Genomic DNA, 115,343 nt, shown 5'->3' on the forward strand with positions numbered 1-115,343 from the left:
CATTCTGAATAAAGTAATTTAAAGTCAAAATCTCTTACAGTAAAGATGAAAAAGGAAATAATCCCTTTTTTATTTCAAACAAACTTTCATAAATTATTGAAAATATAAAAACTACAAGATGTTTAATATTGTCTCATACCTGATTTTTCTCGCCGCCGCATCGTACATTACCATTGATGTCGGAAGAAGATGTTATCACGAAGGGAAATTCTACCTGGAATACCTCATCCACGACAAGAATCTGTGCCTTACGATCAACAGAATCCTTTTAGGATGCTATTATCTTATCAATCTGGGATATATTGCCATCAGTCTCACAAGCTGGGACAGGATCACCTCTTTTGAACATGCTCTTGCAGTCACTGCAATACGCATCGGAAATATTATGCTGATTCTTTGTGTATTGCACTATATCAACATTTTTACCCTTTATCTTTTAAGAAAAAATTTAACCATAAAATAAACTATTATGACTACAACAATCCTAACCGCCGCAACGTACAATTTTTCAGCGTACATGATCTATTTACCAATTGTAATTGCACTTACCGTTTTTGTTTCCCAATTTCTGTTCAAAAATTCAAAGACTTTTATGATTGATATTTTCCACCAGAAAGAAGATATCGCATTGGCAACCAATTCGCTATTCAAAATCGGATTTTACCTCCTGAACGTTGGTTTTGCCTTATGCATCATCGAGTTCTACAGAATTGAAACTGTTGAAAGCCTTGTGGTAGACATGAGCGAAAAGATCGGCAAATTCTCTATTTACCTGGGAATCATGATGCTTCTCAATCTGCTTCTCTTTCTGAAAGGTCGTAAACATGCCATAAATAAAGAAAAACAAATCAAAAATGAAAACATTCATCTTTAAAATCTGGATGTATTTTACATTCAAAGTACAAAATAAAAGAACAAGAGGAGATTTTTTAAACCTTTAAAATCAATAACCATGAAAACTTTGCTTTCCTACGATCTCAGAATTCAACAGACATTAATCATCCTTTTTCTTGCCGCTATTATTGCAGCAGCCGTCACAGATCAGGATTTTTTATATATCAGTATTTTCATAGAGTTTTTTATAATTGCCATAATTCAGTATTCTTTAAATATAATCAAGTTTTTGTCTGATGAATATGCTAAAAAAGATTCAAGAAAACTGTATATTATTGTTTCAACGTATGTGGTAATTACTTTTTTGCTTTTTATTCTGGGAGGTTTTATGAAAGTGGATTTTCATTATGATTTCTTCGAATGGATTCCGATATCCTGGATTGTCCTATCTCCTGTTCTCATTATCCAGTCTCTTGTTATTAGCTTTTATGATAAAGAATATAAAAAAATAAATAATCATGTCTGAAATTCAATTAATAACCTCAATACAATCTGATATTCAAACTGTTTTTGATTTGTCAAGAGATATCGATCTGCACCAGCGATCAACCGCGGAAACAAACGAAAGAGCAATAGCAGGAAAGACTTCAGGACTCATCGAAGAAGGTGAAACGGTAACCTGGAAAGCAAAACATCTGGGATCTATCAGACATTAACGGTTAAAATTACAAGTATGGAAAAGCCTTTTTATTTCGCAGACGGTATACAAAAAGGTGCTTTTAAATCTATGAAACATCAGCATATTTTCGTGCAGAAAGATGATAGCACAATTATGACAGATATTTTCGAGTTTCATTCTCCATTCGGAATTATCGGAAAGATTTTCGACAAAATTTTTCTTAAAAATTATATGAAAAAATTCCTTTTGAAAAGAAATCAATTGATTAAATCAACTGCAGAGAAACTATCTGAGCGCGAGCGAAGCGAGCGGCAAAACAGTTAGTATTAAAATCCTTTACAGGTTTATCGAACTATTGAAACATTTAAACTTTTGTTTTAGAAAAAAAATCCTTGATTTTTTCTGATGTGTTCTAAAATATTTTCGGAAAATAAGATTAAACTCATGTGACTAATGTGTAAAAAAACTTTTTATAGTCATATTAACCTCAACCATAAATAATGAAAATAATCATCGCAGCCGGAACCGGATTCCTCGGCAAAAATCTCAGAAATCACTTTACCGAAAAAGGGCATCAGGTATATATTTTAACCCGCAATCCAAAAAATAAAAATGAAATCTATTGGGATGCAAAAACGTTTGGTGAATGGAAAAATATATTCGAAAATGCAGATATTGTCATCAACCTTGCGGGAAAGTCAGTAGATTGCCGTTACACAGATCAAAACAAACAAGAAATCTATTCCTCAAGGATAGAAACTACAAAAATTATTCAGAAGGCTGTTGACCAATGCATAAACAAACCGAAGATTTGGTTAAATGCAAGTTCGGCAACCATTTATATCCATTCTGAAACACAGTTGAATACCGAAGAAACCGGAATCATCGGCGATGATTTTTCGATGAATATCTGCAAAAGCTGGGAAAGCGAATTTTTTAAAATAAAAAATGAAAATGTACGAAAAGTTGCTCTGCGAACTTCCATCGTTTTAGGCAATAACGGCGGCGCTTTTCCAAAATTAAAAATGCTCACAAAATTCGGTTTGGGTGGCAGGCAGGGGAGAGGAAACCAGAACGTAAGCTGGATTCATATTGATGATTTTTGCAGAGCTGTTGAATTTATTATGAAAAATGAAAATCTTTCAGGTCCGATCAATATCACCGCTCCGAAACCATTATCCAACAAAGATTTCATGATGCAATTAAGAAAGACAATGAAAGTGCCGGTCGGTTTAAACGCGCCGGTCTGGCAACTGGAAATTGCCTCCATATTTTTAAAAACACAAACCGAATTATTGCTGAAAAGCCGTAATGTTTATCCCGAAAAGTTAATCAAAAAAAAATTCAAATTTTTGTTTCCAACCGTTGAATCTGCATTTCAAAATTTAATGCAATCAAATGATAAAAAACGCACATTGTAACTTAAAGATAACTCATGTGATCGAGTCTGAAAATTTTTCAGCTTTAACTGATAATGTGTGATGTAATACAGCTTTTTGGATCAAATCTGCTACTCAATATAATGTAAAAGTAGGTCGAAAAAATGTTTGATTAGAATAAACCACCGGAACTGTGACTGGAAGATATGAACGCCAAGAGATTAATCCGTCTGTAGAGATTGCTAATAAAATTGCCTTGGTTCTAGGTGTTTCTTTAGATTTTCTTGTTGGCAATGTGGAACTCGAACTCAATGATACTTTGATGGAAAAAGTAAAGTAAATCAATAAAATGTCCGACAAAAACAAAGATTATATTTACGCTCATTGACGCTTATTGCCAGAAACAAACTGAAAACTATTCTAAAATAAAACCCATCGCAATTGCGGTGGGTTCTTTGTATCTACAGGCACGAGCTGGACGCTTGCGCTAGCGGGGGGGATTTTTGTTATTCCGCAAAATTATAAACTTTGCGAAGCGAGTTCGCTTTTATTTCAGTTTACCAACATTCATAGTGATCTTTCCATTTTTTACTATCAATTATTTTAGTTTTATCAAACTTAAAATAGTATTTGGTGATTGAACCACAATATTTAGGATTTCCTATGAAAAAAGGTACAACGTCTATTCTTAATTGGTCATCCTTAATTTCAGAAAATATCGCAGCATTTAAAGGACCATTTGGAGCTTCTCTGTATTGTACAACATTTTTAAATACGGTACTGAATTGTTTATTTAATTCCCAATTATTATTTAGATATTGCTTAGACAATTCTTTAAGATCCTTATCTTCTCTTAGTGGCTTTATTTCTTTTTCTGATAAATATTTTTATAGACATTGCTATAATTTTTCTCATCTAAAGGATTAGGATATATTGAATCATAAATATATACTCCTGAAATATCTTTTCCAAATTCTTCTACCGAAACTTCCTTACTAAGAAAATCTTTACTTAGAATTTTATACGCTTTATTATATCTGATTTTTGAAATGGAATTACAACTAATAAAAGTTAGAATAACTGTTGAATATACAAGTATTTGGTATATTTTCATATTTTATCTTTTTTCTATGAGGTTGTTATTTTCTTGGAGTTTTAATATATAAATCCTTTTTAGGATTTACTTTTTCTGGTCCTGTAGAATAAGCACCACTACTAAATGGATAAAAGTTTACACCACCTATGTCCATTGGAGAATAGGATTTTCGTTCACCAAATGGTAATTTAAACCCTCCAGAAGCGTCTAATTCAGTTCTAATAGTATTCATTTTTTAACATTATCTCCTTGCACACCATATATAGTTGAGGCTTCATATTCTTTTCCATCCTTTCCAACAAAGCCATCTATTAGATTATTGTATTTATGACTGACTTCATGAAGAGTAACCATTCCATATCCCATAGTTAAAGGATTTAGAGATTCACTGGTTCCTGTTATAAAACTATCTATCTGATCTGTATTTATATTCAAATCATATACATGGGTATAACCCGCAATTCCATCAACTTTTTCTCCTCTATCTTGAATTTCTTGTATAGAAGAGCCTCTTGTATTGTCTGAATTAACCGGATAATCTGTTTTATGGTTATCAATAGCTCCTTTTAACATATTACGAGCTGTTTCACTTCCTCCCATATTTTCTGTCTCTGTATAATAAAGTTTTCCATCACTTCCTACAGATAGAGTTAATCCTGTTTCTTTTTGTAAATCACTTACAATTTTATTTTGTGTATCTGCTGAAATGCTTTTACCAAAAGTTATGTCATAGTTCTGCATTCCATCTGGGTCTATAAACCTAATAGGGTTATTATAAGCATAAGTATAGGTCGACCAACGTCTGGAAGTTTCTGCGAGCGGGTCAACAACACCCCATCTCCCAATGTCCGGCATATAAAATCTCGCTCCATAATCATACATCCCCGTCTCTTGCAACTCCTTTCCGTTGTACTTATACGGATACGCATTATTAAGATTATTAGCCTGCGCATTATGCATCAGCCCAAAAGGATAGTAATTGGTAGCGCCTTCTGCTTCTCCGGCAATGATGTAGCTGTTACACGCCATATTTCCATCCGGAAAAGTCTGGCAATTTTCAATCACAATATCTCCGGTTATCTCTCCGTTTCCATCTGCATCGCTGTAGCTCAACCGTATATTCCCCAGATGATCGGTATAATTATAAAAATACCTGTTCCTTAATCCATCAAAATAACCTTCCGGAGTAGGGATGATCCTTAATTTCATTCCATCAGTTGTCATAGTGCCCGTTTCATCTTCCCATGCATAGGTAAACTTATACTGAAAGCCATCCATGTAATCCGTCTGCAAACCTCCAAAGAGCTTCTTCACTTTCACTCCGTTTGCACGGTAGACATAATCTGTTGCTACAGAGTTTTGAGTGATCTTCTTTGGTAAATTTAAATAATTATACTGAATGGAAGAAATATTTTTATCCGGAAAAGAAGTCATATTTCCGTTGTTGTCATACCCGATATTAGTCGGTGTGGCTTTATAAGGGAATCCCTGGGCAATGGTAACGGCATCGCTTACTTTCTGCAACCTGTTGCTCATGTTGTTGTTTTCGTAATCGTAGGTAAGATTATCAATCAACAGGGCAGTTGGCCCCATTCTCTGGGCGGTTCTCTGGATGGTTTTAATGTTTCCGTTCAGGTTATAGGTTGCCTTTTCATAATATTCCCTAAGGGACGGATTGGTAGCGTTCTGGTAAAACCCAGCCGAAAGGCGGTTGAGCTTGTCATATACATAGCCATACCTTTTCAGGGATTCGTTGGCGCTTACGCCTGTTTTCCAGTCTACTTCGGCGATATTCCCGTTGTATTTCGGAAGGACCTGCAAAGAGGGGTCTGAGGTGTCTGGAGTCTGCAATCCTTCCACTTCATTGTATTTGATTTTATACCCGAAAAGATTGCCTCACGTTTGAGACAGCCTCCTTTTTTATTATCTGCTACGAAGTTGCAAACTTCGCAGAGCGAAGGAAGGTGAGATTTCCTCTTACGACAAAGAAGTAATGAAGCGTATCGAAGACATTGACAAGCTTGATCCTGCAACTAAAGAGCATCTCTTCTTTCTCGTTGACAACATTATCCAAAATTTTAAAACCAAACAGGCGTTTTGCTAAATAACAAAACCCACCGCAACTGCGGTGGGTTTTGTGTTTATCTACTAGCACGAGCGATACGCTCACGCCAGCTAGGGATCTGTATTATTATATTACCCCTGTGAAGAGGTCAAGATAATCATCTTCATTTTTTAAAACTCGTGGTAAAAAATCATTAGCTATCTTATTAATGTATTCCCATTCCTCATTACTTAATAAAATATCTTTTTTAATAGTATAAATTTTAAACGATAGTTTTCTATTATAGATTGATATCTCTAAAAATGGAGCTATATCTTCTTTATAAAAAACTTCTAAATATGGATAATCTGAATTAATATCTCCGACTTCTTCTATCCTAATATTACTTTTCATATATTTAAATTTATTTTAATCCTCTAAAACCTATAAATACTCCATCTACTGTCCAACTTGCTGCGTTACCATTGGGTAGTGTGTAAGTAACCCAACCTTGGGGATAACGTCCTCCTGAGCCAGTACTCTTAACACCATTACGCAAAATATCCTTTATCATAGAGGATCCTAATTTGTTTATAGCACTTGGGCTTCTATATACTTTCATCAAAGCCTCCGTAGATTCAAATCCAAAGTATTGGGGGTGTTTTGTTACTGCACGACCAGCATTCGTCAAATTTCCACCTTTAAATAATGATAAAGCAGATTTATAAGATTTTAATATATTAAATGAACCTGCTGGTCCAATAGGAACATCTCCTGTTATCATTTTTAAAGGAGATTCTACCCATTCTCCGTTGGAATATTGCCATCTTATCGACAGCATTCCAAATTGATCAAGATTATCAAAACTAAACTCATCCAAAAGCCTCCAATTTCTTTGATAATATATATCACCTTCTTTAGCTTTTTTGGGACATTTAGGGCAATCATTATTCTCTTCTGAATTATTTTCAACTTTATCTATCTCAAACTGTGAAAGATTTTGAGTACCAGAAGGTTCTTCATTATCTCTATTCCATCTCCTTGTATCCCGTCTTATTTCTTTAGAAATATCTTCATCCATCTTTGAAAAATCTCTAATGACTTCTTCATTCTGTCTACCATCCGGATCAATAAACCTCAAAGGATTATTAAAGGCATAAGTATAAGTCGACCAACGACGTGAAGTTTCCGCTAACGGATCCACCACACCCCATCTCCCAATATCCGGCATATAGAACCTCGCCCCATAATCATACATTCCTGTTTCTTGCAGCTCCTTTCCGTTGTACTTGTACTGATACGAAGAATTCCCTGCCAATGCATTATACCCTTCATGCTTCAACCCGAAAGGATAATAGTTGTTTTCTTCAAGAACTTCTATTCCGCTGCCATTGTGGAAGTAGCTTAACCGTACATTTCCCAAATGGTCTGCATAGTTGTAAATATACTTATTATTTTCAAAATTAAAATACCCTTCTGCAGTTGGAACAAATTGCAATTCTGCAACAGGCCCGGGACAACCAAAACATAAATCAGTTAATGTAGTATATTGAAATCCATCCAGATAATCTGTTGTCGTACTAAAGGAAGTATTGGTGGAAAGTTTTCTTAATTTGCTGCCATCCGCTCTGTAGAGGTACGATATCCCAAAGCTTGATCTTCCCCCACCACCTGCAACTGCTGAAGGAAGATTGAGATAATTGTATGTGATTGAACTGATTCCCTTATCCAAATGATTGGTCATGTTCCCATTAGCATCATAAGACATTGTGTTTCCACCTAAAGGATATCCAAAACTATTCTGTGACGAATCTGTTACAGAAAGAAGTTTGTTTCCAGTATATGTATACTGTAGATAGTCTATAAGTATAGCCTGATCAATATCCTGTTGGCCATATCTCCCCATTGTTTTGATATTTCCGTTTAAATCATAAGTTGCCCATTCATTATATGAGTCAGTTTGAGGAACAGTTGAGTATGGTTTAACATATTGTGCAAAATTAAATCTATTTAAAGAATCATAATAATAGCTATATCTCCTCATAATACCGTCTTTATTTGTTTTCCAATCTATTTCAGAGATGTTTCCATTAAACTTTGCTGTACTGGCTCCATCAATTGGATTCTGATATTTCATTTCGTATCCGAAGAGTTTTCCGCTAAGATTAGAAGGATCATTGATCTGGGTCATCCAGCCACGAATATTGTAAGCATAATCAACCGTCTGTAATCCGTTTCCTAAAACTGTTCCGCCCACTTTTTTGGTTTGAAGCTGCGAGAGCTCGTTGTAAGTATTCTGCGCTAAATATTCCACCGGATTGCTGTCTACCTGGTGAGCATGAGTTTTCAACCTGTTTTGAGGATCATAAGTAAAGTTTTGGGTGATCACTTTATCGGTGTCGGTATCCAGCCTTTTATGAAGGGTAATGCTTTGCTGAACCACCCCTGCAAAATCCAGCCTGGATTCTGTTTGGGTACGGCCTCCCAAATGGTTGATCGAATAAGACCCGATGGCTCTTCCTCTTTTATCATAGTAGGTATAGTTTTTCGTCCAGTTATTATCCTCAATGTTTTTAACCAGACTCATCACCGGAAGGCTTTTGGTGCTTAATCCTTCAGCAGTATTTGTTTCGGTAAGGGTGGGTTCTCCCAGAATGCTCGTCGGGAAAGCTGGGTTAAAGCTGTAAGAAGGATAGGTATCATAGTAATTAACGCTCAGAATGGTCATGCTTCCTGTAGGAAACGCTTCTTTGGTGTAATAAAGATCCATTCCGTTTTGGGAGATGCCAGGAGTAATGCTTCTTTTTTCATTGTTTCCTGCATTGGCTGCCATATTATTAATGGCGGTCTGCATGGACGTCCTGGTAGCGGTATTGGAGAAAAAGCCGGTATAAGCCACTCTTCCGAACTGGTCATATTTCGTGAAAAGCCATCCTTTTGAATTAAAGGTATTGGTTGTTATCCTTAAATTAGCATCCTGGGTAAGGACGAGCCTGTCCTGCTTATCATATACCATATATTCCCAGCCTTTACCCGGAAGCTTCTTTTCTACCAGGCGGTTCCTGCCATCGTACCGGTATTGGTAGCAGAGGTTATCCAGGTCGGAGAGTGAAAGGGACTGAGTGTTGGAGACTAAAGGAGGAATCACAAAAGCCAGCTGGTTGTATTCGTTGTAGACATAATACGTGTCCACTTTTTCCGTGGCACCGAGCATCTTTCTTACCAGCAAGACCTGTCCTTCCCCGTTTTTAAATTCAATGGTCTGGTTGCCGTCTTCGTCGGTTACCGTGTTTTTGTAGAGCTGGGCTTCCGGATAATTGGTACTCTGGCTCATTACACTTTTAGTAGCCCCGTTTTCCCAAGTGGTTACCGTGGTATATTTTTTAACAGCATCTGCTGTGGTATTGGCATCATACCCGAACTGTACGGGTTTATCATTCCACGCATTACCCACCTGCTTCTGCTGTAAGATTCTGTCTAAAGGTGAGTTTTCCAGGATTTTCTCTGAAAAGATTTTCTCCGCACCATAAAGGGTAGGTTGGGTAGCATTGCTCAGCGGAGCAGTATAAATGCCCCCGTTCTGAGTTCCCTGCTGGGGAACCGGAAGGTAGTCTTTCACCTGCCTTCCGAAACCATCGTATTCGATGTGGGTTACCACGTCTTTTCCCGTTGGGGAAGTTTTGATGTTCACGACCTGTTTGGGTCTTCCCAGCCCGTCGAAATACTGAACGGTTTCCGAGGTTTTGGTAGGGGAGGTTCCGTTATAGTCTAAATAGGTTTTGGAATAAACGTAGTTTTCTGTCGAGCTCAATTGTGCATGAACTAAACCGGATAAAAGTAAAGTTCCAATAGGAATTAATATTTTTTTCATCGTTTGTTAGTTTTTGTAGTTGTACCTGAATTCTTTTAACAACTTACCAGTAGAGGAATTTTCTCTGATTTCTTTCAATCTGTTGGCAGTATCATAAAGATATACCTCGCGGATTCCCGATGGAGGAGTAATGCTGGTAACGCCAATTAATGGATCGTAGGTATAAGTAGTGATCTGGTAAGCTGCCATGCTGCTGTCTTTCCTGAAATTATCCAAAGCTGTGATCAATACCGGCTCATTGGAAGGACTGGCAGCATCCAGGTCGGAAGCAGAAATAATAGCTGCTGCAAGGCTGCTTACCTGGGCATAGGTTGCTCCCATGATTTTAGCAATAGGCTGGGTCTGGTTGTAACCCCATACAATGGCCGTAGGAATGCCGTCTTTGGTGGTGTACTGTTGTAAGTTACCTTTGTTATCGTATTGATCGTAGGTGAGTTCGGTTTGTAAAGGATTATTTGCAAAAGAGCCCTTCACTATTTTTGGAAGGAAAGAAACATTATCGTTCCATGTATTTGAGTAGTCAATTTCGTTCGTACTTAATAATATATTGTTTTTAAAGCTTTCTATTTTTTTTATCTCTGACATTCTATTTTGAGAATAAACAGAATTATTACCCGTATCGTAGTAATATTTCGTTTTTAAGCTGCTTCCGTCAGGATGTATAATCGTGTGCTCAGCTATCTTTTTGTTGGTATTATTATAGGTGAAATTTTCCTGAGTCTCAACAATTTTCTGATTATCGTTTTCGTAAAAATAACTTTTTGTCTGCTTAGAAGTAAGTTTCGCCCAGCCGTAAGCTTCAAAAATTGGATATAACATTATTTTAGGCTTATTAAAGTCAGGATCCATTGGCAGCGGACATATGAAAGATTTTGGTGTTGAATAATTCGCAGAATTATTACATTGTGTACAATCATCATTTGGGTCTTCTATAAATATTTTGTAATTGCTATAACTATTCAAATAAGTAGCTCCACTTCCTGTAAAGCACTGCCCATAAGGTTTTCTAAATCTTGTTCCCGTGTGAATCAGAAAATCGTCAAATGAATATGCATTCAGGGTTTCGTTAAGAAGTTTATTTGTTTCATCAATGATCCTTTCTTTTACAAGAAGACCTCTTTTATAGTCGTAATTATGTGTAGGTGGAAAAGGAGATCCCAGAACTATATCATTTTCAGGATAGTCTAAAGGGGAAGTAAACTGATTGTAGACTTTTCCTTTACCTGTTTCATATACTACAACATCTTTATATCCTACATCTGCACCTTGTGTTTTAATAGCCGGTAAAAAATTTACGGTGTTTATTGTCTTAAAATAATGTAAAATATTATTATTGGTTGCTGGGCAAGCTAAACCAAGATAAGGAACAAAACCAGTATTTGTACAAAATCCCAATTTTCAAAAATTGGTTTTGGAAAAACAAGTGAACCACTGCTTTTTTCACTATCAGTAATAGATTCGTAAGAGAATTTTTTTTCTCTACTCGGGATTAAAGGATTATTTATATCATCATAATAATTTGCCGTTATGTCCTGACTAAAATAGCCAATTCTTTTGATTCTGTTTCCTCCTCCAAGTAAGAATTTCTTGTGAACCACCTTATATAAATGTAAGGAAGCTTCATCAGGTAAAGTATATGTATCCATATTATGTCTCTTTATCTGATATTCTGTATTACTCTGCAAAATTACTTCAAAGCAGCAAGAGCCATTATTATAAGGACATAGAAGTCCTTGTACATTTTCCCAAACACCATTTATTTTTTTCATCAATATCATGGTTCTGTTTGTGGTATCGGGAGCATCAGCTTCAACAGTGGATGGGTATATTATTACTTTTCGCTCATAGCTGGCTACTGGAATTGGTTGTATACTATTTTGATTACTAAAAGTTAAATTTAAATATTGTTCCAATTGATTAAAATGATCATTCTCTGAAAAATCAGTTACTTCCTGATCTCCAATATAAGAATATCTATTGGTTTCAAAATCAAATATTGCCGATCCTCCTGTAGGATATTTTATTTTTCTAAGCACCTCATGAGTAGAAAAATCAGGAGATGATTTTTTGTTATCTGAGTTTTTAGTGCTACAGGCTTTTATTAAATTGAAAAACCCCCAGGCGTCTTTTGAAATTATGTTTCCTTGGGAATCGTTATTATAATAATCAAACTCATATTTTCCATCCAAGGAATTGTCTTTTTTGAAAAGATTGATCTTTTTTAAAAACATTCTGTAATGTAAAGTATGATTATAACTATATTCTAAAACAAATTTTTTCATCAGATTATTCCCCGCATCTTTAATGGAAATACTATTAAGATACGATGTTTGGGATTGATTGGTAATATTTGTATCTGATCTGCCTTGTAGAAAATTGAATTCTATTTTACCTTGGTTTACTACTTCTATACTTTGAAGTTTTTTCACTTTGATAAGTACATTAGAATTATTTATTGTTTCTATAGGAGGTAAATCATCACATTTGTTGTGTATATCATAATATTGTGACAGACCTGATATATTGGGATATTCCGTATTTGTTATTGAAGTATTGGAAAAACCTTCTTTGAGTTCGGAATTATTATAATTGAAATTAATAAGCAACTGATTGTTATTATCAAATATTTTCGAAAGGTGAAAAGAACTGTTAAATTCTCTATCGGAATATAATTGATCACTAGTACTATATTCTCCTCCTGTCCCATTTATAGCAAAGGTGGTAGTTCTTACTCCGCCAAAATTTCTTGTGATTTCAATAACATCAAAAATGTATTTATAACCTTTTTCATCATACACGGTGAATCCCATAGGTCTAAAATTGCTGTCATAATTATTGATAATCTTTATGCGGTAGTCTGAAAGAGGAGTAACCTCCAAAATATTATTGTCATTTTTTTTAATTACAAATTTACCTGAGTAATTCATAAAATTAAACTGCCAAACATCATGTTCTGTATCATATTTTCCCTGATTAACAATACTCCAAAGAAATTCATTTCCTTTATCTTGATCTACTTGTGACGGATATGGTTTATACCAATTTTGATATTGATTTGCTATATTTTTAGTGAAATAATAGTAGTTATTACTATTATTGGAAGGTACATTATTCTGATATATTCCAATTTTTCCATAAGCATTTCCGGAAGGACTAGATTGATTTCCTGTGGGCATTATTAATAACTCATCGGGCAATCCTCTTACCGTTCTGGAAATTGTGCCTCCAGCATATAAAGACCAGCCTAATCCTACATCACTTGCTCTTTCATCTGCCGCAACTCCTGAAGGGTGATACTTCAACGCAATATCTAAATTGATATCTTTGGAATTTGTTGGAATGTTTAGAATAGGAATTGAAATATCAGGTATTCCCGTATAATTACTAACTGGTATTTCTTCAAATTTCATCAATGCACTTACCGACGGTGACGGAGGTACAACCTTAGGCAATTCTGTAGAAATTTCAGGGTTTGCATTCTGAGCATATGTAAGACAACAAAGCACAATATTTAATAGCAAAGTTATTTTTTTCATCTTAGTTTATTTTTTAATCAATTTAGCACTCGCTGTTTTGTTGTCATTGGTTTTCACGGTTACCAGATACGCTCCCTGAACCAGGTTCTGCGTATTGATCTTGGTTACTTTATTTTTAGTTTTTAAGCTCTGAAGTTGCCTTCCGCCCATATCGTAAACAATGATTTCCGCCTCAAAACTTTGTCTTGAGCCTGTTGAAGGTATGGTCCCTGAGCTTGTCGAAGGGAAGCCGACTTCTACGTATGCATACTCGCTCACCGGATTCGGGTAGATCTTAATATCCTGCTTTTCGATCAGCTGGTCAATCTGTCTGTCGCCCAACTTTACAATCTTCCAGTTTTCTTTTCCAAGCTCTTCTGCACTGGTTCCGGCTAGAATTATGGAACCATCCCTGTTCAGCTTAATATCCGAAAGCCTCTCTTCTTTTTTTCTGGATTCGCCCTTTACATGTTTTCTCCACTGTTCTTCTCCTTTTTCATTGAGATACAACATCCAAAACGTTTCATCATCAGCTTCTATCCTTCCTTCCGCCTGGGTATAACCTCCCAGCAGAATTCCTTTGACGTTCTCGGATCCCCCTCCCTTGGAGGGGTTAGGGGAGGAAATCACGCTCATTCCCATCAGAACATCCCGGTTCTTGAAATTGTAGGATTTCTGCCAGATCTCTTCTCCTCTTTCGTTTAAAGAAATCAGCCATAAGTCCGTTCCTTCTTCAATTCCCACGGTTTTATTTCCCGATCTTTCCGATCTTGACTCACCGCCAACCATGTAGCCTGTGGAAGTCAATGCCAATGTTCTTAAATGATCATCTCCTGTTCCTCCGAAATTCTTTTCCCATTCCACATTGCCGTCTTTGGAAAGCTTGATGATCCAGTAATCACCTTCCCCGAAATTGCCGCTAGCTTTTGGCATTTGGCTAATAGCTTTCGAAGTGGCGGACCCTGAGCCTGTCGAAGGGTGCATCCCGTTTCCTGCTACCGGTCCGCTTCTGGAATAGACACCGAGCAATGCTCCGCCGTCTTTGGTAGGAATCATCTTCTCTACTTCATCCAAACCTTTTCCGCCTAGAATCAACTGCGATAATTCCTTTCCGTTTTTGTCCAGTCGTACAATCAGCACATCTTTAGATCCATAACCAACCGTTCCCGTTCCCCGAGGCTCTCGAAGGGAACCTGTCGTTCTATTCCCCGCCACAAAGAATCCCATATCGGTAGTTTGAATCACTGCTCTTGCTTCTTCATCTGCTGTACTGCCTATGGTTTTCTGCCACAGTTCATCCCCAAATTCGTTAATTCTTATGAGCCAGATATCTGATCCGCCTTTGGAATCTTTTTTTTTATCCAAAACTTTACCGCTGAATGACGTTCCGGCAAGAAGAAAACCTCCTTCCTGCGTATTCACCGTAGCCGATAAAAAATCATGGTTCTGTCCGGAGAAATATTTTTCCCAGACTTCTTCTCCCTGTTGGTTAAGTTTAACCAAATGAAAATCGTAACCGTTGTTGGGCTGCTGGCTGTTGGCTGCCGGCATATTGCTTTTGCCTCCGGCTTTCGAAATTTCACTTTCAGCCCTAATAGAACTGCCTGTTATCAGATATTGCTGGTCAATGGTAGTGGTAACCTGGGAAAGAAAATCCTGGGTGGAGGATTTAATGTCTTTCTGCCAGATTACTTCCTGGGCAGAGACGCCCAGAACGGAGCACAGGAATAAGGCTCCTGAATAGAATTTATTCATACAAAGTGTTTAATGATAAGTATTATTATTGTTTAAAATTAAAAAGGTCTGAGAATACAGAAGTCCGTTATTATAATTCGGAGCGTTATGGAGAAATGGTCCGATAAGGATATGTTTTCATCATGTTTTTGTTTTTTTATTGATTTCGGTTTTTAGGAAATTTTTTCCATTGCTGCAAATTAATGCTTACACACGACAAAAGATGTCGTATTATTTTAAAGATGCATTTTCCTGTTTTCAGGTTGGAAGTTTTCTAAAATCCGGTGCGAAATTAGAAAAAATATATCTCCGGACAAAGAAAATAAAATGGATTTAATATGATAAAAAAAATGCTGAAAAAAGTTCTCGTGAACAATATTTACAGCTTAGTATCAGCAGATTATTTTTATTCCTGTCTCAATTGATTTTAAGAAAAATTAATCTTCCATAAAGTCATTTTAATAAAAATAAATTAATGAAAAAAAATTACGGAATTTTTAAGAGATAATCAGATACCTTCGACAACTCTTCGGGTGTTGTTCGGGAACTCCTCGGAAAAAGTACCGTTTTTCCGAAGCCGACCCGAAGGTGATCCGAAGAAAACCCGAAAAAATTAATGTGTTAAAATTTTTGGTTCTTTATGGTAAAATTTTCCCGCTAAACATTAATTTAGCAAAAACGAAAACTTCATGTTTATCAGGCTAAAAACTAAAACCGTATTTCTTTCCGCATTACTCACCTCATCCTTATTTTTTTCACAGGCCCACAACGTTTCAGAAGGATATCAGAAACCGGACGATCCCTTGGTGGCACAAAATATTGAAACCTGGCAGGATCTGAAATTTGGTTTGTTTATGCACTGGGGAACATACAGCCAGTGGGGAATTGTTGAAAGCTGGAGCCTTTGCCCGGAAGACGAATCCTGGACCCAAAGAAAACCAGAACACGGGATATCATACTACGAATACGTAAAAAATTATGAAAATCTTCAGACGACTTTCAACCCGGCTCAGTTCAATCCTCAAAAATGGGCGGATGCCGTAAAAAAAGCAGGAATGAAATATGTGGTGTTCACTACAAAACATCATGATGGTTTTGCCATGTTTGATACACAACAGTCTGACTATAAAATAACCTCTCCTAAAACACCTTTTTCCAAAAATCCGAAAGCAGATGTTACCAGAGAAATTTTCAACACGTTCCGGAAAGAAGGATTTAAGATCGGAGCGTACTTTTCAAAGCCCGACTGGCATTCCGATGACTACTGGTGGTCCTACTTCCCGCCAAAAGACAGAAATGTGAATTATGACCCAAAAAAGTATCCCGAAAAATGGAATAACTTCAAAAAGTTTACCTTTAATCAGCTAAATGAAATTACTTCCAACTACGGAAAAATAGATATTCTCTGGCTGGATGGAGGCTGGGTACGCCCATTCCGCACCATTGATCCCAATGTCGAATGGCAGCGAACCATTAAAGTAGAACAGGATATCGATATGGATAAAATAGGGACGATGGCCAGGAAAAATCAGCCCGGAATCATCATTGTAGATCGTACCGTCCCCGGAAAGTGGGAAAATTATGTAACACCCGAACAGGCTATTCCGGAAAAACCGCTCCCGATTCCCTGGGAAAGCTGCATTACGATGGGTGATTCGTTTTCGTATGTCCCGAATGACAACTACAAATCTTCTCAGAAAATTATTGAAACATTGGTAAAAATCATTTCACGAGGTGGAAATTACCTGATGAATATTGCTCCCGGGCCAAACGGCGATTATGATCCTGTTGTTTACGAAAGATTGAAAGAGATTTCCGGCTGGATGGAACAAAACCAGTCGGCTGTTTTTGCAACGCGGAGTGTTGCTCCTTATCACGAAGGCAATTTTTATTATACCCAAAGTAAAGACGGAAAAACACTGAATATTTTTCATCTGGATGAAAAAACAAATTACGAATCTCTATCAACATTAAATTTTACCATTCCGGAGAATTTTAAACCAAAATCACTGAAAGTTTTAGGAGTAAAAAATAAAATTCAATGGAACCAATCAGGAAATGTAATTAAAGTTGATTTGCCGGAAGAAAGAAATCAGCTAAAATATTCAACAGTAATTCAAATTACACAATAGTTCAAATTGTAGACTATTTGATATCAAAAACGACATAGGAAATCGGAGCGTTAAAAAGAAAATCTGATAACATTGAGAATTTCAGTTTATTAAGCTAGATGAAATTGAGAAATCAATAAATTAATTTTTTTATTAAGTTTTTAAGCTAATATTTTTAATTTCAAAATTAACCGCAAAAGTCACAAAGATATCTTAACACAACGATTAGAATAATCAAAGTTCTCAAAAGAACAAAAATCGAAGATTTTTAAAGCTATTGTGATCCTTTTCATTTCTAGTCATCAACTTTAAAATAAATTTGAATTCATCTTTTGTGACTTTTGCGGTTATATAAAGTTTAAACATTCTACAACTAAAATTATTTTACAATGCGATTTAAAATTATAGGAATATTCTTATTAAGCTCTGTAATTATTTCTGCTCAAAAACCTTTATATAAAGACCCTAAGCAGCCGGTAGAAGCCAGAGTTCAGGATTTATTAAAAAGAATGATTCCTGAAGAAAAATTCTGGCAATGCTTTATGATTCCCGGAGATTTGGATCATGTTCCTAAAGATCAATATTCCCACGGAATTTTCGGATTACAGGTGAGCGCAGGGAATCAGGGAGGCGGAGCGGCAGGACAATTATTAACCTATAATGCTAATGAAAGTGCAGAAAAACTGGCCAGGAAAATCAATGCCATTCAAAAATATTTTGTCGAAGAATCCAGACTGGGAATTCCTATTATCCCCTTTGATGAGGCATTGCACGGATTGATGCGGGAAGGTGCTACGGCTTTTCCACAGGCTATCGGACTCGCAGCAACCTTTAATCCTGACCTGATGAAGGAAGTTTCTGCAGCCATTGCCAAAGAATCAAAACTGAGAGGAATCCGCCAGATTTTAACACCGGTTGTCAATTTAGCAAGTGATGTTCGCTGGGGCAGGACAGAGGAGACCTACGGTGAAGACCCTTTTCTTACCTCGTTAATGGGAGTAAGCTTCGTCAGCTCTTTTGAAAATCGGGGTATCATTACCACTCCAAAACATTTTTTAGCAAATGTTGGTGAAGGAGGAAGAGATTCATATCCCATTCATTGGAGCAGGAGATATCTGGAAGAAACACATTTGATTCCGTTTGAAAAAGCCTTTCAACAGGGAAAAAGCCGTTCGGTAATGACTTCCTACAATCTATTGGACGGAAGGCCTTCCACAGCCAATCATTGGCTTTTAACGGAAAAATTAAAAAAAGGCTGGAATTTTAAAGGTTTTGTTATCAGTGACGCCAGTGCAGTAGGCGGGGCGAATGTCCTGTATTTTACGGCCAAAGATTATGACGATGCTTCTGCGCAGGCTATCAATGCCGGACTTGATGTTATTTTCCAGACAGAATATAAACATTACAAATTATTCATTCCGCCATTTTTAGACGGAAGAATTTCTCAGCAGAGAATCGATGATGCCGTTGCCAGGGTTTTGAGGGCAAAATTTGAACTGGGTTTGTTTGAAAATCCTTACGTTTCAGATAAAGATATTCGGGAATTAAAGAACATCAACCATAAACCGTTAGCTGAAAAAGCAGCTGCTGAATCTTTTGTTCTGCTTCAGAATACCAATAATACGCTTCCGATCCCGGAGCATATAAAAAAGATTCTGGTGGTTGGAACAGATGCGGCGGATGCAAGATTAGGCGGATATTCGGGACCGGGAAATAATAAAGTGAGTATTGTTGAGGGAATTAAAGATTTTGTTAAAAATAAAAATATTGAAATCACTTATTCAAAAGGAATTGACTGGAATATAAAGAATTTTGTGACCGTTCCGGCTGAATTTTTATCCTCCGGAAATCAAAAAGGGTTAAAAGGAAATTACTTTTCCAATCCTGATTTAAAAGGAAATCCCGCTTTTGAAAAGCAGGATGAACAGGTGAATTTCAAATGGACACTGTATTCCCCAAATCCTGAAAAGTTGCAGCCTGATAATTACAGCGTGCGCTGGACAGGAAAACTGAAAGCACCCAATTCAGGGAAATACCAATTGGGACTGCGTGGAAATGATGGTTTCAGATTATTTTTAAATGGAAAACTGCTTATCGACCACTGGGAAAAGTTGAGCTATTCAACCAAAACGGTTGAGCTCGATTTGGTGAAAGAAAAACAATATGACATTGCCGTGGAATTTCATGAGAATAGGGGAGAAGCGAATATTGAGCTTATCTGGAATTACGGACTGCCGGATTATCAGAAAGACTTTAAAAATGCTTTACAACTCGCTGAGCAAGCAGATTATATCATCGTAACTGCAGGAATCCATGAAGGTGAATTTCAGGATCGTTCTTCATTGGCGCTTCCCGGAAATCAGGAGCAATTCATTGATGAAGTTTCAAAATTGAATAAACCTGTGGCAGTAGTGCTTGTCGGAGGTTCTGCTATTAAAACTACACATTGGAAAGATAAAATCGGAGCCATTCTGGACGTCTGGTATCCCGGAGAACAGGGTGGAAGAGCTGTGGCTAAAGTTTTATTCGGTGAGGAAAATCCATCCGGGAAATTACCAATTACTTTTCCGGTAGAGGAAGGTCAGTTGCCATTATCTTACAATCATCATCCGACCGGACGTGGAAATGATTATTACGATCTGAGTGGCGAACCGCTGTATCCTTTTGGTTTCGGATTGAGCTATACGACTTTTGAATTTTCGGATTTACAGTTAAACAAACTACAGTTTACAACAAAAGATACGATTACTGCCACAGTCAATGTAAAGAATACAGGTTCAAAAGCGGGCAGTGAGGTTGTACAGCTTTATGTGAAAGATTTACTCGCCTCAGTTTCAAGACCGATTATTGAACTGAAAGGTTTTCAAAAAGTATATTTAAAACCGGGAGAAGCAAAGCAGGTAACCATTGATGTTCCGGTAAAAGACCTGCAGTTTCTAGACGAGAAAATGAACTGGATTGTTGAAAAAGGAACATATAGAATTTTTGTCGGGAATTCTTCAAAAAACCTTCCGCTAAAACAGAATATTGAGGTGGAGTGAGGTAGGATGAGATTTTATTTTTTTATCATTCTAAGCAAAATGAATTGGATGAGAAAATAATCAGACTTTATAAGGAACACTTTTTGCAAGTCAGTTAAAATCACTATCACATTTTAATCTATGAAAAACTATCTTTTACCCGTTTTGGCGCTGACTTTTTTCAGCTGTAAAGAAAATAAAAACGAAAAAACCTCTACTCAAAAAGAAGTCGTCACAGAAACGGATACGCTGAGGTTGCCTGCACCTGACGAGAAGAACTCCAAAAACAAATTCAGCAATGTCATCGGCTGGCCAAAGGAAAATCGCCTGTTGCTCCGGAAGGTTTTACCGTTACCCGTTTTGCCGATAATATAAAAAGCCCGAGAAATATGATTCAGGCCGAAAACGGCGATGTTTTTGTCGTTCTTTCCAACTCGGAGCGTTCCACAACAGAGAAAATAAAAAACGATATCAGCGGAAAAAGTGATGCTGAGGTAGGGGGCAAATCTGCCAACAGGATCATCTTATATCGTGATGCCAATAAAGATGGTATTCCCGAATCGTCTTCCGTATTTCTTGATAAGCTCAATCAGCCATACGGAATGCTGATTATTAAAGATAAATTTTACGTAGCCAATACCGACGGACTTTGGGTATATCCTTATAAGCCTGGAGATACAAAAATTACCCAGCCTGGTAAAAAGATTGTAAATCTGCCCGCGGGAGGATATAATAACCACTGGACAAGAAATTTAATCGCCAATAAAGACCAGTCTAAAATTTACATCAGTGTAGGCTCCGGAAGTAACGTAGGCGAAAACGGAATGGAAAATGAAGTACGGAGAGCCAACATTCTTGAAGTAAATCCTGACGGAACCGGAGAAAAGATTTATGCTGCGGGTTTAAGAAATCCCGTAGGCATGAGCTGGAATCCGGTTACCGGCGAACTCTGGACGGTCGTTAACGAACGGGATGAACTTGGTGATGAACTGGTTCCGGATTATCTTACTAGTGTAAAGCAGAATGCCTTTTATGGATGGCCTTATACTTATTTTGGGAAAAATGAAGATCCGAGAAGAAAAGGAGAAAAACCTGATCTCGTTGCTAAGACCATTGTCCCGGATGTTCCGCTGGGCAGTCATACCGCCTCTTTAGGGCTTACTTTTTATACCGGAAGCCAGTTTCCGGAGAAATATAAAAACGGAGCATTTATCGGGCAACACGGATCATGGAACCGATCTTCTCTCACAGGGTATCAGGTAGCATTCGTGCCTTTTGCAAATGGTAAAGCTTCAGGTCCGTATCAGCCTTTTCTTACAGGATTTATTGCCAATGAAGCAAAAGGAGACGTCTACGGAAGACCTGTAGGAGTCTTACAGCTTGCTGACGGATCTATACTTGTTGCCGATGATGTAAGTGAAGTAGTATGGAGGGTTTCCTACAATAAAAATAAGTAAACAATTGTTATTGAATTGTGGTATGATATATGCAAATATTCTGTTATAAACCTGAATGATATAAGACTAAAATTAAGATCATTCAAAAAATAAAAAGTTATGAAAAAGTTTTTAATACCAACACTTTTGTTTTTAGGTTTGTCAGGCGGAGCTTTTGCACAGAAACACCATCCACGGCCTCCCGTACCTCCTCATCCTTCAAGAAGCGAACTGTACAACAGTAAGGCGAGGGAATTAGACAAAAAATATAATACTGAAAAAAGGTTGATTCTTAATCATCCGCTGGCGACCAAGAAAATGAAAAGCGATCAGCTGAAAGCCCTTAATCTCAGATATCAGAATGAAAAACGGCTGTTAAGAGCTACAAGATAGAGTGAGTATAACAGGGAACTTACCCTGTTAACGGAAATAAAAGAGAGAATGCATTAGCGTTCTCTTTTCTGTTTTAAATACAAGATAATGTCTTTCATTTCCATCTATGTTGTAAGCCAAGAAACGCTGAACATCCAATATTTTTCCTTAAATTCGCATAAAATTTTAAACTAATGAATTACGATATTATTGTCATCGGTAGTGGTCCCGGTGGATATGTTACTGCAATCAGAGCGGCGCAATTGGGTTTCAAAACTGCAATTATCGAGAAAGAAAGTTTGGGAGGGATCTGCCTTAACTGGGGTTGTATTCCTACAAAAGCTTTGCTGAAGTCTGCTCAGGTTTTTCATTATATTAATCATGCCGAAGACTACGGCTTAAATAAAGTGGAAGGTAGTTTTGAATTTCCTAACGTAATTCAGAGAAGCCGTGGCGTAGCCAACAAAATGAGCAAAGGGATCGAATTCTTAATGAAAAAGAATAAGATCGATGTAATTTTAGGGACTGCCAAAGTACAGAAAGGTAAAAAAGTTTCCGTTACCGATAAAGACGGAAAGGTAACAGAATATACAGGAACACACATCATCATCGCAACTGGTGCACGTTCAAGAGAATTGCCGAACCTTCCTCAGGACGGTAAAAAAGTTATCGGATACAGACAGGCGTTATCTCTTCCTGAACAGCCGAAATCGATGATCGTTGTAGGTTCAGGAGCAATCGGGGTAGAATTTGCCGACTTCTACAATACAATGGGGACAAAAGTTACGGTGGTGGAATTTATGCCGAATATCATTCCTGTAGAAGATGAAGAAATCTCTAAGCACTTAGAAAAATCTCTGAAAAAATCAGGAATTGAGATCATGACCAACGCTTCTGTGGAAAGTGTTGACACCAGCGGAGAAGGCGTAAAAGCTAACGTAAAGACAGCTAAAGGAAACATTACGCTTGAAGCTGATATTTTATTATCTGCTGTCGGTATTGCTGCAAACATCGAGAATATTGGTCTTGAAGAAGTAGGAATCCAGACGGACAAAGGAAGAGTTTTGGTAAATGAATGGTACGAAACCTCAGTTCCGGGTTATTATGCAATCGGAGATATCATTCCGACTCAGGCATTGGCACACGTTGCTTCTGCAGAAGGAATTACCTGCGTTGAAAAAATCAAAGGAATGCACGTTGAAAAAATCGATTATGGCAATATTCCGGGATGTACGTACTGCCACCCTGAAGTAGCTTCTGTAGGTCTTACCGAAAAGCAGGCTAAAGAAAAAGGTTACGAAATCAAAGTGGGTAAATTCCCTCTTTCTGCAAGCGGAAAAGCAACGGCAAACGGAAATACGGATGGTTTCATCAAAGTTATTTTCGATGCTAAATACGGCGAATGGTTAGGTTGTCATATGATTGGAGATGGCGTTACCGATATGGTTGCTGAAGCTGTTGTTGCCAGAAAACTTGAAACGACAGGTCACGAGATCATCAAATCAATTCACCCGCACCCAACGGTATCTGAAGCCATTATGGAAGCTGCTGCTGCTGCGTATGGCGAAGTGATCCATATTTAATTTGATAATTAAATTATAAATATAGTAAACCACAGATTTTGTCTGTGGTTTTTCTTTTTGAAAGAGCCTGTTTAAATTTGACATTTAAAGTTTTTAAATTCTATTATTTTTAAACGCAAAGATTTAATTCAACTTTACACATTACTTTTAGAAAGCAAAGACAAATAAAATTTGCTTCACGAAGCTTGAAGAAATAGCTTCATCAAATCAACTTGTTGATTCTCCTTTGCTTACTTAAATAATTAAGTCTTTAAATTAAATCTTTGCGTCAAAAAATGAATGAAATTTTTGAATAATTAATCAAATTTAAACGAGCTTTAGGATAATTTTTTTTGATTTTATCTAAGTTATTTTCTTAATTTTATTCACTAAACAAAATACAAATTAAAATAAAGTATGTTCAAAAAATTAGCTGCAGAAGCGTTAGGATTAGGAGATATCGGCAAAATTATTCCTTCCCAGGATTATGATAAGGTAGATTCTGATGATTATATCTTGTCAGAAGACAATGAGAAAATTTTCTTTCTTATTAAATCCAAAAGAGATGAATACTGCTTTACCAACAGAGCACTGATTCATATTGACGGAGCAAGTGCTTTGGATAAAAAAAGAGTGTTGAGAAGATATGAATATTACGAATTCCCTTTCTCCAATATTGCTTTACAGACGGCAGGAACTATTGACCTTGATGTCGAAATATCTTTTAATATCGGAAATGTTCCGCTGATGATCAGTGTAACGAAAAGCCAGATCGACCAGCTTAAAGATTTGTATAAAGCCCTATTGGCAATTCAGCAGGCGGTTCACCACAATCAGTCACTGCTGAATTTTTCAAATGACAGTTTACAGAAAGCCATCACTACGGTAGCATCGGGTAAGCAGGAGAATGTATCGAAAAGTCAGGAATTGAGAACAATCAACGAATATATTTTTGCCTGGAACACTACAAGTTTTGATAAATATATTCAGAAGGATTTCTCAAAAATATTCGAAAAGTATATTAATAATTAACAATAACGTACCCTGGACTAAGCCTGGAATTTTCCGGGCTTTATTATTATTCATTTGATATTAGGCTTGTTTACATAATTTGATAAGTAAGTTAATATTATATGGGTACCTAAAAAATTACATAGTGTTGTCTTTATTTTGTGGTATTTTCTTACATTTATTCAATGAATTTTGAAAAGGTAGGTCTTGTTTTATCAGGCGGCGGTACAAAAGGAATTGCACACGCAGGAGTTTTAAAATTTCTGAAGGAAAAAGATATTGATGTTCATATTCTGTCATGCTGCAGTGCAGGTTCCATCGTAGGTTCTATGTATGCCGTAGGAAAAAGTCCGGAAGAAATTCTGGAGTTCTTCAATTCGGTATATTTTTTCAACTGGAAACATTTTGCGTTCAATCAGCCCGGACTTGTATCTTCGGTAATCTTCAGGAATTACCTGAATCCTATTTTCGGAGATATGAAGTTGAAAGATTTAGGAAAAGAAGTTAAAATTGTTGCCACAGAACTTGTAACAGGCACAGAAAAAATCTTTGATCAGGATTTTAAAGTGGTTGATGCTATTATTGCTTCATGTTCCATTCCGGGAATTACGACTCCTTACATTATTAACGAAGAAATGTATTGCGATGGGGGAGTGCTCAATAATTTTCCTGCAGATATCATTAGGGATGAATGTGATAAGCTGATCGGCGTTTTCGTTTCACCACCGCATGATATTAAAATTAACGATCTCAAATCGATTAAAGCTATTGTTTCCCGGTCTTACGACCTTTTATCCTACAGAATTGAAAAAATAAAATTCGACTATTGCGACTGGTTCATCTCTTCACAGGAACTTTCTACCTACGGAACTTTTGAAAGAAGAAAAGACCGTCTTGAAAAAATATTTCAGATTGGCTATGAGGCAGCAAAGGACAGCTTTAATGAAAGCAATTTTTATCTGGCTACAGAATCCCGTGCATAAAAAAAGCTCACCTTGGTGAGCACTTTTTAATATTTTACAACAAATCCGTCCTGGCTTACAATTGTTTTTCCGTTCTGGTCTTTTACCATAAGCGTGTAGGGTGCTTTTTTAGCGGAATCGGTAAGATAGTTTCTCCAGACCTGGTAAGTATATCCTTCATTGCTGAATTCAAAATAATAATTTCCTCCAGATCCGTCAGGAATCAATTCTCCACCGCTGATGATCATACTCGGCCTGGAAGTGATTTTTCCATTGACCGGCCACGATTGGTAAAGGTATTTCCCATCCGGCTGCTGATCGATTTTAATTTTAAATTTTTTAGTTTTAATGATTACGGATTTCGGAATCTTCTGTGAAACCTGCTCCGTAATATTCTGTGGAATACGTGGCTGCTGCAGTTCCTTCGCTGAAAGTATGCTCAGGTTCACGATACATAATCCTCCCCATACAATTGATTTAATCATAATTTTAATATTTTGTCGGTGTCATAAAATTATCAAATTTAAAGCCAATTAAGGATTCGTATCAGAGACAACGGGCGCCTGGGTATAATTTGAAAAAGCCTCCTCAAGACTTCCGAATTTACCCTTGAATTCGTCTATCGGGCAATCCTGCAGAATATTTCCTTTATGAATAAGAATTACCCGTGAGCAAAGCGCCTCTACTTCCTGCATGATATGTGTGGAAAGCAAAACCGTTTTTTGCTGCCCGATTTCTTTCACTACATTTCGAATTTCGATAATCTGGTTGGGATCCAGTCCGTTGGTAGGTTCATCGAGTATCAACAGATCCGGCTGATGAATAATGGCTTGGGCAAGACCTACTCTTTGTTTGTATCCTTTTGAAAGCTGGCCTATCTTCTTTGATTTTTCTGGCGTAATTCCTACAAGTTCTATTACCTCATCTACTCTTGATGCAGGAATATGGTGAATATTTGCTACAAACTGCAGGTATTCTTTTACAAACATCTCAAGATAAAGCGGATTGTTTTCCGGAAGAAAACCGATCTTTCTTTTACTTTCTGTTTCGTCTTCGGTAATGTTTTTACCGTTAAAAATTATTTCTCCTTCATCAATTTTTAAGGCTCCGACAATAGATTTCATTAATGTGGATTTTCCGGCGCCGTTCGGGCCCAGAAGTCCGATAATCTCATTTTTCTCAATGGAAATATTAACGCTGTTCAGCGCAGTTTGTTCACCGAACTTTTTGGTCAGATTGTTTATTTGAAGAGACATGCTGTAATGATGTTTTTGCAAAAATAAAAATAAAAAGCTCATTCTGATGAATGAGCCTTGTGAATATTTCTTTTAATTGATTATTTCCTGGGTTTTCTGTCTTTACTAGTGCCGGGATTTGATGCAGTACCAGAATTGACAGGACGATTCGGCGGACTTCCCGCAGCAGATGGTTCCGGTTTTTCATACAGCGAAGATTTCCCGTTTAATCTTCCGAAAATTTTGTCGACCTGTTTTTTATTCAGAATCTGAGATTTTCCGACATATTTTCTGTTTTTGTTAATGTACTGAATAAACTGAACGGTGGGCTGTCCGAAGTTTTTTTCAAAGTGAAGCTCAATAATATCGTTGGGAAGTTCCAAAACAATATTGCTTACCGGTATGTCAATAAATCCATTGCTGATAAGCTCATACAGACCCGAAACATCTTTATTGAGGTTCTCAAAGGAAAATGATCGGAAGGTGTTTAGGTTAGCGGTATTCAGATCCTGATAATTGATGGTAAATTTATTGTCTTTTTTATATAAACCTACGGAATTATCTTTACCGATTTCTACCACCGTCTCATTTTTCAGCACTTTTATTTGTGAGAAAGCCGAAAAACCTAACAAACATGCAAACAGTAGAATAATTTTTTTCATTAGTTGATTTTTAATGCTTTATAAACTTGGTATAATATATAAGGAATACAAACATCAAAATACTTTTGTATTCTTCTCAAGCAAATGTAAAAAAAAAATTCCATATCCGTTCCGTAGAATGGCTTGCTGTGGACGATTCACTGTTATACTTCTATAAATTATGCTGATGAAAATTTAATTTCATATCTGTTTATAAACAGTTTTTTTTGTTGTTGAAAATCAGGCAGATGGTATGATTTAATTAATCAGTAATTGGGAAATATTCATCATAGACAAGATATAAACATCAGTAATAGAAAGCTAAATGCATATGTTGACATTGGTTGTTCTTGAAATATTTATTGATCCTTTTTGAAGGGTTTAATTAAAATTTGTCATGTAAAAACATAAATCACTAAGAGATTTTAATGTTAAATAATATTAAAATTAAACGGTTGAAAAATTTATATGCTACACATATAAAACGTCATAAATCCCTGATATATAACTGGGTTTAGCTACCACATATTTTTATTTTTCCGTTCGCCATCCCCTCTGGTAGAGATTTCCCGGTATGAATGGTATAATAATTGAATAATGAAGAGCACGAGCTGAAACTCTGATTTGAAATAATTCTGTTAAAACAGCAGAAGACATCTTTCTTAAAGAAACATTAAAAAAAATCATATGAAATCAAAACTATCAATCTTATCGTTGGCAATAGCATTACCCACATGCCTTTTTGCTCAGGATTCATTACAGGTTATGAACAACACACAGTATCCGAATACTTTTTCTTCGGGATCTGCTGATGTACAGCCATTCACCAACTCGTCAAAGAGATTCAACGACTGGTCGATCTCATTTGGTGCAGGAGTTCCTTTAGTACAGTCTGCTGATCTTAACTCAATTAAAACGAGTGACAGATCAGGAAAAGACTTATTTGGCTATTCAGCATATGTAAGTATCGATAAGGCTATTACGCATGCATTTGGTTTGAAATTGCAATATGACCGCGGAGAAACCAGACAGGGATATTTCAATACGAAAGATGCAGCACCGGCAAATGCGGCGGCAAATATGCAGGTAGGTGCAAGAACACAGTATGATGCAATCTCTATTTTAGGAGACATCAATTTCTCTAACCTTTTAAGAAGAGTTGACAATAAATCACCGTACAGATGGGCGCTTCACGGGTATGCAGGTATTGGTACATTAGCGTACAGAGCATATCTTAAGGATGAAATGGGACAAAGGTTAATGACAGAGATTAAGCCATTTAAATTCGGTTCATTATTCGGACAGGCCGGAGCCGGGTTAAAATATAAAATCAGTAACCGTCTTGATCTTGAAGGAAGAGTAATGTATGTGGTGACAACAGACGATTCATTCGATGGTGGAGGATCACAAAATAGCGCCATTAACAGAATAAATAATAAAAGTTCCGACAACTTCATAAATACAACTTTAGGTCTTACCGTTAATTTAGGTAAACATGAATCTCACCTGATGTGGCATGATCCTTTGCAGGAAGCTTATTACAAAATCAATGTGTTGGAATCTAAAGTTACAGACGTTGTAGTTTGTAAAAACGGCGATGCAGATAACGACGGAGTTTGCGATGATTGGGACAGACAGCTTGACACTCCTGCAGGAGCAAGAGTGGACGGATCAGGAGTTGCTTTAGATGTAGATCTTGACGGAGTGATCGATCTATACGACAAATGTGTAACAGTTCCGGGAAGCGTTGAAAATAACGGATGTCCTGATCAGACTCAGGGACAGGGAGCTGTTGCTGAAACAGAAACAAAACTGGAAGGTATTGAGTTCGATCTTAATTCAGACAGAATTTTACCTTCAAATACGCCGATTCTAAATAACGCAGTAAGCTATATCAATTCATCTGACGGTTCTTATACAGTGGTAGGAGCTACCGATACAAGAGGAACTGAGGCTTACAACAAAATGTTATCTGAAAGAAGAGCGAATAATGTAAAAAATTATCTTATTCAGAACGGAGTACAGTCGGGAAAACTTGGTGCTCAGGGAAACGGGAAAACCGACCTGAAGTATCCTGAATGTGATCCAGCTTCAAAATGTCCTGAATGGAAAAACAGAGCAAATAGAAGAGTATATTTTAAAGCAAAATAAATTATAATAACTTCTAATTTTGAGACTGCCGTTGTAACGGCAGTCTTTTTTATTTTTGTTACAATTGCTGAACTATGTTATATTTTTTTTTAAACGTCAAGTTCTGTCGTTAGTCGTAACGATCTTTGCTGTACTCAAAAGAAATATTTTAATTCAATATGAAATTTATTTGTTTATATTAAAAGATTACTACACATTTTCAAATTAATGTTAAAATTTAGAAAATTTAATAATTGATATAATATTTTTCTTAGATTTGTGAATTATAAAAACTAATAACCATGACGACTCAATTTCTTGCAGCTTCACTATTGCAATATCTATAATATGTGGTATATCTTTAAAATAGTGAGGTTATCTCTTACCATAAGTCTTATGTTGTTTCTTTGCAGCTGCTCTAAGCCTGAAATAAAAGAAATAACATATAAGAATCTTCCATCGGATGTTAGAAATAAATTCGAGAGCATTTATCATTACAAAACACCACCCGTCGTCAATGCAGAAGGTGATACTATTGAATGGTACTCTCCACCGTTTGCCGAATGTGCTAACCTGAAAAAAGATTGCAATTGCAATGTAGAATCCAAAGGCGGAATCATGTCGAATCCATCTTTCGTAATAAACTCCTGCGGAAAAGAATCTGAAATTTCATGGGAAGTTCTGCAACGGGTATTCATCATTAAAAACGACAGCATCTATTTTCCCAGTGCTAAAAGTGCTGTCACTACAACCGGAGAGTCTAGAGCATTCAACATTAAACTGGATACGGTTGGCTTTTATGTACAGAAAATGGACTAAAGAAATTAAAAAATTACCATAAGTAAGCTACTTTGTCTCATCAGTATCGTTAGAACAAGTAAAACGAATCATTATACATTTTTTTAGAATTATTTCAAAAAATTATCCGCTAATACTGCTCACACCAGCTAAACTTTTCTTCAATAATCTCGGCTTTGGCTTGTTGCAGATACTGTAAATAAAGATCCGAAACCGGCGAATGTTTTTTACCGCGCATCCAGATCAGGCTCCACATCGTTTTGATCGGAAGGCTTTTAATCGGGATAATCTTCAGTTCCTCATTATACAGTTCGTTTTTGATGCCGATAAGCGGCATGATAGAATATCCTAATCCCGCCAATAATGCCTGCTTCACAGCTTCATTGGAGGTCAGTTCCATCTTTTTTAATACGGATATATTTTTATGTTTGATAAACCCTTCCATCGTAGTGCGTGTTCCGGATCCCTTTTCCCTGAAAATCAAAGGTATTGTTTCAAAGTCTTCCAGTGAGATGTTGGAATGGCTGTTTTGCGTATTGCCGACTAGATACAGTTTATTCTGAAGCAAATCCATTCGTTCAATATTTAAAGCACTCGGTAAAATTGATACAAGTGCAAAATCCACCTCGTTGTTTTCCAGGCTTTCAATTACTTTTTCCTTATTTGTAACATCCATCACCAGCTCAATTCCGGGGTGTTGGCTGATAAATCCCGAAAGAAAATAAGGCATTACATATTTTCCCGTAGAGACGACGGAAATCTTCAGTCTCCCTGTTACCTGTCCCTGATAGGCCAACGTCTTGTAGTTGATGGAGTGGATCTGATTCACAATCTCTTCAGCAGCCTGTGCAATCTCTTTTCCGAATTCCGTCACGTATAGTTTCCTCCCGACAACTTCCGTTAAAGGAATATTAAACTGATCCTGAAAATTTTTAAGCTGGATAGATACTGCCGGCTGAGTGAGAAATAATGCCTCTGCCGCCTTTGTCACGCTTCCTGTCTGCACTACTTTCACAAAAATCTGCAGCTGATTCAGAGTATAGTTCATAAAATTATTTTATGGTATTGATTACAAATATAAATAAAAATAAATGAATTAAAATCTACAACTTTGTCATGTAAAAAAAAATTAAATTATGACAAGAATTACAGTAGCCAAAGGTGACGGTATTGGCCCCGAAATCATGAACGCGACCCTGAAGATTATTTTAGCGGCAGGTGCAAAAGTTGAAATCGATGAAATCGAGATCGGGGAAAAAATTTACCTGGCGGGACATACATCCGGGATCAGTGACGAATCATGGGATATTATCAGACGCAATAAAATATTTCTGAAAGCACCCATTACTACGCCACAGGGAGGCGGGTACAAAAGCCTAAACGTAAGTACGAGAAAATTCTTAGGTTTATATGCTAATGTAAGACCTTGCGCAAGTTTCTATCCCTTCATACAGACCAAGCATCCTGTAATGGATATTGTTATCGTACGGGAGAACGAAGAAGACCTGTATGCCGGGATTGAGCATCAGCAGACCGACGAAGTAGTGCAGTGCCTTAAATTAATAAGCCGCCCGGGCTGCGAAAAAATCATCCGATATGCTTTCGAATATGCAAAACAGCAAAACAGGAAAAAAGTAACCTGCTTTACCAAAGACAATATTATGAAGCAGACAGATGGGTTATTTCATCAGGTCTTTAATGAAATTGCCGCTGAATATCCTGAAATAGAAAATGAACATTGGATTATTGATATCGGTGCCGCTAAAATGGCAGACACGCCTGAAATGTTCGATGTTGTAGTTATGCCAAATCTGTATGGAGACGTATTAAGTGACATTGCAGCACAGCTTACAGGTTCGGTTGGGCTCGCAGGTTCTGCCAATATCGGGGAAGAATGTGCGATGTTTGAAGCCATCCATGGCTCTGCTCCGCTCATAGCAGGACAGAATGTAGCAAATCCTTCCGGGCTGATTCAGGCTGCCATTATGATGCTAAACCACATCGGACAAAACCAGGTAGCGGAAAAAGTTCACAACGCCTGGCTGAAAACACTGGAAGACGGTATTCATACCGTAGACATATTTAAAGAGGGCGTAAGCAGAGAAAAGGTGGGAACACAGGAGTTTGCTCAGGCTGTAGTGCTTAATCTCGGTAAAAAACCATCCGTTCTAAAATCGGTGCAGCACCTGAATAACTATACGCTCAAGCTACCGAAATACCGACGAAGAGCCAGAGCCAAAAAAGTTCTTGACGGTGTAGACCTGTTCGTGCACTGGAACGGTACTGATGCCAATGAGCTGGCCAATAAATTACAGCGCCTGGAAATAGGAGGCATAAAGCTTAACGTAATTACCAACAGGGGAATCAAAGTCTGGCCGGACGGTTTCAAGGAGACGTTCTGTACAGATCACTGGCGATGCAGATTCAGACCTCAGCAAAGTACGGAAATCAGCAAGATAGATATCGCTACCTTACTTACGAGAGCTATAGACGAGGATATTGATGTCATAAAAACAGAAAATTTATATTCCTTTGACGGTAAAGTGGCATATTCACTGGCGCAGGGTCAATAAAACAGAGATGGCAGACAGTTTTTCCTGTATAGATTGATTCAGAGATTCTTTATTCATATTAAAACCTGTAACAAGATGAAACCAAGTACTATTAAAAATACAAAAACAAAAGCAAAGACAGACAATACTTTTTTTCTCATCAAAGGAGTATTCTCTCCTGAAGATGCTAAAGAAATATTATCTAAGATTTACACTTTTAAGATAAACTATCACAATCTGAACAATTGGCGCTCTTTGGAACGATTCGGGGTGGATGACGAGAACTCCCAGAAAAGAATCCCAAAGCTGAAAAGTGATAAAGCCACAATTGAAGAGTTGATAGATCAGGGTAAAGCCAAAGATCAGAAAATCAAGATCAGTGCAGAAATTACCATATCATTCTGCTAAATATCATTAGACAATATTAGGGAAAATAAACATTCAATAATGAATGTATAATCCCTGATGCAATCCTAAAAAAACACATTGAGTTGGGTCCGTACATTGTACGGATCTTTTTTTGTAAGGAAGACAAACAAAGTATGTTTTGGGTTTAAAGATAGATTACTTTATATGATCATTAATAAAAGCAGCCAGCATTTTCGTATTTCCCCCGTAATGGTGGTTTCCGGCAATATGCTTCATCTGGTAATTGGATCCCAGTTTAATATTTTCATATGGAAAGTGGGTAAATTCAAAATCGCTCACAATCACCATCACAGGAACATGGGTAATTTTATTAATTTCAGGGATGACCGGAAGGCTTCCTTTCGGCTCCTGTCCAAAATACTCCTCGAGATGTATTTTAAAATCGTTGCTTTTTGAAGGCCCGATGATAAATATTTTCTGAATTTTATCTTTTAAATCATCAGAAAACCGATTATAAGCAAAAGGCGTAACGTCTGCCCCAAATGAGAAACCAATTAAAATGACCTTTTGGTTTTGCCTTCCTCTTAATTGTTTATTAATATAATTTTCGATATCAGAAGCGGTTTCTGCCGGTGTTTTCTTTTCCCAGAAATAGATTTTTGTATTCAGTGCAAATACATCATAGCCAAACTTGTGAAGATTCTCTCCGAAACTTTTTGAAAAGGTGTTAAAGCCCGCATCACCACTGATGTAAAAAATAATTGGTTTTTCAGAATGCGAATTCCATTCGGTTACCTTAAAATCCTTACCGGCATCGCATCCGGTAAACAGTGATAAAAAAATTAACCAAACAAATACAATGTAAAATCTTTTCATGGCTTCATAATCTGGTTCAGCGCAGCAGGGATCTGTAAAAGATCAAGGTCATTACTATAGACGAGATATTTATTTTCCCAAAGATCGGCATATTTCTCTTTAAAATTTCTGAGCGTCTGATAGTGTTTAAAAATTCCGACACGGTGGTAGGCAAATTTTAACAGGTCTTCTGCGGTATTATTGGGTTCATCCAATCCTGCCATCGGTGTCATTCCCATATTGATAAATTTAAGATTCTTATCTTTTGCGTATTCTACAAGCTTTACAATGAGCGCATCCGTACAGCCATTCGGGGCATTTTCAGTTTTTCTGATCATATCGTAGCTACATTCATCGGGAGCACAATGAGGAATGATGTTGAGAAAAGCAGCGCAGTTTCCTTCCCCGTCAGATATCATAATTATATCCTGCTCTTTTACAACGGCTCTTTCAAACATTCCTTCTGCAAAAACTATTTCTTTCTTGTCAAATTTTTCCAGCCATTCATTCGAAACACCTTCAATCTGGTCCAAAATGTCATCAGACTGCGGTGCATATTTTATTTCCGTTCTGAATCCTGATTTTTCCAACGTGTTGATGCCGTTTCGGATGGATTTTCGATCTTTACCGGTCAGGCTGAACTTTTCCGTATCAAGAATGGCGTCCTGACCGATAAACAGATGCTGTTTCCTTAACGATAAAAAATAATTCAGGCTGTTTTCGCCAACACGGTAATAGGTTGTTTTTAATCCGTTATTTTTACAATAGTCTTCAAATTCTTCAATCAGAGCAGTTTTATTTCTTTCGGCACAAACGGGTTCTTCCAGGATCACTGCAAAACCATTCGCTGTTCTGTATGACAGAAAACCTTTCCGATCCGCAGCAAAGAAAAAAAGTTTATCAGAAGTCAGCTTAAAATAATCCAGAGAAGAGTCCCCATATTCTTCAACAAGATTTTCGGCTTCCAGATGGTTTTCAAGGTCGCTCTGTTCTTCCGGTTTATGGGTCCGGTAAAATGAAATAATAAGAACGAGCCAAGAAACGGCACCCAAAATATAATTCAGCTGCTGAAAATCCCTGGCAAAACCCGTAAGCGGTGTCAGCCCGGGATCTTTAAACAAAAGAAAAGTGTGAAGCGTGTAATAAAGCGCTTCCTTTTTCGAAAAATCAATACCAAAATGGGAAGGATCTATAAAATAGAAGCTGAGGTAATTGAATATAAATATAGCCGTAAAAATTCCCGCAAACCAGCTGAATCCCCTTTGAAGTGACATTCTGTTGCCTTTAAACGTATACTCTCTGCGACTGTACATCAACAAACCCAACGTTGCTAATGCAAAAAGAGCTTCCTCGTAATCTAAAGCCTTAACAAGATTGAAAATAACGGAAACAACAGTAAGTGTTACGGCAAAATACCATGCCCGCCTGCTTCCTTTAAATAAATTTGCTGAAGTGATCAATAATAATACCCCCGACAAAAGCGTGAACATCTTGGAGATATGAATTAAATCCTGAGGGAGATAACTTTTTACAATAGATAGACGGTCGGCTAGAGCCGGTGTAATCACCGAAAGAATATTAATGATACCCAATAAGAATATCATAATAACAGGCAGCAGCCTGGCAAAAAGCTTTCTGCCACCCCAAAGATAAGCTGTGATTCCAAGCAGTAAAGGAAGCCAGAATTCAAAAAAACGGTAAAGCAGCGTGATACCCAAAGCTTCTGCATGATGGTACCCGAATCTGGAAAGTAGGTAAGTGAGTGAAAATTCAACGGCTCCCAATCCTCTTAAAAAGGGAGAAACGATCATCAGCAATATTGAAATAACATACGATATGGCGGCGGCAGTAAATGATGCTTCCACTCCTAAGGCATACATCGCGATAAGCAAATGGAAAACGCCGCAGAACTCGATAGCAACGGATATTAATACCGTATACCAAAAATATTTCTTATCAATCTCGTTATTGAATATCTCATCTATGGAGCTGATCATTTTCGGGAATTTTTTTTCTATAAACCGATAAAGAAAATTCTTTTTTCTAAATGATATGAAAATACCGTAGACAAGCAATAACAATACGGATAAAGAAATGATGCCGGTCCAGCTGTTATCAAATGCTTTATTTACAGACACTGCATAAAGGATCAGCGGAATGCCCACAATAAGAACCGTCAGAAATCCCACAAAACCGTAGATTGCGCTTGCCTGATGCACTTTGGAAGATTTATAGCCTTTAATTCTGATATTTCGGGGAAGATAGGCGAGAGAGCTTACCCCTCCTGCGGGAAGAAAAACACTCAGAAGGTTGCGCTTCAGGAATAAATTGACCGAATCGGACAGTTTAACATCCAGCTGAACACTTTTGAAGCTGGTAACGTACATCAGGCCCTGAAGGAAAACATAAATACCTCCCAAAAGAGCACCTATGAAAATCCATTCACTGTTTGAATTTTTCAGCTGCGGACCTATAGAAGCAAGCTCATGCCTTTCACTCCTGAAAAAAACAAAAGCCAACAGCAAAACCACTACTGCTAAAATTTCCTTCCATCGAGTTAATCTGAATATATTCGATAATTTGCCGATTTTCATATTGTTTTAATTAAGAAAACATAGAGTAGGATTCTTATCAAAAATAATTAAAAATCTTATGCATTTTCAGGAATATTTATAAAAATATTATCTATCTGAGCTTTTATAACGAAATCTAAAACAAAACAAGCTTTTGGATGAATTAATTCCTCTTTCATGCATAATGTATAAGAAAGGCTACGATAATATCATAGCCTCTATTTTAACAGCAAATTATTTTTCAGGAATCTGTCACGCTTTCAATAAAAATTCTTCTACAGCCTCTAATACCGCTTCAGGATTTTCTTCAAACATATAATGACCTGTATCTTTAAGGTGTATCAGTTCAAAATGTTCTGCAGCTGCAGGCAGGGCATACTGATAGAAGCCGTAAGAAACATTACTGGCAATCCCTAAAACGGGCATCTGTAATGGAGTGTATCTTTTGCTGTCCTCAATATCCTGATGAAAAGACTGATACCACGCATTGGAAGCACGGATGTTTTCTTGCCTGTTATAAGCTTCGGCGTAGATCTGTTTTTCAAGTTCGGATATTTTACGGTCGTCAGTCATCACATACCGAAACAGCCAGTCCAGCAGGTAATAATAACGTCCTTCAAGCAGTTTTTCAGGCAGATCTTTTACCTGGTTAAAACCCATCCACCATGTGTAAGGCTGGCCGGTGTCAATTTTGTCGCCGAAAGTTCCTGCGGGAGGAATGAGCGGCATCTGAAGCATTCCTTCATTTGGATGCAGGCCGTCGGCAACAATGAGCCGCGAAACGAGGTGAGGGTAATTATAGGCGAGGCTCATAGCTACCATTCCTCCGATATCATGTCCCAGCACAAAAACACTTTCCATACCGAGATGACGAATAAGTTCTGAAATATCTGCGGCCATCGTTTTTTTATCGTATCCGGATAAAGGCGTTGAAGAACTTCCCATTCCTCTTAAATCTACTGCAATCACACGAAAATGTTTGGCAAGTTCCGGTGCAATGGTATGAAATGAATAAAAGGTCTGCGGCCATCCGGGAAGGCAGATCAGCGGAAATCCTTTACCTCCTTCTGCATAATGCAGCTGTATGCCGTTCACGGTAACGATGTGGCTGGTGAAACCTTCCCAGTTTTGAATTAAGAATTCGTCTGTATATTGTTTTTCCATATTTTTTCTGTTGAACATTACACTATCTTTTTGATAAAGCTTCTTCAGCACTCATCCATCCGATACCGGAATATCTTTCATTATCGAGTTCCTGGTGGTGGGCTGCAAACATGCTGTAGAGATACTGCATCTGCTGCCATGCAGGATAAAGCTCATTTTCTCCTTCAGGCTGATCCCGGCGCAAAGCATGTATTGTTTCCAGAAATCTGTCCATAGAACCCATATTTTCAAGCTGGAAGGAACTTTTGTATACTTTTTCAGCAACAGGAAGCAGTTTTTCCGGACTTATACTGAAATCAGCGATTCGGAGGTATCGCGGAGCATCACTGTCTAAAGCAGCACATGCCGTAAAGGCAGCCGTATTTTCAAGCGTGGTAAAGTCTATATTCCAGTCAGACTTACCTTCAAAAAAACCAATGGTTTTATGATTGGTATTCAGCAAAGGGATGTCATAATGCAATACATAGGAGAAAGCACCATTGAAAACAGAAGTAGCGTGTATGGAACTGCTGTCAATAATTTCTGCAAAAGCCCTGCGGAGGTCAAAATTACGGTTGCACCCTTCGGGCAGATTCGTATAATCGGTGCAGAAATCGGAGGGTATAAAATGAGGAACTCCGGCGCTGACAGCTGCATTAAGGAGCGCCGTCTGGGTATCTACGATCACCTCTTTCAGTCCCGCCAAAGCAGAAACAACACATGAAACTCCTGAACAGGCGTTTTCAAGCATTGAATGGCTGGTAAAGTCTACTTCAACTACCTCGATTCCGGCATCTTTCAAAAGCTTTATTTTGTTGTTGTCGCTTCCGAAACGTACCGCAGCTCTTACTGCAGCTCCTCTTTTTAATAGTTCGTAGCAGATTTTTTCTCCCAGATTTCCTGTAGCACCGGCTACCAAAATTGTTTTTTCCATAGTCATGATCTTATTTGTAGATCAAAACTATGCATTATTCAAAGCTGTAAAACTACCATTTGGTAGATAATGAATTTACCGGTGTAAGTTCTTCCGGATCCGGCTTAACGCATTGGGGGTAATTCCCAGATAGGAAGCCAGCTGCTTAACTGATACCCGCTGCATAAATCCCGGTTTCTGTAAGAATTCAAGATACCGCTCTTCCACAGTCATTGTCTGAAACCGTATAATTTCATCAATCATCCTTATTGCCATCGACTCCCAGATTTCCCGTCCGAATTCCTGCCATGCCGGAAGGTTTCTGTATAACTGTTCCATATCCTGCCGTTCAATATAATACAGCCCGGTTTCTTCAATGGCTTCTACATTGAAACGGGTAGGAGTTCGGTGCTTGAAGCTGGAGATTTCGGTGAAAAATTCTTCCGGTAAAACGACCCAGGCTGTAAGCTCAGGATCTTCGCCGTATACAAAACGAAGGGCACCGCTTGTGATAAAATAATACCGGTCTGCTATCTGACCTCTTTTCAGCAAAAGCTGCCCTTTCCGTACAGTACGAAACTGAAATTTTGAAATGATTATTTCCCGTTCATCTTCATTAAAATGACCATTCCGGCTGATAAAATCTATAAGCTGTTTTCTCAAGATGAAGTTTTAATCTAAAAATTAACGAAGAAGAGAATAGATTGCCACGCCAATACCGGTATAGGCAACCACCGTAATGATATCCGCTATCGGTTGTGAAAATCTCTTTTCAGCAATTTTTTCAGCATTGATCTGGTTTTTGTGGAATTTCAGTGTTTTTTTAGCATTGTGAACCGGATGCGCGATCAGGCTGTCTCCTTCCCATTTGTCTACGATTACTTTATATTTTTTGCCGTCAACATCAATTTTAACATTTTTACCGGCAGCAAGCTTCTCCTGCACATTGATTGGTGCTGGTACTGGTGTTTGCTGTGCATTCTGCGCAGGTGATATTTTATTGGCGGGACCAATGCCGTTTTTAGACTCCTGTATATTGTCAGCCATCGGATCTTTCGGTTTTTTGACCTGGTACGTATAGCAGCTGGCAAGAGAAAATGATATGATGATGAGATAAAGATTCCTTTTCATGAGACTAATTTAAGAATTAAACGGAATATTCACGGTTTTCTTTTAACTGTTTCTGTTTTCTGAAAATTTTTACGTTTAAATTGATTAATGCAGGAAATCTATTACCAATTGACAAACAGAAATTTTTCCTTCCAAGGCAGTTTGATAAAACCAATTCCCCAGCCCAGTTTTTCTAATAAAATATCCTGTGTTTTTCTTTCTACGGTAAGGGTATAATCATGATCGGTAACAACCAGTTTCCCTGACCGCTGAAAGAACTCATTCTGTAATAATGCTGCAGATGATTTTTGCATCGGGCTCCAGTTGTGCTGCACACTTTCGATGACATTTTTAGCCTCGGTTTTGTGCTTTCGCGAAAGCTTGATGTGCCTGTCAATACTTTGATGCATGGGAATATTACACAGGAATTTTTCGAATGCCATTTCGTACTCAGGAGCATTGGTTGTTCCGGTAGCAATATAATGGAGCAAATGAGCTCCTAATTCCCGATTGGTGATTTCCTGGGTTTTCGGATCCAGAAGATCACAATGTTCAAAAAGTGTTTTAATGAACGGATGTATCAGGATAAGTCCTGCATTCTGTACATATTGTCCTTCATTCATGATGCCGTCATCATGAAGTTCTGTATTGTTATGATCGATTGCCTCAGCGGTTTTTTTTATATTTTTAAGATTATTTTTCAAATGGTTTGTAATGTTTTCCGGGCCTTTACTTTCAATATTTTTAATATGATTAATACTGTTGGTGTTTTCGATGCTTTCAGCAATTTCATCTTCACTAATAAAAGAAAATATTTCTGCTAGTGCTTTTTGGATTTTATGGCTGACTTTTTTCGTTGATGATCCTGCCGGATTGGCTTTTGAAACCTGTTCTAAAATATATTTCCGAAGATCTGCATTTGATGAATCAGAATATTTGGATAAGCCACCTAATACAAGACCCCACACCAAACTTCTTTCATGATGATGGAGTTTTGATACATTCTGCAGCACCCTGTCTTCCAGATTGATTGTTAATTCTTTATTTTCCAGCAAGGCCATGCATAATTGGGCAATCTGCCGGTCGGAAAGCTGGTTGATGATCCGGGTCTGAATATGCTGTTTCGGTAAAACGGAAATGATACTTTTTTGAAAGGCCGGAACCGCAATGAGACTGTCGAAAACCGCTGTTTCCAAAAAGTTAATATTTTCATTCTCCGAATTCCACCAGGGCATAGAGCCGTTTTCTAAAAAATAAATGAAGCTTTGCAACAGCTTTTCCTTATTGCTGATCCAGCTTGCTTTAGAATTGTTTTCTGTTTGTTCGCTCCAGATTTCCCGTGACTCTACTATTTCTGACAATTCTTCTTTAAAAAGCCGGGTGATTTGGTTTTTTAATTCACTGTTCAGCGAGCTGCTGTCTACATCCAGATTCAGCTCTAAAAAGGGAATTTGCAAAGTATGACCTGCTAACTGATGCTCTATACCATTGATGTATTTTTCTATTTCCGGGAAAACGTCAATAGACAAAAAACTGTTGAGATCATCTTTTATTTGGTATGCCTTTTCTTTACTGTTGACGGTAATTTCAATAAAAACTTTCTGGATGATATGATTCTGCTTCACTTTAATAGATTTAATTATGCAATACTGATGCTGTCAATTATTATTTTCTGTCAAATTCGCCACCCCAGAAACCTGCCGGACAAAGGCTTAGCTTTGATCTCTGTTTTGCGCTCAGTCTGCATCCGCAGCCTCTGATGAAGCCATCTTTCGGAGAATCTGCGACTTCCAGGGTTTCCGGGTTCATCCATTTCATAGCATTGCAATTGTTGCCGTTTTTTAAAGGACAAGCATTGCAGATTTCTTCCCGTAAAGAGAAAATATCTTCCTCGTTTTGATTGGCCATACCGATTTTTGAACGTAATTCATTGAAATGGCCGCCAATGATTTCATTGCGCTTGCTGAAAATTTTCTTGATATTCATGATTTTAAGTTTTAAGATTATTGGGGTCAAAATTAGAGGAAGAAATTCCATCCTGCTAATTATGAGAAGTCTCTGTTCTGTCTTTGCAGTAAAAACAAAATTATCCCCAAGATGTACCCACCTAATTTTCTGCTTCGTATCATACTGACCTTTTAAACTTTGAAATCCCTGGAAGAGGAGAGATCTTTTATACTTTAAAAAGCAGTTGAATAATTAAAACAAAGTAGCGGGCTTGATGTCGAAATCGATATCAATAATTATAATAAAATCTCCAGAGGTTATCAATATTTCTCCCTGGCAGGATGTGCAGATCAACAAATTTTTCATCTCAGAATTATATGTTAAAAACCTTGTGATAACTTCACTAAGACTGGATTTAGATAATTTTAATTTTTTTATTAGAATTGATATTTTAATTTAAGATATTGGTTTTTAATAATATATGAAAGTGTGTTTTTCAATTTTCTGTGAAAAAGTAAAAAAGGTATTTACTGCAAAGACAGGTTTAGGGCCTCAAAATATTTGTCTTTTGATTAACTGTAATTGTATGTTTGCATCATAATAATAAAGAGCAAAATTATGATTAAAGAAGTTTTGACAATTTTAAAAGATAAGCTCAATGATCCGGTAAAAGGTTTGACAGACGGACCGCACAGCGGCGATATTGCCGTGGTTGATGATATAGCAAAACATGATGATGATACCTCCGGTCTTGATGATAAAGTAGTAATCACTTTGCTGAACGTGGAGGAAGAATCAACCTTAAAAAACAGATCATGGTATACCAGAACTGCGGTAAGTGAAGATCCGCTTATCTATGACATGAAAAAGCAGAACCCGCCGGCTTATTTAAACCTATACCTGATGATTGCTGCAAACCGTAATGCCTATGATAAATCTTTAACCGACATCTCAAAGGTTATCGAGATTTTTCAGACCAATAATGTGCTGGAATATGTTGATTCTGATGTGAAAAAAAATTTCAGGTTTAGAATGGAACTGCATTCGATTCCCTTTGAACAGCTTAGTTATGTCTGGGGATTATTAGGAGGAAAAGTCATGCCTTCTGCCTTATACAAAGTAAGTGTTATAAAGATTGAATCTGTGGAAGTAACCAATATTAATTTAATCGATGAAGTAAGTATAAAAAGCATCAAAGTCGATTAATCAATGATTGTGCGAATTTATTATAATTAACGGTAATGACGCATAATCAAATCAAAAACTAAAAACTAATAACCTTTAACTTAAATTTTAAACATGCAAAATCCAACTACACCAGGTGTTTCAGTTGAAGAAATTACTAGGCTTCCTAATTCAGTTTCACTTATTGATACGGCTATTCCGGTATTTATCGGGTATACTGAGCTGACCCCTGATCAACATACTGAGCCGTTGAATATCAGTTCTTTAATGGAATATGAAAAATACTTTGGAAAAGCAAAAAAAGAAAGCATCCAGCTTAACGATACGGGAGATAATAGAGTAGAGCTTATAGCTCCTGAAGTACGGTTTTTAATGTACTATTCGCTGCAGATGTATTTTGCTAACGGAGGCGGGCCTTGTCAGATTTTTTCAGTTGGCAATTATACATCAGGACAAGTTGAACTAGCTGCCTTAAGTACTGGCCTGGAACTGATTGAAGATTCAGATGAACCCAGGCTCATTCTTTTTCCTGATGCAGTGTCATTGTCAGAAGCTGATTTTTATACTATTTATAATCAGGCTATTGCTCAAGTAGAATCCGGCGGGAGAAATTGGTTTATTATAGTAGATACTTTTTACGGAAACTCTGTAACTCAATCTAATAATCTTAATACCATTGCTAATCTTAGGGAGAATGTATCACTTACTACCCGGGCTGCCGCTTATTTTCCGCATTTAACCACCATTCTGAACTATACTTTTGATGAAACCGAAATACCTATCCAATATACCGGTTTACAAAGACAAGCTACTGGAGATTTGTATGAAGGTGAAATTGCAGCGTTGGACGAATTAAAAAATCTGGCAAGTGAAGAAATTATCGGAGGTTCCGCCGAGGCCTTTATTTTGGCAGATCTGCTGGGGCAGGCGGTAGCCATTGCAGATGAAATCAGTGAAACAGCAGAGGAAGCAGGTGATGCAAAAGGTAATTTGGTACATGTCATTGAAGAAGCGAACGCAGTATTAGAAGCCATATACGACGGAACAATAGATGATTTTGTTATTCCTGATAACCTGGAAGATACTCCTGTTTTCAGTGGAGAATTCGACACATTAAAAACTGCAGTTCTTGCCGTAAAAGATGAATTGGGAACGGGCAACGGTAAAACATTGAAAAGTTTAGAATCATCTGATTCGGTTTTATATCATCAGATCAGAAAAGAGATCGCATCGTTAAAGGTAGTCTTGCCTCCATCTTCTGCAATGGCGGGAGTTTATGGAAGGATAGACAGCACAAGAGGAGTCTGGAAAGCACCGGCTAATGTCAGCCTCAATTACGTGGCAGGCCCGACAGAAAAAGTTTCGGATAAAGAACAATCTGACATGAATGTAAATGATGCAGGATCAATCAATGCCATCAGAACTTTTACCGGAAAAGGAACATTAGTCTGGGGAGCCAGAACACTGGATGCCAAAGAAAAAACTAATGACAATAAAGATAATATCTGGAAATATATCAATGTACGTCGTTATTACGATATGCTGGAACTATCGATAAGCAGAGCATTGGCCGATGGAGAATTTGTTAATCAGCCCAATATACCATATACATGGCTAAGAGCAAAAACCATGATAGAAAATTTTCTCAATCAACAGTGGATGGACGGCGGTTTGGCCGGAAGTACGCCGGAAGAAGCCTATCATGTAGAAGTTTCCGGTGACAAAGACAAGGCGAAAACCATGAATGTCACGGTAAAAATAGCATTGGTACGCCCGGCAGAATTTATTGTATTGAAGTTCTCACACCAATTGTAATATTTCTGAAAATATAATCAGACACAAATAAATATTCGAAGTTGTACTTCGAGGTACATTAATCTTAATTTAAAAATTTTAACAAATGAATTACAGAACCCCTGGAGTTTACGTGGAGGAGCATGAAAAATTTCCGCCTTCCGTAGCGCAAGTTGAAACGGCTATTCCTGCTTTTATAGGATATACTGCGGAAGGCCCAAAGAATAAGCCAACAAGAATTACTTCAATGTTGGAGTACGAGCAGCTTTTCGGAAAAGCAAATCCGGAAACGTTTGCAGTAGCTTTCAAAGATGGCGTTGCAACAGCAACACAAACGAAAGTAAGCGATTTTAAAATGTATTATGCCATGCAGATGTTTTTTGCTAACGGCGGAGGGCCATGTTATATTGTTTCAGTAGGATACTATACCGATCAGGTCAGCGCAGGAACTTCCACAGCACAAGGAACATTATTGTACGGTCTTGAATTACTGAAAAAAGAAGACGAGCCGACCCTTATTATATTTCCGGATCTTCAAGGCCTGGTTCCTGTAGCCGCCGAAGTTGATGCTGCTGATGCCGCCGCTGATTTTGCACAAGATAATGCAGTACTGGCCTCTGATGCCAAAGCTGCTGCCGGTGATGTTTTAGCAGCGGTTGTTACAGCTGTTGACGGTGGAGGAGATCTGCAGGCTGCTATTGCAGCTGCGAATGCTAAAGTTTCTGCTTATCCTGTTTCAGGCTCAAGTACTCTTAGTGAGATTATCGAAAATCAGGCGGCCAAAGCTGTTCAGAAGGCTGTGCAGAATGCTGCTAATTCTGCAGGTGCTAAAATTGCCGCGCAGGATGCTGCTGCTATTTATAATACGCTCCTTACTACTGCTACTTCTGCTGCCCAGCAAGCACAAGCTTATGCTGTTGCCATTGCAGGTGTAGATTCAGCGGATATTGCTGATTCTTATTCGGTATATAATAGTGCTTTAGACCAGGCAGAACTCATGAAAGACAGATTTGTTATCATGGATGTTCTTGGAGATGATGTTATTTTTAGAGAAAGGGTAACTGCTTCAGGCTTAAAATATGGAGCGGCTTATCAACCAAAGCTAAAAACAATATTAAGCTATGATTATAAGGAAGCTGATGTTTTAGTGACAGGTGAGTTCGGGATTGCAAGTCTGGCACAATTGAAAATAACGAATTCAGATTTCTATAACCAGGCTAAAAAAGCTATTGAATCTAAACAGGTTATATTGGCTCCATCATCTGCAATGGCAGGCGTTTACGCTAAAATAGACAGCACTTCCGGAGTATTCAAAGCACCTGCGAATGTTGGTCTTAATTTCGTAGAAGCGCCAGCAGAAAAGATTTCTGATAAACAACAGAAAGCGCTTAACGTAGATCCTACATCAGGCAAATCCATCAACGCAATAAGAACCTTTACCGGAAAAGGTACTTTGGTTTGGGGGGCAAGAACATTAGACGGAAACAGCAACGAATGGAGGTACATCTCAGTACGTCGTTTCTTCAACATGGTGGAAGAATCTGTGAAAAATGCGACAGAACGTTTCGTCTTTGAAGCCAATACCGCCAACACATGGATCCGTGTACAGACCATGATCGAAAATTTCCTTAACCAGCAGTGGCAGGACGGCGCTTTGGCAGGAAGCAAGCCTGAAGAAGCTTATTACGTGAGCGTCGGTTTAAATAAAACCATGTCTGCCCAGGATATCCTGGAAGGAAGAATGAACATCGAGATCGGTATGGCCGCCGTACGTCCGGCCGAATTCATCGTGCTTCGTTTCTCACACAAATTACAGGAAGCATAAAATTATTAATAACAATTAAATATAACATACATTATGAGTACATATCCATTAGTAAAGTTTGCCTTTGAAGTAGATTGGGGCGGAACAAAAGTAGGATTTCAGGAAGTATCGGGATTAAATATCGAAGCGGGTCTGATTGAATACAGACACGGGGCAAGCCCTGATTTCAGCAAAATTAAAATGCCCGGATTAAGAGTTTTCAACAACATTACCTTAAAAAGAGGAACCTTCAATGCCGATAATGAGTTTTTTGAATGGTTCCAGTCTATCCAGCTCAATACGGTGGAGAGAAGATCGATTACGATTTCCCTTTTAGACGAGAACGGAGAACCTGCCGTTACCTGGAAAGTGAAGAATGCCTTCCCGTTGAAGATGCAGTCTACAGACCTGAAAGCTGAAGGAAATGAGGTGGCTATCGAAACCCTGGAACTGGCGCACGAAGGATTAACTATTGAAAATAACTAATATTAACTTTAAAATAAAAAAAAATGAATTACAAAACACCAGGAGTATACGTCGAGGAAATCGCAAAATTCCCACCATCTGTGGCACAAGTAGAAACAGCTATCCCGGCATTTATCGGATATACTTACAGAGGGCCTAAAAATCAGCCTACAAGAATTTCTTCCATGCTTGAATATGAAACAATTTTCGGGACAGCAAAGAATGAAGAATTTTCACTTGTTGTAAATGCTGCAACCGCAACTACCCCGCGATCGGTTACTGCTACTTTAACACCAAGTGCTTTCAAAATGTATTATGCCATGCAAATGTATTTTGCCAATGGTGGAGGGCCATGCTACATTGTTTCCGTAGGAGATTTGTCAACAGGTTTTCCGGCAGCTGCAGATTTTGATGATATGGTAGCAGCGCTTGATACCCTTGAAAAAGAAGATGAGCCAACGCTTATCGTTATGCCTGATGCTGCTAAATTAAGCGCGGCGTATGATTTATTTGAAAAAGCTTTAGACCAGGCAGAGCTCATGAAAGACAGATTTGTCATTATGGATGTCCTGGGAGAATCTGCTACCGCAGTTAAGGATTTTAGAGATAATGTAACTTCGGGACCAAGCGGAGAACGTTTGAAATACGGAGCCGCTTATTATCCAAAATTAGAAACGGTTCTTACTTACAGCTACGATCCGAAAATTAGCCTTGCAGGCAATACCCTGGAGCATTGGAAAACAAATGATACAGAATTGTATAACCTTGCAAAAAATGCAATGGAATCTCATAAAGTCGTATTGGCTCCATCATGTGCAATGGCAGGCGTTTATGCTAAAGTAGACAGCACTTCCGGAGTATTCAAAGCACCTGCGAATGTTGGATTAAACTATGTTGTGGCACCAACCGTAAAAATCTCACACGAAGATCAGGAATCTCTTAACGTAGATCCTACATCAGGCAAATCCATCAACGCAATAAGAACCTTTACCGGAAAAGGTACTTTGGTTTGGGGGGCAAGAACATTAGACGGAAACAGCAACGAATGGAGGTACATCTCAGTACGCCGTTTCTTCAACATGGTGGAAGAATCTGTGAAAAATGCGACAGAACGTTTCGTCTTTGAAGCCAATACCGCCAACACATGGATCCGTGTACAGACCATGATCGAAAATTTCCTTAACCAGCAGTGGCAGGACGGCGCTTTGGCAGGAAGCAAGCCTGAAGAAGCTTATTACGTGAGCGTCGGTTTAAATAAAACCATGTCTGCCCAGGATATCCTGGAAGGAAGAATGAACATCGAGATCGGTATGGCCGCCGTACGTCCGGCCGAATTCATCGTGCTTCGTTTCTCACACAAATTACAGGAAGCATAAAATTATTAATAACAATTAAATATAACATACATTATGAGTACATATCCATTAGTAAAGTTTGCCTTTGAAGTAGATTGGGGCGGAACAAAAGTAGGATTTCAGGAAGTATCGGGATTAAATATCGAAGCGGGTCTGATTGAATACAGACACGGGGCAAGCCCTGATTTCAGCAAAATTAAAATGCCCGGATTAAGAGTTTTCAACAACATTACCTTAAAAAGAGGAACCTTCAATGCCGATAATGAGTTTTTTGAATGGTTCCAGTCTATCCAGCTCAATACGGTGGAGAGAAGATCGATTACGATTTCCCTTTTAGACGAGAACGGAGAACCTGCCGTTACCTGGAAAGTGAAGAATGCCTTCCCGTTGAAGATGCAGTCTACAGACCTGAAAGCTGAAGGAAATGAGGTGGCTATCGAAACCCTGGAACTGGCGCACGAAGGATTAACTATTGAAAATAACTAATTATGGCTCTTTTATATCCTCCAACCAGTTTCTCTTTCATTGTTAACGGGATTTCGACTACAGAGGGTATTGATTCCAGATTTCAGTCAATATCTGGTTTATCAACGGACATTCCAACCGAAGAATATGCCGAAGGAGGCGAAAACAGGTTTCTTCATCAGCTTCCTTTACGGCCGAAATATCCCAACTTAGTGCTTAAGCGTGGCTTAATTGTAAGTTCAGGATTGATCAGCTGGTGCAGAAATGCTATGGAAAACTTCGAGTTCGAGCCCAGAAACCTTATCGTTACCCTATCGGGAGGGCTTCAGTCTACAGCGCCTTTAATGGTCTGGAATGTTGTGGGAGCATATCCTGTAAGATGGGAAGTTTCCGAATTTAACGCAGAAGAAAGCAAATTGGCTATTGAAACAATAGAACTGAAATACAGATATTTCACGATACCTTCATCGTTAGCAAGCTTAGGCTTGTAATTTCTAAATCAATCTGAGCACCTGAAAGTGTGTTAGCCTCAGGATAACATTTAGCAAAAATATTTTCAAAAAACAAAAAACAGATTGGTCTATCACAGGACTGAACGCACTCTTTATGTGCTTAGATTTTTAATAATAAAAACGTTAAATCATTGGTTTTTAATATATTATAATTTTAAACCGATTAAAAACAAACGAAAATGCCAATAGAAATAAAAGAGCTTCACATTAAAATAAATGTGGACGAAAAAACAGCAGCATCAACTAATGCTACATCAATTGATGAGGCAAAAATTATGCGGGCAGTGAGCGAAAGCGTGGAACAGGCAGTACATATTGACAAACGTAAAAAAGAAAGATAATGAAAGGAGCACTTCAAAAACTGACCATCGGGACATATGAAGATTCTGATTATAAAAAAAGAGTTGACAGTGGAGCCTTTACCGCTTTTATAAATCCTACCGGGTATTCTGTTACCTACAAAACAGAACTTGAACCTGGACAGGCACTGGGGACAGCTAAAACCGATTTAAAATATACTGCATCACCTTCAACAGATTTGCAGTTAGAATTTCTGTTTGATGGTACAGGTGTCACGGAAGCTTTTTCAGGCAACAAACTTATCAACATGATCAAAGGAAAAGCTTTTAAAAAAACATCCGTAAAAGATCAGGTAGATGCTTTTTATAAAGCTACAGGCAAGGTTGCAGGTCCTATACATAAACCTTACAACGTTATTCTCAACTGGGGCAGCTTTGAATTCAAAGGCGTGCTGGCAGAATTTACCGTAGAGTATAAGTTGTTTGATAATGAAGGACAGCCTTTAAGAGCAATAGGAAAAGCCAAATTTAGTGAATCAATCAGTCCCAAGCTGGAAGCTGCTGAAAAGAAAAATGAATCTCCTGATGTTACCCACAAAAGAACAGTACAGGCCGGAGACACCCTTCCTTTAATGACCGAAAGAATCTACGGTGATTCCAAATACTATCTGGAAGTTGCAAAAGTAAACGGTCTTGTCAATTTCAGACAATTAAAACCAGGGAGCGAACTTTACTTCCCGCCATTAGAAAAAGTTTCATAAAATGAATAACAGCGGATACATACAAACAGCAAAAAACCCGGATCTGATTACTTTTAAAGTAATGTCCGGAGGCACGGAATTGCCTGGTAAATACGGCGTTAAAAGTATTGTCGTAGAAAAAGAAGTCAACAGGATTCCTTATGCCCGCATTGTTATTCTGGATGGAAGCATACCGGAACAGGACTTCAAATTGAGCAATGAAGAATTATTAATTCCCGGAAAAGAAATTGAAATCACAGCCGGCTACCATTCCAAAGAAGAAACCATTTTTAAAGGAGTTGTGGTAAAACATAATATCAAAGTCAGAAACGGCTCATCGTACCTCATCATCGAATGCAGGGATAAAGCGGTAAAAATGACATTGGGAAGAAAAAGCAAATATTTCTACGACAGTAAAGACAGCGATATCATCGAAGAACTTATCGGTAACGGCGGAGCTACTGCTGATGTGGAGGCTACTTCAAATACCCACAAAGAATTGGTACAGTATCAGGCTTCCGACTGGGATTTTATGTTAACCAGAGCACAGGCAAACGGAAAGCTTTGTTTTGTTGACGACGGAACCGTGAAAGTCGCAAAACCCAATTTCAGTGGCGAAACAGTAGAAACCGTTGTCTACGGATCATCGGTATATGAATTTGACGGCGAAATTGATGCAAGAGATCAGTTCAGTAAAATTACTGCCAAAACATGGAGCTATACGGATCAAGAGCTTACGGAAGTCGAAGCGCAGGACCCGGCCATCAGTCTCAATGGCAATCTTTCTTCCGGTGATCTGGCAAAAGTTTTTGGAATTGAAGACCTCCAGCTGAAACACGGTGGAAATCTTACCCAGGGCGAATTGCAGGAGTGGGGCGATGCCAAAGCAACGTTCCAGCAGCTGGCAAAAACAAGAGGCAGGGTAAAATTCCAGGGAATTCCGGCGGTAAAACCAGGTGTTACATTAACCTTACAGGGAGTTGGGAACCGCTTCAACGGAAAAATATATGTAACGGGAGTCCGTCACGAAATTATCGATGGAAACTGGCTCGTAGATGCGCAGTTCGGGCTTTCTCCAACATGGTTCTCAGAAACCTATGATGTAAGTGAAATGCCGGGCTCAGGAATTATCCCAGCCATAAGCGGATTGCATGTAGGAATCGTCTCCCAGCTGGAATCTGATCCCGATGGTGAAGATAGAATTCTGGTACAGATCCCGATTATCAATAATGAAGAAGAGGGAATCTGGGCAAGAGTAGCCACCCTTGATGCCGGAGAAAACAGAGGCTCTTTTTTCAGACCGGAAATCGGGGATGAGGTTATTATCGGTTTTATTAATGATGATCCCAATGATGCTGTCGTTCTGGGAATGCTGAACAGCAGTACAAAACCGGCTCCTATTGTTGCTTCGGATGATAACCACGAAAAAGGATTCGTAACCCGGAGCAAAATGAAAATGATCTTCAATGATGACAAGATTTCTTACACATTAGAAACCCCGAAAGGCAAAAAAGTGATTGTAGATGAAGATGCCGATATCATCAAAATTGAAGATGAACATGCCAATACATTTACGCTTAATAAAGACGGGATCAGCATGGAAAGTTCAAAAGACATCAAGATCAAGGCAAAAGGTGACATCAATATGGAAGGAGTCAATATCAATGTAAAAGCGAGTGCGCAGTTCAAAGCAGAAGGAAGTTCTGGTTCAGAGCTTAAATCGGGTGCCGTAACTGTTGTAAAAGGCTCTCAGGTAAAAATCAATTAATCATGAAACCGGCAGCAAGAATTACAGATATGCACACCTGTCCCATGGTAACAGGAAATGTTCCGCACGTAGGCGGGCCTATCATTCCGGCAGGCGAACCTACCGTTCTTATCGGTGGGAAGCCAGCCGCAAGAGTAGGCGACAAAGCAGTATGCACAGGTCCGTTAGATACCATTGCATCAGGATCTTCAAGCGTAATGATCGGTGGGAAACCGGCCGCAAGAATGGGAGATTCCACTGCACACGGCGGGGTAATATCCGCGGGCGAAGCTACTGTTTTAATAGGCGGATAATGTAACAGAAATGTTCCGATGCAGCATAAGCCTGCTTTTAATCATATCTCCATAAAACAAGGAAAAAAACATCAAACAAACGGTTGCCCTACCTGGAACATAATGTTACAGTTGCAGATGTTGCCATTAATATAACCAATAACGTATGAAAATAAATACAGATTTTTTAGGAATAGGCTGGAGCTTTCCGCCTGAGTTTAATAACACTGAAGGAAAACTGACAATGACCACAGATGTGGAAGACATTAACAACAGCCTTATGATCCTCCTGTCTACCCGTCCCGGTGAGCGCATTATGTTCCCCGATTACGGATGTGATCTGCAGGAAATGCTCTTTAAGCCACTGGACTTAACACTCATCACCCAGATGAAAGGAATTGTGGAGCGTGCTATTTTATATCATGAACCACGAATCAACATTTTAAGTATTGAAATTGATACTCAGGACGAAATTGAAGGCGAAATTTTAATACAGATTAACTACGAAGTAAGAAATACGAATACAAGAAGCAATATGGTTTTTCCTTTTTACAAGGGAGAAGCTACCGAAATATAATGAATTACGGGATGTCTGTAGCCATTTTAAATACTACCAACACTACACAAGTATTGCATCTGACCATAGAAAGATAAATATAAACAAATGAAAAAAACAGATACATTTTCACATTATCGTGAAGGAAAATCACAAATGCAGCGCTTTTTAGCAGAATTAGACCCGGGCAATCTTGAATTACACGATTTCGATTTGTTTGACTGGCTATTATTCGCAAACAATTTTGCACAGCGTGTAAACTATTTCGATAAAGATGATAATACCACACCGAAAGGAAACTGGGGAAACTTCTTCCTGGGTGATGATGCCAATACTGTCCCTCGCAGAGAAAGCGTGGAGTACAAAAGTATGAAAAAACAGGTTACAGATCTTATTTCCCAGTTTGAGCAGGACAGCAACCTGACGCCCCACCTCACCTTATTCGTCTGCTTTCTGAAATTATTGGATTTCTCAAAAAATGCTTTTAATAATTTGACTAAAAGGCATTTGGATTTCTATTATAATGAAATTCTGCAGATTGAAAAAAATGAAGCCAAACCGGATAAGGTCTATGTGATTTTTGAATTGGCAAAAAAAGCCATGCAGGAAAGAATTCCGGACGGAACAATGCTGGACGGTGATAAAGATGCCACCGGAAAAAAACGCGTTTACAAAACAGATGAAGAACTTATTGCCAACCAGGCAAAAGTAGTAGAGATCAAAAGTTTTCTGAATGATGTTAAAAAAAGAGAGCTGAAGATGGCTCCGGTCGCCAATTCTGCTGACGGTTTAGGTGATAAGCTGCCTCAGGAAAGCAATTACTGGTGGCCGTTCGGGTATAATGCCGATGAAACAGTTTCGGATAAATCCATCTACATGGAGCTTCCGAAAGCGAAGCTCGGTTTTGCCGTAGCATCCTCATTATTCGATCTGAAAGAAGGGGAAAGAACCGTTACCGTGAAAATTGATTTTATTAAAAACTCGACCCAGAAATTACAGAACTTATCAGACAAAGAGATTGAAAACAACATTAAAGTGTTGTGCAGTGGAGAAAAAGAGTGGTTATCCGGAATCGTTTTGAAATGTGTGAGAAATAACGAAGATCAGCTGGAGCTTTCTTTTACATTGCTTAAGGATTTTCCTGCCGTGGTACCGTACAACAAAGATGTTTTGTTTCAGACTTTCCAGACCGGTTTGCCTGTGGTGAGATTCATGATTGAAGGCGAAAAATATTATGCACTCTACGAAGCCCTTTCAGAAAAGCTGGTAAAAAACGTAGAAGTTTCGGTGGATGTAAAAGGTGTAAAATCTGTGCAGATAGAAAATGACAGCAGTACACTGAATGCTGAAAAGCCTTATTATCCTTTCACCGCACAGCCTGTTAAAGGGTCTAATTTTTACATTAAATGTCCTGAAATGTTTTCCAAAAAATGGGAAAATGCAGACATTACCATCAACTGGAAAAACGCACCCAATTCAATTACCGATTTATACAACGGCTATATCATTCAGCCGAATCAGAATATCAGTGTGAGAGATTTTGAGGCGCTGAAAACTTCGTCAATTGTTCGTTCAGATGCTTACTTCACGGCAGATACCGCATTGCTTGAAAAAGAAGTTTGGCGTGAAAGAGGAAACGATATCCAGTTGTTTCTAAAAACAGAAAACGGTTATAAAACGCAGTTCTCTATTCATAACACCAATAGTGATCCGGCTACCAGCGAGGCAATCAGAGTAACGCTGAACCAGTCGGCATTACAGGATGTTTATCCTAAACTCTATACCTTGGCGCTATCCAGCAATCCGGACAAACAAAAGCTTGTTCCAAATGAGCCTTATATTCCTTTTGCAGAAGACATAGAGCTGAATTACAGTGCGAAAGAAAATGCCTATTCTTATATAAGTAAAGATTCTACCGGAGAAGCTTCCAAAAGCAAAGGCATGCAGTTATACCATGAAGACGCATTCGGGCAGTACGAAAAAGAAATTGAAACCAAAAGCATTGTTCCCGTACACGAAAACGGAGGTGAATTATACATCGGTCTCGAAGCAACGCCGCAAACAACCGTCTCTCTGTTGATCCAGATGCTGGAAGGAAGCGAGAACCCTTTGGTAGATACTTTCGAGGAGAAAGAGTTTATCGAATGGCATATCCTCTCCAACAATACATGGATCGACCTGTCACAAAACATGCTGAAAAATGAAACGAGAAAATTCATGGAATCAGGCGTTATAAAGTTCAAAATTCCTAAAGATATCAATACAAGCCATACAAGACTTACCGACGGACTGGTCTGGATCAGGGCTAAATCAAAAAGAAGCTATGATGCGGTATGCAAAATTCAGGGAATATATACACAGGCTGTTTTGGCAACATTCCAGAATCAGGACAATGATCTGGAGCATCTGAACAATGGTTTGCCCGCCGAAACGATTTCAAAATTAATTACCAGGGTTCCCCAGGTAAAATCGGTAAGCCAGCCGTATAATTCGTTCGACGGAAAATACAAAGAAGCCGATACGGAATTTTACAGAAGAGTAAGTGAACGGCTGAGACACAAACACAGAGCCATTGCACAATGGGATTATGAAAGCCTGGTACTGCAGGAGTTCCCGGAAGTTTTCAAAGTAAAATGCTTAAACCATACTTCCGAAAAATCATATATGGCTCCGGGACATGTAACGCTAATGGTAGTGCCGAATATTAAAAATAAAAACGCTTTCGACGTCTATCAGCCCAGAGTGAGCAGAGCCAGCCTCAATAAAATTCAGAATTATGTAAATGAATTAAATACAATGCATGTTAAGGCCCAGGTAATTAACCCTAATTATAAAGAAGCGAAAATACAGGCCACGGTGAAAATCTTTGGAAAATATGACGAGATCTTCTACATGAAGCAGCTGGACGAAGATATTAAGAAATACATATCGCCATGGGCTTTTACAGACGCTAAAGACATTGATTTTAATGTGGAGCTGAATGTAAACCATCTCATTAACTATCTGGAACAGCTGTACTATATAGATTATATCGATGAGATTAAAATACTGGTGAATAATGTTGTACAGAAAAAATCTTTAATAGAAGTAGATCCGAAATCAATTCTCGTATCTGCCAAACAGCACCAAATTACCATTGCAGAACAAGTATGTATTTAATAATAAATAAGAAGAAACATAACCATGTCAGAAAATAAGCACATCAGCATACCGAAAAATGTAGAAACCGGGGATCAGACCGATTTTCACTTTCTGCGCAAAACAGGTATTGAATACATAGAAAAATTGGGAGGAAAACTTTGGACAGATTACAACTCTCACGATCCGGGAATTACGACGCTGGAAGTCTTAAGCTATGCTATCACCGATCTTGGGATGAGAATGAACCTCAATATGGAAGATATCCTTACCTCTGAAGATCTCGATAAAGATATTCAGGCACAGTTTTTAAAAGCCACGGAAATTCTGCCTTCAAAACCCTTAACCGAGCTTGATTACAGAAAACTATTTATAGACATCAGCTTTACATCCGGTCACAAAAGACCCATCAGAAACTGTTGGCTTGTTCCCAATAATGAAAAATTATATGTGGATTGCAAAACCGGTAATTTAGACTTTAAGCCTATCGGAGATAAAGTACAAAGTTTTGATATAAAAGGGATGTATGATCTCTATGTAGACTATGCCGAGGATGTTGACGACGAAAATAACGGATGCGGAAAAGTTGGAGTTAACCTTCAGATTTTAGACCGTTACCACGCCAACAGAAGCCTTTGCGAAGATCTGGCCGAAATTAAAGAAGTTGAAATTCAGAAAGTGGCTGTGTGTGCCCGTATCGGAGTGGTGAATAAAGCCGATGAAGAGCTGGTGCATGCTAAAGTATTGAAAGCCATTAATAATTATCTCTCTCCGGAAGTGCATTTTTATTCATTAAAACAAATGCTGGATAAAGGTCTTACCACAGATCAGATTTTTGAAGGCCCGCTTTTAGAAAACGGTTTTATTGATACCGAAGAGCTGAAAAACAGCCAGCTGAGAACAGAAGTACGCCTTTCTGATATCGTCAGCGAGATCATGAAAGTTGATGGGATTAAAGAGATCCATGAAATTTCCATTGCAGGCTGTGACAGCATTATAAAACAAAGTAACGACTGGCTGATCTGCATCGAAAAAGGAAGAAAGCCGGAACTTTGCGAGCTGAGTTCATTCAGTTACAGTAAAGGTACCCTTCCTTTAAACATCAACGACAAAAAAGTTCAGGAATACCTGCAGACTCTTAAAAGAGAAGAAGAAGTACTGAGAGAAGATGCGAGACAGAATAAAGAATTGGCTTTACCGCGCGGAACATCCTATGATGTGGCAGAATATGCTACCATTCTCAATGAGTTTCCGGATACTTACGGGGTGGGAACTTCAGGAATCATAGGAAACAGAACTCCGGAAAGAGAAGCACTCGCAAAACAAATGAAGGGATATCTGTTGTTTTTTGACCAGATTCTTGCCGGGTACTTTAAACACCTTGAAAAAGTAAAGGAAGTATTAAGCGTAAACGGAGATTTAAAAAGAACGTTTTTCACGCAAGCTCTTAAAAATATCAAAGGATTTGAAGAACTGGTTTCCGGGTATCCCACAGGAAATGATGACGAGCTTACCGATGTTCTGTATGAAGAACTTGATAACAGCGTAGAACGCCGTAACGAAATCCTGGATCACTTGATTTCCCGATTTGCAGAGACCTTCAGTGACTATACTTTTTTAATGAAATCATTATATGGGAAATCTGCTGATGAAATTGTCCTTAACAACAAACAAAATTTCCTTAATGAATATGCTTCATTAAGCAAAAACCGAGGATCAGGTTACAATTATACTTTATTTTCGGATTCAGATATCTGGAATACAGCCAATATTTCCGGAGCACAGAAAAGGATCGCCCGTTTACTGGGAATTAAAGACTATACCCAAAGAAATTTGTCCCCGTCACCGGTATTGATTACCAAAACAGTAAATGGCAATAAAGAAACTTTTACATGGAAAATAAAAGATGCTGTAGGCAATATTATCTTATCATCCGTGAAAAGCTATGAGATTGAATATGCGGCAACCAAAAACCTGAATGAAGCAATCTATCAGATTATCCAGATTGATGAGGAAGACCTTGAAAATGCACTGGAAGATTTGGGTCCGTGCGAAGATAATAAATGCTTCATCGGTAACATGAACATCAGATTTTCCGGCGGAGGTAACTATTATTTTGATGTCGTGGATGATTCTCCTGAGAAAAATGTAATTGCTACTCACAAAAGAACTAACCCATACCCTAATCTTAATGCATTGAAAGCCGGAATCAGGGAAACGGTAAAATATTTCAGGTATGACTTTACGGAAGAAGGGCTTTTCCTTGTTGAGCATCTCTTATTAAAACCAAGCGTTAGAGATTATAAGCAGATGGGTGGCATCGGGTGTATGCAAATAGAAAGTACATTTAAAATAATGTATGATGCCGAAAGTGCTTCAGCCGAAGATCCTGTAGAATATTCCGAAACCTTCATGCATTCCTGTGAAGAAGGATGTGAAGCAGATGTATTTGATCCTTATTCTTACCGGGTAAGCGTAGTGCTTCCGGGGTACGCATACCGGTTCCAGGATCCTGATTTCAGACGCTACGCGGAAACCGTTATCAGACAGGAAATTCCGGCGCATGTATTAGCAAAAATCTGTTGGGTGGGAGACCGTTTCACGGAAACACAGACTGCAAAAAGTGACCTCTCGGAATTTGAAGTGGCCTTTAAACAATATCTTCTGGATAAAGCTCAGAATAACACCGTGAATTTAGGGGAAAGCATCTACAAACTGCTGATTGCTCTTACCAACCTGAATAATATCTACAGGCCGGGAAGACTTCTGGACTGTGCAAAAGATGATAACGACAGTTTAGACGGAAAAATCATATTAGGACAATCAAACATATAAAATTGATAAACAATGAATACCAAATTAGATAACGTAACAACCCAATATAGAAAGTTCAACGAAAATCAGGCGTTAACTGAGGGGCAATTAAACGAATTTATAGATTATTTTGAAGATCAGGACAGGCTGTCAAGAACCCGCTTAAGCGGCGTAGGACTGGCTTGTGGTTTCGAATCGGTCTATCTTGCTCCCATTTCAGTCCCCTCTGCAGAACTGTCCCTGGAAGCACTTCCGCAGATTCAGAAGCTGGATCTTGTAGATTTTGACGGTGTTGTGATCACACAGGGTGTCGGGGTCACTACAGACGGGGATATGATCACCCTGCGTAAAAAGGGGAGCACCTCTTCAGAGGTTACCGTAAATTTCGATGCCAACAGCTATAAATATTACAGGAATTATACTGATCCGGTTGAATACAAGCACTTCCATATCGGCGGGCAGCAAATACCTCTTGTAGAATTAATCACTCAGGATGAATATGATAGGCTTCCGGCCGGAAATGGTTTTAAAAATGTAAAAGAACTGGGAGGCGCCATCAGTGATAAGGTGATTATTCTTTACCTGGAAAGTTATTCCAATGATGAAACGCCTTGCCAGGATGCAGATTGCGACAATAACGGTGCCGAGCAGGTGTCTGATCTTAAAGTGCTTTTGGCAGATTCAGGATCGGTTCTCGATCTTCTCTCTTCGGGGGATGCAAAAGACACCATTTATAAAGCGCATAATACCTACCAGGTGCTGTTTGATCAGTTGCCCAAATTGGAAGCTAAAAGAGTTATTCTCGATAAAAATATCGTAAGAGCAGCAGATTTAAAAACCAGGTTTCAGAATGCCTTAACTCCCGTTACGCAGTTAAGCAATGGCTTTAATGCAATTGCCGGTACTTTTAATATAGGACTCAACTTTGGAGGGCAGAATCTTCTTGATAAACTGAATTCTTTATTATACCCTATAGGTGCATTAAGACTGGATGATTATCAATACAGATATGATTTACTGAAAGATTTAATTGATACCTACAATGAAATAAAAGGGCTGATTCTTCATCTTAATGCAGAATGCTGCCCAAGCATAAATTCATTTCCGAAACACCTGATGCTGGGCCGGGTAGGAGCAACAGTCGGATTGGGTGAAAATACACTTTACCGTCACGGTTTTTATCATTCTCCGGTTACTACGGCAGATGATGAAAACTACGAAAGAGTGGTAATGCTTGCCAACCGTTTTGTGCAGAAAATCAACGGATTCCAGTCTTACATTGGACCAGTTAAGATCATTCCTTCCAATCAGTTTGTAAAATTAGGTGATAAAGCCATTCCGTATTATTATAACGTAGACAGAGCGTTGTTGAATAAATGGAATTATGAAAAAACAAAAACAGACCGGGAAACTTACAATTTAAGTTATCATACATCCAATCTTGCAGGGGAAGACTTTGTTCAGAATCCTTTGAATTACAATATCGATGACAACGACTTCTACAGAATTGAAGGTCATCTCGGCATGCCTTATAAAACGGCGCTTCAGAACATCAACGATCTTAAAGCCCAGTATGGATTACCTTTTGACGTGATCGCGCTGGTTTTACAAAAAGGCGAAAAGCCCGTTGAGCCGGGCAGGGAAACCGTATCAATTGATGATTTAAGAAAACAGCTGGTGTCGATTTCAAGTGACATCAGCAAACAGAAAGCCGATTCACAAACTACACTCTTCAATATTTCCAAACTCGACGAAAAATTAAGATTGCTCAACAAAGCAGATTTTTCCAAAGAAGGAGACGGCGTTACTGTTGTAAGGCAGGATCCTAAAAAAGATGATGTGGTAAGTGAGCTTTTAAGTGAATTTTTAGACAGGAAGTCCGGTTTGGAACACTTGGCCGGTGTAGAACGCGGAGGAACCTTTGTGTTAATTTACCACTCGGAAGCCAGCAACCAGGTTCTTGCAGATTTCTCATTGCCTTACCTGTGCTGCTCGAAAGAAAAACCAAACATTCCGCCTCTTGCTAAAGATGACAATGCTACGTGTCTGCTTGGCAAAACGGTAACAATTGCTGTGTTGGATAATGATTATGATGCCGATAATGATACACTTACCGTCATTAAAAAATCTAATCCGTCTTATGGATCGGTAGTATTGAACAGCAACAGCACATTCACTTATACGCATGATGGTTCGGCCAATCTTGAAGATTCATTCACATATTGCGTTAATGACGGTAAGGATGACAGTAATATCGCTACGGTATTTATTAAGGTTAAATCTGCTCCGGTAGCAGTAAACGACCATGTTTCCGTGGCAAACGAAGGATTTGTGGATATCGCTGTAAAAGATAACGATTACGATTTAGGAAATACACCGCTAAGCGTTATTATTAATACCCAGCCGGCACACGGAACAGCAACGCTGAGACCGGATGGTAAAATCAGGTATACCCACAACGGAACCAATACTCTTTCAGACTCGTTTACCTATCATATCAACGATGGCGAATTAGACAGTAACATCGCAACGGTTAACGTTAAAATTGGTCCGCCTCCATGTAATTCGGGTATGGACGTTGTTTTCATTTTTGATTACACGGGAAGTATGGGTGGCCAGATTGAAGCTGCCAAAACCGGAGCCAACAACATTATAGATACAATTCAGGCACAATCAGGAACTAATCCGTACAGGTTAGGTATTGTATTGGCGGATGAAAATACCTCCGGAACCAACTCAAGCTATAGCTCGGCTGCAGCATACACAAGTCTGCCTGCCGCTCAGAGATTTATCAATACAGGAATCGGTTCAAAGTTCCAGTGGATTACGGCAATGGAAGTAATGTCTAATAATAATAAGTCCTCATTTACCAGCCAGCTCGGTAAAATGAATAACCCGTCGGGCGGTTTAAGCATCGGAAATGGATCCTTAGCGCCTGAACCTACAGATATGGCATTGAGCAGAGTGGTGGAATACGATTTTGCCGGAGCATTCAGAAGCGGTGTAGCTAAGTATGTGATCCTCATTACGGATATTACACCGGGTGGTAACGATGATATTGCCAACGGCCTTGACGTAGCTGAAATCACCAGACTGAAGAATATCTGTCTGTCCAAGTCCATCAAAGTGATAGTTCTGGGAGCCGGGGTCAATTATCAGATTCAGGAAAGATACATCTGGAAAGAACTGGCTGAAGGAACAGGAGGTTCATGGAACCCTAGCTATGATGCAATTGCTATTAGAACTGCAATTATAAACGGTTGTGGAGGTTAATATGATTAAGAAATCACATATTTAGAACTTACATTCTATCATGATTATATACTTTTCAGGCAGAGATTTCTCTGTCTGGGAAGCTTATAAGACTTTCTTTAGCAATCATTAAAAAATTTAATAATAATGAATAATCAATTAAACAATATATCAACCCAGTACCGTAAATTCAGTAAAGGGCAGTATGTAAAGCATACGCAGTTTAACGAGTTTTTAGATTTTTTTGAAGATCAGGACCGTTTATCAAGAGTAATGCTTCAGGGAGTAGGTATTGTATGCGGCTTTAAACCGGAGCCTGTCTATACCGATAAACTCCTCAGCAGTATACGGCTCTCTCAGGGTGTAGCGGTAACCACTGACGGCGATCTGCTCACTTTAAACAATACCAGTAAGGTAAGTGAAGATTTGTATGTAAGTGACCTGAAAACTATTGATATACAAAATAAAGACTATACACATTTCAAAGTATATGAGGATATCAAAGTGAAGTATGAGCCGTTTCGCAAAAATAACGGTCTCGGAAATCAGATCGAACTTTGGGAACTCGCAACAGAAAAGGAAGCCGGCCTGGATTTTCAGCCCATAAAAAATCTAACCGATTTACAGAACAAATACCTCCTGCTGTACCTGGAGAGTTACGAAAAAGAAGTTAAGCCCTGCCGGGGAGTCGACTGTGATAACCACGGAGTTCAGCAGATCCGCAATCTCAAAGTATTAGTGACTACGGCAGAAGGAATCATGAATATTCTGGGAGAAGATATTCTTGTGAAAGATCCGGTTAGCGGTGAGCTAAAACCAGCTCCGATGGATCGTATTCAGCCTCATCCTCTTTTTATAGAAGATATTCTGAAATATGGAAAGCAGGAACGTGTTATCGTTGAAAAGCTTATTGCAGAAAAGGGTAGTGCGACACATTTCTCGTCTCTTGACATAAAAAAGCTGTACTCCGATGTTTTGCAAAACAATGAATATGGTAAAGCTATCTTCGAGAAAATCAATGCTATTGCCCTCTTAATGGGGCTTCCGACTGCATATTATCAGGGATTCAGAAATACACTGGAAAGCTTTCTTGCTCAGAAAGCGGGTTTCCAGTACGCTTATGATGTCATTAAAGATTTAGCAGATACCTACTGTGAAGTGATAAAATTACTTCCGAAAGCATTTACGGTAAACCTTCCGGATCTGGATTCTTTTCCGAAACATATCATGCTCGGAAAATTGATTCCGGCGGAACACTTGGATTTTTCAAGACATCAGTTTTATAATTCATCAGTGTTGGATGAAGAAAAAACAACGCAGAGGGTAAGATTGCTGATCAGCCGCTTTCTTCAGCAGGTACAGAACTTCAGAAACTTTACGGTTGCTGATAACGGCAGTGCACAGATAAAAATTATCCCTTCGCAAACATTAAATCCTCTCAGTAACAAAGCGGTTCCTTTTTATTACAGCGTAACTGACGAATTCCTGAAGACCTGGAATTTTGATAAAACAAACAACCGGTCATACAGAGATAATTTAGCATACAACAATTGGCTGTCGCCGGATGAACAGATTCAGCAGCCTTTACAATTTAATATAGACAGAAACTCATTCTATAATATTGAAGGTCATCAGGGAATGGATTATCAGAAGGCTTTTAAGCTTCTCAATCAGATTAAGGATGAAAAACAGCTGGGATTCGATGTAATGATTTTGTCTCTGGAAGAACTGATGGATAATAAAGATATGTTTAAAGCATACTTTAATGAATATGTAGAAAAACATCCGGGATTGGAGCATAGACGCGGTGTGCAGCGCGGAGGTACTTTTATCATTGTTTATGAGTCTTCGGAAAATCCTGTGGTTTTTGCAGATTTTTCACTGCCTTACATCTGTTGCACCCCGAAAGTTGATGTTAAATTAAGCCTTCCCAATACTGTTATTTGTGCCAAAGCGGGCTCAATACCATTTACTGTATATCCGATGAACGGAGAAGTAAAAGCAGTCGTTGCCGCAGGATTAAAGGGAGGTGTGGAAATAGTTGACGGACAGTACGTTTTTAATCCGGTAAAGGTAAGTCCTGAATTATATGGGCAGACAATTGCTTTTACCGTTAATGGAAAACCTACAAGCTGTACCATTAAAGTAATAAAAGAATCTGATGTACATATAGAGGTGGCTTCAGTAGTTTATCCGGTCGGAACTTCAAACGCAACAAAAGTGAACTTTAAGGTTTCCGGACAAAACTTTACAACTTATGATTATACTTGGGATTTCTGGCAGAACGGTAGTTTTGTTAATCTGAAGCCGGATGGTGAAGGAAATATCAGCTACACGTACTATGATCTGAACCCTTCTGCAATTCCTGTGATAACAGCGAATGTGAATGGCAACGGATGTACCCAGACTTTATTGATCAGAAATTGGTATAATGGTCCTGTTACGGTAATCAACGACATCTCATTCCCGAACGGCAATTGCTGTGAAGGAAGTGTTCCTTCAATAAGGGCGTATGCTGGTGATGATCAATCATTTCCTGTTTATGAAGGATCTTTTGTTTTAGAAGGATCGGGCTTCGGAGCACCGATACTTTATTATGCATGGGAGCAAACGGATGGGCCGGCAGTAACTCTTACAAATATTAATACACCTTCATTATCCGTACAAAATGCGGTCGTTGGAGAATATCAGTTTAAGCTTACGGTTCTTGATTCTGTCAGCGGTGCGTTTGCTGCCGATACTGTGCGTGTAAGTATAGTTGAAAAATAATGGTAATTAATATAGGGTAAAGAATCAAAACTCAATCAAAGTACGAATTCTTGATACCATTTTATGGGATGTTTTTAATCTGCATGATTTTTAACATCCCTTTCATACCAAAGAAAATAACGAAAAAATAAAATATAATGGAAATAGCAACATGTAATATTTCATTTAGCATAAATTATACATCTACCACGCCGGTAACGGGGGCAACTGCTTCTTACCGAATTAAAGGCTCTGCTGATCCGTATACGGTGCATCCTGTCATTCCCGTTCCGTCTAGTGGAAGTCTGGTAACACTTCCTGAAATTCAGAAGTCGGGAGAATACGAGCTGGTCATAGAATTAACAGCTTCAGGAGTTGTTACGAAAAAAACGAGTTCTTTCAAAATCGGCAACTGCAGCGATTCGGTATGTAAAGAGCCGACTATTAATAAGGTAGAGGTGCGTGAGAACGGTCAGATTGTGATGGATTATACAGTAGATACCGCCAATCTTGCAACACCGGAATATCAGATCGCTACCGATATCGGCTTTAAAAATATTATTCATTTTAAAGTAGATTTCGACTATTCTCCGCAGGAATACGTTTATATGGATGGCGGAAATATCCCGGACAATACGCCTCTATATATCAGGGCAAGAAGCCATTGTGAATCTCCTTCAGGGGTTTCGGGTTGGTCTAATGTAGTTAGATTTTCATCAAAAGTATGGGCTGTTAAAAAAGCGCCTTATACTTTTGACGATGTTTTTTGCGTTTCTGGGAAATATAGAGATCCTATTGATGAAGTTAATCTGGGAGCAAGTATTTGCTGGTCAGAAGGTCCGTTGCATAAAACAGTCAATCTTACCACGCTTGTCCCGCAAGTGGGAACGGGTATTTATCTGAGTAATGGCATCACTCCGGCAATACCCGGTAATCTTGCGGGTTTTGAAACGGGGGGCGCTAGTGTCGGGTTTAATGATCAGGGAATCAGGTGGATAAGATTCTCGGGATATAATGAATATACAATCTATGATGTCGACCCATCCACCGGTATCATAAAAGGCATTGCGACTTTATATAGCTGTAAAATGTAATCTGATGATGGTATCTGAAAATACTAATAAAATCCTCACATTGAGGATTTTATTAAATCAGGTCGTTTTATCTATCTTCTGTTGTTTTTACGTCTTGTACTGATGATATTGAACAGTTTGGCAACATCATCAAGATGAATTTCGAAATCGTCGTAATATTCATTAAGAGAATGCAGCGTGATAATGCCTTTCTCAACATCATGGTTGATGATGCGCTTTACAAGGATGCCCTTTTCTTTGTGAACGATTACAAAATCCCATTTATCATAATGCAGCTTACTCATCCAGTAATCCTGCCGGATATTTCTGCATAAGATAATGTCACCTTCAAGATAGCTTTCGTAGGACCCGTCGTCCATGCTGTCTCCTCTTACTTCAAAACACATGTATTCGCCACGGTGCTCTACATCATCGGTAAAAGGAATTGTAGGTAAGCTTTCTATATATTCTTCATCTGCAAATCTGCTCAGATAGCCGGCTTGTGCATATTGGTTGGCAAGCGGAACGTTCATTATTTTCAGATCTGCAAAAGCAAGTGGTGACGCACTGTCTTCACTTTGTTTCTTCTCCTGATCCAGAAGTAAATTGGTTACAAAATAAGCAGTAGTTTCCGGGATCTTTCGTTCGCCTTTCTCCCAGTATTGTACGGCCCTGGTGCCAACGCCAATAGATTTTGCGATCTCGGCCTGCTTCATATTGAGTTTTTTTCTGATCTCTTTGAATTCTAAATAGTTCATTTTGATGTGTTTATGGTTGTTTGGTAAAATTATACGAAAAATATTCATAAATAAATTTTGAAAAGCGAACATTGTTCGTATATTTGTCTCGCTGTTGAGATGGAACACTGCAAATATACAAAATATTATTGATGATTGAATTTTTATTTAATGTTTTAAAACGTGGTATAAATTTATAATCAGTAGATTAAATGCAGTTTCTACCTTGATAACCACTGTGATTAGACTTTCTCATTTTTATTTTATCTGGCGCCGATAGGAACAAATGAAATATTTCTAATCTTAAAAATGTAAAAAGTGCGTTTTTTAATCTTTGTTTTAAAGGTTTTGTGCGTATTGTGGTAGCTTTTGGTGCATGAAATGCGTTTTGTCTTTTATAATGATAAAAATAAAGCAGTTGTCTTGTCCATTCCTGTTGTTCACAATAAAAAGCAAACCGGAAATCTCGAACAAACATTACTGTTTAACATATAAAATATCGATTAATTATAGTTATCAGTAAAATGTTGCGCTCTTTAAAAAACAAATTTACTCTCAGTAAGCAGAACCATTGATCTTTCAGGCATCAATGAACGTTTACGACAAGTAAAATGTAGGAGAAATGTTGAATGGTATTTCTTAATAAGAATATCAGGTTATCAACTTTTCTGAAAATCAAAAAACTAAATAATACTTAACATCGGATCAGAGGCTTATAATGAGTCTTTAGGATTTCTTATGGCCTTAATTAACAAGGAAATAAGATTAAGATGTGAAATTCGAAAAAAACTTTTAACATAAAAAACTTTAACCATGAAACGAAGCAAAGAATTAGTAGAGAAAAGAAAAGATTTTGTCATCGATTATGTAAAACGTAATCAGGATAAACAGATGAAGGTGATTGTCACCGAATTAACAGAGATGCTGTTTTTGTCTGAAAGAACAATATACAACATTATTCTGCAGGGATAGATTATAACCAACAGCCAACAATATCTTTTAAAACTGATATAACCATGAGAGATCCGAATAACATTCTATAGCATAGAAAGCACTTCACAGCTTCAAACTGTTAACCTCATTATACATACAGGAGGTTATCCGAAAGTCTTCCCGAATTTATTTAAAAATAAAAACTGTGCTAAAATGCTTTTTGCTTTTGTACTGTTTTTTAAGCTGAAGAAGCTTAAAGAAGCGATCGTCTGCTCTTGGATGAATCAGTTTTAAAAGATTAAAAAACAATTCTTCAATTAAAAATTTCAGAGACCATGAAAAAGAGAAGAAAAAAAATAAAGAAAAACAGAGAAATAGTAAAAAATCCAAGAAAAGACATTGGTGAGCTCATTGATGAACTTGCATACACAGACGAAAACAAAAACATGCAGAAAAGCAAAAGGTTTTTGGATGATATGTACATACTGGACCTGGATTTATGACACGTTTGAAAGTAGTGTCACAACCAAAATTTGAATCAATATATATAAGAGAAAAGATGAATTTAGATAGTTTAAAAGCCCTGTTAATCGGAACTGCCATTGCATTTTCGGGAGGATTATTAAGGGTCTTGATCTCAATACAGAACAAGGAAAAAAAAAAGCCGTGGGAACACATTATTACATTAATGATCGTTGTTATCGTCGGATTTACAATGAGTTACCTTATGAACAGAGCCGAGCTGCATGACAAATGGTATTCCACAGGGATATTATTTGTGTTGGGCTACGGTTATGATAAGTATTTAAAAATGATTACCACCAATCTGCCCAACTGGATTGATAAAGCAGTAAATCTGTTTATCGAAACCCGATACGGCGTCAGAACGGACAGAACGGCTGATAAAAAAGAAGAACCGACAATCGGCCTTCCTGAAGATCAGATCAAAAGCAACCCATAAACGGAAGCTATGAAATGGATTAGAGCATGACAGTAATATTATTTTAAAACGATTACTGCAGCTACAGAATCCATTGTTCAAAAACTAAGGTTTTCTCATCGGAAAATATGATTTTTGAACCGGAATTGAAATCAAAATAAAAGATATAAAAACTTGGGGTGGCCTCATCATGACCTGTTTCTCATTATAGCTAATGCCACTTCTGATTACTTGCATTCTTTAATAAAATCTCCCGCCCGGGGTATGATTTTTCACATCAACAGGTATATAAAACGCAATTATTCCAATTGCGTTTTGTATGTCTTTTACATTCAATTATGAAATTAAAAAACTAAATCATGAAAGCAGCAAAACCTGTAGAAGCAGTCAAAAAAGCCCATCATAACCAAAATATAAAACAAAAACCCAAAAATCCGCTGAGCAGATTTATTTCGGGGATAAGAGCTGCCGCAATGCAGTCACAAAAGCCTGAAAGTCAGATTACCAAATCAGGGGCAAAAACGGATAAAAAACCGGTCGGTTCACATGGTAGCGTGACAGCTGTTCACGGTTCACAAACCATTTATGATCAGGGGTCTGAAGTGATGTACGGGAGACTTCGGGAAAGCTTACAGCAAACCGGAAATATCAGCCATCCTGAAACGAAGAATATGGAAAAAGGATACATGGCCACCCTGAATGTTAATCAGGTGCAGGATTACCAGAATCTGAAATCCGGAAACTATATTCCAAAAACGTTACAGGAGCAGGCTGCCGTTCATCAAATGCTTAAAAAACCTGAGAATACGGTAAAAACAACAGAACAAAAAGAAATCGTAAAGGAGGCTGATCCAATTCCTGAAGCACCAAAACCTCTTGTAAATCAAAAGCCAAAAGAGAAGAAGGCTGAAATTAAAAATCCTGAGATTAAACCGGTTGTACCTGATTTCAATACTAACAATATACAAAAGACTGCGGATAAAAGTGAGGCTGCACCTTCCCGAAAAAATAATAAGAATGAAAGCAATTCCGACAATAAAAAATTAACTCCAAAAACCAAAGGAGAAAAAGAAACAAAAGTTGTCGTTCCGGCTAATATTAAACCTGTTGTTGCGCCAAGAATGGATAAGGCGGTTGACAGTGAGCAGGCTGAAGTTGCTCCGGATGCACAGACAACAGTTAATATCCTGGGACTTGTGGCTGCCGCACAGGAGTTCAGAGACCAGGGAGTAGAAGCAAAATCGCAGGTGAAATCCCAGAACGATGCAGCGAAAGGACTGAAAAGTAAAATAAGAGAAGTTGAAAAAGCGATCCGGAAATCAGACGATGACCTCCGGAAATCCGAAGACAGCGTACAGGCTAAAGAGAATCTGGTGAGCCAACTGGAAAAAGGACTGGATACTTCAGTAAAAAGACAGCAGAAAGTTGAACAGGAGGTAGGAACCTATCGGGAAGAATACCAGAAAAATAAAACCAAAGCGAGCGATTTAAATAAGGAAGCCAACGATTTATTGGGTGGATCGCAGAAGCATCAGGATCCTGAAAATGCCGATTCCGGAAAGCTGACCCAAAAATTAAAAGAACTAAATACCAATGCAGGAACGATAAATCAGGCGGTATCTCAATCAGGAAATGCCGTTCAGAAATTGGCCCATGATGCACAGCAGGCTAAAGCCAAAAATGCAGCCATGCACAAAGAAGCACTCTCTTCAAGAGCATCTCTGCGAAAATCAAAAGCAAAACTGTCGGCAGATACCAAAAAGAACACCGAGGCAAAAAATGACTTGACGAAGCTGAATCCAAAATTAAAAGAAGCAGAATCACAAAGCAAAAAATTAAATAAAGAAGCTGACGGATTATTGCAGGATTCGTACGTCATTGAGAATGAGGTGACAAAAACTCAGAATGCCTACTATAAGAATATGGCGACTGTTGAGGGACGAAATAGCTTAACACAAAAAGAAAAAGAGAAAATTCAGCAGGCTCCGAAAGAGCTTGATCCTTCAGAACACCTGTTAATGGATTTTGTACAGCTTAAAACACAGGAAGAACAGATTGCTTTTGTCAGAGGATTAAACCCAAATGAACAAAATCTTTTAAAAGACAAGTTAGAGCAGGTAACCGCCAATTACGATAGTGATCAGTCTGAACAGCAAACCTCAATTGACGAAAATGTTGAAAATATCAGGAATAACCAGATAGAAAACTTTAACAATAAACGGAAAGATGCCTTACAAAAACCAATGAATCTGGTGACCAAAAACCTGAACAGGATTACTGGTCTGAAAAGACTCTGGATGTCTATTACCATGGCTTTTTCCGGCATTTGGAACGATATTACATCCATTACCTGGACCGATGTAGGCAAATTAATCAATTCGATTCTTAATCCTGTAGAGTGGTATCATACTGTTTCAGATTCAATACAGGGAATATGGGATGATCTCACAAATTGGAAAGGTTTCTCCCAGGATCCGGTAGGAATGATTCTTCAGAAAGCTGCCGGAATTGCCAATAAAGTGCTGGGTATTGCAGGGGTAATCACCGGAATATTGGGTATTCTAACATTGGCAGCTGCTGTAGGATCTATTTTTACATTAGGTGGATTGGCTCCATTAGCGGCCTGGCTCGGAGGAGCAACCATCACTATGGGAACGATCACGTTCTGGATCGGGGCCATCGCATTAGGATTAAATATACTCAATGGCATTAAAAATATTTATGATATCCATACGGCAAAAACGGCTGAAGTTTTATTTAAAAATTCCGGTGAGCTGAAAAGTGATATTACCAATTCCGGAATGGCTATTCTGGCGATGGTCGGTGGAAAAGCTTCTCAAAAAGGAGGGGCATCCGTAAAAAATCTGGCCAAAACAAATCCGAGAACTTTTGGCAAACGGATGTTCATTAATGCAAGAAACGGACTCAAAGCAAAAATTGTTTCCATCCCTCGAAAGATAACTTCTGTTTTCAAAAAAGAAACCTGGATAAAAGCGGCACAGAATTTCAAAGCGGCTTATAAAAAAGCACAGGACTGGGTGACTGAACCTTTCAGGAAAAAGAATACGGTACCACAAAAACGTAATTTAAACCAGCTCCCTTTTGAAGAGCAGACGGTTCCGGATAGGATGCATGAGCAGCCGCTACAAGAAAAAAATAGAAAAATTAATAATAACAATGATCTTGATGCTGAAACAACTAAAGATGGTATATTTGATAAAAATTCAGACTCTAAAAAAGATCCTGATGTAGTAATTTATGAGGACAGAATTATTCTTGAGGATGGTGCTCCTGAATTAACTGGTACTCAATCATCATCATTTATGGCTGGAAAATATAAAGGCTCTAAATTGAAGCAAGACAAAATTTATTACAGAGCTGGAGAATCTGGCAAGCCACTTGGTCAATATTTTTCTGAAGATCCGCCGGCTGGGGTCTTACAGGTTAGAATAGATAAAGCAATACTTCCTGTATGGCCAACAGGAGATAAATCGATCATAAATATGGCATATAAAATTAAAATACCGGCCGGAACTTTTATTTATGAAGGAGAAATTGCCGGACAGGGAGGAATTTATCTGGGAGGTACAAAACAAATTTTTATCTCCGAGCCATGGAAAATCAGTGGAGTTGAAGTTTTAGAAAGTTATCCGTTAAAATAAAGAAAATATGACAATTAAAGACTATTGCCTGCAAATAAGTAAATTATTGGAAGAGGCAGATCACGAAAAAAGCAAGGCTTTTATACAGCTTGGAAATCTATATGTAATTAATAGAGAAGAGGCACTTTCAAATATAAAAAATATATATGGAGGTATGGGCTCATTTAACGATTTCGTATTATATAAAGACGGGAAAGTTGACATTGAAGCCAATGAAAAACTCAGTGCATTAAGAGAAGATCTGTATAAAGCAGTGGTATCTGAAATTATTGAATTGAGAAGTTAAATATAATTCTCAAATAAGTAGCTACTGTTTAATATCCTGAAATATAGCATCATATGTTCATTTTTTTTAGGATAAAATTATAAATAGTTTGTATGAATAATATCGAAAGCTTGACAAAAGAATTTAAATCATTTCAGGAAAGTGATCTATTAAAATTACATGCTGCTATTAAACATATGGGATGTATTATTGCATGATTTTCGCAATGTTTTAAGAAAGGAACCTTTATAGTTTCACTTTGGATATAGTAAATGAATTAATAGAGTTAAGAATTGAAATTGGTTTAAAAAAAATGTATGATGGATCTGATTTAGATTTAGTAGTCATCACAAGAGAAATGAATCTGTTAAAAAGAATTGTTCCGGTGATGCAAGAATGCAAAAGATTATCAATCGTCTTTTTAGCGAATAATCATATTCTAAAAAAATACAAGTTTTAGACTCAGGGCCGGATTGTAAATCCGGCCCTGAGTCTTTGCACTGACAATACAAATCCCTTGTGGAATCAATTTAAACCACAAATAAAAACAATGATGTATTGTTCCCGGATTACACCAATCTATCAGCATCTTCATCCCGTTTCCGGCCTCACGCCTTATCCTTACTTACTGCAACTACAGAATCCATCGCTCAAAAAGTAACATATTCTCATCAAAAAATAAGATTTTTGAACCACAGAATTTAAAACTCAAAAAACACAGGAGGAAAAAAAGAAGTGGCGCAGTCATTACCTGTTTCCTATTACAAAATAGCACTTCGATTACTTAAATTCTTTAAAAAATCGCCCGCACCGGGTCAGATTTTACATTCAACAGGTATACAAAACGCAATTCTTCAGTTGCGTTTTGTATGACATTATACATCAATTATGAATAAAAAAACTAAATCATGAAAGCAGCAAAACCTGTAGAAGCAGACAACAAAAACCACCAGAACCAGAATAAAAAGCAAAAGCAGAAAGATCCGGTGGTTGTATCTCAGTCAGAGATAGAAGTCGCTGCTGTACAAACCCGAAAGTCTGAAAATCCATTCAGCATTCCAGGGCCAGCCTCACCTGATGATAGCAAGGTTAGCCTCAATGGTACACCGGCGGCCGTTCACGGTTCGCAAAATATTTATGATCAGGGCTCAAAGATCTCTTACGGCAGATTTAAAGAAAATTTGCAGAAGACCGGTGATATCAACCATCCCGAAACCAAGGAGATGGAAAAAGACTATATGGCCACCCTGAATATTAACCAGATAGAAGATTATCAAAATCTTAAATCCGGCAATTATACTCCGAAAACATTACAGGAGCAGGCTGAAGTGTATCAGGAAGCCAGAAAAACTGAGGAAGGAAAAACAGCAAAGCCCGAAACAGCTGCCAAACCTGAGCAAAAGGCAGAAGAAATACCTGCAGCCGAAACTAAAGATAAAGGAGAGGAGCAAAGCGTAGAAGCAGCACCTTCTCCAAATGCCCAGAATAATCCTGAATTTACGCAGTTAAGCAGTAAAATATCTGCAACAGCACACTCTCAGAAAAGCCACGAACCGGCACAAAAAGCAAGCAGTGATGCCCAGGCCGCGGCCCCTTCACCAGCCAACGAGCGCGAAAGTATGGCGCAGGCAGGTAAAGTAGATCATATGGATGCCCAAAAACCCGGAACATTCAGCAAAGCAGAGTTTAAAGCGTTACTTAAGCAAAAAATTGAAGGAATCAGGCTTCCTAAAGATGAAGCTGAAGCCGATGATTTCGAGAAAAACAACAATATCCAGCAGGTTAATAAAAATGCAATTGCCGACGTTAAAAATGAGAAAAATGCAGCAACCCATGATATTGCTTCAGCCACAGCTGCAAAACCTGATATTGGGGCACAGCCTGTTCGCTCCGTTGCCAAAATGCCGACACCTAACGCCGGAAAAGCTCCGGGTATTCCGAATGCCGCAAAAGCAATGCCTAATAAAAGAGATGCTGCAAGCGTGGAAAAACCGCTGCAGGAAGAAACAAATACCATTGACAGCGAGATGAAGACCCACGGAGTAACAGATAAAATGCTTGCCAACTCCAACGAGCCTTCATTTACGGAAGCTTTAGACGAAAAGAATAAGGCTAAAACAGAAAGTACTGCTGCAACACAGAAATTCAGGAAAACAGAAAATACCGAGCTGTCAAAAACCCGTGATCAGGCACAATCGAAGGCCGTTCAACATATTGGCGGAATGCATAATGCCCGCAAAGGCGGACTGAATCATGCACACGGCGAGCAAAAAAATACGGCAAGCAAAGACAGCCAGAAACGTAAAGAAATTGCCGACCGCATCAACAGTATTTACAACAGCTCCAAAACAGAGGTCGATACTATTTTAAATAGCCTCGATAAAAAAGTTGCAGAGATGTTTGATTATGGTAGTAAGATCGCCAAAAAAGCATTTGAAGATCATGTGGATTTAAAAATGAAAGCCTACAAAGAAAAGCGTTATGGCGGATCCTGGTTAAGCTGGAAAAATATCAAAAGAGTAGGTGATGCCATTGTAGGATTGCCTAAAGAAGTCAATGCTTTCTTCGTAACAGGTAAACAGGAGTATATCAAAACCATGGATCGTTATATTGACGACATTGCAACCCATGTTACCAATCAGCTTAATGCTGCCAAAGCCAAAATTGCCAAAGGCAAAAAAGACGTGCAGACCTATGTCAACAGCTTATCGCCAAGCCTTCGCAAAATTGGTAAAGATGCCATTGCTGAAATTCAGAATAAATTCAATGCGCTGGAAGAAAGCGTGAACAGCAAAAAAGATGCGCTCATCGATGTGCTGGCTAAAAAATATGCTGATAATATCGCAGGGATTGATGCCAGAATTGAAGAGCTGAAAGCACAAAACAGCGGATTGGTGAGCAAAGCCCTTAATGCATTAAGCGGGGTATTTGCTGTTATCATTGAAATTAAAAATACACTTACCAATTTATTGTCAGGCATTGCAGATGTTGTCATGGCGATTATAGCAGATCCGATAGGCTTCTTCAAAAACCTTATTGCAGGTGTCGGACAGGGATTTGCCAACTTCGGGGCCAATATCTGGACCCACCTTAAAACCGGCTTCTTCACCTGGCTTACCGGCGCAACAAAAGGCATCGACCTTACCATGCCGGAAGATATATTTTCCCTCAAAGGAATTTTCTCTATCACCACACAGGTGCTTGGCTTAACCTGGAACGGCATCAGAGCCATCGGTTCCAGAGTGATTGGAGAACCGGTAATGAAAGTCCTTGAGACAGGTTCTGAAAAAGGTTTTGAAATGGTACAGATCGCTCGTAAAGAAGGGGCAGCAGGGCTTTGGGAACATCTTAAAGATCAGTTTGCCGACCTGAAAGCCACGATTATGGATACCATTATGGACATGATCCAGACGCAGGTCATTCAGGCGGGGATAAAATGGATTATGGGCTTGCTGACTCCGGTAGGCGCATTTATAAAAGCTGCGATGGCGATTATTGATGTGGTGAAATTCTTCATCCAGCGTGCCGCACAGATTATGGAACTCATTAAAGCCTTCATCGACAGCGTTGCAGCTATTGCCAGCGGAAATGTAAGTGCTGTAGCCAAATCCATAGAAAATGCATTGGGTAAAGCGGTTCCTGTTTTAATCGGCTTTTTAGCCTCATTACTGGGAATTGGCGGACTGGCAGATAAGGTTTTGGGCGTAATTCGTAAAATCAGACAGCGTATTGAGAATGCCATTGTGAAGTTCTGGAATTTTGTGAAAGGGAAGGCAGGGAAACTGTTGAGTAAGATTGAGGTTGGTAGTAAAGATAAGAAAGAGAAAAAAGCTACAGATCAACGTACTTTTGCCGAAAAAGAAAGAGATTTAATTGCAGGAGTAAAAGAAGGAACCCGACTATTAAAAGACGAAAATCGTGATAAAAAAGAAATACAAAAACGTCTTGAAATTTTAGAAGATCGTTATGATTTACAGGAGCTGAAGGTTGTTACAGACAAAAACGAAAAGGAAAAGGAAACTCTGCATATTCATGGTAAAGTAAATCCAGAAAAAGATGGCGAAAAGGTACAGAGAATTTATAAAGAACTTCCAAAAACCATTATCACATATAGCTATGGAAAGTCTATTGCTAATCCATTAACAAGTAATAGAGATGCGGGTGATGGTACAATTTATATCCCAGGATGGTCGCATGCTCAGCTTCTTAATAAGAAAAATAACGTATGGAGAAGAGGACACATGGTAAGTGAAGCTTTAGGAGGAAAAGGAAAGGTAGGAATTAATAATCTATCAATTATTTCTCAATCTACCAACTCTGGGATGGATAAAGGACCAGAACAATTTGCAAAAAATGCTACGAAAGAAGGTAAAACTTTGATCTATGAAACTACTTGGGAAAACCATCCTAAAAAAGGAGAGATACAAAACTTTGCTAAATGGGTTAATGTGAAAATTATGGATAAGGAAACAGGCAGAACAATAGATTTTCCTTTTATTAATTTGCCGGAGCCATCAGAAAATGTTGACGATGTTAAATTTAATTTAAATGAACATGGAAGACCTACACTAATGAAAGAATTTGGATTGAGTGAAACTTTTGCTAGAGAATTAATTGATGAACGAAATAAAAATGGTAATTTTATAAGCCTTCCTTTAATTGAAAAAAGAATGGAAAAATACTATTTAGATAAAGGCTATTCAAAAAATAGTGATAAATTTGATAATCTTTATGATCAAATAGACATTTTGAAAGCAAAATTAAAATTACCTAATTTAGAACTTAGACATGATAACAGATAAATACTTACAATGCTTAAGAGAGTTGCAAAATAATCCAAATATTGAAATTGGAAAGTATTCTAGTGATACTAATTATTATGATTGTGAACCACCATCTGGAAGGTTTTTAGAAAGAAGAAAGAAAGAACTAGAAGAAGAGAATATTATAATTTCAGATAAAGACATGGAATATTTTAATTTGTCTAACATTATTGTTAATTGGGACGATATATTAAAAGAACCTACTGATATTAAAGTTTTAAGAGGAGGTTTTGTAATAAACGACATTACAGATCCATTAATTTATCCAACAGATTATTTTAAAAATGCAACTAATATAAAAAATGATGGAGATTATTCTCAACAGTTAGGTTGGTTTGAACGTTTACCTATGGGAGTTGATGATAGTATGAGAGGATGTTTTATAAAAGAGGAAGGTGATTTTCCTCCGCCAATAGCATTTTGTAATGCAGGTAGTGAATGGTATGTAAAGCTAGACTTCGATTATTACAAATATATGGAGCTTTTATTTCAAAATTATGGTTTCAAAGGATGGCAATACTTTTATATTGATATTGTTAAAGAAATTCCAAGGTTAGATCAGGTATTAGATGACATGCGGGTAGCAGTTAAAACCTTACCACTATTATTTCCTGATAAAGATTGGTCGTACCATCAGAAAAAATATCAGGCTGTCCTGGAAAAGTTAGGCAGAACGGAATAGCTTTATATAAAAAAGCTAAAAAAGCGAAATTTCCAGCCGGAAATTTCGCTTTTGTATTTCAAAGTAAACCATTTTCAGCGGAAATGTAAGCGCCGTTGCCAAATCCATAGAAAATGCATTGGGTAAAGCGGTGCCTGTTTTAATTGGCTTTTAGCCTCTTTAGTAAGAATTGACGGATTGGCTGATATGGTTTTGGGCGTAATTCGAAAAATACGCCAACGTATTGAAAATGCCATTGTGAAGTTCTGGACTTTTGTGAAAGGGAAGGCGGGCAAGCTGTTGAGTAAGATTGGGGTTGGAAAATCCAATAAGAAAAAACAAGAAGCTGATCGTAAGCATATAGATAATATGGATTCTGAAATTACTCCTGAACCATTCACAATGAATGGAGAATCACATACGTTGACCTTTGAAAAAGGGGAGATTTACATGGCGAGTGCGAAGGGAATTTTAACAAGTAAGCTTACCAGATTTAAAAATTATGTAAGTAAAAACAGTGATGCTGATGAATTTGAAGGAAAAGGATCTGAAATTTTAAATGAGATCAATGAATTACAAATAAGAAATGAAAGGGTAAAAAAATCATTAACCAATGCCAATAAGCTTGTAGATACAAATCCAGATAAATCTAAGAAAATAGAAAATGCACAGGCAGATCTTGATAACCTGAGTAAAAATGTTCATGATTTTGGTGAGAAATTTAAACTTAACGATTTAACAACCAAGAAGAAAAAGAAGGAACATAATAAATTCTTCCCCCACAATATAAAAGAACAGAATTTAGAGAATGGCGGTAAAAGAATTACTTATGAATATGCAGAGGGAAAGCAAAAATTTATAGTAGATATTGCGCCAAGCGGATATCCGGTTAAAGTGATTGGTAACCAACTTACCTTACACGATTTAGGACGCGGATTTACGCAAGATCCTGAAGGAAAACTTAAAAATGCAGGAATGGATTCGGCTCACGTTATTGCCAATATGTTTGGAGGAAGCGGATACAAAAAAGCCCAAAATATTGTGGCGACAAGTGCTGAATACAATCAGATTGTAATGAGAAGAAGAGAAGATCAAATCAGAGATTTTGTTGAACAAACTGCAGATGTCAGTCATTTTACTTTAGAAGTCAGTTTGCAGTATTCTGAAGATAGCGGTATATTTGAAATGTCTGAATTAAGAAAACAATTAGCAGATTATGCGAAAACCGATGATGAACGAAACATGTTGAAAGACGAAGATTTAAAAACAAGAATTTTACAAAATCTGAACCAAACCACTCAGGAGAGAATAAAAGAGGTAAAATATATTGTAACTCTTTTTGATGATCAAAATAGATTATTAAAACGTCAACCTTTTTAGATCACTGAATCAGATTTATTATTTGGAACTAAATAGAAATAAACAATGGAAAAAATCAAAAAATTTATTTTATCATTCATAATAGACGAATTTAACTGTAATAAAGCTAAAACAGATGTTACTATTACGGATAATGATTATGAAAATCTAAAAAATAAGACACAAAATTATTTTCATTCTGTAGTTCCTAATTCTTATGGCAGAGGAATGAGTCAAGAAGAATTATTAAACGATGAAGAAATTTATCAGGATTTGTATAGAAAAAATGTAACGGATGCTGTTCCCCGCACCTTATTCCAAATCAAGCAATACAAAAATCCAAAATTAGGAGAAGGTTTACCGAGATGGTTGGTTAGTGACGAGCTTTTTGCCTGCTATACAAGTTATACAGAAAACACGGGAAGAGAACTCGGTTATAACAAACTGTTTTATGTAGCTGAAACAAATGAAGGATTGAAAATAATTTATGATTTAACATTTGGAGTTAAAGAGCCAGGATGGCGTCATTCGCATGATTTAAAAATAAATCAGGTAAAAGATCCGGGCAAACTTATTGCTGTTGAAAAATACCAGGCTCCAGAGGAAGCCAATAGTTTGACAGATTATAATGCAGAATGAAATAAATAATAATAAAAAGCGAGGTTTCTAAACAGAAATCTCGCTTTTTATTTGAAATCAGTCTCAGCGAAAATGTAAATGCCGTCGCCAAGTCCATAGAAAATGCTTTAGGTAAAGCGGTTCCTGTTTTAATCGGCTTTTTAGCTTCTTTACTTGGAATTGGCGGCTTGGCTGATAAGGTTTTTGGTGTTATCCGTAAAATACGCCAACGTATTGAAAATGCCATTGTGAAGTTCTGGACTGTAAGCATTGAAACTATAAATTTTATTTAAAAAGCAGAAGCGAAATTTCAATTTTGAAATTTCGCTTCTGCTTTTTAAATAAATCTTGCCCAAATAGATGAAGGTTTCAGATCTTAATTACTTTTTGCATTAGTATAAAATGAATAATAGTAAAAAATAGGATATTTCTCAAAAGTTTCTGATTTAATCATCGTATAACCGTCACTTTCATATACTTTTGAAAAATCAAGAATAAGAGATTTCTTTTCGGGGAAACTGAAGATCATTTTTATCAGACTGGTGGCTGCGGTTTCCGTTTCATAAGTGAATAAAAGCTGTTTGCCATCCGGGCTATATACTTTCTTATTGTAGATTCTTGCTCTTAGTTTGGTATCAACGCCCGTATCATTAGATTTTACCTTATACATCAACGTTTCCTTACCGTTTTTCATGACGTAAACATCCGCATTTTTGTAACTTGTATCATACTTAAAAGTAACGGCTTCATTTACTTTTGTAATCATTCTGTTGAAGTTCTCATCATTAGGTATTCCTTGGGTTTCGGTATCTGCCGGCATTTCTATCGGTCCCGATTTTGAGGGTGCAGCCGGTTTCTTTTTCTGAGCATTTGCAGTAATTCCGAAGAATACCGTTACAATAACAACTGAAATTAATTTGAAAATTTTCATGGAATTTTTTTGCAATGTTATGTAAATTATTTTAAAATTCTCTTATTCTTTTTTAAAATTCAACGATCAGCAATTGCCGGCTAAAATTCAAAATTATAATTCAAAGCATAGTCAATATGTGTATTATTTCATATATTTAAATAAAATAAAATCATGAAAAAAGCACTATACATTAGCTTTCTTTTACTCAATCTTTCCTTACTGAGCGCACAGACCCTGGAATCCGGAAGCCGAAATACAGCAGGATATATCAAAAGTGACGGCACCATCGAAGACAGGAGCCACGCAACCGTAGGCTATATTAAAAATGATGGCACTGTTGAAAACAAAAGCCATGGAACCATTGGTTATATAAAAAGTGATGGAACCATCGAAAACAGAAGCCATTCTACCGTAGGGTATGTTAAAAAAGACGGAACGATAGAAAACAGCAGCCATATGACCATAGGCTATATCAAAGACGACGGAACGGTAGAAAACCGAAGCCATAGCACGATCGGCTATGCAAAAGGAGTAAAAAAAGAATGGGCAGCAGTCGTTTTTTTCTTCTTTAATCTCGATTAGCAGAAGATAATTATTTAGCAAATTACTTAAAAATAGAAGGCTTGGATTTTATAATCTGAGCCTTTGTTGTTCTGATGGAGATAATGAAATACATGAAACTATAGAATCATAACTTTCCTCATTTCGCTTCCGCATTTTCCTGATTACCTTACTTACTGCAGCTACAGAATCTAAAAGGTAAAAAGTTTTAAAAAAACAAAAAATAACGTGAGTTTTGAATTTTCAGGTAAAGAAATGATCTTTTAATCATTTAAAAATGAAAGCTACTGCAGCTACAGAATACACAAGGCAAAAAACTTTTACAGGAACAAAAAAAACATGAATTTTGACCTGTAAATCACAAGCAGCAAAGCATATTAAAATTAAATGGAAAATAACGAAATAACCACGAAAGAAAAATTAAAGACCTACTTTGAAACGGGGAAATATCCAACCGAAACTCAGTTTGCAGAACTCATCGATTTTTTAAGCATTAAAGATGGTGTTCAGAGCAATAAAGAAATGGTAACGCTTGCCAATAACCTGGCATCTCTTGATAATGGATATATCCTCTACAATACCATTAGTACTGAAAATGAGAAGTTCCCTATTGTTGTAAGATCAAAAGAAGGAGAAGAACAAATTTTTACAATCAGCAAGACCGAGAATAAAGAACAAAAACGATATTTTCAGGGCAGTGCTCCTTACGCGGTCAGCACAAAAGAATTTTTCGTGGAAAAATTAGAAGGAAACAGGTATTACTCTCTGTACACCCAGATTGATGACGGGCATACAACCAATAGACTGTTCGGAAATAACCTGCCTCCTGTTCCCGAGAATTTTGAGTTGGGAACAATAGAAAATAAAAAAATCTCTGTAAAGATAACCATTGAAGATTTTGATCGTAAAATAACTAATTTACATACGCGTTTCACCTTTGTTAATAAAACGGATATACTTATTGAATACGCATTATACGGAAATTCCTGGTCAAATACATATATCTCTAAAGACATGATTACAGATCATTATGATCTGGGAGATTTTCTGGCCTGTTTTTTCAGAGCAGACCTCAGCGGAACCAGTAAATCCATAGTTTGCAGGATCTATGATGCAGATAATGATGCTCTTCTTATGGAAGTCACATTATTACCGGGACAGAAAAATACAAATGTTCCGGCTGGCGTTCTGTCTGCTGTGAGAAATGCCAGAATAGAATGTGATTATGAAAGCTAACAGATAATTAAGAGTTGCTGCAACTACAGAACAGATAATGCGAAAAGCTTTGATAACAATAACAAAAGCCTGAACTTTGAACCATCAAAATAAAGCAGTAAACCAGTCGTTTCTTACAAAATAAAGATTACTGCAACTACAGGACAGACAGCACAGAAAATTTTGATAAAAAGAAAAAAAACTTCAACTTTGAACCGTCAAATAAAGCAAAAAGTTTCTGTTTCTTACAAAATAAGATTTACTGCAACTATAGAGCAGACAAGTCTGAAAAATTTGAAAAGAACAAAAAAACTTCAACTTTGAACTTTAATTCGCAGGCCACTACAAAGCCCATTAATCTGAAAAATTATTCAGAATCGCAGGACGGCCAAAGGTAAGCAATTACAAAACCAATAATAAAAATAATCCTCAATCGGGTAAGATCCTCATTAACGGGAAACCTTTTACTCTTGAAATACCGGGATTTTCCGACATGCAGATGTCAGAATCTCCCCGGAAGACAGAACAGCACGAAAATCTACCAGAAGATCTGTTGTTTTCTTTCAGGAGCAGATTAATTCTTTAAAAAGTAGGAATTCCAGTGATGAAGAAACTTTCCAAAACAATTGCTGCGGCAGTTGGGTAAGGTTCTTAAATATGAGCCACTTTCCGGTTGGGGTAATTTTTAAGAAAAATAAAATACATCCAAAAAGATCAGACCAAACATAAAACATCAATACCATACCCGATAATCGAAGCTGAAAGGTATGACAGAAAGGACATAAGTATAAAAAACATTAAGATATTATGGAAGAAATAAACAGATTAACCCAGAGAGAAGAACTCAAAACTTATTTTGAAACGGGAAAATATCCTACACAAAGCCAGTTTGGAAGATTCATAGATAATTATGTCCATCTGAATGAATTTAATTTTGGACTTGAAGTAAAACCAACATCAGATTATAATACAAAATACTACCATTTCTACATCGCTGAAAACAAGAAAAAAACAAGCAGAGGACATATAAATGTCGAAGACAGCAGGAATGAGCCACAACAAATTGATGGGTACAGGCATATTCTATCCCGAAATGTCGGTTACAAAAGCCTGACCGTAAAATTGTCCAACGACCTTGATCTTGAAAAATACCAGCCGAAGATCATTATAAAACGATATAAACAAAAAAAGAAACTGAAAAGCGGGTTTGTAAAAACTGCCGGATTTTATCAGGAGCTTCCGGAAGATGCAAAATCATGGGGCAGACAGTCAGAATATCCGGTAAAATCTACCGAAATGGTGCTTGATATTAATCCTGTTAACTACTTCAGGCCAGGTGAAAACTACAGGGATTTCTATCCGGCAGGAACTTTCAACAGACCTGGATCATTCAGATATTCGGTACATCACAGAAAACCATATTCTCTTATCCAGATGCTTTTGGAAATTGATGTCAACGGAACAAAATTCAGATCAAACCCTGTTACGATAAAAATTATTTTAGGAAGGGAAGAAAATGACTTAATTAACTACGTTATTAGTTAACAACAAAAAGATCACCTCAACCGGGTAAGAAACTCCGTCTCAGGAAGCCTTTTACTTTTGAAATGCCGGAATTTTCTGATGATAAACAGGGAATGTCAGAATCTGTCCGGGATAATAAAATAAAGATTGCAAAATCTGTATTTTCTTTCAGAAGTAAGATGAATTCTTTAAAAAGTAGGAATTCCGTATTGTGAGAAGCTTTTCTAAAACAACTGTCACTCACGGCGGTTGGTAAGATTCTCTTATGGGAGTTGTTTTCCGGCTGAGGTTACTTTTTGGTTAAATCCTTTTATTCCTTTTTGCACTAAATAATTTTCACCAAATACTGCAAAACGCAGAAAAAAATATCAGTAAAAGAAATGTAAAAACATAAAAACAATAACCATGAAAACTGAGTATTACAACAATTATTCATACTCATTGGTGAGCTGCTTTTCGGTTGAGGTTTAGGATGCTAAACCAGAGAATACAATGTAACATCAGAAGATGGATCACATGATATTTTAACAACCCGAGTAAGATACTCTATAGCGGAAGCCTTTTTACCCTGAAATATTGGAATTTTCTGATGTTCATATCAGAATCTCGCCCACAATCCAAAATAACCGGTCAACAGATCCTTTATTTCATTTCAGGAGCAGATGACATTTCGTAAGAACGGAATTGATGAAAGTAGGAATTCCCGTAAGAGAGGAGACTTTCGAAATAACTGCTGCGGCAGTTTGGTAAGACTTTTCAATATGAGTTACATTTCTTACACTGATCAAAAATGAATACACAGATTCATTCCAAAATTAAAGCTCTAACAATTACAATAAAAAAAATATTTGAGAAATCGGCAAATCGGCTGTGATTAAAATAAAAGACTATAACCAATGGAGGCAGAGAATATACAAAAACTATTTACGCATTTGGAAAACGTTATTACCTGGCGTATCAACAATTCTTCGGAAGATTTTAACACAGGAGCACCTGAATTTATACCAGGTGACCATCAAGGCTTTCATTTGGGAAATTATATTTCACAGAAAGACCTTGTCCATCAGGAGGTTATTATTCTTTTAATGGCTTTATTACCGGCACTTGAACCGGCATTGCTGAAGCGTATTTACCTGGAGTTTCCCAACAGTGCGCTGTTCGATTTTTGTTCAGTCAATGATAATGGAAGACTTTTTTTTCCTACCGTTCAGACGGTACAGTATATTTTGGGCGGCGACAGCATTTCAGACAGACTGAAGGCATTGGATTATTTCGCTTCGGATTCTGTATTGGTTAAAGATGAGATTATTTCGCTTCCGGGTGCAGTACAAAACCAGCAGGCATTGATGAACTTCCAGATAACCGTTCCGCAGGAAGCATTTAATATGATTATTTTCGGATCAGAGCTGTTGCCGAAAATGAGCAATGATTTTCCGGCAGAACAAATTCGCACCCGTCGTTCCTGGGCCGATCTTATCCTCCCTCAGAATACAATGGATGAACTGCAGAGTATTGAAACATGGTACAACAGCAGCAGGATTCTTATGGAAGACTGGGGTATGCAGAAAAAACTGAAGCCTGGTTTCAGGGTGCTGTTTTACGGAGATCCGGGAACAGGGAAAACGCTTGCAGCTAGTCTTTTAGGAAAGTACACAAAAAGGCCTGTATTCAGAGTAGATGTTTCCATGCTGGTTTCAAAATACATCGGGGAAACTGAAAAACAGCTGGCCAAACTTTTCGACAAGGCAGAAAATAAAAACTGGATTCTGTTTTTTGATGAGGCGGATGCTATTTTCGGAAAACGGACCAATGTACGGGATGCTCATGATAAATATGCCAACCAGGAAGTTTCTTATCTTCTGCAGCGGATAGAAATATTTTCAGGACTCATTATTCTGGCGTCCAATTTCAAAAATAATATGGATAAAGCATTTACAAGGCGTTTTCACAGCTGTATAAAATTCAATAATCCCAAGCACGAAGAGCGTCTGCGCATCTGGCAGCACAACCTGCCCGAACAGTTACAGCTCCAGGATATTGACCTTGAACAGATTTCAAAGCGGTACGAACTTACAGGATCTAATATTATGAACGTAATTCAGGATGTAAGCTTAAAAACAATTGCTCTAAAAGACGCCAATTATAAAGTGAGCCTCGAAATGCTCCTGGAAAGCATCAGGAAAGAATACGCAAAAGAAGATAAAATTTTCCCATAGATCAACACAGTCAGCTCGGGCGTTTTTCGAAATGAAATGAAGAAAAATGTATCGAGAACCTAATCTGACTTTCTGTTCTTACCTTAAGTTAAGTTAAATCCTATCGGTTTCAAAGCCAATGGATTATAGCCCAAGATTATCTGATTAATTACTAAAAATTAAAGCTATGAAAGCAAAAATTCTGCTGCTGATAATCTTCAGTAGTCTTATACTCGGCTGCTGCAGAAGCAAACATAAAGTTGCGGCCGTTTCCCGTGAAAATACTCAGGAAACTGCAAAATTAAAAATAGATTCCTTAGACGTACGGCATTCAGAAACTGTTCAGAATACTTCTGCTGATCATTTATCCACGGAAATAACTGATGAAATATCGGGAAATATTTCAATTACAGGAAAATCTGATAATTCCAATCCCTTTGTTTATCACAATATTTTAGGGAAAGATACCCTCCAGAGTATTTCCATTCTGGGAAATGCGGAATATGTTATCAGTAATCATTATGTGAAAGCATCCCAAAAAAAAACTGAAAATAAAAAAGAAAAATTTACAAATACTTTTCAGGAGAATGCTCAGCATACTGTTTCAAAAGAAGCCGAAAAAGAAAAGAAATCGGTAATTTCTCAGAAAACAAAAAAAATAAAGGTAACCGGATTTGAAATAACAGCCTGGATTTTCATGACCATTTTGGGAGTTACTTTGATACTCATCTTCTTCACCTATAAATATTTTAAGAAATGAAAACATCACAAAATGGAATCAATCTAATTTTATTATTTGAAGGTTTCAGTTCCAGACCCTATCTGGATTCTGCAGGAATTCCTACGATCGGCTATGGAAACACATATTATCCCGGTGGTAAAAGAGTAACCATGAAAGACCCTGCAATTACCAGAGAACGTGGAGCAGAACTATTTTCATCAGTTTTGCCGGCGTACGAGAAAATCGTGAACAGTAAAATTAAAGTTGCTCTTACCCGGAATCAATTCGATGCGCTCGTATCGCATACTTATAATACAGGAGGATCTGATACCCTGTTTTCCTTAATTAACAAAAAAGCAAATCCGGACGCCATTAGAGACTGGTTTACCACAAGATATATTACCGCAGGCGGTAAAGTATTGAGTGGGCTGGTAAGGCGCAGAAAGGCAGAAGCCGATTTGTTTTTCTCGAAATAGGACTTCTATACTTGTCCCGGTCTTATGCCAAAAGCGAAAGAAAGGAAAGTATTACTCAGCGAGTTTATAAATCACTTAAAAGAAAATTAAAAGCCAATGAAAAAATGTAGACATGAATGTAACCAACAACCAAAATTTGTGATAAAAGAAAAACTCAAACCTAATTTCCGATTATTATGGCAGTACCATTAACGACCATATTCAGCTGGTTTGAAAAAGGCGATTTTCCGACTGAATATCAGTTTAAGCAAACCTTTTCCTCATTCCGTCACACCGATGAAAGAATCAGGATGAATGAAGTGACGGGTTTGCAGGATGCTTTTCAGAATACGCTTCCTACAGCAGCTTTTACCAGTCATCAGGAAGACGGAAATGCCCATAGTTCAGTGCTGGCAAAACTCAACGCCTCCAATCTTACTGCTGCCAACATCAATGATTGGAAAGAAAAATTAAAAATCAATTTAGCTGCTACCGTAGACGATGGTGATGATACCGGGAATGTCTATACAAAAGTACAGATGGGGGAAATTTTAAATGTCTTCAGGGCACAGGATGATGCATTGATTGCACATATTGACCAGATTAATAATATACTGTCCTCTGCTGATCCGGATCTTGATAAACTTCAGGAGATTATAAACTATATCAAAGAAAACAGGAGGCAGATAGAAGTGCTGGCCGACCTCATTGCCGGAAGTGGTTCGGATGATACAATCAGCCTGGTCGGAAGTTACTCAAACTGGGGCAAGCTTACTTACCAAAGCCAGTTTAACAGCTTAGTTTATAATAAAATTCAGCAAATAGAAAATGCAGTCGGTTCCGGAAAAATCAGGCACGAAGAAAAGGTAAGAGGAGACTCCAGGGTAAAGCATGATCTTAACACCTTAAACTTTGTAATAGATGCCTATGACACTGTAACGATGTTTACCGTTCCCCTTAAAGTAAAAAGAATAGACAACAATACGGTTGATGTGCTATTTGATTCATTACCCCCAAATACAATTCAGTTAACAATAAAAAAAATATAATTTATGGATATTAAATATGCGTATTATCGAAGTTCTGTCGGATATAAAATAGAAGGAAAGACGGACAGTGATATTTTAACAGCCGGTGGCGGCACAAAATCACTCGGTTCTTTCTGGCATGACGGAAATCTGACTCCTTCAGACTATGTGCCGAAAACAAGAACTTTAACCATTAACGGAACGAGTTATGATCTTTCTGCAAACAGGTCCTTTACAACACCGGATACCGTTACCCGCCTGAAGGGCGGTACATCCGGCTCTTTGGTGTCCGGTGATGTTACCCTTGCTGCCGGAGCCAATATGGCGGTCAGCCAAACGGGAAATACCATTACACTAGCGTCCACAGATACAACCTATGCTGCGGGTAACGGGCTTACCTTAACGGGAACCACATTCTCTTTACCGGTTGCTACTTCAGGAACAGGAAACGTAGTTACGGGAATTACACAAACCGCTAACGGAATAACGGTGTCTCTGGGATCAATGCCTACAACTACTGATTTAGCGAATTACATCCCGCTATCACAAAAAGGTGCTGCAAACGGTGTTGCCATTCTTGACGGATCAGGGTTGGTTCCCGCATCTCAATTACCGTCTTATGTAGATGATGTTCTTGAAGGATATTACAAAGTAGCTGACGGAAAGTTTTATAAAGAAGCAGCTTATACCAACCTTCTCAACGGAGAAACAGGTAAAATCTATGTTTCCCTTGATACCAACAAAACATATCGTTGGACCGGAACAACGTTCGTTTATATCACTTCAGGAGCTGTAGATTCGGTAAATGGATTAACGGGTGTTGTCGTTCTGAATAAATCTCATGTAGGATTAGCTAACGCTGATAATACAGCCGATGCAGCGAAAAGTGTTCTTTCCGCTACAAAATGGACTGCCGCAAGAACCATTACACTTTCCGGAGTGACTGCAACAGCACAGACGATCGACGGTTCCGGAAACGTTGCCATTCCCGTTACTGCTGTTCCGGCAACATTGTTAACCGGCACTGCATCCATCAATACCAGCGGATCAGCGGCTAAATTAACCACCCCAAGAACAATCGCCGCTTCTGGCGACGGAACATGGAATGTTTCCTTCGATGGCTCGGCAAATGTTACTTCGGCATTAACATTGGCGCCTTCAGGAGTAACTGCAGGAACGTACAGCCGGGTTACCGTAAACGCTAAAGGGTTGGTTACTGACGGAAGCAATGTTTCAAAAACATACACTACCAATATTACAGGAACTTCAACTTTAAACCACAACCTAAACACACTGAACGTTGAGATTACCATGCGTGATACGGTTACTTCCTACAAGGTTTACGGAAGAATAAAACCAATCGATACAACAAGTGTAGCAATAGAATTTGATTCTACACCTCCTAATCCAATTTCAGTAGTAATAACCAACTTAGATTTATAGAATGGATATTAATTACGCATATTATACTTCTGCGAAAGGCTATAGAGTAATCAACGGTACTGCAGCCCAGTTTTTAAAAGCTGATGGCTCTGTAGATAATGCCTCGTATATTCCTGCAGGCACAGAAATTAATATGGCTGATAAAAATATTAATTTCACAACAGGAAGTCTTTCACGATTTGAGAATAATACACGAGTTTTTAATAAAGTGTACCAAAGACTTTATGCAGGTACCCAGACAGGAATTTTAAGTTTTAAATTTCCACAGGCCACCTCGCTTGCAACGATGTTCGATGTAACAATCAAAATATTCGGATGGAATGCCCGGATATTAGGAACGGTAAGAGTATCTTTTTATAAGTTTTCCGCAACTGTACTTAATAGCAATCATAAAGCTATTATTGAATGTTCTGATAATTTTCCTACAACGGTAATTAATGTCGGGCTTGATACTGCCGGCAGTGTATGTATCAATATTGGGGAATCAAATACAGTCTGGAATACATATCTGAAAGTAGAGGTAGAAAGGGTTGCAGCCTTTCATCAGGGGGCGAACTTTGACTGGTCTAAAGGATGGACACAAACTATCGAAACGGATGTTTCAACATACACTCAGCTTCTTCCAATTGCTACGGAAGTTGTTGCAACAAGAACATGGGTAGATCAAAATAATACCGGTTCAGTTCCTAAATCTGCCGCATTACTTTCTACTGCCGACTTGAATACATTTTTGACGCCCGGTTTTTATTATCAGCATGCCAGCTCTAATGCTACTTCAGCAAGAAATTACCCAGTTGGCCTTGCCGGCTGTTTAAATATTTATAAAACTTCCAGTACACGGATTGTGCAGGAGTACAGTGATTTACAGTATGGCAGAACATGGAAACGTATTTATGAAGGTTTAAATTTTAGTGGCTGGCTGAGAGTATGGTCTGAAGCAGATTTCAATCAGAGTAACATTACCAACTGGAATAACTCCGTGCAGCAATCTGCTTTAGGCAATTACTACACAAAGAATGAAACTTTAAATCAATTCGTGGGCAAAAATGGAGTTGAAACAATAAGTGATACTAAAACATTTACCCATAGCCCCGTTATTCCTGCCGGTACATTAAGTAACCATGCGGTTAACGTATCTCAACTTAATAATTTAACAAACGGATTTGTAAAGCTAAACCAAACATTTCCAAATTCATCGGTAATGCTGGCAAATCTGGATGATGGCTATGCAGGAACTTTGTTTGATAAGGAGCTTAATTTTCATATTGCAGGCAAGGAAGGAGAATTTGTAAAGATAGCCAGCAAATATGGTGGTACTGATGGTATCGTTATTGACTTATCCACTGGCCATATCGGCTACGGTGGGGTAGCTCCAACGGATTCCCATAATCATTATTTTAACGGAACAATAAGGATTCCTTACGGTGTTTATTCCGAATCAAGTAATGGTGATGATGTGTATGGTGCAAGCGGAAATTTGTACCGCTTAACTCACGAAGTGGTAATGGAGGACGAATTTATCCGCATCAGGCCCGATGACAGGGAGCTTTATGGCAATTCAAATACCTACGCTTCTAAAAACAGAATTGTAAAACTGACACTGCTTGAAGGTGGAGATATTGTATTTGAAAACATGATTGAGTATCAGGAAATCACCATCATGAATATCAGTGGAAATGAAGCTAAATTCAGGGTTAATAATACCAGTGTGTATTTTATTATTCCTCCAAAAAGCAGCGCAAGATATTACATGAACAGAAATGGAAGGATCATTCAGGAAAGCATGAGTATAGGAAACTGCATAAGTTATTAATATTAATTTATTATAAAAGGTAAAAAAAGCATTATAAAAATGATGTATAATCAGCGTGCGGATTATTTCTGCGCGCTGATTATTTTTTAAATAAAGTACGCTTGCTCCTTTAAATATCAGAATATGAAGGAAGAACTTACTGCAGCTACAGATAGCAGAAGCCAAAAAACTTTCCTGAGAACTAAATAAACAAGAACTTTGAAGTAAGCAGCATACAGACTGTTATTGCTCAAAGTATCGATTAATAATTCAGGACTGAGGTTAGAAAAATCTTTTGCAATAAAGGTTTAACAGGTCCTGAAACTTCCAATTATCAATTATATCAAGACTAATTTCAATAATCAAATGAATACTCCATTACATACAATTTTCAGCTGGTTTCAAAGTGGAGACTTCCCGACGGAAGCACAGTTTAAAGCAACATTTTCATCTTTTTATCACAAAGATTATCCAATTCCGGTGGAAAATATTGAAGGGCTTGAAGATCTTACTCAATTATTTGCCGGTGCAGAAGCTTTCAGGGAGCATCTAACGGACTCCAACGCGCATTCGGGACATTTGGCTCTTCTTAATGCTGCGAATCTCACCTTAACTAATGTTAAAAGCTGGAAAACTAAACTGGGAATTGATAATACAGCGACCGTTGATGCTGATAATCAATCAGGTAATGTTTACACTAAAACACAGACCGATAGCTTTATTGATGAATTAAAAGAATCTGACAGCGATTTGGCTTCAGAAATAGCAAATATCAAAAAAGTACTCTTATCCAACGATCTTTCCCTGGATGAACTTCAGGAAATAGTTGATTTTATAAAAAAAAGCCGTGCGGATATTGAAGCCTTAAAATCAGTTTCGCTTGAAGAAACAAAAGAAGACAAAGTAAAGCTGCTGCTCGATTACAGCTGGCTGAACAGTCCAAAAAACCAGCAGGAATTTAATCAGAAGATCTATGATGAAGTTTTGTCCATCGCTCAGACTCCCACAAGTGCCGTTGTACAGATAACAGAAAGTACGGTATTCCCAAACCCAGTTGAAACGGAAAATGTAATCATCCAGGCCCGCGATAGTGTGACGGGTAAAAAAATAAATATCGACGATTACGCAACCAACCAGACTATAGAAATCAACATGCTGGGCGAAATCATTAACCCGATTAATATTCTCATTTTAAGAGTTAAACCATAAAAAATAAAAACCATGAATAAAAACGCAGTAATAAGCAACAATGCTAACCAGGACAATTTTTTCGGAGAACTTCAACGTACACGTTTTCAATATTTTGATTCGCTTCCTGATACGAATGGAGTTCCTGCAGGATGGGTCATTGATTATAAAAATGAGTTGCATCAATGGAACGGAGTAAAATGGATCAATCTTGCCCAGAGTTATGAACACCCGGATTATCCTCTTACCAACAACCCTTTCCAGACGGACCAGACAAGCGGACTTCTGTTGCTGAGCCAGATTCTAACCAATAGTTCAGGGCATGTGATCAAAGTGGCCGGCCGAAACCTTACCAATGCAGATATCGTTTCCATTTTCCTCAATGATGCCATTCAGTCGGGGACCTTTACATGGTCATCCAGTAAAATCAAAACTTATATTGAAACCTTTTTAGGGCAAAGCCTTACAGGCGCGTTAATCTATCAGCCGGGAGGGTATGTTCCTTCTTCTGTGGAAGGTTCGATGGCCGTTCCGTCACCTATTACATCAGCCGGCATTAAAACAGGGATGGTTTGGGTAATTACAGCCAACGGTTGGGTAGGCAGCAACCCCGTTTCTGTGGGAGACCATCTTATTGCCAATACCGATGGCGCTTCCAATGTTCCTGGAAATTATCAGATTATTGAAAAAGGAATTCCGGATATCGTAGATGCTGCAGATTCGGTAAAAGGACTCATTCAGATCGCTACGGATGCTGAAGCTCTTGCAGGCATTAGTACCAGCAAAGCAATGACGCCAAGATCGACAAAAGCTGTTTTGGATTCAAAAATAAAATCTAAAACTTGGCAGATCGGAGACGGCTCTTCCGTTACTTTTACCATTACTCACGGGTGGAATACCTGGGAGGTCGACTATATCTGTTATCGCAATACAGATAACAGAAGAATAAACGTAAGCTTCCTGCCTGTCTCTGCAAATGATGTGCAGATAGATGTATTGGCGCCGCTTGCTCCGAACGAATACAGAATTACCATAACTGCAAGATTAGATTAATGATCGCACCAGAATATTTTAACAATCACATCGCTGTAGAAGGCGAAATAATCGTGAAAGGGGTTCCTGACGATACAGGATATGTATTGGTCTGGAATCCCGTAACGAAAAAAATAAGTAAAAGAACCCATGCGGAAATAATTTCGGATTTAAATGTTATAACGATCAACACACAACAGGAAATTAGCGGCAGGAAAATATTCTATGTCTCGGCAGATTCTAATCCGGAAGATACTACATTATGGACTTACGGAGTTGGTGGTGCAAAAGCCGGAATGGTATTCTACAGTTCCGGGATGGATGCAGGAAAGATCAATTTTGACGGATATTTCCATTTTAAAAATTTATATGATACCGGATATAAAAAAATCGTTTCTGCCGGACATGTTCTTGCTGAGAACGGTTCCGTTTCCAAACTGCAGAATAATACGAGAATTTTTCACCAAGTATATCAGGGATATGAAGATAATATATCGTTTAAAGGAGTTTTAGCCATAAAATTTCCACAGGTTAATACGGCTCAGACGATGTTTGTAGTGGATCTGAATCTGTATGGGTATAATCAGAGTTATTTAGGAAAAATCCAGGTTTCTTTTTATAAATATTTTGGCGGTATAATAACAACCGGTTCAAGAGCTGTGCTCAATGTAAGCGATAATTTTCCAACTAACATCGTCAGAGTTGGGATCGACGGCTCAGGAATGGTTTCTATCTGCCTGGGAGACAGTGGTACTTTTTGGGACGGCTATATCGGAATTGAGGTTGAAAGAGTTCAGACCCAGTATGGCGTATATAATGAAGACTGGAGCCAGGGATGGAAGCATGCTCTGGAAGACGGACAGTTTGTGGGATATTCTGCGTTAACCAGCATTATCGCAGACAGAGCTGCAACACGGGAGTGGATGGCTAACAGTTTTTGGAAAAAAGAAGACATTGCAGGCGTATACTGGGGAATGAGATCTAATAGAGATGTTGGTGTATTAACTCCCGACGATCAGGCACAGCGCATCCTTACAGGAGGGCTGCTGGCATCTTATTCCTATAATCACGCAAGTTTGATCCCGGGAAATGGAGCTTATATACATGGTGTAGTGAAAACCGGCAGCCACTTTGAAGGTGTTGGCTTATATTCTCCTATCTTATCCGGATCACAGGTTTTTAATACCAATAACTCTCAGATTTATTTTGGTAATCCATCAGTGTCACAGGTCTATTTCGAATCAGGAAATGATGATTTATTCCATAACAGAACAGGTTGGGGCATTGCAAGAATTTGGGACCAGCACAATTTTAACCCCAATAATTATATCCCAACCTCACATCCCGTTTACGGAGTAAATGCTACAGAAATAGGAAACTGGCGACGTTTTGCAGGATATTGGGACAATAGAAATATTCAGCCTGCACATATCCTTCCTCAAAATTTTCAGATAGGATTTACTGCGTGGAATAACGACAATTCTTATCCCTGGGCAGATTACATGCATTTTGGAGGATATCATGATAGCTCAGGAGGAAATCAGAACCTGATGGTGATTAAGAAAAACGGATTCGGTCTCCGGCAGTGGCAGGGAAGCCCGCAGGGTGTTTCTCCATATCAGTCTTATGTAGATTATTGGAGTACAGGTGATTTTACAAGTGCAGATGTTCAAAACTGGAAAAATAACGCAGGCAATATTGTAATTGTTAATGAACAGAATCCTTCCGATTTATTTACGCAGGAAAATAAATTCATGTGGATAAACGGTGGCGTAACCGGGGCAGGAGGAATTAACTCATGGGTAGGGAACTTTATTTCTATAGGAGGAAACAGTCAAAACCATAAATCACAATTATTAATTTCCAAAAACCAGCTATTATTCAGAGGTAACCATGGTAACGAAGATACTGCATTTAATGAAGTCTGGCACAACCTTAATTTAAGCAAAGACGAATTTGTGCGATTAGATAATGGCAGATCATCCAGAGCTATCACGGGAACAGATCTTAATGATCTTCGGGAAACAGGTTTCTTCAGGGGAAGTGATTTAGGAAATGCACCTATGGGCAGCCCCGAATGGTTCTTCATCACCAATGAATATCATTATACAGGTTGGGTAAGCCAGACAGCTTCCACATACGGAGCGGGAATAAATAATGCACAGACGAACAGAATATTTAAAAGAACGCTCATCGCCGATTCCTATTGGACAGATTGGGTGGAAATTACCACCTCGGCAAATTTTACAAATACGCAAAACAAAAAGAGAACGTACTTTTGGCAGGGAGGTCCTTATTCGGGAACTATCATCAATAGAATATATCTTCCTACACAGAATGTTGCCAACGTTACCATCAAAGTAGGTTCATCATATTACGATAATTATGCGATCGGCTTAATTGAACTTGAGCTTGTATACGGAATTAATGCCGGCGGTGCTCCCTGGGGTGCGGAAGCGCAGATAAGACAAGCTTTCGGCGCAGTAGTAGAAAGGTTATATGTAGACCCTGTCATACAATATGATGCAGATAAAGACAGACCGTATATCAATGTTCATAAATTTCATTCAGCTCACAATCCGATATTTATTGATGTTACGGTGAGAAGCTATTCTAATGATCTGAATAATGATTCCGTATTTTTTGAAGAAGATACCAAAACGCCTGTATTAGATATAAAAAACGAGGATTTCATTCTTCCAAAATTATCATCTAAAGCTAATATTACAGGAGATAATGCCGTAGATACATGGAGAAATGCTTCATTGGGAATGATTGCCAATCCTTCTATTCCTGGTAAAACTAAAAACGGCAATGGAGATACGGATTTATTTAACGCTACTCATGGCTCGGTCGCAGGATACCTCAATACTGCAGGTGCCCATAATGGAAATCCCAATAATAACTGGTGGTATCGGATTAAAATGCTGCACGATAATTCATCGGGATATTATGGTGAAATTGGTGTTCAGATGACAGGAGGATTTAATGCGCTGTCGTACAAAAGAGTGGAGAATGGAGCCGATTATGACTGGGTACAGGTTTGGGATAGCCAGAACTTTAATCCCAACATTTATGTTACACAATCTTCCGCAAATTCTCAGCTCGCAGGTTATGCTACACTTAACGGAGTTCAGACCTTTAGCAATACAAATACCTTTGTCCAGAGTCCGGTGATTCCGAATGGTACTTTAGGATCACATGCAGTGAATGTCAATCAGCTTAATACAAAAGCAAATGCATTGGAAAATGCAACGGGAATAGGATTTTCATCGGGTAATTATCCGTCTGCCAACGGTTCGCAATATCCTTACATATACTTTAATAATGGCGGTACCCAGGCATATATTGCATTGGCAACGCAGGCATACACACAATCTGGTTTTTTAAATACTCCTGATGGTACATCTGTTCTCATTAACGGCTCCGATTTAAACGGCTATCTTAAAACAGGCTTTTACAGAGGTTCCGGACTGGTCAATGCACCTATGAACAATGGCGGTTGGTGGTTCGTGGCAGTTGAAACCCATGACGGAACGTGGGTGAAGCAGACTGCAACTTCATTTGGCTCCGGAAATTCGGCTAATGTAACGTATCAAAGGACGATGAGTGGCGGATATTGGTCTGTGTGGATGCAAATCTGGACTGCCGCAGATTTTAATATTACCAATATTCAGCAATGGAATTACGCCTATCAGTACGGCCTGAAAGTAAATGAAGAATTCACCCCCAATTTAAATACGGGATTAGTATTGGCGGATGATTATTTTGGAGGAGAATCCGGGATTATCGATAACCAGATGACCAGGCTTCTCGCCGCAAAATATAATCGCTACTATTTTTATGGATCCGAGTATGGTAAGTTTGATGGTTTGAATTTCGAGTATAAAAGTACCCTCTTCGGAATGGGAATGCCGTCTAACGGCATAGATAAGCTTGTCGTAAATGGATCTGTAAAAGCCCTTCGTAATTTTAAATCTGAGGAGGAAAGACCCGATACGCTGTTTATTCCTAATGGTGAAACCGCCAGCCTTAGGGATGAAATCATTAATGATGAATCAGAATATGCTATCAGATTAGATCCTCATGAGTACGAAATTGATCTGTCAGGATATCTTGATGTAAACGATAGAAACAGATTAATCCATATTATTGGCGAACATGCTAAGGGCGAAATGATTGTAAATTTTAGAGAAATCTATCCTAAACAGCAGATCGTTATTTATAATTTTGATCAAAATGGAAGAACAATGGAAGTCAGAATTCAGGGGAATAAAATATATTATGTTGAGAATCGCTGTTTCCTTAGATTGTATGTGTCCAGTTCCTTAAGCGTAATTGCAGAAAGACAGCAGCCGTGCGACATGATTTGGTAAAGAATAAAGTAAAATTACTTTTTAAGAGTAAATTTTCCGTAATCTTAAAATATTAATTAAAAACTCCATCACTTCGAAGAAGTGGTGGAGTTTTATTCTTCACAGCATACCAAATATTTTGAATTATTTCATAAAATTCAACCAATAATATAAAACTGATATAACGATTTTGACATGTATAGGTACCACATGTCAGCAGTATTCTGTCCACAATATATCTAGTGGCATATGCTTTGTGTAGTATATAAGTATGATACCAAATCACGATTTACAAAATACAGACCATGCTCTGCAGGTAAAGCATGAGTTTAGGTCATTTATTGATGACAAACTTTTTCCGTGTGTTGCTGCGAAAGCTGCTCTCACAAAAGATCAGATGAAAATATTTGTAGCCGGACATCTCGCATGCCCGAATGACGATCAGTCGATTCTTGATTTTATTTATAAATTTGTAGATGAGTATCGTCTTGCAGAAACTCCTTTCCATACTGCATGTGTTATTTTTCCGAGTACACATCCCATTGATGAAGAGACTTTTGAACGTTTGCTCTGGGCCAGGCTTCAGGCACTTTCAGACATTGATTCGCAGAAATATTCATATGACAGCAGGGTAGATTCCGATCCCTCTTCACCGGAATTCAGTTTCAGCTTAAAAGAAGAAGCTTTTTTTGTGATAGGCCTTTCTCCAAACAGCAGCAGAGATGCAAGGCGATTCCGTTATCCGTTGATTGTGTTTAATCCTCATGCGCAGTTCGAAGAATTAAGGTCTTTAAAAAGATTTGAAAAAATGAAAAATATAGTCCGCAAGAGAGATGTTGAGCTTAGCGGATCGATTAATCCGATGCTGCAGGATTTTGGAGCTGATTCTGAAGTATACCAGTATAGCGGAATGCAGTATGACAGAAATTGGGAATGTCCTTATAAATATAATAGTAAATGAATACAATACCTCCAAGAAGCGGGACTGCCTTTGTCTTAAAAAAAGGAGAACGTCTTAAAATAACGGATATACAGGGCGAGCAGGTTTCTGATTTTATCTGTTTCAATCTTAATGATACCAAAGAATATCTTTCCTCGGGAAGAACCATTGACTACGCGGAAACAATTTTTTTAACTAAAGGAAATCCATTTTATTCCAACAGAAGCAATATCATGTTTGAAATTACCGAAGATACGGTCGGAAGACACGATTTTTTGCTCACACCCTGCAGTGCAGATACATTTCGTATCATCTATGGGGACGAAAATCCGCATCGAGGCTGTTTCGGCAACCTTTGTGAAGCCCTGGAACCGTATGGTATCGAGCCGGATGCCATTCCTATATGCTTTAATGTTTTTATGAATGTTTCAGTAGACGGAGATACCGGTAAGATCAGTGTTTTACCACCAAAAAGCGGACCCGGTGATTTCATTGAAATTGAAGCTAAAATGGATTTGATTGTCGGCATGACCGCCTGTTCAGCAGAAATGTCGAATAATTATTCTTTTAAACCTATCGGTTATTCAGTCGATAAAACCGAGATAGAATTGTAGTATCATTCTTATTAAACAAGAGACTAAATAATTTAAAACGCTGTAATATTATTATTTGCAGCGTTTTCTATTTGCTGATCAAATTTAATGACCGCTCTAAATTAATGATGGGAGTCCGCCGGAAATTCACGAAGGAGCTCACAGGGAGACTTTGATGTTTTTTTAGTTTTCGGATCCTGGACAATTACTTTTTCTAAAAATTCCCGGTTTTTATCTCCCCAAACATTCATCGCATCAATGATCGGCATCAATGACCAGCCCATATCAGTAAGAGAATATTCTACTTTGGGAGGCAGTTGCGGATAGATTTTCTTTACTATAATTCCATGTTCTTCCAGTTCTTTCAGCTGTACATTCAGGACCCGGCGTGTAGCATCGGGCAGCATTCTTACAAATTCGCTCGGCCGCTTTATATCCATAGAAATCGCATTGAGGAGCGCAGGTTTCCATTTTCCGTTGAGAATTTCTCTCGTAAGATGTAAACCGCAATCAATCGTAAGAGGAATCTTTCTTTCGTACATAAATTCAGATTTTAAACAAAAATACATCATATTCTCTAAAGTGTGCATAGGGATAAAATTATCCCTATGATCTTAATTTATCCCATATTGTTCAGGTACTGTCGTAAGACGAAATTTGTACGGTAAATAAATTAAAGAAATGAAAAATACATCGCAACCTTTATTAGAAGAATATCAATTAGGAGACCTGAATCTAAAAAACAGAATGATAATGGCTTCTCTAACCCGCGGCAGAGCCACTAATCCTGGTTTAATTCCTACTCCGATAATGGCAGAATATTATGCGCAACGGGCTTCTGCCGGGCTTATTATATCAGAAGGCACATGGGTAAATACGCAATCTATTGGTTTTATTAATGTTCCGGGTATTTACACGCAGGAACAGGTAGAAGGATGGAAATCCGTAACCAAAGCTGTACACGATAATGGAGGCTTAATTTTTTCACAGTTGGGGCATATCGGCGCCGGAGCGCATCCTGATCTGCAGAACGGTAAACTTCCTGTCGGTCCGTCAGCTGTTAATATACAATCGCAATCTTTTACCCCGGAAGGCTTTAAAGACACCGTAACGCCTCATGAGATGACGATTGCTGAAATTCACGACACGATACAGGATTACAGACAAGCTGCTCAAAATTCAAAAGACGCTGGTTTCGACGGCGTTGAGGTACATGCCATAGTAGGAATGCTTATACCGCAATTCCTGAGTACCGCTACCAATAAGCGCACCGACAGATATGGTGGAAGCATTGAAAACCGTGCCCGTATTATTTTTGAAATATTAGATGCCATTTTCGAAGTCTGGGAAAGTAACCGTGTTTCCGTAAAATTTTCACCTGTCATGCTTAGCAATGTTGGAATCGTTACACCGGACGAAGAAACAATTGACTTATTTAAATATATTTTGAATACTTTAAATACTTATAATTTAGCTTTTATACACATCGTAGGGCCGGCGGAAGATTTATCGGGCACTCCTGTAGAAGATTTGCAAGACAACTATTTTGCCCATTTTCGTAATAATTACACGGGCAGAATCGTGGCCAATTTGGGTTTTACCAAAGAGAGTGCAAATGCAATCATACAGGAAGGTTTTGCCGATTTAGTTTCTTTCGGTGAACCTTTTATTGCCAATCCTGATCTGTTTGAGCGTTTCAGATACGATTTACCTTTGGCTGAAAGTGACAGAGATACCTTCTATACCGGAGAAGAAAAAGGATATATTACTTATCCCAAGGCTGTAATTGAGTCTTAAAGATAAAGCAGATAGCGGTTTCGTGTTTGCTATTCCATCAAATGAATTAAGCAGAATAGTTTTCAGGCATCTAGGATGGATCATTCACAGTCTATCATTATCGCAGTAATGTAGGTAAAAAAAACCGACATATGAAAGTGAACTTCAATGTCGGTTTTTGTGAACTTGACAGGACTCTATTTAAACCATTTATTAGCTGATATCAATCAGATTTTGAAGGTGTTAACTGATAATTAAATAAAATGTAGATACAAATTTTGTAATTCAGAAATATTATATCAAATCATAACCATTGTTGTTTTTAATAAAATAATGTTCTATAGTTTGTTTTGAGGAACTGCATAAGTGTATCAATTCTTTGTATGACAGATCTTCATAAATAAAGGCACTGGAGATATTAATTACATATTCCGTAACAATTTGAATGTCTAAAGTTGTAATTTGCCTCGAATCATCTAAAATCTCCAAATTAGATTCCTTATTCAAAAAAGGTATTTTCCTGGTGATTGAATCTTTAAATTTATATAAGCGTATAGTATTCATATGTTAATTTTAATGATTAGGGATTTTAAATTAGAAAATAAAATGTTCAATCGGGAAATAATTGAACAGATTATTTTACTAACTTCAATAAAAAATAGTTTTCGGAACAATCCGGAATCTTATATTTTAAACGCTATTAATCTTTCTTCTATCCTTGCCGTCAATCCATCTTTTTAGCATTGTTTGTTCTGAAGGAGATTGATCTTTATTAATTGTCAGAGCTTTTAATACGACATTCCAAAAACTAAGTTTTTCGCTGAATTCCTCTTTATAGTTTTTTAAAGCCTCAATATATATTTGTTCGTACCTTTTAAGTCTATCACTATTTTTGATTTTCGGAATGTTTACAACAACGTTCTGCATGATCTCTGATAGATTGTGAGGAGAATGGGTTTTGATAAAGTTTAGCTCTATTTTACAAATATTTAAAAATGAAATCATAAGATGAAAAAACTCATCATGCATATTACAAATGTTTGTCTTCCAGTATTGTAATTCTTCTTTTGGGAGAATTTGATTTCCTAATAGCTCCAGGTTTGCGTAATTGTCTTCTACTATTTTTATGAAAATATTATTCTGTTGCCAAAACAGAGAATAATTAAAGTAGTTTGGTTGTATAGTATTTTCTTTTATGTATTCAATTTGGAGTTTGATATACATAAGATTTTGATTTATCTCATTGATAATGGTTTCCCAAAGAATATGTTTAGTCAGTGTACAATTGGTTTTAAAAACCAATCTTGATTTTTTATTTGATTTTTGTAGCTCTTTTAGTATACGAAGAATTTCTTCCAGATCTTTATTTAGCGCGATATTGGTATTTCTGATATAAAGCAATGAGACAAATTCAGTATGAGAGATTTTATTCAAGCTGTTTTTTTTATTGAGCAGACGAAATTTAGTTTTCCTTTTATTAAGTGTATGTTTCATTTTTAGCATCACAGGAAGTTATTTATTCTATTGAAAATTCCAGACTAAGCCTTGCCATCAGATAACTGACAGTAGATTCTGCACCCTGATTGAGATTTACATTTTTTTCCTCAAGCCCATCATAGCAACCTCCCGTGGCAGGGTTATAAACGATCTGATTCAAATGATTTTTCCCCAAAAACCAATTGAAGGAATTCTTCATCATTTGCAAATACTTTTCATCTTTAAAAGTTTTATAAAATGAAGATAAAGCCAGAATGGTGTAGGCAACATCAATAGGTTGCTCTCCACCAATGGGTGGTGGTACATTTTCAGTATTTTCTTTTTGCATCCAGCCTTTATTGGAAATCACTTTTATGCTGTCATCAATCATAATTTTAGAGATTAAAAACTGGAAAGACTCTTCAGCAATTTGCTTGTAAAGTTCATCCTTAGTAGAAATCCACGCACAGAGTAAAGCTTCCGGCAATACGCTGTTTCCGTAGGTCAGATAATTCTCAAACCAATGCCAATCGTCTTTTGCTTCATGTTGATACATTTTCACCAGACGATTTGCTAATTCTTTTAATAAAGGAAGGTTGTTTTCTGAGTTTTGATAATACAATCCTTTAATAATAAAAGCCATTGCTCTTGTAGAATGGATTTTTTCTGCCCAGACAAGATTTTTCTGAATGATTTTTTCCGCATTCTCAGACAATTCCTGTGGCAAAATTTCTTTTAATGAAATCAAATAGCCTAAAGCCCAGATTGCTCTTCCATTGGAGTCATCCAGATTAGTTTCATAGTTTTGATTAGTGAATTGTTTTTGTTCATTTACATAGTTCAGGAAACTCCCGTCTTTATGCTGGCAAAATTTAATAAAGTTTAAATAAATTGAAATTAATTGCAGGTCTGATTTGTCTTTACTGATTTCAAAATGTCTGCAAATACCGATCATCGCCCGAGAATTATCATCCAGCGTATATCCTGAATTGATATCCGGTCTGCTGATCTTTGAAAATTGGATCATCCCGAAATCGGTTGTCATATTTTGAATATGCCCAAGATCGATTTCCGGTAGAGTATAACTAAGTTCTGTTTTATTATTTCTTAATTTCTGAAATAACAAAGCGTGTAAGATAGATGAATTTTCCCACGCTGTCGGAGCCATTTTTTCCAATGATTTCTGACGTAGCTCCTCCCGTTTGCTTTCATTTTCTAATAATTTGTTTACCGCAACAGACAACTGCTCCGGAGCTTCAAAATCAATAATAATTCCCGTGTCTTCCTTTAAAACTTCCAAAGCATGTGGAATTGGAGTAGAAACAATGGCGCATCCGCTGCTGATTGCATAGGAAAATGTACCGCTTACTGCCTGGTTTCTGTCTTTTGAAGTGAAAAGATAAACATCGGTAAGCTGGAGATACTCTAATAATTCCTGGAGTGGAAGATAATCATTGATAAAGCGGATGTTGTTTTCCAGATGAAGGGTACAGGTAAGGTCTTCCAAAAAGTCACGATATTTTTCGCCTTCATGCCTTACTAATGCAGGATGTGTTTTGCCAAGAATTAAAAAAATAACATCAGGGTTTTTAGCAATGATTTCCGGTAAGGCTTTCAGTGTCGTTTCAATATTTTTTCCGGAACCTAATAATCCGAAAGTGGAAAGAACTTTTTTATTTTTAAGATTATACTTTTCTTTCAAAGTAATTTTGTCTACAAAAGGCAAAAGGTGTGTTCCGTGAGGGATTACCGTAATTTTATCAGGATAAATGTCATAATCGTTCAAAAGAATGTCCGCTGAAATACATGTCATTACGATAATAGATTTTGCCGAATCTGCGATTTCTTTCACTTTTTCCTTCAGCTCTTTATCAGGATTTGGCAAAACAGTGTGAAAAGTGATAATAATATCTTTTTTTACGTTCTTGAGAAAAAGTAACAAACCATTTTGGGTTTCATTAAAAAATCCGAATTCGTGCTGAATCATCACCAACTCAATAGCATCATTTTTGTTGATTTTTGCGGCTAATTCCAAGTAGGAAAAAGCGTCCGAGATATTTAATTTATACTCGGTAAATTCTTGATATTCATAATTTTCTTCTTCTGTTTCCATCGGACAAATGGTTAATTTGAAAGATTCTCCGAACTTTGCTTGAAGAGATTTTATGAGATCTTGGGTATAAGTGGCGATTCCGCACACCTTTGGAGGAAAAGTACTTACAAAAACAATCTCTTTTTTATCGTAGGTTTTGTGTTTTATGCCATTATAAGATTGTCTAATTGCTTTGTCCTCCATGTCTGAATTAATATTTTTATTCATTTTAATTTCTTTTTTTAATTTTAACGAATAATTTTCATACCGCGTACATCATCAGCTCTTTCAATAACTTTGAAATACTGAGTGAGGCAACAGCAATTCTTTCGTCTGCGGCTCCATAATAGATATGCAGTCTGTCATTTTCCACGACGGTTCCTGTGGGGAAACAAACATTGTTAACTTCACCCGTCAGTTCCCATTCTTCTTTGGGTTTGAAAAGTGGATAAGGAAGTCGGGAAATTTCTTTTTCCGGATTTTTAATGTCCAATAAAGCTGCACAAGCGTTGTAAACATAACCGTTAATGGTGTCATAAACACCGTGATAAATCATCAACCAGCCGTATTCTGTTTCTATTGGCGGACATCCACCTCCGATATAACTTGATTCGTGATCGTATTTTGGAGATAAAAGAACATGGTCTTTAAAATGTGAAAAGTAATCCTGCCAGAAATCAGAATTCAAGTCTTCAATATTTTTTATGCTGACAATCTGAATGTCAGGTCGTATTCTGTGAAGGAAATAAAATTTATCGTTTATTTTTCTTGGGAAGAAAATCAGATTTTTATCCCACAAAAAAACAGGATCGCTGTGAGGATGATTGGTTTGAAATTCGTTGTATCTTCTATATTTATCCGGGATTAAATCCTCTGATTCTGATAAAAGCTTAAACTCTTCATAAGAAATTTTTGGAACAATAATTTCCTTATTTTTCCAGGATTTGAGATCTTTTGAAGTCGTTAGTGTTCCTAAAGCATTAATGCCATCATAACTGGTGTAAGTAAGATAAAACAAATCATCTATTTTTACAATTCGAGGATCTTCTACACCGTGTTTTTCGTATTCAGATTCAGGAACAATAATGGGTGAATCTGACCGTTTCTCTACCGTAAGCGGATCTGATAATACGCAATGCCCGACAGTTGAAAAATTACCTTTAGCAACAGCGCGGTAAAATAAATGTATTTTGCCGTTTTCCTTAATAATAGCAGGATTTAAAACCCCTTCGTTTTCAAATCTTAAATTGGTTTTTCTGAGTATAACTTCTTTTTTTATTTCTATCATTTAGGTTGTTGCTTTGCGACTTTCATTTTCTTTGTCTTTCCTTTTGTTTTGTTTGGCTTCCCGCTTCTCTTTTAATGATTTTGCCGCAGGTGTTTTATCTGTTTTTTTCTTTGTATCTTTTTCTTTTGACATTTTAAAATATTTTTATTATATGTAAAGGTCATCTATTAAAATAAGAAAGGTTTGTAATAGTCTTTTAATTTGTTACATAAATCATAGTTATTAAAATTTAAAGGACTAACTTTGAAAGGATGGCTGTCAACATATGGATTGACAAACACGAAATACGGTAAGGATTATGAAGTTATATATAAAATATATGGTAAGCCTGCGCTGCAAGATGGTGGTTCATCACGAGCTTGAAAAACTGAATATCAGAAATGCCGTAGTAGATTTAGGACTTGTAGAAATATTGGATGATATTACGGATGAACAGCGACAGTTGTTAAAAGAAAATCTCCTCAAAACCGGACTTGAATTACTGGATGATAAAAAAAGCATTCTGATCGAAAAAATAAAAAATGCGGTTACAGAAATGATCCATTATTCCGAATCTCTTCCGAAAGAAAATTTCTCAGATTATATGAGTAAAAAGCTTGGCTACGATTACACTTACCTTGCCAATACATTTTCCGAAGTGAAAGGAATGACTTTGCAGCAATTTATAATCATTAATAAAGTAGAAAAAGCAAAAGAGCTTCTTTTGTATGATGAACTCAATCTTACTGAAATCTCTTATAAACTTAATTACAGCAGTGTTGCGCATCTTTCCAACCAGTTTAAAAAAATAACTGGACTTTCTCCTTCTTTCTACAAACAGCTAAAGCAGAAACGGCTGAAAAATTTAGAAGACTTATAAAAAAGTGTGATATATGTAAATTTATTATTGAAATGTGTAGCGGGATAAGATTAAAATAGATCACCTTTGGATTGTAATAATTCTGTTACACAAAAATTCGAATTATGATTACAAATCACAATAAGGCTCATGAGGCTTTTAAAATTACAGGAGATTGGAAAGAGCAATCAAAACAGTTAAAAGAAAAGTTTTCACAACTTAAAGATTCAGATTTGGTGCTTGAAAAAGGAAAAGAAAATGAATTGCTAGGAAGATTACAAAATAAACTAAGCAAAAGCCGTGAAGAGGTTATTAAGATTCTTAATAACACTCAACTTTCATAATGAGCTTATTATAATTCCGGTAAACAGCTCAATATGTTTAAAGGGGTTTTAATACAAAGGGGACGGGCACTTTTTAGTCCCTGTCCTTTTTTATTCTAATAGTATTATGTTTCGTTTAAATAGAAAGATATGAAATCAACGGATAATTTGCAGAATCTTACCGGACAGATCTTCAATGTAACGGCTAAAATCCAGTCTTTATATCCCGAATTGTATTTTCTACTAAATGAGACTCCATTATTTATGTCACCGAACGAGAAAAATATTACAATGAAAGACTTTAAGCAGTATCTCTCCTCTATTAGAATCCAGCTCATTACTTTCGAAGAAGTAAAAAATAAAAAAATGAAGACAATTATATTGTATAAATTTAAAAACTCTGTCACGCAGAAAATGCCTTTTCTGAAAGAAAATAATCTGCTTAGTTCACTTAATGATCTGATGGCAATTGATCTTCTTGATACAGAAATGATAACGGAATATACAATTGATGTTCCTGACGATTTTAATTTTGAATGCCACAGCAATGAAGAATTGTTGGAATTATGCAAGGCTTATAAAAGTTTTATTGATTATCATTTTGTAACAACTTTAAACGACTATGATGTTATCTGATTTTACCAATAAAAGTTTCAATTTATCAGTATCCAATAGATATACTATTCTAAAACAAAACGTAATCTGGTATATTGAGTATATCCAAACTAAAAATATCAAAATGGCGCAAACTGAAGACAGTTTGCGCCATTTGGCAAATATGGTGACCTCGACAGGATTCAAACCTGTAACCTTCTGAGCCGTAATCAGATGCGCTATTCAGTTGCGCCACGAGGCCGTTGATTAATGGTTTGCAAATATAACACTTTTTTGCTTTCTTTGAAAGATGAAACCAGGAATTTTACTATTAATCACAATTTTTACGCTAACGGCTTGTAAAAGAGAACAAAAAAAATCAGCTTCAGAACCCGTTTTAATTTCAAACCATGTTCAGTACAGCGAAGAAAACGAGAATTTACATATCCAGTCGGGAAATTTCACCTATAATTTCAGACAAAATCAGCTTCCGTTCAAGAAAATCATACTGCTGAATGCAAGCATGGCCGGCTATATAACAGCACTTGGCGCTGAAAATCTCATTATTGGTGTCGCAAGTCCGGAGTATATTTATTCCGATAAAATTCAAAATTTAGTGGCAGCAGGCAAAATTCAAAATGTTGGAAACGAACAGAAATATGATGTCGAGAAAATACTTTCTTTAAAGCCGGACGCCATTTTTACCAATCATATTGCAAGCTTCGACAATACTTATAAACTTTTAAAAGATAATGGAATTCAGGTTATTTTTTTAGATGAATACCTGGAGCAGAAGCCATTGGAAAAGGCAGCTTATATCAAACTTTTCGGGAAACTCTTCGGAAAGAGTAAAGAAGCAGCCGCCAAATATGATGAAATTAATAAAAACTATCAGGAATTAAAGCAGTTAGCCTCAAAAGCTAAAGAGCGTCCTGTCGTTCTGGCTAACGAAATGTATGGTGATATATGGTATCTTCCGGGCGGAAATACAGCTTTAGCCCACTTCATTTCAGACGCCAATGCCAGTTATATTTTAAAAGATAATACCGAAGAAAAAGCGGTTACAATGAGTTTTGAGGAGGTTTTTGCTAAAGCCGGCGCGGTTCAGTACTGGATTAATGCAGGAAACCATCCTTCAAAAAAAGAAATGCTTACGATGAATCCTGTTTACAGCAAATTAAACGTTTTCAATAAAGGAAAGATCTATGTAGTTACCGGAAAAGAGAAAGGAAAGGCCAATGATTTTTTCGAAAGCGGAGTGGTACGCTCAGATCTCGTATTAAAAGATTATATTAAAATTTTGCATCCCGGGCTTTTACCCGATTATCACCTTACCTACATGAAAGAGTTGCAATAACTCAGACTATTTGCTTATTTTTGGCTTTTCATTTTTAAATTATGTGGAAAACAATTAAACGCATCATATTCATCATCCTCATCCTGAATGTAGTATTCATTGTCTGGGGAAGATTCTTCAACCCGCCCATCACCATTACCCAGATAGGAGGAATATTGAAATACGGAAAACTGCAGAGAGACTACATTTCTTATGATGAAATGGGAAACAATGTAAAAAAAGCCGTTATTGCCTCCGAAGACCAAAAGTTTTTCTCTCACGACGGATTCGATTATACCGCCATTGAGAAGGCCATGAAGCATAACGAAAAAGGCAAAAAGCTGAGAGGAGGAAGTACTATTTCGCAGCAGACAGCAAAAAACATATTTCTGTGGCAGGGAAGAAGCTGGTTCAGAAAAGGGCTTGAAGCAGTATATACTTTCATCATTGAGAAAGTATGGAGCAAAGACATTATTCTCGAAAGATACCTCAACTCCATTGAAATGGGGCAGGGCGTTTTTGGGGTCGAGGCCGCTTCACAGTACTATTTCGGGAAATCATCAAAAGATCTCACCGTCTCGGAAGCAGCATGGATAGCAGCCGTATTGCCGAATCCTAAAAAGTATGATCCTAAAAATCCTTCAGCCTATTTACGAAAGAAACACAATTGGATCATGAGACAAATGAGGAATGTGCGTCTGAAATAGTATCTTTGCACTAATGAAACTCTTTAAATCCGGCACAAATTTCGAGTCTGTTCTTAAGAAATACTTTTCTTTCAAGAACCAGACGACCTCTCTTGAACCTTTCTCGGAATTTCTGGAGAGCGCTAAAAGTGCGGACTTTACAGACGTTATCAATTTTCTAAGGAACAATCCTCAGGTTGCCGGAAATTTTAAAAAGTATATCCATAATATTTTCGGGGATAAAAGCTTTAATCTGTCTTTAACGGAAGCGAATATTCTATCCGAAAATGCATTCGTTCCCGAGCTGAAAAAAAGAATTCTTAACAAAGTTCTGCCTCCGGTTGTGAACGAACAGACGATCTGGTATATGATCGACAATGTAAGCTTTACGCCGAAAAAAGACCTCGAATTCCTCCAGAATCTGCCCGAAAATGAGATTGATGAACTTTTTACCATTCTGGGAATATCCGATTTTATCACTAAGCCTGACGTAAAAAAAGAGCTGCTTTTTTCCATGAACATTCTTTCATGGCGTGTTACAGGGTCTGCAATGGAAGTTGAGGTTGTAAGGATGGCTCCTCAGTATCGTAATTTCGATAATCCTTTTCTCGCTTTGCAGAATGAGCTCGAAGAGCTTGCCGCAGAATTTGAGAAAGATCCGGAACTGCAGCTGCATTCTAAAGACAGCCGCTATAAGCAGATTAAAATTTATATCGAACAATGTCTGGAATTTGTAAATATTTCATTTAAAAACTCCTCCAAATACGGAATTTCCGGGAAGATCAACCAGTCTCTGCTGAAAATCCGCCAACAGGTTCAGAGAATTTACGAAACTGTACAGCTGTTGGTAATTGATGAGGAAAAAGATGTTTTAATCAATTCGAAGCAGTTGGTATTTAATATTTTAAGCTATAAATCTCACAGGAATAATATTTCGGAACTCATCAACGACAGTACGAGGCTGATTTCGCATCTTATTACCAATCATACCGCAGAAACGGGAGCACACTATATTACTTCTACCCGCAGACAATATATGACGATGTTCTATAAAGCCAGTGGCGGCGGAATTATCGTAGGAGCGCTTTGTGTTTTGAAAATGCTTTACGGATATATTCCCGGAAGCGATTTTTCTCACGCGTTCCTGTATTCCATGAATTATGCGATGGGGTTTGTAATGATCTATCTCATGGGGTTTACCCTGGCAACAAAACAGCCTGCCATGACGGCTGCTACTATGACGAAAGTCTTGTCGGAAGAAGGAAATATTAAAACCGACAGTAAAGAATTTGCCCATCTTGTTTCCAAACTGTTCCGGAGCCAGTTCATTGCTTTTGTAGGAAATGTTCTTTTATCCTTTCCGATAGCGTTGATTATCATTTACGGTCTTGACGTGTTTTTCTCACAAAATCTCGCCGCAGAAAGATCCGATAAACTCCTTAAAGATCTCGATCCCTTTAATTCCAAGGCAGTACTGCATGCATGCATTGCCGGATTTTACCTTTTCATTTCAGGGATTATTTCAGGGAACATCGGCAACAATTCCGTGTTTTATCAGATACCGGAAAGAATAGCAAAAAACCTTTCCATAAGAAGATTATTCGGGAAGAACTTTGCAAAAGGTTTATCTGCTTATTATGCTAAAAACTGGCCGGGTATCGTTTCGAATTTCTGGTTTGGGGTGTTTCTTGGCGCAACGGCTCCCGTAGGATTGTTTTTAGGGCTTGACCTTGATATCAGGCACATTACGTTTGCTGCAGGCAATTTTGCTTTAGGACTTTACGGAAAGGATTTTACCATAGATTCCTATACATTCTGCATCTCTCTCTTTACCGTCTTCCTGATCGGATTCTTCAACTTTGCTGTAAGTTTCAGTTTATCGATGTTCCTTGCTTTCAGATCCAGGAAGCTTAATTTCGGACAGGTAAGTGAGATTTATAAAGGTATTTTCAGGTATTTCCTGAAAAATCCGCTTCGGTTTTTCATTCCTTTACAGTCGGGGCTGGACAAAAAAACGGATGATCTTATGAACAATACTATTCCTACAAAATCTGAAGATCATTAAATCTCTCAGCACCAAACTTATCCTGGAATTTCTTCAGATAAAAAGTTTTACGCATTTGAAAATCGTTTTTCAACAACGGTGAATTGATTTTGATAATTACCATTTTGTCTTCGATATTTACACTTTTAATTTCCCGGAAAAGGCTCTCATCAAGATATTCCTCCAAAAAATCCCTGATTTCAAAAGCAATCAGTTTGTCTTCAAAACCATGGATTCTTGCGAAAGATTTCACAAGTTCAGATGACTGGTATTCGCGTCTTTTATTCTTCTTCATGATAAATTCTGTTGATCAGCGGATTATAATTCGAAAATAATACTTTCCTCGTTAATTTTTTTCACAACATTTTCCGTACGTTCCCGATGTGTATCTGTAATAAAAATCTGCCCGAAATTTTCCTGGTTTACCAGCTCAATCAGTTGAGAAACTCTGGTATCGTCAAGCTTATCAAAAATATCATCCAGCAGCAGAATAGGCGTCTTTTTGGTGAGTTCTTTCACCAGGCTCATCTGTGCAAGCTTTAAGGATATCAGAAACGATTTCTGCTGTCCCTGTGATCCGATTTTTTTAATAAGGACAGAATCCATTTCAAACAGAAGATCATCTTTGTGAATACCTTTGGACGTGTAGGTAAGCATCCGGTCACGCTCCAGACTTTCTTTCAACAAATCTTCAAAAGAGTTTTCCAGAAGATGTGATTCGTAGATCACCGAGACATGTTCCATTCCTCCCGAAATAATCTGGTAAAAACTCTGGACAATAGGATTGAGCTTTTCAACAAAATCTCTTCTTTTCATAAAAATCTTGGTTCCGGTTCTGGTAATGGGATCATCATAAATTTCCAGGGAATCTTTGTCCCAAATCCTGTTTTTGGCGAAATATTTTAACAGCGCATTCCTTTGCTGAATGGCTTTCTGATATTGGATAAGGTCAAAAAGATATTCGGAATCGGTCTGTGAGATCATTGAATCCAGAAACTTTCTTCTGCTTTCTCCCGAGTCCGAAATCAGGTTGGAATCATAAGGCGAAATCATGACACTGGGCAGATATCCGATATGATCGGCCAGCCGGTCATAGCTTTTATCGTTTTTTTTGATGATCTTTTTGGCTTCTTTCGGCTGTGAAATTTTAATGACGTCTTCACTGTCTTCATTGATGATCTCTGCATCTATGGTGAAAAAGTCTTCTTCATGCCTGATGTTGTTAAGATCGGTGTTTCCCAAAAAGCTTTTTCCTACCGAAAGGTAGTGGAGCGCATCCAGGATATTGGTTTTCCCGACACCGTTGTTTCCCACAAAACAGTTGATCTGCGGCGAAAACTCGAATCTTTTTTCAGAATGGTTTTTAAAATTATACAGCGAAAGTTTCTTGATAATCATTCGTCAAAAATACTTCATTATTACTGAAAATAAAAAAGGAAGTGCAGAGCAGGTTTCCACACCGAAAGAAAAATACGCATCATCTCTTTCATTTTCAGAAAAATAGATAAAAATATAAGTAACAATACCCGCCAGGAAAAAAGAAACCGCACTATAAAAAGTAAGATACTGCGCAGCCAGCATCATGCTCAGAAATACTAAGATATAAGCAATGTACTTGGTATTCTGAACGCCGATAAGAGCAGGAAAAGTCTTTACTGTGTCTACTTTCATATCGCGGATGTCAAACGGAAGTACCAATGCGGTGATGAATAAAAAACTGATCAGGAATATGGGAATATTAAATTCCGGCAACGTAAGCCAGCAGTTTACCAGCGCCCAGACCAGACCGACATAAAATACTTTCAGCAAGGGGATTTTTCGGATGTAAAGATCAAGAAAAAAACTATTGTAGAGAAGTCCCAGAAAAACAATGATACCCCATTTTATCAGGCGTATTTCATTATGGTTATAAATAATTAAAAGAGCGCAAATCAGCCCGGCAACAATATTCAGAATCAGTATTTTAAAGAAATGTTTTGTCTTCTGGTACTTGGTGTAGAGATATCCGCTGAAATAGGTGATAAAAATCAGGAAAACAGTAGGATAACGGAATGTGTTTTGCTCCTCCATGAAGAATACTGCAAAAAGGGTCCCCATTAAAGAAACATACAATTGGCTGTCTATAACGGATTTTTTCAGTATTTTTAAGAAATTCATTTATCAAAAATAACATATATGAAAAGATTATCCAAGATTTTTATGCTTTTGCTTCTCCTGCTGAATTTTTCGGTAGTTTTTGCCCAGAAATATTACGATGAGCAATGGAAGAAAGTAGCTGAAAATTCTCAGAAAGGAGCTTATAAATCTAGTCTTCCCATAATTTCAGACATACAAAAACAGGCGATGAAAGACAATAATATTATACAGCTTATTCAGTCTTTAAAGGCAGAATTCAGTATTATCAACCGAACTCAGGATGATGAAAAAAACGACACGGTAAGTCAGTTTTTCAAAAAGCTGACCGATGCTGAAAAGCAATTAAAAAATGATGATAAGATAGTATTTGAAGTTTTATTAAATGGTTTCCTCCTCGATTATTACAATGAGCATTCATGGGAAATAAGACAGCGTACCAATATCAATGCTCAGGATCTCTCACAGATAGAAACCTGGAGCAGGCTGGATTTTAAAAATTATTTAAATAAAAACTATCAGGAGCTTGATCTGCAAAAAGACAAGATGAAAAAGATTGCTCTGAAAAAATATGAAAAGGCTTTTTCAAACAGCGATTATATTTCCTATTTCCCTACATTATGGGATTGGTATCTTATCAATAAAAATATTTTTCTTGCCAACGATGATTTT

Annotated in this window: 99 protein-coding genes and 1 tRNA gene (1 of these 100 only partly in view); 67 read left to right on the forward strand and 33 right to left on the reverse strand. The window is 37.7% G+C overall.

Features of this window, described 5'->3' with window-relative positions; genetic code table 11:
• The first annotated feature begins 118 nt into the window (after positions 1–118).
• The 7 genes from ACYT6F_RS11890 (at position 119) to ACYT6F_RS11920 (ending at position 3,232) form a co-directional block, all read left to right on the forward strand.
• A complete protein-coding gene (locus ACYT6F_RS11890; RefSeq protein WP_472597886.1) occupies positions 119–463 on the forward strand; it encodes a hypothetical protein in 345 nt (114 codons plus the stop codon).
• Between the two features lie 6 nt (positions 464–469).
• Positions 470–874, forward strand: coding sequence for a hypothetical protein (locus tag ACYT6F_RS11895; protein WP_472597887.1), 405 nt, complete (start codon positions 470–472; stop codon positions 872–874).
• Between the two features lie 78 nt (positions 875–952).
• The gene (locus ACYT6F_RS11900; RefSeq protein WP_472597888.1) at positions 953–1,360 is read left to right on the forward strand and encodes a hypothetical protein; all 408 of its coding nucleotides are present in this window, start codon (positions 953–955) and stop codon (positions 1,358–1,360) included.
• The gene (locus ACYT6F_RS11905; RefSeq protein ID WP_472597889.1) at positions 1,353–1,550 is read left to right on the forward strand and encodes an SRPBCC family protein; all 198 of its coding nucleotides are present in this window, start codon (positions 1,353–1,355) and stop codon (positions 1,548–1,550) included. The genes ACYT6F_RS11900 and ACYT6F_RS11905 overlap by 8 nt, the downstream gene beginning before the upstream one ends.
• Positions 1,551–1,567: 17 nt before the next feature.
• Positions 1,568–1,837, forward strand: coding sequence for an SRPBCC family protein (locus tag ACYT6F_RS11910; RefSeq protein ID WP_472597890.1), 270 nt, complete (start codon positions 1,568–1,570; stop codon positions 1,835–1,837).
• Positions 1,838–2,013: 176 nt separating this feature from the next.
• Positions 2,014–2,934: a TIGR01777 family oxidoreductase gene (locus ACYT6F_RS11915; RefSeq protein ID WP_472597891.1), complete on the forward strand. Its 921-nt coding sequence runs from the start codon at positions 2,014–2,016 to the stop codon at positions 2,932–2,934.
• Positions 2,935–3,085: 151 nt separating this feature from the next.
• The gene (locus ACYT6F_RS11920) at positions 3,086–3,232 is read left to right on the forward strand and encodes a helix-turn-helix domain-containing protein (RefSeq protein WP_472597892.1); all 147 of its coding nucleotides are present in this window, start codon (positions 3,086–3,088) and stop codon (positions 3,230–3,232) included.
• Positions 3,233–3,449: 217 nt separating this feature from the next.
• Here ACYT6F_RS11920 and ACYT6F_RS11925 read toward each other — a convergent pair whose 3' ends face one another.
• The 10 genes from ACYT6F_RS11925 to ACYT6F_RS11970 all read right to left on the reverse strand — a co-directional run bounded on the left by ACYT6F_RS11925 (position 3,450) and on the right by ACYT6F_RS11970 (position 15,173).
• Positions 3,450–3,722, reverse strand: a complete 273-nt coding sequence (locus tag ACYT6F_RS11925) for a hypothetical protein (RefSeq protein WP_472597893.1) — start codon at positions 3,720–3,722, stop codon at positions 3,450–3,452.
• Between the two features lie 32 nt (positions 3,723–3,754).
• The gene (locus ACYT6F_RS11930; RefSeq protein ID WP_472597894.1) at positions 3,755–4,006 is read right to left on the reverse strand and encodes a hypothetical protein; all 252 of its coding nucleotides are present in this window, start codon (positions 4,004–4,006) and stop codon (positions 3,755–3,757) included.
• A 25-nt stretch (positions 4,007–4,031) separates the two neighbouring features.
• The gene (locus tag ACYT6F_RS11935; RefSeq protein WP_472597895.1) at positions 4,032–4,220 is read right to left on the reverse strand and encodes a hypothetical protein; all 189 of its coding nucleotides are present in this window, start codon (positions 4,218–4,220) and stop codon (positions 4,032–4,034) included.
• On the reverse strand, positions 4,217–5,848 hold the full coding sequence (locus ACYT6F_RS11940) for an RHS repeat-associated core domain-containing protein (RefSeq protein WP_472597896.1): 1,632 nt from the start codon (positions 5,846–5,848) through the stop codon (positions 4,217–4,219). Before ACYT6F_RS11940 ends, ACYT6F_RS11935 begins: the two co-directional genes overlap by 4 nt.
• Before the next feature lie 70 nt (positions 5,849–5,918).
• Positions 5,919–6,062, reverse strand: coding sequence for a hypothetical protein (locus ACYT6F_RS11945; protein ID WP_472597897.1), 144 nt, complete (start codon positions 6,060–6,062; stop codon positions 5,919–5,921).
• 117 nt (positions 6,063–6,179) lie between these two features.
• The gene (locus ACYT6F_RS11950) at positions 6,180–6,446 is read right to left on the reverse strand and encodes a hypothetical protein (protein WP_472597898.1); all 267 of its coding nucleotides are present in this window, start codon (positions 6,444–6,446) and stop codon (positions 6,180–6,182) included.
• A gap of 10 nt (positions 6,447–6,456) precedes the next feature.
• Positions 6,457–9,903 carry a DUF6443 domain-containing protein gene (locus tag ACYT6F_RS11955; RefSeq protein ID WP_472597899.1) on the reverse strand — a complete coding sequence of 1,149 codons (3,447 nt, stop codon included), beginning with the start codon at positions 9,901–9,903 and terminating at the stop codon, positions 6,457–6,459.
• A 6-nt stretch (positions 9,904–9,909) separates the two neighbouring features.
• Entirely contained in the window at positions 9,910–11,298 is a 1,389-nt protein-coding gene (locus ACYT6F_RS11960) for a hypothetical protein (protein WP_472597900.1), read from the reverse strand.
• A complete protein-coding gene (locus tag ACYT6F_RS11965) occupies positions 11,253–13,439 on the reverse strand; it encodes a hypothetical protein (RefSeq protein ID WP_472597901.1) in 2,187 nt (728 codons plus the stop codon). Before ACYT6F_RS11965 ends, ACYT6F_RS11960 begins: the two co-directional genes overlap by 46 nt.
• A 6-nt stretch (positions 13,440–13,445) precedes the next feature.
• Complete coding sequence (locus tag ACYT6F_RS11970) at positions 13,446–15,173, reverse strand: T9SS type A sorting domain-containing protein (RefSeq protein ID WP_472597902.1); 1,728 nt, start codon at positions 15,171–15,173, stop codon at positions 13,446–13,448.
• 668 nt (positions 15,174–15,841) lie between these two features.
• Here ACYT6F_RS11970 and ACYT6F_RS11975 point away from each other — a divergent pair.
• From ACYT6F_RS11975 to ACYT6F_RS12010, 8 genes are all read left to right on the forward strand, one after another.
• Positions 15,842–17,284, forward strand: coding sequence for an alpha-L-fucosidase (locus ACYT6F_RS11975; RefSeq protein WP_472597903.1), 1,443 nt, complete (start codon positions 15,842–15,844; stop codon positions 17,282–17,284).
• 368 nt (positions 17,285–17,652) lie between these two features.
• Entirely contained in the window at positions 17,653–20,304 is a 2,652-nt protein-coding gene (locus tag ACYT6F_RS11980; protein WP_472597904.1) for a glycoside hydrolase family 3 N-terminal domain-containing protein, read from the forward strand.
• A gap of 120 nt (positions 20,305–20,424) precedes the next feature.
• Positions 20,425–20,658 (forward strand): hypothetical protein, encoded by a 234-nt coding sequence (locus tag ACYT6F_RS11985; protein ID WP_472597905.1) that lies wholly within the window; start codon positions 20,425–20,427, stop codon positions 20,656–20,658.
• A gap of 14 nt (positions 20,659–20,672) precedes the next feature.
• Positions 20,673–21,740: a PQQ-dependent sugar dehydrogenase gene (locus tag ACYT6F_RS11990; RefSeq protein ID WP_472597906.1), complete on the forward strand. Its 1,068-nt coding sequence runs from the start codon at positions 20,673–20,675 to the stop codon at positions 21,738–21,740.
• 99 nt (positions 21,741–21,839) lie between these two features.
• Positions 21,840–22,112: a hypothetical protein gene (locus ACYT6F_RS11995; RefSeq protein WP_472597907.1), complete on the forward strand. Its 273-nt coding sequence runs from the start codon at positions 21,840–21,842 to the stop codon at positions 22,110–22,112.
• 173 nt (positions 22,113–22,285) lie between these two features.
• Positions 22,286–23,674 carry a dihydrolipoyl dehydrogenase gene (lpdA, locus tag ACYT6F_RS12000; RefSeq protein WP_472597908.1) on the forward strand — a complete coding sequence of 463 codons (1,389 nt, stop codon included), beginning with the start codon at positions 22,286–22,288 and terminating at the stop codon, positions 23,672–23,674.
• Positions 23,675–24,070: 396 nt separating this feature from the next.
• Entirely contained in the window at positions 24,071–24,685 is a 615-nt protein-coding gene (locus tag ACYT6F_RS12005) for a PH domain-containing protein (protein WP_472597909.1), read from the forward strand.
• Positions 24,686–24,849: 164 nt separating this feature from the next.
• Positions 24,850–25,647, forward strand: a complete 798-nt coding sequence (locus ACYT6F_RS12010) for a patatin-like phospholipase family protein (RefSeq protein WP_472597910.1) — start codon at positions 24,850–24,852, stop codon at positions 25,645–25,647.
• A 26-nt stretch (positions 25,648–25,673) separates the two neighbouring features.
• On the opposite strand, the gene ACYT6F_RS12015 is transcribed toward ACYT6F_RS12010, so the two are convergent.
• From ACYT6F_RS12015 to ACYT6F_RS12025, 3 genes are all read right to left on the reverse strand, one after another.
• Entirely contained in the window at positions 25,674–26,111 is a 438-nt protein-coding gene (locus ACYT6F_RS12015) for a hypothetical protein (RefSeq protein WP_472597911.1), read from the reverse strand.
• 48 nt (positions 26,112–26,159) lie between these two features.
• Positions 26,160–26,882: an ABC transporter ATP-binding protein gene (locus ACYT6F_RS12020; protein WP_472597912.1), complete on the reverse strand. Its 723-nt coding sequence runs from the start codon at positions 26,880–26,882 to the stop codon at positions 26,160–26,162.
• A gap of 80 nt (positions 26,883–26,962) precedes the next feature.
• Complete coding sequence (locus ACYT6F_RS12025) at positions 26,963–27,523, reverse strand: hypothetical protein (RefSeq protein WP_472597913.1); 561 nt, start codon at positions 27,521–27,523, stop codon at positions 26,963–26,965.
• 666 nt (positions 27,524–28,189) lie between these two features.
• Between ACYT6F_RS12025 and ACYT6F_RS12030 the strand changes: the two genes are divergently transcribed.
• On the forward strand, positions 28,190–29,653 hold the full coding sequence (locus ACYT6F_RS12030) for an OmpA family protein (protein ID WP_472597914.1): 1,464 nt from the start codon (positions 28,190–28,192) through the stop codon (positions 29,651–29,653).
• A gap of 375 nt (positions 29,654–30,028) precedes the next feature.
• A complete protein-coding gene (locus ACYT6F_RS12035; protein WP_472597915.1) occupies positions 30,029–30,451 on the forward strand; it encodes a hypothetical protein in 423 nt (140 codons plus the stop codon).
• Positions 30,452–30,560: 109 nt separating this feature from the next.
• On the opposite strand, the gene ACYT6F_RS12040 is transcribed toward ACYT6F_RS12035, so the two are convergent.
• On the reverse strand, positions 30,561–31,478 hold the full coding sequence (locus tag ACYT6F_RS12040) for a LysR family transcriptional regulator (RefSeq protein ID WP_472597916.1): 918 nt from the start codon (positions 31,476–31,478) through the stop codon (positions 30,561–30,563).
• Positions 31,479–31,566: 88 nt separating this feature from the next.
• Between ACYT6F_RS12040 and ACYT6F_RS12045 the strand changes: the two genes are divergently transcribed.
• Together ACYT6F_RS12045 and ACYT6F_RS12050 are read left to right on the forward strand one after the other, a co-directional pair.
• Positions 31,567–33,003 (forward strand): NADP-dependent isocitrate dehydrogenase, encoded by a 1,437-nt coding sequence (locus ACYT6F_RS12045; RefSeq protein ID WP_472597917.1) that lies wholly within the window; start codon positions 31,567–31,569, stop codon positions 33,001–33,003.
• Between the two features lie 75 nt (positions 33,004–33,078).
• Positions 33,079–33,390, forward strand: coding sequence for a hypothetical protein (locus tag ACYT6F_RS12050; RefSeq protein WP_472597918.1), 312 nt, complete (start codon positions 33,079–33,081; stop codon positions 33,388–33,390).
• Positions 33,391–33,546: 156 nt separating this feature from the next.
• On the opposite strand, the gene ACYT6F_RS12055 is transcribed toward ACYT6F_RS12050, so the two are convergent.
• From ACYT6F_RS12055 to ACYT6F_RS12090, 8 genes are all read right to left on the reverse strand, one after another.
• Positions 33,547–34,227, reverse strand: a complete 681-nt coding sequence (locus tag ACYT6F_RS12055; protein ID WP_472597919.1) for an AcvB/VirJ family lysyl-phosphatidylglycerol hydrolase — start codon at positions 34,225–34,227, stop codon at positions 33,547–33,549.
• Entirely contained in the window at positions 34,224–36,800 is a 2,577-nt protein-coding gene (locus tag ACYT6F_RS12060) for a phosphatidylglycerol lysyltransferase domain-containing protein (RefSeq protein WP_472597920.1), read from the reverse strand. Before ACYT6F_RS12060 ends, ACYT6F_RS12055 begins: the two co-directional genes overlap by 4 nt.
• 231 nt (positions 36,801–37,031) lie before the next feature.
• A complete protein-coding gene (locus ACYT6F_RS12065) occupies positions 37,032–37,961 on the reverse strand; it encodes an alpha/beta fold hydrolase (RefSeq protein ID WP_472597921.1) in 930 nt (309 codons plus the stop codon).
• A 4-nt stretch (positions 37,962–37,965) separates the two neighbouring features.
• Positions 37,966–38,856, reverse strand: coding sequence for an NmrA family NAD(P)-binding protein (locus ACYT6F_RS12070; RefSeq protein WP_472597922.1), 891 nt, complete (start codon positions 38,854–38,856; stop codon positions 37,966–37,968).
• Positions 38,857–38,931: 75 nt separating this feature from the next.
• On the reverse strand, positions 38,932–39,498 hold the full coding sequence (locus ACYT6F_RS12075; protein ID WP_472597923.1) for a Crp/Fnr family transcriptional regulator: 567 nt from the start codon (positions 39,496–39,498) through the stop codon (positions 38,932–38,934).
• A 21-nt stretch (positions 39,499–39,519) separates the two neighbouring features.
• Complete coding sequence (locus ACYT6F_RS12080; protein ID WP_472597924.1) at positions 39,520–39,966, reverse strand: hypothetical protein; 447 nt, start codon at positions 39,964–39,966, stop codon at positions 39,520–39,522.
• Positions 39,967–40,067: 101 nt separating this feature from the next.
• Positions 40,068–41,570, reverse strand: coding sequence for a contractile injection system tape measure protein (locus ACYT6F_RS12085; protein ID WP_472597925.1), 1,503 nt, complete (start codon positions 41,568–41,570; stop codon positions 40,068–40,070).
• A gap of 40 nt (positions 41,571–41,610) precedes the next feature.
• On the reverse strand, positions 41,611–41,931 hold the full coding sequence (locus ACYT6F_RS12090) for a hypothetical protein (RefSeq protein WP_472597926.1): 321 nt from the start codon (positions 41,929–41,931) through the stop codon (positions 41,611–41,613).
• A 579-nt stretch (positions 41,932–42,510) separates the two neighbouring features.
• On the opposite strand from ACYT6F_RS12090, the gene ACYT6F_RS12095 reads away from it, so the two are divergent.
• The 17 genes from ACYT6F_RS12095 (at position 42,511) to ACYT6F_RS12175 (ending at position 66,153) form a co-directional block, all read left to right on the forward strand.
• Positions 42,511–43,098 carry a Pvc16 family protein gene (locus ACYT6F_RS12095; RefSeq protein WP_472597927.1) on the forward strand — a complete coding sequence of 196 codons (588 nt, stop codon included), beginning with the start codon at positions 42,511–42,513 and terminating at the stop codon, positions 43,096–43,098.
• Between the two features lie 93 nt (positions 43,099–43,191).
• Positions 43,192–44,892 (forward strand): phage tail sheath family protein, encoded by a 1,701-nt coding sequence (locus ACYT6F_RS12100; protein WP_472597928.1) that lies wholly within the window; start codon positions 43,192–43,194, stop codon positions 44,890–44,892.
• An 85-nt stretch (positions 44,893–44,977) separates the two neighbouring features.
• Entirely contained in the window at positions 44,978–46,696 is a 1,719-nt protein-coding gene (locus tag ACYT6F_RS12105) for a phage tail sheath family protein (RefSeq protein WP_472597929.1), read from the forward strand.
• A gap of 33 nt (positions 46,697–46,729) precedes the next feature.
• Positions 46,730–47,161, forward strand: coding sequence for a phage tail protein (locus ACYT6F_RS12110; protein ID WP_472597930.1), 432 nt, complete (start codon positions 46,730–46,732; stop codon positions 47,159–47,161).
• A 23-nt stretch (positions 47,162–47,184) separates the two neighbouring features.
• Positions 47,185–48,516 (forward strand): phage tail sheath family protein, encoded by a 1,332-nt coding sequence (locus ACYT6F_RS12115; RefSeq protein WP_472597931.1) that lies wholly within the window; start codon positions 47,185–47,187, stop codon positions 48,514–48,516.
• 33 nt (positions 48,517–48,549) lie between these two features.
• Positions 48,550–48,981, forward strand: coding sequence for a phage tail protein (locus tag ACYT6F_RS12120; protein WP_472597930.1), 432 nt, complete (start codon positions 48,550–48,552; stop codon positions 48,979–48,981).
• A 2-nt stretch (positions 48,982–48,983) separates the two neighbouring features.
• Positions 48,984–49,451 (forward strand): phage tail protein, encoded by a 468-nt coding sequence (locus ACYT6F_RS12125; RefSeq protein WP_169231045.1) that lies wholly within the window; start codon positions 48,984–48,986, stop codon positions 49,449–49,451.
• Between the two features lie 200 nt (positions 49,452–49,651).
• Positions 49,652–49,813: a DUF5908 family protein gene (locus ACYT6F_RS12130; protein WP_169231044.1), complete on the forward strand. Its 162-nt coding sequence runs from the start codon at positions 49,652–49,654 to the stop codon at positions 49,811–49,813.
• A complete protein-coding gene (locus ACYT6F_RS12135; RefSeq protein ID WP_169231043.1) occupies positions 49,813–50,532 on the forward strand; it encodes a CIS tube protein in 720 nt (239 codons plus the stop codon). Before ACYT6F_RS12130 ends, ACYT6F_RS12135 begins: the two co-directional genes overlap by 1 nt.
• Before the next feature lies 1 nt (position 50,533).
• Complete coding sequence (gene vgrG / locus ACYT6F_RS12140) at positions 50,534–52,279, forward strand: type VI secretion system tip protein VgrG (protein ID WP_472597932.1); 1,746 nt, start codon at positions 50,534–50,536, stop codon at positions 52,277–52,279.
• A 2-nt stretch (positions 52,280–52,281) separates the two neighbouring features.
• The gene (locus tag ACYT6F_RS12145; RefSeq protein ID WP_029297107.1) at positions 52,282–52,572 is read left to right on the forward strand and encodes a PAAR domain-containing protein; all 291 of its coding nucleotides are present in this window, start codon (positions 52,282–52,284) and stop codon (positions 52,570–52,572) included.
• Between the two features lie 145 nt (positions 52,573–52,717).
• Positions 52,718–53,128 (forward strand): GPW/gp25 family protein, encoded by a 411-nt coding sequence (locus tag ACYT6F_RS12150; RefSeq protein WP_472597933.1) that lies wholly within the window; start codon positions 52,718–52,720, stop codon positions 53,126–53,128.
• An 87-nt stretch (positions 53,129–53,215) separates the two neighbouring features.
• Entirely contained in the window at positions 53,216–56,266 is a 3,051-nt protein-coding gene (locus ACYT6F_RS12155) for a baseplate J/gp47 family protein (RefSeq protein WP_472597934.1), read from the forward strand.
• Between the two features lie 24 nt (positions 56,267–56,290).
• Positions 56,291–59,080, forward strand: coding sequence for a hypothetical protein (locus ACYT6F_RS12160; RefSeq protein WP_472597935.1), 2,790 nt, complete (start codon positions 56,291–56,293; stop codon positions 59,078–59,080).
• A gap of 12 nt (positions 59,081–59,092) precedes the next feature.
• Positions 59,093–62,332 (forward strand): Ig-like domain-containing protein, encoded by a 3,240-nt coding sequence (locus ACYT6F_RS12165; RefSeq protein WP_472597936.1) that lies wholly within the window; start codon positions 59,093–59,095, stop codon positions 62,330–62,332.
• A gap of 126 nt (positions 62,333–62,458) precedes the next feature.
• Complete coding sequence (locus ACYT6F_RS12170) at positions 62,459–65,080, forward strand: PKD domain-containing protein (protein ID WP_472597937.1); 2,622 nt, start codon at positions 62,459–62,461, stop codon at positions 65,078–65,080.
• Between the two features lie 137 nt (positions 65,081–65,217).
• The gene (locus ACYT6F_RS12175) at positions 65,218–66,153 is read left to right on the forward strand and encodes a hypothetical protein (protein WP_472597938.1); all 936 of its coding nucleotides are present in this window, start codon (positions 65,218–65,220) and stop codon (positions 66,151–66,153) included.
• A gap of 71 nt (positions 66,154–66,224) precedes the next feature.
• Here the strand turns inward: ACYT6F_RS12175 and ACYT6F_RS12180 are convergent, their stop codons facing one another.
• Positions 66,225–66,890 (reverse strand): S24 family peptidase, encoded by a 666-nt coding sequence (locus tag ACYT6F_RS12180; protein ID WP_472597939.1) that lies wholly within the window; start codon positions 66,888–66,890, stop codon positions 66,225–66,227.
• Between the two features lie 792 nt (positions 66,891–67,682).
• On the opposite strand from ACYT6F_RS12180, the gene ACYT6F_RS12185 reads away from it, so the two are divergent.
• The 9 genes from ACYT6F_RS12185 to ACYT6F_RS12225 all read left to right on the forward strand — a co-directional run bounded on the left by ACYT6F_RS12185 (position 67,683) and on the right by ACYT6F_RS12225 (position 80,151).
• A complete protein-coding gene (locus ACYT6F_RS12185) occupies positions 67,683–67,841 on the forward strand; it encodes a hypothetical protein (protein WP_169231035.1) in 159 nt (52 codons plus the stop codon).
• A gap of 296 nt (positions 67,842–68,137) precedes the next feature.
• The gene (locus ACYT6F_RS12190) at positions 68,138–68,305 is read left to right on the forward strand and encodes a hypothetical protein (protein ID WP_472597940.1); all 168 of its coding nucleotides are present in this window, start codon (positions 68,138–68,140) and stop codon (positions 68,303–68,305) included.
• 56 nt (positions 68,306–68,361) lie between these two features.
• Complete coding sequence (locus tag ACYT6F_RS12195; protein WP_472597941.1) at positions 68,362–68,763, forward strand: hypothetical protein; 402 nt, start codon at positions 68,362–68,364, stop codon at positions 68,761–68,763.
• Positions 68,764–69,101: 338 nt separating this feature from the next.
• On the forward strand, positions 69,102–72,404 hold the full coding sequence (locus ACYT6F_RS12200) for a hypothetical protein (RefSeq protein WP_472597942.1): 3,303 nt from the start codon (positions 69,102–69,104) through the stop codon (positions 72,402–72,404).
• A 7-nt stretch (positions 72,405–72,411) separates the two neighbouring features.
• The gene (locus tag ACYT6F_RS12205) at positions 72,412–72,690 is read left to right on the forward strand and encodes a DUF6966 domain-containing protein (RefSeq protein ID WP_472597943.1); all 279 of its coding nucleotides are present in this window, start codon (positions 72,412–72,414) and stop codon (positions 72,688–72,690) included.
• Positions 72,691–73,577: 887 nt separating this feature from the next.
• A complete protein-coding gene (locus tag ACYT6F_RS12210; RefSeq protein ID WP_472597944.1) occupies positions 73,578–77,471 on the forward strand; it encodes a phage tail protein in 3,894 nt (1,297 codons plus the stop codon).
• Positions 77,458–78,174 carry a hypothetical protein gene (locus ACYT6F_RS12215; protein WP_472597945.1) on the forward strand — a complete coding sequence of 239 codons (717 nt, stop codon included), beginning with the start codon at positions 77,458–77,460 and terminating at the stop codon, positions 78,172–78,174. Before ACYT6F_RS12210 ends, ACYT6F_RS12215 begins: the two co-directional genes overlap by 14 nt.
• Before the next feature lie 186 nt (positions 78,175–78,360).
• A complete protein-coding gene (locus ACYT6F_RS12220; RefSeq protein ID WP_472601118.1) occupies positions 78,361–79,533 on the forward strand; it encodes a DNA/RNA non-specific endonuclease in 1,173 nt (390 codons plus the stop codon).
• 45 nt (positions 79,534–79,578) lie between these two features.
• On the forward strand, positions 79,579–80,151 hold the full coding sequence (locus tag ACYT6F_RS12225) for a hypothetical protein (protein ID WP_472597946.1): 573 nt from the start codon (positions 79,579–79,581) through the stop codon (positions 80,149–80,151).
• Positions 80,152–80,506: 355 nt separating this feature from the next.
• Here the strand turns inward: ACYT6F_RS12225 and ACYT6F_RS12230 are convergent, their stop codons facing one another.
• A complete protein-coding gene (locus ACYT6F_RS12230) occupies positions 80,507–81,061 on the reverse strand; it encodes a hypothetical protein (protein WP_472597947.1) in 555 nt (184 codons plus the stop codon).
• Positions 81,062–81,214: 153 nt separating this feature from the next.
• Between ACYT6F_RS12230 and ACYT6F_RS12235 the strand changes: the two genes are divergently transcribed.
• The 14 genes from ACYT6F_RS12235 (at position 81,215) to ACYT6F_RS12300 (ending at position 100,106) form a co-directional block, all read left to right on the forward strand.
• Entirely contained in the window at positions 81,215–81,625 is a 411-nt protein-coding gene (locus ACYT6F_RS12235) for a 5-fold beta-flower protein (protein ID WP_472597948.1), read from the forward strand.
• A gap of 366 nt (positions 81,626–81,991) precedes the next feature.
• On the forward strand, positions 81,992–82,840 hold the full coding sequence (locus ACYT6F_RS12240; RefSeq protein WP_472597949.1) for a hypothetical protein: 849 nt from the start codon (positions 81,992–81,994) through the stop codon (positions 82,838–82,840).
• Positions 82,841–83,626: 786 nt separating this feature from the next.
• Positions 83,627–84,364 carry a hypothetical protein gene (locus ACYT6F_RS12245; RefSeq protein WP_472597950.1) on the forward strand — a complete coding sequence of 246 codons (738 nt, stop codon included), beginning with the start codon at positions 83,627–83,629 and terminating at the stop codon, positions 84,362–84,364.
• Positions 84,365–85,239: 875 nt separating this feature from the next.
• On the forward strand, positions 85,240–86,559 hold the full coding sequence (locus ACYT6F_RS12250) for an ATP-binding protein (protein ID WP_472597951.1): 1,320 nt from the start codon (positions 85,240–85,242) through the stop codon (positions 86,557–86,559).
• A 166-nt stretch (positions 86,560–86,725) separates the two neighbouring features.
• Positions 86,726–87,298: a hypothetical protein gene (locus tag ACYT6F_RS12255; RefSeq protein ID WP_472597952.1), complete on the forward strand. Its 573-nt coding sequence runs from the start codon at positions 86,726–86,728 to the stop codon at positions 87,296–87,298.
• Positions 87,295–87,735, forward strand: a complete 441-nt coding sequence (locus ACYT6F_RS12260) for a lysozyme (RefSeq protein ID WP_472597953.1) — start codon at positions 87,295–87,297, stop codon at positions 87,733–87,735. The genes ACYT6F_RS12255 and ACYT6F_RS12260 overlap by 4 nt, the downstream gene beginning before the upstream one ends.
• 176 nt (positions 87,736–87,911) lie before the next feature.
• Positions 87,912–88,763 carry a hypothetical protein gene (locus ACYT6F_RS12265; protein WP_472597954.1) on the forward strand — a complete coding sequence of 284 codons (852 nt, stop codon included), beginning with the start codon at positions 87,912–87,914 and terminating at the stop codon, positions 88,761–88,763.
• Positions 88,764–88,766: 3 nt separating this feature from the next.
• The gene (locus ACYT6F_RS12270; protein ID WP_472597955.1) at positions 88,767–90,185 is read left to right on the forward strand and encodes a hypothetical protein; all 1,419 of its coding nucleotides are present in this window, start codon (positions 88,767–88,769) and stop codon (positions 90,183–90,185) included.
• A 1-nt stretch (position 90,186) separates the two neighbouring features.
• Positions 90,187–91,998 (forward strand): pyocin knob domain-containing protein, encoded by a 1,812-nt coding sequence (locus ACYT6F_RS12275; RefSeq protein WP_472597956.1) that lies wholly within the window; start codon positions 90,187–90,189, stop codon positions 91,996–91,998.
• Between the two features lie 345 nt (positions 91,999–92,343).
• The gene (locus tag ACYT6F_RS12280; protein ID WP_472597957.1) at positions 92,344–93,186 is read left to right on the forward strand and encodes a hypothetical protein; all 843 of its coding nucleotides are present in this window, start codon (positions 92,344–92,346) and stop codon (positions 93,184–93,186) included.
• Between the two features lie 12 nt (positions 93,187–93,198).
• Positions 93,199–94,218, forward strand: coding sequence for a hypothetical protein (locus ACYT6F_RS12285; RefSeq protein WP_472597958.1), 1,020 nt, complete (start codon positions 93,199–93,201; stop codon positions 94,216–94,218).
• Entirely contained in the window at positions 94,218–98,573 is a 4,356-nt protein-coding gene (locus tag ACYT6F_RS12290; RefSeq protein ID WP_472597959.1) for a pyocin knob domain-containing protein, read from the forward strand. The genes ACYT6F_RS12285 and ACYT6F_RS12290 overlap by 1 nt, the downstream gene beginning before the upstream one ends.
• A 250-nt stretch (positions 98,574–98,823) precedes the next feature.
• Complete coding sequence (gene gntA / locus ACYT6F_RS12295; RefSeq protein WP_472597960.1) at positions 98,824–99,513, forward strand: guanitoxin biosynthesis heme-dependent pre-guanitoxin N-hydroxylase GntA; 690 nt, start codon at positions 98,824–98,826, stop codon at positions 99,511–99,513.
• The gene (locus ACYT6F_RS12300) at positions 99,510–100,106 is read left to right on the forward strand and encodes a DUF1989 domain-containing protein (protein WP_472597961.1); all 597 of its coding nucleotides are present in this window, start codon (positions 99,510–99,512) and stop codon (positions 100,104–100,106) included. The genes gntA and ACYT6F_RS12300 overlap by 4 nt, the downstream gene beginning before the upstream one ends.
• Positions 100,107–100,207: 101 nt before the next feature.
• On the opposite strand, the gene ACYT6F_RS12305 is transcribed toward ACYT6F_RS12300, so the two are convergent.
• Positions 100,208–100,627: a winged helix-turn-helix transcriptional regulator gene (locus ACYT6F_RS12305; protein WP_472597962.1), complete on the reverse strand. Its 420-nt coding sequence runs from the start codon at positions 100,625–100,627 to the stop codon at positions 100,208–100,210.
• 139 nt (positions 100,628–100,766) lie between these two features.
• Between ACYT6F_RS12305 and ACYT6F_RS12310 the strand changes: the two genes are divergently transcribed.
• A complete protein-coding gene (locus tag ACYT6F_RS12310; protein WP_472597963.1) occupies positions 100,767–101,882 on the forward strand; it encodes an alkene reductase in 1,116 nt (371 codons plus the stop codon).
• A 669-nt stretch (positions 101,883–102,551) separates the two neighbouring features.
• On the opposite strand, the gene ACYT6F_RS12315 is transcribed toward ACYT6F_RS12310, so the two are convergent.
• The 4 genes from ACYT6F_RS12315 to ACYT6F_RS12330 are packed head-to-tail and all read right to left on the reverse strand — an operon-like array spanning position 102,552 to position 106,849.
• On the reverse strand, positions 102,552–103,355 hold the full coding sequence (locus tag ACYT6F_RS12315; protein ID WP_472597964.1) for a hypothetical protein: 804 nt from the start codon (positions 103,353–103,355) through the stop codon (positions 102,552–102,554).
• A 22-nt stretch (positions 103,356–103,377) separates the two neighbouring features.
• Positions 103,378–105,657, reverse strand: a complete 2,280-nt coding sequence (locus ACYT6F_RS12320) for a glycosyltransferase (protein ID WP_472597965.1) — start codon at positions 105,655–105,657, stop codon at positions 103,378–103,380.
• A 34-nt stretch (positions 105,658–105,691) separates the two neighbouring features.
• Positions 105,692–106,717: a glycoside hydrolase family 130 protein gene (locus ACYT6F_RS12325; RefSeq protein ID WP_472597966.1), complete on the reverse strand. Its 1,026-nt coding sequence runs from the start codon at positions 106,715–106,717 to the stop codon at positions 105,692–105,694.
• Positions 106,718–106,849: a hypothetical protein gene (locus tag ACYT6F_RS12330; protein WP_472597967.1), complete on the reverse strand. Its 132-nt coding sequence runs from the start codon at positions 106,847–106,849 to the stop codon at positions 106,718–106,720.
• Between the two features lie 166 nt (positions 106,850–107,015).
• Here ACYT6F_RS12330 and ACYT6F_RS12335 point away from each other — a divergent pair, with 166 nt between their 5' ends.
• From ACYT6F_RS12335 to ACYT6F_RS12345, 3 genes are all read left to right on the forward strand, one after another.
• On the forward strand, positions 107,016–107,576 hold the full coding sequence (locus ACYT6F_RS12335) for a helix-turn-helix domain-containing protein (protein ID WP_472597968.1): 561 nt from the start codon (positions 107,016–107,018) through the stop codon (positions 107,574–107,576).
• A 104-nt stretch (positions 107,577–107,680) separates the two neighbouring features.
• On the forward strand, positions 107,681–107,899 hold the full coding sequence (locus ACYT6F_RS12340) for a CsbD family protein (protein WP_472597969.1): 219 nt from the start codon (positions 107,681–107,683) through the stop codon (positions 107,897–107,899).
• A 129-nt stretch (positions 107,900–108,028) separates the two neighbouring features.
• Positions 108,029–108,514, forward strand: coding sequence for a hypothetical protein (locus ACYT6F_RS12345; RefSeq protein WP_472597970.1), 486 nt, complete (start codon positions 108,029–108,031; stop codon positions 108,512–108,514).
• A 143-nt stretch (positions 108,515–108,657) separates the two neighbouring features.
• Here the strand turns inward: ACYT6F_RS12345 and ACYT6F_RS12350 are convergent.
• Positions 108,658–108,734, reverse strand: a tRNA-Arg gene (locus ACYT6F_RS12350).
• A gap of 48 nt (positions 108,735–108,782) precedes the next feature.
• Here ACYT6F_RS12350 and ACYT6F_RS12355 point away from each other — a divergent pair.
• From ACYT6F_RS12355 to ACYT6F_RS12365, 3 genes are read left to right on the forward strand one after another with little or no spacing between them, the layout of a single operon-like run.
• Positions 108,783–109,829 (forward strand): ABC transporter substrate-binding protein, encoded by a 1,047-nt coding sequence (locus tag ACYT6F_RS12355; protein WP_472597971.1) that lies wholly within the window; start codon positions 108,783–108,785, stop codon positions 109,827–109,829.
• 41 nt (positions 109,830–109,870) lie between these two features.
• A complete protein-coding gene (mtgA, locus tag ACYT6F_RS12360; RefSeq protein WP_472597972.1) occupies positions 109,871–110,515 on the forward strand; it encodes a monofunctional biosynthetic peptidoglycan transglycosylase in 645 nt (214 codons plus the stop codon).
• A gap of 13 nt (positions 110,516–110,528) precedes the next feature.
• The gene (locus ACYT6F_RS12365) at positions 110,529–112,559 is read left to right on the forward strand and encodes a recombinase (RefSeq protein ID WP_472597973.1); all 2,031 of its coding nucleotides are present in this window, start codon (positions 110,529–110,531) and stop codon (positions 112,557–112,559) included.
• On the opposite strand, the gene ACYT6F_RS12370 is transcribed toward ACYT6F_RS12365, so the two are convergent.
• The 3 genes from ACYT6F_RS12370 to ACYT6F_RS12380 are packed head-to-tail and all read right to left on the reverse strand — an operon-like array spanning position 112,537 to position 114,695.
• Positions 112,537–112,833: a hypothetical protein gene (locus ACYT6F_RS12370; protein WP_472597974.1), complete on the reverse strand. Its 297-nt coding sequence runs from the start codon at positions 112,831–112,833 to the stop codon at positions 112,537–112,539. The genes ACYT6F_RS12365 and ACYT6F_RS12370 overlap by 23 nt on opposite strands.
• 23 nt (positions 112,834–112,856) lie before the next feature.
• The gene (gene recF, locus ACYT6F_RS12375; protein ID WP_472597975.1) at positions 112,857–113,936 is read right to left on the reverse strand and encodes a DNA replication/repair protein RecF; all 1,080 of its coding nucleotides are present in this window, start codon (positions 113,934–113,936) and stop codon (positions 112,857–112,859) included.
• A 3-nt stretch (positions 113,937–113,939) separates the two neighbouring features.
• On the reverse strand, positions 113,940–114,695 hold the full coding sequence (locus ACYT6F_RS12380; RefSeq protein ID WP_472597976.1) for a UbiA prenyltransferase family protein: 756 nt from the start codon (positions 114,693–114,695) through the stop codon (positions 113,940–113,942).
• A gap of 18 nt (positions 114,696–114,713) precedes the next feature.
• Here ACYT6F_RS12380 and ACYT6F_RS12385 point away from each other — a divergent pair, with 18 nt between their 5' ends.
• Positions 114,714–115,343 carry the 5' portion of an alpha-2-macroglobulin family protein gene (locus tag ACYT6F_RS12385; protein ID WP_472597977.1) on the forward strand. The gene runs 5,274 nt beyond the window's last position, so the window shows 630 of its 5,904 coding nt (coding positions 1–630); it begins with the start codon at positions 114,714–114,716; the stop codon falls past the right edge of the window.

It is taken from the genome of Chryseobacterium sp. NG-CE01, from assembly GCF_055695505.1.

Bases quoted from the DNA above. Each gene is read 5' to 3' on its own strand.
- ACYT6F_RS11890 (WP_472597886.1), top strand. From the start codon at position 119: ATGTTTAATATTGTCTCATACCTGATTTTTCTCGCCGCCGCATCGTAC.
- ACYT6F_RS11895 (WP_472597887.1), top strand. From the start codon at position 470: ATGACTACAACAATCCTAACCGCCGCAACGTACAATTTTTCAGCGTAC.
- ACYT6F_RS11900 (WP_472597888.1), top strand. From the start codon at position 953: ATGAAAACTTTGCTTTCCTACGATCTCAGAATTCAACAGACATTAATC.
- ACYT6F_RS11905 (WP_472597889.1), top strand. From the start codon at position 1,353: ATGTCTGAAATTCAATTAATAACCTCAATACAATCTGATATTCAAACT.
- ACYT6F_RS11910 (WP_472597890.1), top strand. From the start codon at position 1,568: ATGGAAAAGCCTTTTTATTTCGCAGACGGTATACAAAAAGGTGCTTTT.
- ACYT6F_RS11915 (WP_472597891.1), top strand. From the start codon at position 2,014: ATGAAAATAATCATCGCAGCCGGAACCGGATTCCTCGGCAAAAATCTC.
- ACYT6F_RS11930 (WP_472597894.1), bottom strand. From the start codon at position 4,006: ATGAAAATATACCAAATACTTGTATATTCAACAGTTATTCTAACTTTT.
- ACYT6F_RS11935 (WP_472597895.1), bottom strand. From the start codon at position 4,220: ATGAATACTATTAGAACTGAATTAGACGCTTCTGGAGGGTTTAAATTA.
- ACYT6F_RS11950 (WP_472597898.1), bottom strand. From the start codon at position 6,446: ATGAAAAGTAATATTAGGATAGAAGAAGTCGGAGATATTAATTCAGAT.
- ACYT6F_RS11955 (WP_472597899.1), bottom strand. From the start codon at position 9,903: ATGAAAAAAATATTAATTCCTATTGGAACTTTACTTTTATCCGGTTTA.
- ACYT6F_RS11965 (WP_472597901.1), bottom strand. From the start codon at position 13,439: ATGAAAAAAATAACTTTGCTATTAAATATTGTGCTTTGTTGTCTTACA.
- ACYT6F_RS11970 (WP_472597902.1), bottom strand. From the start codon at position 15,173: ATGAATAAATTCTATTCAGGAGCCTTATTCCTGTGCTCCGTTCTGGGC.
- ACYT6F_RS11975 (WP_472597903.1), top strand. From the start codon at position 15,842: ATGTTTATCAGGCTAAAAACTAAAACCGTATTTCTTTCCGCATTACTC.
- ACYT6F_RS11980 (WP_472597904.1), top strand. From the start codon at position 17,653: ATGCGATTTAAAATTATAGGAATATTCTTATTAAGCTCTGTAATTATT.
- ACYT6F_RS11985 (WP_472597905.1), top strand. From the start codon at position 20,425: ATGAAAAACTATCTTTTACCCGTTTTGGCGCTGACTTTTTTCAGCTGT.
- ACYT6F_RS11990 (WP_472597906.1), top strand. From the start codon at position 20,673: ATGATTCAGGCCGAAAACGGCGATGTTTTTGTCGTTCTTTCCAACTCG.
- ACYT6F_RS11995 (WP_472597907.1), top strand. From the start codon at position 21,840: ATGAAAAAGTTTTTAATACCAACACTTTTGTTTTTAGGTTTGTCAGGC.
- lpdA (WP_472597908.1), top strand. From the start codon at position 22,286: ATGAATTACGATATTATTGTCATCGGTAGTGGTCCCGGTGGATATGTT.
- ACYT6F_RS12005 (WP_472597909.1), top strand. From the start codon at position 24,071: ATGTTCAAAAAATTAGCTGCAGAAGCGTTAGGATTAGGAGATATCGGC.
- ACYT6F_RS12010 (WP_472597910.1), top strand. From the start codon at position 24,850: ATGAATTTTGAAAAGGTAGGTCTTGTTTTATCAGGCGGCGGTACAAAA.
- ACYT6F_RS12015 (WP_472597911.1), bottom strand. From the start codon at position 26,111: ATGATTAAATCAATTGTATGGGGAGGATTATGTATCGTGAACCTGAGC.
- ACYT6F_RS12020 (WP_472597912.1), bottom strand. From the start codon at position 26,882: ATGTCTCTTCAAATAAACAATCTGACCAAAAAGTTCGGTGAACAAACT.
- ACYT6F_RS12025 (WP_472597913.1), bottom strand. From the start codon at position 27,523: ATGAAAAAAATTATTCTACTGTTTGCATGTTTGTTAGGTTTTTCGGCT.
- ACYT6F_RS12030 (WP_472597914.1), top strand. From the start codon at position 28,190: ATGAAATCAAAACTATCAATCTTATCGTTGGCAATAGCATTACCCACA.
- ACYT6F_RS12035 (WP_472597915.1), top strand. From the start codon at position 30,029: ATGTTGTTTCTTTGCAGCTGCTCTAAGCCTGAAATAAAAGAAATAACA.
- ACYT6F_RS12040 (WP_472597916.1), bottom strand. From the start codon at position 31,478: ATGAACTATACTCTGAATCAGCTGCAGATTTTTGTGAAAGTAGTGCAG.
- ACYT6F_RS12045 (WP_472597917.1), top strand. From the start codon at position 31,567: ATGACAAGAATTACAGTAGCCAAAGGTGACGGTATTGGCCCCGAAATC.
- ACYT6F_RS12050 (WP_472597918.1), top strand. From the start codon at position 33,079: ATGAAACCAAGTACTATTAAAAATACAAAAACAAAAGCAAAGACAGAC.
- ACYT6F_RS12055 (WP_472597919.1), bottom strand. From the start codon at position 34,227: ATGAAAAGATTTTACATTGTATTTGTTTGGTTAATTTTTTTATCACTG.
- ACYT6F_RS12060 (WP_472597920.1), bottom strand. From the start codon at position 36,800: ATGAAAATCGGCAAATTATCGAATATATTCAGATTAACTCGATGGAAG.
- ACYT6F_RS12065 (WP_472597921.1), bottom strand. From the start codon at position 37,961: ATGTTCAACAGAAAAAATATGGAAAAACAATATACAGACGAATTCTTA.
- ACYT6F_RS12070 (WP_472597922.1), bottom strand. From the start codon at position 38,856: ATGGAAAAAACAATTTTGGTAGCCGGTGCTACAGGAAATCTGGGAGAA.
- ACYT6F_RS12080 (WP_472597924.1), bottom strand. From the start codon at position 39,966: ATGAAAAGGAATCTTTATCTCATCATCATATCATTTTCTCTTGCCAGC.
- ACYT6F_RS12090 (WP_472597926.1), bottom strand. From the start codon at position 41,931: ATGAATATCAAGAAAATTTTCAGCAAGCGCAATGAAATCATTGGCGGC.
- ACYT6F_RS12095 (WP_472597927.1), top strand. From the start codon at position 42,511: ATGATTAAAGAAGTTTTGACAATTTTAAAAGATAAGCTCAATGATCCG.
- ACYT6F_RS12100 (WP_472597928.1), top strand. From the start codon at position 43,192: ATGCAAAATCCAACTACACCAGGTGTTTCAGTTGAAGAAATTACTAGG.
- ACYT6F_RS12105 (WP_472597929.1), top strand. From the start codon at position 44,978: ATGAATTACAGAACCCCTGGAGTTTACGTGGAGGAGCATGAAAAATTT.
- ACYT6F_RS12110 (WP_472597930.1), top strand. From the start codon at position 46,730: ATGAGTACATATCCATTAGTAAAGTTTGCCTTTGAAGTAGATTGGGGC.
- ACYT6F_RS12115 (WP_472597931.1), top strand. From the start codon at position 47,185: ATGAATTACAAAACACCAGGAGTATACGTCGAGGAAATCGCAAAATTC.
- ACYT6F_RS12120 (WP_472597930.1), top strand. From the start codon at position 48,550: ATGAGTACATATCCATTAGTAAAGTTTGCCTTTGAAGTAGATTGGGGC.
- ACYT6F_RS12125 (WP_169231045.1), top strand. From the start codon at position 48,984: ATGGCTCTTTTATATCCTCCAACCAGTTTCTCTTTCATTGTTAACGGG.
- ACYT6F_RS12130 (WP_169231044.1), top strand. From the start codon at position 49,652: ATGCCAATAGAAATAAAAGAGCTTCACATTAAAATAAATGTGGACGAA.
- ACYT6F_RS12135 (WP_169231043.1), top strand. From the start codon at position 49,813: ATGAAAGGAGCACTTCAAAAACTGACCATCGGGACATATGAAGATTCT.
- vgrG (WP_472597932.1), top strand. From the start codon at position 50,534: ATGAATAACAGCGGATACATACAAACAGCAAAAAACCCGGATCTGATT.
- ACYT6F_RS12145 (WP_029297107.1), top strand. From the start codon at position 52,282: ATGAAACCGGCAGCAAGAATTACAGATATGCACACCTGTCCCATGGTA.
- ACYT6F_RS12150 (WP_472597933.1), top strand. From the start codon at position 52,718: ATGAAAATAAATACAGATTTTTTAGGAATAGGCTGGAGCTTTCCGCCT.
- ACYT6F_RS12155 (WP_472597934.1), top strand. From the start codon at position 53,216: ATGAAAAAAACAGATACATTTTCACATTATCGTGAAGGAAAATCACAA.
- ACYT6F_RS12160 (WP_472597935.1), top strand. From the start codon at position 56,291: ATGTCAGAAAATAAGCACATCAGCATACCGAAAAATGTAGAAACCGGG.
- ACYT6F_RS12165 (WP_472597936.1), top strand. From the start codon at position 59,093: ATGAATACCAAATTAGATAACGTAACAACCCAATATAGAAAGTTCAAC.
- ACYT6F_RS12170 (WP_472597937.1), top strand. From the start codon at position 62,459: ATGAATAATCAATTAAACAATATATCAACCCAGTACCGTAAATTCAGT.
- ACYT6F_RS12175 (WP_472597938.1), top strand. From the start codon at position 65,218: ATGGAAATAGCAACATGTAATATTTCATTTAGCATAAATTATACATCT.
- ACYT6F_RS12180 (WP_472597939.1), bottom strand. From the start codon at position 66,890: ATGAACTATTTAGAATTCAAAGAGATCAGAAAAAAACTCAATATGAAG.
- ACYT6F_RS12185 (WP_169231035.1), top strand. From the start codon at position 67,683: ATGAAACGAAGCAAAGAATTAGTAGAGAAAAGAAAAGATTTTGTCATC.
- ACYT6F_RS12190 (WP_472597940.1), top strand. From the start codon at position 68,138: ATGAAAAAGAGAAGAAAAAAAATAAAGAAAAACAGAGAAATAGTAAAA.
- ACYT6F_RS12195 (WP_472597941.1), top strand. From the start codon at position 68,362: ATGAATTTAGATAGTTTAAAAGCCCTGTTAATCGGAACTGCCATTGCA.
- ACYT6F_RS12200 (WP_472597942.1), top strand. From the start codon at position 69,102: ATGAAAGCAGCAAAACCTGTAGAAGCAGTCAAAAAAGCCCATCATAAC.
- ACYT6F_RS12205 (WP_472597943.1), top strand. From the start codon at position 72,412: ATGACAATTAAAGACTATTGCCTGCAAATAAGTAAATTATTGGAAGAG.
- ACYT6F_RS12210 (WP_472597944.1), top strand. From the start codon at position 73,578: ATGAAAGCAGCAAAACCTGTAGAAGCAGACAACAAAAACCACCAGAAC.
- ACYT6F_RS12215 (WP_472597945.1), top strand. From the start codon at position 77,458: ATGATAACAGATAAATACTTACAATGCTTAAGAGAGTTGCAAAATAAT.
- ACYT6F_RS12220 (WP_472601118.1), top strand. From the start codon at position 78,361: ATGGTTTTGGGCGTAATTCGAAAAATACGCCAACGTATTGAAAATGCC.
- ACYT6F_RS12225 (WP_472597946.1), top strand. From the start codon at position 79,579: ATGGAAAAAATCAAAAAATTTATTTTATCATTCATAATAGACGAATTT.
- ACYT6F_RS12230 (WP_472597947.1), bottom strand. From the start codon at position 81,061: ATGAAAATTTTCAAATTAATTTCAGTTGTTATTGTAACGGTATTCTTC.
- ACYT6F_RS12235 (WP_472597948.1), top strand. From the start codon at position 81,215: ATGAAAAAAGCACTATACATTAGCTTTCTTTTACTCAATCTTTCCTTA.
- ACYT6F_RS12240 (WP_472597949.1), top strand. From the start codon at position 81,992: ATGGAAAATAACGAAATAACCACGAAAGAAAAATTAAAGACCTACTTT.
- ACYT6F_RS12245 (WP_472597950.1), top strand. From the start codon at position 83,627: ATGGAAGAAATAAACAGATTAACCCAGAGAGAAGAACTCAAAACTTAT.
- ACYT6F_RS12250 (WP_472597951.1), top strand. From the start codon at position 85,240: ATGGAGGCAGAGAATATACAAAAACTATTTACGCATTTGGAAAACGTT.
- ACYT6F_RS12255 (WP_472597952.1), top strand. From the start codon at position 86,726: ATGAAAGCAAAAATTCTGCTGCTGATAATCTTCAGTAGTCTTATACTC.
- ACYT6F_RS12260 (WP_472597953.1), top strand. From the start codon at position 87,295: ATGAAAACATCACAAAATGGAATCAATCTAATTTTATTATTTGAAGGT.
- ACYT6F_RS12265 (WP_472597954.1), top strand. From the start codon at position 87,912: ATGGCAGTACCATTAACGACCATATTCAGCTGGTTTGAAAAAGGCGAT.
- ACYT6F_RS12270 (WP_472597955.1), top strand. From the start codon at position 88,767: ATGGATATTAAATATGCGTATTATCGAAGTTCTGTCGGATATAAAATA.
- ACYT6F_RS12275 (WP_472597956.1), top strand. From the start codon at position 90,187: ATGGATATTAATTACGCATATTATACTTCTGCGAAAGGCTATAGAGTA.
- ACYT6F_RS12280 (WP_472597957.1), top strand. From the start codon at position 92,344: ATGAATACTCCATTACATACAATTTTCAGCTGGTTTCAAAGTGGAGAC.
- ACYT6F_RS12285 (WP_472597958.1), top strand. From the start codon at position 93,199: ATGAATAAAAACGCAGTAATAAGCAACAATGCTAACCAGGACAATTTT.
- ACYT6F_RS12290 (WP_472597959.1), top strand. From the start codon at position 94,218: ATGATCGCACCAGAATATTTTAACAATCACATCGCTGTAGAAGGCGAA.
- gntA (WP_472597960.1), top strand. From the start codon at position 98,824: ATGATACCAAATCACGATTTACAAAATACAGACCATGCTCTGCAGGTA.
- ACYT6F_RS12300 (WP_472597961.1), top strand. From the start codon at position 99,510: ATGAATACAATACCTCCAAGAAGCGGGACTGCCTTTGTCTTAAAAAAA.
- ACYT6F_RS12305 (WP_472597962.1), bottom strand. From the start codon at position 100,627: ATGTACGAAAGAAAGATTCCTCTTACGATTGATTGCGGTTTACATCTT.
- ACYT6F_RS12310 (WP_472597963.1), top strand. From the start codon at position 100,767: ATGAAAAATACATCGCAACCTTTATTAGAAGAATATCAATTAGGAGAC.
- ACYT6F_RS12315 (WP_472597964.1), bottom strand. From the start codon at position 103,355: ATGAAACATACACTTAATAAAAGGAAAACTAAATTTCGTCTGCTCAAT.
- ACYT6F_RS12320 (WP_472597965.1), bottom strand. From the start codon at position 105,657: ATGAATAAAAATATTAATTCAGACATGGAGGACAAAGCAATTAGACAA.
- ACYT6F_RS12325 (WP_472597966.1), bottom strand. From the start codon at position 106,717: ATGATAGAAATAAAAAAAGAAGTTATACTCAGAAAAACCAATTTAAGA.
- ACYT6F_RS12330 (WP_472597967.1), bottom strand. From the start codon at position 106,849: ATGTCAAAAGAAAAAGATACAAAGAAAAAAACAGATAAAACACCTGCG.
- ACYT6F_RS12335 (WP_472597968.1), top strand. From the start codon at position 107,016: ATGAAGTTATATATAAAATATATGGTAAGCCTGCGCTGCAAGATGGTG.
- ACYT6F_RS12340 (WP_472597969.1), top strand. From the start codon at position 107,681: ATGATTACAAATCACAATAAGGCTCATGAGGCTTTTAAAATTACAGGA.
- ACYT6F_RS12345 (WP_472597970.1), top strand. From the start codon at position 108,029: ATGAAATCAACGGATAATTTGCAGAATCTTACCGGACAGATCTTCAAT.
- ACYT6F_RS12355 (WP_472597971.1), top strand. From the start codon at position 108,783: ATGAAACCAGGAATTTTACTATTAATCACAATTTTTACGCTAACGGCT.
- mtgA (WP_472597972.1), top strand. From the start codon at position 109,871: ATGTGGAAAACAATTAAACGCATCATATTCATCATCCTCATCCTGAAT.
- ACYT6F_RS12365 (WP_472597973.1), top strand. From the start codon at position 110,529: ATGAAACTCTTTAAATCCGGCACAAATTTCGAGTCTGTTCTTAAGAAA.
- ACYT6F_RS12370 (WP_472597974.1), bottom strand. From the start codon at position 112,833: ATGAAGAAGAATAAAAGACGCGAATACCAGTCATCTGAACTTGTGAAA.
- recF (WP_472597975.1), bottom strand. From the start codon at position 113,936: ATGATTATCAAGAAACTTTCGCTGTATAATTTTAAAAACCATTCTGAA.
- ACYT6F_RS12380 (WP_472597976.1), bottom strand. From the start codon at position 114,695: ATGAATTTCTTAAAAATACTGAAAAAATCCGTTATAGACAGCCAATTG.